We start from the raw sequence: 111,656 nt of genomic DNA, 5'->3' as shown, positions 1-111,656 counted from the left end.
TTGTCAAACAGCATCGGAGTACGTCGATCATTCAACGGGCGGCGCGTGTTGAGGAAGTTGCCAACATGATTATTTATGCCAGTTCGGAGCAGGCTTCGGCTACGACGGGTGCGGCGTTGCGCGTGGATGGCGGGGTGGTGGATAGCATTATTTAGCGGAGGTCCATTTTGAAGGCGTAGGCAGCTGTCCTCGCCATGACTAATCGAAATTCCGAGCATAAGAAACGGGGCTGCACTCACATGCGGCCCCGTATTCATCCGGTTGTACCGCATCAACCGTTTTACGACGGCTGCGCCGCCGAGCGGGAGCAAGCTCCCTCGCCACAGGGGGCGGATGCATGCCACCGCTCAATACCTAGCCATTGCAGCTCCACAAGCCCACACATCCTTGTGCTTTTGCCTACAACTACATCGGAGTTCGCCTGCTTGTATACCTCGCGCCCGGATTCTACTGTTTCCTGCGACTGCCCATCATGGCATCCACCACATGAAACGGCTTCGCGTTTTATGAACCCCCACTATAATCGCCGAGGTTTTCCATGAAGGCTTCTAAGCGCACTCCAAAGCCGTTGCTTGTTGCTCAATACGAAGCCGAAGCTCGCCGTTTGGCTGGTTGCGCGACCAGTATTGAACGCCGCTTCTTGTCGATTAGCCTCGCTAAAGGCAAGGAGCTTGAGCCTGTTGGCAGACTGGCTGGCGTCAGAAGCTGAAGTCCGCCTATGTTGAAAAATCGCCCCAAGGGCAGTCTTCTGGCTTTTTGCCCGACCGCCTTGCGCCAAAACTTATGGTCTTCCTGCCGTTGTTGTTTATTCAATGTCGTATTTGGCAGTCCTTGGTTAGCGATGTGCGAGGCTTCTATCAGGCCCCGTCTCCCCCAGCGCACAACCTTTAGCGACCCAATTCGCTAACGACGTACTGATTTTTTCGAAATCGTCAGGATCCATACTACCTTGATCCACTACGTAAACGCCTTCCCCTATAAGAGGGATCATTATTGAGCGGCCACCACTATCGTCACCTATCGCAAGATATCCTGACGCATACCTATCCACTTCAAAAGCTGCATTTCGCTCGACAAGCTCATCGGAGGAATAAATAAACAATCCATTATTTAATGAAAATCCGTTTCTCCATTTAAGAAGACTTACATAGTCACTTGGAAACGATACATTAAACTTTATCTGTAACTCAGCTAGCTGATCGTCCGAAATAGAAATGTTCATCGCAGCAGTCCCATCAACAGCGCAGATATTCATTTGACGTCTCAAGTCACGAAACTATTAACCGTCATCTTCGCAAATCGCTTTCATGGACAGGACGGTGGTTGGAGTGCTGCCAATCTGAGTACGCATGTTGACGATCTGAGGACCACCAGCATCGCCCTCCCGGCGATACGGTTTACCGTTGCAGACTTTTTTGGCCTTGTTATTGATGCTTTCCAACATGCCTTCCCTTAAGTTGAAGACGCTGCCACCACAGGTGAGCATGTACTCATCTGGACCAACTTTATCGGCAGCAGTGAAAGTGCAGCCTGCCAAGGTGGTCAGGATAAATACGATTAAGGTGATTTTTTTCAACTGTTCTATCTCCTGTGTACCTTTAACGTTCCTGCGGGCTTAACCCAGACGCGACTTCCTACTGAGCCACCGCCACCTGATTGCGCCCCAACGCCTTCGCCCGATACAACGCCTTATCCGCGTTATTCATCAAGCTATGCAAATCCTTATGCCCCGCCTCCGTCGAGGCCACGCCAAGGCTGGCGGTGACACGGTGAACAGGCTCGATCATCAATTCACCAATCGTCTGCACCAGCTCTTCGGCAATCTCGATGGCAACCTCAATCGACGTATCCGGAAGCAAAACCGCAAACTCCTCTCCCCCCAGCCGTCCGTGGATATCCGTAGAGCGGAACGACGAACTGATCACCCGTCCCATCTGCCGCAACACCTGATCCCCGACCTGATGCCCATAGGTGTCGTTGATGTGCTTGAAGTGGTCCATGTCCAACATCACCGCGCATAGCCCGAGCCGATTGGCTTCGCATTCGTCATAGAGTTGTTGGGCGTGTTCGAAGAAGGCGCGGCGGCTTTTCAGGCCAGTGAGTTCGTCGGTCTGGGCGGCGCGGGTGGAGATGCTGTTGGCCCGTTCCATTTCGCGGGTCAGGCGAAAGGCGGTCTCCAGGGCTTGGGACATTTTGTGGGTGGCGCGAGCGGCGAATGCGGCGAATACGATGATCGAGAGGGCCATGCCGACTTGAAGGGTGGACGGCTGGAACAGCAACCAGGCGGTGCAGGGCAATAGGACCAGGCCAATGGAGACCAGTGTCATGTCGCGGTAGGCCGAGTAGCAGGACACGGCGCTGACGCACATACCGACGGTGAAGAGCATGACCAGGGCCTGGGACAGAAGATCGTCGGCCGGCATGACCATGAATGCACCGCCGCCCCAGATGCTGGCGGAGAGCACCAGGGTGATCCAGTATTTGCGTTCCCAGCGTTGGGGCGTGCGTTCGCTTTTCGGGCTGCGGAAATAGCTCACGAACATCGAGATGCGCAGCAGTGTCGAGGCGGTCAGTATCGTCAGCCACCCAAGGATCAGGTTGTGCTCAAAGCGATGCCAACACAGCCAACTGAGCATGATGGCGGCGAGATAGCTCCCCAGCACCGCAGAGACGGATTGGCGGAACAGTTGCTGCAAGCGATCCGTTCGCACCTGCTCGGCGATGAACGAATCCTGGCCTTTATGAGATCTTGGGCCATCCATGTGTTCCACCTGATCGTGATGCAGCTAAAGCGGTGATTGTGGCACCCTGCCACCAGCGTAAACAACTGAAATACACCCACGACCCCGATTGAACCGAACCCGTGGCGAGGGAGCTTGCTCCCGCTGGCCTGCGAAGCAGCCCTAATTACTCCTAAAGACAACCGGCCAAAGAAAAACCCGACGCTTGACGTCGGGTCTTTCGGTACGACTCTTCGCTTGTCCGATCGCTACTTCTTAGCGATAGATGTCAGCGGTTCGAATTACTCGACTTGCGACAGCTTGGCGTCGTCACAACCGGCAGCACGGCACTCGCGTTCTACAGCTTTGAGGATGACGATACGCGCCTCGGTCTTCTCGTTGGCGCAGTCCAGGTAGAGCAGGCCATCGTTGGAACACGCGTTGTCACGAATTTTGATCCACTGGATCTGAGCGGCTTTCACTTTTTTCTTTTGATCCGGGTTCAGCGCACTCATGGTCTTCTTGTATTGATCGTTGATTTCCTGATCCGACTGAACCATTTTCAGCGATGCGCAATAGGTCCTGTCATAGGCGTTTCTCGGGTTATCGCAACTCATCGCAGATGCCGATGCTGATGCCATTGCCAGCAATGCCCCAACCAACAAAGACTTGATCACTTACTCTCTCCCTGAATGCCCTCTATTGATTAGAGGTCGCGGCGGCGAATTTATCATGAGGGGTGTAGAACAATGAAGCAGATCCTATGGTTCATTCGGCCCGAACAATGGGCAAATGCCGATAGGGGTTCGGGAGCAAGTGATTACTGAAAAAGGCCGCGTCGTTCCCTCCGCCCTCGCCGAAACGCTGCCAAGGCCCTGCCAAGGCCGTTCCTGTGACGATTTGAACGCAATGCTCATGAAAACCCGCCTTAGCCTTTACCACCCCAGACCCGGAAGTTGCCCCCGGCGTTAGCGAGCCCAACCGTGGCGAGGGAGCTTGCTCCCGCTGGGCTGTACGGCCGCCGCAATCTGTTCAGACCCATTCCTACAAACCAATCCCACCGCCATCCTCGCGACACCCAATTACAACCCAAAAAGCCCTCTTGTTTATTCCCCAGCACCAACTGTTCCACCAAGCTACGCATCCTTGCGCCTTTGCCTACAACTACGCCGGAATCCGCTGGCTTGTTCGCCCGGTCCAGGTTTTCTATCGTCTGCCTGCACTTAATGGTGACCTGGATGTTGGACCGTTTGCCCTCCATAAATCTTTAAGGAGCAATCATGAATAATTGGTATATACCGAAGCATAACAACAAGCTTATGCATGTTTGAGTTTCCAGTTGGGAAATAAAGCATAGGGAATTCAGGGGGCTCAAGATGGGTAATTTTTATGCAAATTGAATATGCCATGGTTGCGTTGGGCTTTTTTGCTTTTTGCGGGGGGATGATTGATGCGGCCGTGGGAGGTGGCGGGTTGGTGCAAGTGCCAGCCCTCCTCCAAGCATTGCCCCAGCACTCCTTGAGCACGGTTTTGGGAACTAATAAGCTGGCTGTTCTTGCAGGAAATGTTTCTTCTATACTCAGTTACCTCAAGAAAATAAAAGTCGTTTGGAGGCTCATGCTTCCAACGATGGCTTCAGCTTTTGTATTTTCGTTTCTGGGTGCACTTTCCGTTTCGCTCGTGCCAAAAGCGATTATGGAATATGTTGTCTTTTTCATATTGGTGTCGATGGCTATCTATACATTTGCAAAAAAAGATCTAGGGCGTGTTCACTCAAACATTCAATGTGGAACCAGAGAAGTCTTATTGGGGATTTTTTTCGGTGGGTTAGTAGGGTTTTACGATGGGGTTTTTGGTCCCGGCAGTGGTAGCCTTCTGTTATTTATTTTTGTTAAATATTTTGGCTACGACTTCCTCAATGCGTCGGCCTCAGCAAAACTGATTAACTTGGGAACGTTTAGCGCGGCGCTATTGTTTTTTATACCTTCAGGGAATGTGCTGTGGGTCATCGGTGGATGGGTTGCGGTGTGTAATATGGCGGGCGCTCTAACGGGCACTTTTTTGGCCTTACGGTATGGGAGCGGATTAATTCGTATATTGTTTCTTTTCTTACTGGTATTTCTTATCGGCCGAATGGGACTGTCCATATTGCTATGACTGAGTTCCGCGAAATGGCATCAACATTCCAAAAAAAAACGGGCCTGCATTCCCACGCAGCCCCGCTTTTTTCACCACCCGATCAAATCAAAACGCCGGCAACACCGCGCCTTTGTACTTCTCCAGAATGAAAGCCTTCACTTCTGGCGTGTGCAACGCCGCCACCAGTTTTTTCATCGCTTCACTGTCCTTGTCATCCTCACGCGCCACCAGGATGTTCACGTAAGGCGAATCGCTGCCTTCGATCACCAGCGCATCCTTGGACGGATCAAGCTTGGCTTCCAACGCGTAGTTAGTGTTGATCAGCGCCAAGTCAACCTGGGTCAGTACCCGCGGGATGGTCGCGGCTTCCAGTTCGCGGAATTTCAGGTCCTTGGGGTTCTCGGTGATGTCTTTGGTGGTCGAGAGGATGTTGGTCGGATCCTTCAGCGTGATGACCTTGGCTTTTGCCAGCAGCAACAGCGCACGTCCGCCGTTGGTGGCGTCGTTCGGGATCACCACGTTGGCGCCGCCCGGTAGTTCTGTCAGTGCCTTGTACTTGCTGGAATACGCGCCCAGGGGTTCCAAGTGCACACCGGCTACGCTCACCAGGTGGGTGCCCTTGGCCTTGTTGAATTCATCCAGGTACGGTTGGTGCTGGAAGAAGTTGGCGTCCAGGCGCTTTTCGGCGACTTGTACGTTCGGCTGGATGTAGTCGGTGAAGACCTTGACCTTGAGGTTTACGCCTTCTTTGGCCAGGGCCGGTTTGACGAATTCGAGGATTTCCGCGTGGGGCACCGGCGTGGCCGCGACGGTCAGGGTGTCGGCGTGGGCGGAAAACGCTGCGACGGCAGCGAAGGCAACCAGTAATTTCTTCATTCAGCTAACTCCTTTTGGGCGCCCGCTTGCGGCGCCTGCCAGCGAATGGCTGGCTCATGGTTTATGGGCGCGAGGCCTTATTTTCTAGAGAAATGCACAACCAGTTTGTCGCCCACGGTTTGCAGGACCTGGACCAACACCAGCAGCAACACCACGGTGACCACCATCACATCGGTCTGGAAACGCTGGTAACCGAAACGGATCGCCAGGTCGCCCAAGCCACCGGCGCCGACCACACCGGCCATGGCCGTGTAGGACACCAGCGTGATCGCTGTCACCGTAATCGCGGCAAAGATGCCCGGACGGGCTTCCGGCAGCAAGGCGTTGACGATGATCTGCCGGGTGGTCGCGCCCATGGCCTGGGTCGCTTCGATGATGCCACGGTCGACCTCGCGCAAGGCGGTTTCCACCAGGCGGGCGAAGAACGGCGTGGCGCCGACTACCAGCGGTGGAATCGCCCCGGCTACACCCAGCGAGGTGCCGGTGATCAACACCGTGAACGGGATCATCACGATCAACAGGATGATGAACGGCAGCGAGCGCAGGATGTTGACGATCAGTGATAGCAGCGCATAAACGCCCCGGGCTTCGAGCAGCTGGCGCGGGCTGCACAGGAACAGCAGCACGCCGAGCGGCAAGCCGAGCAGTACGGTAAACAGCAGTGAACCGAACAGCATCAGGAAGGTGTCGCCGGTGGCCAGCCAGATTTCCAGCCAGTCGATGTTTGCAAAAAATTCCATCAGCGCAGCACCTCCATGTGGACATCGGCCGCGGTGAAGCGGGCAAACGCCGCGTCCATGTCACCGCCGGTGATGGCGAGGGTCAGTTGCCCGTAGGGGGTGTCTTTGATGCGGTCGATACGACCGGCCAGGATGCTGTAGTCCACACCGGTTTCCCGGGCGACGGTTCCGAGCAATGGCGCGTAGGTTGCGTCGCCCTGGAACGTCAGACGCACGATGCGCCCCGGTACGTGGGCGAAGTCGTCGCGCTGTTCGCTTTCGTCGATCTGCTCGTCTTCCTGGACGAAACGCTTGGTGGTCGGGTGCTTAGGATGCAGGAACACCTGGGACACCGGGCCTTGCTCGACGATCACGCCGGCGTCCATCACACCCACTTCATCGCAGACCCGGCGGATCACGTCCATTTCATGGGTGATCAGCACGATGGTCAGCTTCAGCTCGCGGTTGATCTGCGCCAGCAGTTGCAGCACCGATGCGGTGGTCTGCGGGTCGAGGGCGCTGGTGGCCTCGTCGCACAGCAGAATCTTGGGCTTGGTCGCCAGGGCGCGGGCGATGCCGACGCGCTGCTTCTGGCCGCCGGACAATTGCGCCGGGTATTTCTTGGCGTGGTCGGACAAACCCACCCGCGCCAGCAACTCGGCGACGCGCCGGTCGATTTCATTGCGGGACAACTCGCCGGCCAGGGTCAGCGGTAGCGCCACGTTGTCGGCGACGGTCTTGGAGGCCAACAGGTTGAAGTGCTGGAAAATCATCCCGACCTGCTGACGGAAACGCCGCAAGCCATTGGCGTCCAAGGCGGTGATTTCCTCGCCGTCGACGATGATCTTGCCGCCGCTGGAGTCTTCCAGGCGATTGATCAGACGCAGCAGGGTACTTTTTCCCGCACCGGAATGGCCGATCAGGCCGAAGACCTGACCGTTCTCAATCCTCAGATTGGTCGGATGCAGGGCGGGGATATCCTTACCGGCAACCCGGTAGGTTTTGTGGACGTTTTGAAACTCGATCACGTAGCGAACCTTGTGGGGCGCGTTGGAAAAGGGTCAGCGGTTAGCCGGGCGCGCATTTTAGCCTGTCCGTATAGAGGTACTTAGCATTTATTTGCGATTGGACCAGTGATTTGGCAATAAGACGATCAAAGGACACAAAAAAGGAACGCAGCGAAACGGGGTCGGTCACTCATTAAACCACTCAAGAATCCCGGCCTCGGCGGGGACGCAAAAGAGGAGTTACGCCTGATGAGTACCCAAAAGCCCACCGGCACCGAGAGCCAACTGGCCGGAACCGACACCCTGGATCGCGGCAACACCAACGCCAAGCTCGACAGCCTGGAGCAGTTCCGCTCAGACGCCACCGAACAGGCGTTGCGCACCAATCAGGGCGTGAAAATCGCCGACAACCAGAACACCCTCCGCGTCGGGGCCCGCGGGCCGTCGCTGCTGGAAGACTTCATCATGCGTGAAAAAATCACGCACTTTGACCACGAGCGTATCCCGGAGCGCATCGTTCATGCCCGCGGCACGGGCGCCCATGGTTACTTCCAGAGCTATGAAGCGCATTCGGCGCTGACCAAGGCTGGATTCCTACAGGATCCGGGGAAGAAAACTCCGGTATTCGTGCGCTTTTCCACCGTGCAAGGTCCACGCGGTTCCGGCGATACCGTGCGCGACGTGCGTGGCTTTGCCGTGAAATTCTTCACCGACGAAGGCAACTTCGACCTGGTGGGCAACAACATGCCGGTGTTCTTCATCCAGGACGCGGTGAAGTTTCCGGACTTTGTCCATGCGGTGAAACCTGAACCACACAATGAGATCCCCACCGGCGGCTCGGCCCACGACACGTTCTGGGATTTCGTCTCATTGGTGCCGGAATCGGCCCACATGGTGATCTGGGCGATGTCCGACCGGGCCATTCCGAAAAGCCTGCGCAGCATGCAGGGTTTCGGTGTGCACACCTTCCGTATGATCAACGCCGAGGGCCGCAGCAGCTTCGTCAAATTCCACTGGCGGCCCAAGGTCGGCACGTGTTCACTGGTGTGGGACGAAGCCCAGAAACTGGCGGGTAAAGATACTGACTACCACCGTCGCGATCTATGGGAGGCGATCGAGATGGGGGACTACCCGGAATGGGAACTGGGCGTACAGATCGTCGCCGAGGAAGACGAGCATAAATTCGATTTCGACCTGCTCGACCCGACCAAGCTGATCCCGGAAGAGCTGGTGCCCATCACGCCGTTGGGCAAGATGGTGCTGAACCGCAACCCGGACAACTTCTTTGCCGAGGTGGAGCAGGTCGCGTTCTGCCCAGGGCATATCGTGCCGGGTATCGACTTCACCAACGACCCACTGCTGCAAGGTCGGCTGTTTTCCTACACCGACACGCAGATCAGCCGACTCGGCGGGCCGAATTTTCATGAACTGCCGATCAACCGGGCGATCACCCCGGTACACAACGGCCAGCGCGACGGCATGCACCGCAGCACCATAGACAAGGGCCGCACCTCCTACGAGCCGAACTCCATCGACGGTGGCTGGCCGAAGGAAACCCCGGCAGGTCCGGCGGATGGAGGCTTCGAGAGCTATCCGGAGCGGATCGATGCCTACAAGATCCGCCAGCGCAGCGAATCGTTCGGCGATCATTTTTCCCAGGCGCGGTTGTTCTACAAGAGCATGAGCCCGCACGAGCAGGAGCACATCATCGCCGCCTACAGCTTTGAGCTGGGCAAGGTGGAACGCGAGTTCATCCGGGCGCGGCAGGTCAATGAGATCCTCGCCAACATTGATCTGGAACTGGCAGCACGGGTCGCGAAGAACCTGGGTCTACCGGCGCCGACTGCTTGCACAGTCGATGTGCCGACGCCTTCGCTGGAAAAATCCCCGGCCTTGAGTCAGGCAAACTTGCTGTCGGGTGATATCAAGACCCGCAAAGTCGCGGTGTTGGTGGCGAACGGTGTGGATGGGGCGATTATCGATTCGCTCAAGCAGGCCCTGAAGGCCGAGGGCGCTCACGCCAAAGTGCTCGGCCCGACTTCCGCGCCGGTGACCACGGCCGATGGGCAGAAGCTGGCGGTGGACGCTTCCATGGAAGGCTTGCCGTCAATTGCCTTCGATGCGGTGTTCGTACCGGGCGGCGCGGAGTCGATCAAGGCCTTGAGTCGGGACGGCGTGGCGTTGCATTACGTGCTCGAGGCCTACAAGCATCTGAAGGCCATTGGGCTTCATGGTGAGGCTCGGCAGTTGCTGGTGGAGTTGAAGCTGGAGGTGGATGCAGGGTTGATAGAGGATGCGGAGGCGGACGGTTTTGCGCGGTTTTTTGCGGCGATTGCGCAGCATCGAGTTTGGGCGCGGGAGCCCAAGGCCAAGGCGATTCCGGCTTGATGATAGGCGAGCGTTAGGATGCCATCGCGAGCAAGCTCGCTCCCACAGTGGATCTGGTGTGCATACAGATCTTGTATCCGCCCCAAAACCCTGTGGGAGCGGGTTTACCCGCGAAGGCGGCGGCGCATTCAGCATCTTCTTGGCAGACCCACCGCTTTCGCGAGCAAGCCCGCTCCCACAGTGGATCGGGTGTGTATACAGATTCTTGTATCCGCCCCAAAACCCTGTGGGAGCGGGTTTACCCGCGAAGGCGGCGGCACATTCAACATCTTCTTGGCAGACCCACCGCTTTCGCGAGCAAGCTCGCTCCCACAGTAGATGGTTGGGTGAATACGGATTTCGTATCAGCTACTAAAGCCCTGTGGGAGCGAGCCTGCTCGCGATGCTTTTAAGACTTGCGTGGAGTCAGCACCATCTGCGCCGGTACGCTGCGCAAAATCTGTTTGCGCAGTTTCAGATCAAATCCGGAATCGAGCTTTTTAACCCGCTTGGTCAGCAAGTTCGCCAGCCATGGGTAATCATCGGTACGCGGTGCCTGGATGCTGACGTCACATTGATAAGCCACCACATCAGCGGCAATCGCATCCAGTTGCCGGCGCATTTGCTGGATATCGCCGGTATTGAGCGCAATGGTGGTGCTTTGCGCACTCGGGTCGATCAGTTTGGCGACCGGTTTGGTTTCAGCGGCCTTGAGGTCGGCTTCGGCTTTATCCAGCTCTGCTTTACGGGCCTCGGCGATGGCGCCGTTGACTTCACCGGTCAGCGCCGGCGCCTTGGGCATTAATGCCCGGGCGCGGCTCAGGGCCGTCGCGGCGGCGTTTACATCACCTTTTTGCAGGTCGATCTGGCTGCGACGCAAATAAGCCTCCGCCAGTTGCCGTTGATACGGCTCCAGCGACGGGTTTGCGGACGACTGTGCCTGCAACGCGGCCAGCTGGTCCTCAGCGGTGGCCAGCTCATTGGCGGCCAGGCTTTGTTCCAGTTGTGCGATGGCCAGGCCCCGGGTATCGGGGGCCTCGACGACCGGCGGGGTGCTCTGGCAGGCGCCCAGCAGCAGGGAAAACGCGACAAGGAGCAGATAACGGGAGGCGAACGGCTTCATTCCTGCGACTCTCTAATTGCGCAAAAAGCGAGCAAGTCTACACCCCTCGACGGGGCAGGACAAAACTCAGCAGAAACAGCGCAGCGGCGCTGACCACGATTGACGGGCCGGCCGGGGTGTCCTTGAACCAGGAAAGCGCCAGCCCGCCACACACCGCGAGCATGCCCAGCAGGCTTGCGCCCAGCGCCATCTGTTCCGGCGAGCGGGCGTGACGCTGTGCCGCAGCCGCCGGAATGATCAGCAACGAAGTAATCAGCAACACACCGACGATTTTCATCGCTACCGCAATGACCACCGCGATCAACAGCATCAACGCCATGCGCAGACCCGTCACGGGCAGGCCTTCGACCCGCGCCAGCTCCTCATGCACGGTGATCGCAAGCAGCGGACGCCACAGCGCCACCAGCAACAGCAACACCGCCGCGCTGCCACCGAGGATCCATGACAGGTCCACTGGGCTGATCGCCAGCAAGTCGCCAAACAGGTACGCCATCAAGTCGATGCGCACCTCGTGCATGAAGCTGAGCACCACCAGCCCGAGGGACAGCGTGCTCGGCGCCAGGATGCCCAGCAACGTGTCGGAGGCCAGCGGCTGGCGCTGCTGCAAGGTCACCAGCACCACCGCCAGCAACAGGCAACCGACTGTCACCGCTACGGTCGGGCTGACGTCCAGCAGAAATCCCAGTGCTACGCCGAGCAAGGCGGCGTGGGACAAGGTGTCGCCGAAATAGGCCATGCGTCGCCAGACCACGAACGAGCCCAAGGGGCCGGCCACCAGCGCCAGGGCCAGGCCTGCAAGCAGGGCGTACAACAGAAAATCAGCCATGCTTGCAGCCATCTCCATGAACGTGGGGGGTAACCGGAGCGCCGATGACCACTGAACCGTGCAGGTCGTGGGCATGGTCATGGTGGTGGTGATAGATCGCCAGGCTGGGGGCGTTCTTGCCAAACAGCTCGACGAACGCCGGGTCGCCGCTGACCTGCTCCGGGTGCCCGGAGCAGCAGACGTGGCGATTGAGGCAGACCACCTGGTCGGTGGTGCTCATCACCAGGTGCAGGTCATGGGAAACCATCAGCACGCCGCAGCCGTGACGGTCGCGCAGGCGGGTGATCAGGCTGTACAACTCGGCCTGGCCGGCCACATCGACGCCCTGCACCGGCTCGTCGAGCACCAACAGCTCCGGTTCGCGCAGCAGGGCGCGGGCCAGCAGCACGCGTTGCATTTCACCGCCGGAAATACTCTGCACCGGGCTGTCGATCACCTGCTCGGCGCCGACCTCGTTGAGCGCCGCCAGGGCCCGTGCGCGGTCCACGCCAGGCACCAGGCGCAGGAAGCGCAAGACCGACAGCGGGAGCGTCGGGTCAACATGAAGTTTCTGCGGCATGTAGCCGATCCGCAGCTTCGGCTTGCGCCAGACACTGCCGCTGTCCGGCTTGAGCAAACCGAGCACGGCGCGCACCAGCGTCGTCTTGCCGGCGCCGTTGGGGCCGATCAGCGTGACGATCTGCCCTGGCTCGACGCTCAGGTGGATGTTGTCCAGCACGCTCTGCCCGGCGAAGGTCACGGCCACCTGTTCGAGGCGGATCAAGGCGTTGCTCATCAGGCCCCCTGGCAACCGGAGCAGAGGCCGACCACTTCAACGGTCTGGGTATCGACCACGAACCCGACGTCCCGGGCGCTGGCGACGATGGCGTCGCTGATGGACTTCTGTTCCAGCTCGATGGCGGCGTGGCATTCGCGGCAAATCAGGAACTGGCCCTGGTGGGCGTGCTCCGGATGGTTGCAGCCGACGAAGGCGTTGAGCGACGAAATGCGATGCACCAGGCCGTTTTCGAGGAGGAAATCCAAAGCTCGATAAACGGTGGGCGGCGCGGCGCGACGGCCGTCCTGCTCGCTGAGCACGGCCAGGATGTCGTAGGCGCCCAATGGCTTGTGGCTTTGCCAGACCAGTTCCAGCACCCGCCGACGCAGGGCGGTCAGGCGCAGCCCTTGGCGCGCGCAGATGGCGTCGGCCTCGGACAGCGCGCTGTGCACGCAATGAGAGTGATCGTGGGGACGACTGGCGAGGGGGGTAATAGGCATGGGCAGCGACGAGTTCAGTGAGAGACGTTATTATGTTACCCGTTCTCGCCTCTTCGAGTGGTCATCGTGTCTCGATTTTTTTCGCTGTTTGTCGCTTTTGTCGCAAGTTTTCTGCTGATCGGCCCGGCTCAGGCCGACGTCAAGGTTCTCACCAGCATCAAGCCGTTGCAGCTGATCGCAGCGGCGGTGCAGGACGGTGTGGGTACTCCCGACGTGCTGCTGCCACCCGGCGCGTCGCCGCATCACTATGCGTTGCGGCCATCCGATGTACGCAAGGTGCAGTCGGTCGATTTGTTGTATTGGATCGGCCCGGACATGGAAGGCTTCCTGCCGCGGGTATTGAATGGGCGTACGCTGCCCTCCGTGGCGGTGCAGGAACTGCCGGGGCTCAAGTTGCGACACTTTGCCGAGGACAGTCAGTCCCATACCGACGATGACGGCGATGAGCACGATCATGACCACCGCCCCGGCACCATCGACGCCCACCTGTGGCTGTCGCCCATCAACGCGCGGGTGATCGCGGCAAAAATGGCCGCCGACCTGAGCGCGGCCGATCCTGCCAATGCCGCCCGCTATCAAAACAACCTCAAGAACTTCAACCAGCGCCTCGATGCCTTGGACGCGCGCCTGAAGTCACGTCTGGCCGGGATCGCGGGCAAACCCTATTTCGTATTCCACGAAGCATTCGACTATTTCGAGGACACCTACGGCCTCAAGCATGCCGGCGTGTTCGCCGTGACCGCCGAAGTCCAGCCCGGCGCCCAGCACGTGGCGGCGATGCGCACGCGCTTGCAGGCGGTGGGCAAGACCTGCGTCTTCAGCGAACCGCCCCTGCGGCCGCGCCTGGCCGAAACCCTGGTGTCCGGGTTACCGGTGAAACTGGCGGAACTGGATGCACTGGGTGGCTATACCCCGGCGACGGCGCAGGGGTATGAGCAGTTGCTGGAGAAGTTGGGCAATGATTTGGCGGGTTGCCTGGAATCACTTTAATCCCCTGCTTTTGTAAAACCCGTGGCGAGGGAGCTTGCTCCCGCTGGGTGGCGCAGCCGCCCCAAGGATTTGTGAGCGCTTCGCACTCAAGCGGGAGCAAGCTCCCTCGCCACAAGAGCGCTCGGCTTTGTTGTTACAGGGCGAACGGCAACAACGTATGAACATCCTGCCGCTGCCCCAACCGCTGCTGAAACTCCATCGGATCGTGAATCAGCACGTCCTGCCCGGCAAACGACTCAGCGGCGATCAATCGTGACAACCAGAACCGTACGCAGGCCACGCGCAGCATGGTCGGCCAGAGCTTGGCCTCGGCGGCGGTGAACGGCCGCAGCGCGGCGTAGGCCCCCAGCAGCGCCCGGGCCCTGGCGCCATCGAGCACGCCGTCGTCATCCGAGCACCAGTCGTTCAAGGCGATGGCGACGTCATAGAGCATCGGCCCGGAGCAGGCATTGTAGAAGTCGATCAGCCCGGTCAGGTGCGTGCCTTCGAACATCGCGTTATCACGAAACAGGTCAGCGTGGATGTTGGCCCGGGGCAACGCCAGGATCGCGGTCTTTTGCACGGCGATTTCATCCAGCGCCGCTTCAAGCAGGCCATGGGCTTCGGTGTCCAGGTGCGACAGCAGCTTGGCGCCCTCCTCCTGCATCCAGTCCAGCCCGCGGTCGGTCTTGCGCTTGATCATGTTGTCGCGGGTTGCCAGGTGCAGATGCGCCAGCAACTCGCCGACCTGGGCGCAATGCTGCGCGTTGGCCTGCTTGATGTGCTTGCCCGCCAGGCGCGGTTGCAGCAGCGCCGGCTTGCCCGCCAGCTCGCGTAGCGCTACGCCGTCCTTGGTGCGCAAGGCGTAGGGCACCGGCAGATCGGCGTCGTGCAGCACGTCCAGCAGCTCGATGAAGAACGGCATTTCCTGGACCGGGCCGCGCTCGACCAGGGTCAGCACGAACTCACCCTGCTCCAGGCTGATAAAGAAATTGGTGTTTTCGCTGCCGGCGGCGATCCCCTGGAAATCAAGCAGACGGCCAAGCCCGTAAGGGGCGAGAAAGGTTTCCAGCTCGGGCCGAGCCAGGGGGGTGAACACAGACATGGTTTAAAACTGCCAGTACGGGCGCCCTTCAGCGGGCGCCGGTTGAAGTCGAGAGCGGTATTACCACTCAAAGATTTTCCACGAAGGGATCAGCATATCCGGCTGGTCCGAACGAATGAAGTTTGCATCGCTACCGTCGGCACGCACCAGGAAATAAGGCTTGCCGTTCTTGGGCGTGACCTTGATCGCGTACAGGAAACCGTTTTGCCGATACTCCTGGATGGTCTTGTCGCCCTCCGTGCGAATGGTGACGTCCGGGTCGGCCGAAGGGGCGTCGTCCGCCGCCATCACGGCCAACGGGGTGATTGCAAACAAGCCAGCCAGTAACAGGCGATTTAATGTACGCATGATAACCTTGTCCCTTTGTCGTCAACGGTCCCGCTATTCTAGCGCCGGACCCGCCGAAAAGGTTGATCGTGCTCATGAGCCAAGCTCCCCTCGTCCTGGTGGACGGTTCTTCTTATCTGTACCGCGCCTTTCATGCGCTGCCACCGCTGACTACCTCCAAAGGCCTGCCGACCGGCGCGGTCAAGGGCGTGCTCAACATGCTCAAAAGCCTGCGCAAGCAGTATCCGGACAGCCCGTTCGCCGTGGTCTTCGACGCCAAGGGTGGGACATTTCGCGATGCGCTGTACGCCGAATACAAGGCCAACCGCCCGAGCATGCCCGACGACATGCGCGTGCAGATCGAACCGCTGCATGCCAGCGTCAAGGCCCTGGGCTTCCCGCTGCTGTGCGTGGACAACGTCGAGGCCGACGACGTGATCGGCACCCTCGCCCGCAGCAGCGCGGCGGCCGACCGCCCGGTGGTGATCTCCACCGGCGACAAGGACATGGCGCAGTTGGTCGACGGGCACATTACCTTGGTCAATACCATGACCGGTAGTTCGCTGGACGTGGCTGGCGTGAAGGAGAAGTTTGGCGTCGCTCCGGAGCAGATCATCGATTACCTGGCGCTGATGGGCGATTCGTCCGACAACATCCCGGGCGTTCCGGGTATCGGACCGAAGACCGCGTCCGGCCTGCTGGTGGGCGTCAACGGCGGCCTGACCGAGCTGTACGCGCAACTGGACATCGTGCCGACCCTGCCGATTCGCGGCGCCAAAGCCCTGCCCGCCAAGCTCGAAGAACATAGGGAAATGGCGTTCCTTTCCTACGAACTGGCGACGATCAAGACTGACGTGCCTTTGGATGTCGGCCTCGACGACTTGAAGATGGGCGATCCGGATCACGAAAAACTTGCCGAGCTCTACACCCTGCTGGAGTTCAAGAGCTGGTTCGAAGAAAACCAGCGCGATGCCAAGCGCTCCGGTCAGGAAATCGTCGAAGTGGCTGATGAGCCGGCGAGTGCCGAGGCCAAGTACGATCTCATTCTCGATCAGGCGAGCTTCGAAACCTGGTTGGGCAAGCTGGAAAAAGCCCCGCTGTTTGCCTTTGTCACTGAAACCAATGGCACCGATGCCCAGCATTCGCAGCTTGTAGGTTTGTCGTTCGCCGTGGCGCCGTTCGAAGCCGCCTACATCCCGCTGACCCATTCCTACATGGGCGTGCCGGAGCAGTTGGACCGCGACACGGTGCTCAAGGCCCTCAAGCCGCTGCTGGAAAACCCGGACAAGCCCAAGGTCGGCCAGCACGCCAAGTTCGAAACCAACATCCTCGCCAACTGCGCCATCGGTGGCGATCAGGATAACGGCATCTATGTCCAGGGCATCGCCTTCGACACCATGCTTGAATCCTATGTCCTGGACTCCACGGCAACCCGCCATGACATGGACAGCCTGGCGCTCAAGTACCTCGGCCAGAGCAAGACGGATTTCCAGGACATCGCCGGCAAAGGCGTCAAGCAGCTGACCTTCGACCAGATCGCCCTGGAACTGGCCGGTCCTTACGCCGCCGAAGACGCGGACGTGACCTTCCGCCTGCACCAGGCCTTGCAGGAAAAACTCGCTGCCACGCCAAGCCTGGGCAGCGTGCTCAATGAAATCGAAATGCCGCTGATGCCGGTGCTGGCGCGTATCGAGCGCCAGGGCGCGTTGGTGGATGCCAATCTGCTGGGTGTGCAAAGCGTCGAGCTGGGCGAGAAACTGGTGGCGCTGGAGCGTGAGGCGTTTGCCATCGCCGGCGAGGAATTCAACCTGGGTTCGCCGAAGCAATTGGGCGTGATCCTCTACGAAAAGCTTGGTTTGCCGGTGCTCAGCAAGACCGCCAAGGGCCAGGCATCCACCGCCGAAGCCGTGCTCGCCGAACTGGCCGAGCAGGATTACCCGCTGCCCAAGGTGCTGATGCAGTACCGCTCGTTGAGCAAGCTCAAGAGCACTTACACCGACCGCCTGCCGGAGCAGATCAACAGCCGAACCGGCCGCGTCCACACCAATTATCAACAGGCCGTCGCCGCGACCGGTCGCCTGTCGTCCATTGATCCGAACCTGCAGAACATTCCGATCCGCACCGCCGAAGGCCGGCGAATCCGTCAGGCGTTCGTCGCGCCGAAGGGCTACAAGCTACTGGCGGCGGATTATTCTCAGATCGAACTGCGGATCATGGCGCACCTGGCGAAAGATGAAGGTCTGCTGCATGCCTTCCGCAATGACCTGGACGTGCACCGGGCCACGGCGGCCGAAGTATTCGGCGTCGAACTGGACGCCGTCACCCATGACCAGCGGCGTAGCGCCAAGGCCATCAACTTCGGCCTGATCTACGGCATGAGCGCGTTCGGCCTGGCCAAGCAGATCGGTGTCGACCGCAAGCAGTCCCAGGCCTACATCGACCGCTACTTCGCCCGTTATCCGGGGGTGCTGGCGTACATGGAGCGTACGCGGACCCAGGCCGCCGAGCAGGGTTTCGTCGAAACCATCTTCGGTCGCCGGCTCTACCTGCCGGACATCAACGCGAAAAACCCGGCCCTGCGCAAAGGCGCCGAGCGCACGGCGATCAACGCGCCGATGCAAGGCACGGCGGCGGACATCATCAAGAAGGCCATGGTCGCGGTTGATCGCTGGCTGACCCGTTCGGGGCTGGACGCGAAAGTCATCCTGCAGGTCCACGACGAACTGGTGCTGGAAGTGCGCGAAGACCTGGTCGATCAGGTCCGCGAAGAAATCCGCCAGCACATGAGCGCCGCCGCCACCCTGGACGTGCCGCTGCTGGTGGAAGTGGGCGTGGGCAATAACTGGGATGAGGCGCACTGATTCTTAGCAATGTATACCTGTGGCGAGGGAGCTTGCTCCCGCTGAGTACGGAGCGCTCACGAATTTTTGGGGCGGCTACGCCACCCGGCGGGAGCAAGCTCCCTCGCCACAGGGAGCACTGCGCGGCTGGTAAAAAGGTTTCAGTTCGGAAAAGTCCTACGGTTATTTCCAAAAATAATCTGAACTAAAACCGTGAATTGCCACTCAGAGATCTTGAATGGCTGGTGAAGCCCTTCAATGCTCCTATGTTGTGTTAAGTGTTGGCAGATATCTGGACCCCGCCCTAGCGGTCCGGAACTTGGACCCCGAACTTCCCCCTCCCCATACGAAGTCCGGGGTTTTTTTTGCCTGCGATTTGGCTTATTCAGCCGTCTCGCTGCCCTTGTCCGCCAATTCCATCCAGTCGGCCAATACCGTGTAGGCCTCTTCCAGGCCCATGCGCTTGGGGGCCGAAAACAGTTGGATGGTGATCGCGTCGCCCCAGCCCTTGCGAATTTCCGATTGCACCTTGAGCAAGGTGTTTTTCGCCGCGCCATACGTCAGCTTGTCGGCCTTGGTCAGCAGGATGTGCATCGGCATGCCGCTGGCAACGGCCCAGTCGAGCATCAGCGTATCGAAGTCGGTCATCGGATGGCGGATGTCCATCATCAGAATCAGGCCTTTCAAACTCTCGCGGCTGCCCAGATAGGCTTCCAGGTGGCGCTGCCAATGTTGCTTGAGCGGGATCGGCACCTTGGCGTAGCCGTAGCCGGGCAGGTCGACCAAACGGCGTTCGTCGTCTAGCTTGAAGAAGTTCAACAGCTGTGTGCGACCCGGGGTTTTCGAGGTGCGGGCCAGGCTGGCGTGGGTCAGGGTGTTCAGCGCACTGGATTTACCGGCGTTGGAACGACCGGCAAAGGCCACTTCGAAGCCTTCGTCGTCAGGACATTGATCGACTTTGGCAGCGCTGAGCATGAAGGTGGACTGTTGGCACAGGCCAAGGATGGGGTTCTTCAGTTGCATGGGATTTCCGATGTGGGCGGCGGCGGGAAAGGACGCGGCAAGCGGTGTCGTTTCCGTTTCAGTGACGCCAGTATATAATGCCGCAGATTTTGTGTGCGCTTTGTCCCAGCGTAGGATGAGGCACACGGGAGCGATTGACCGAAATTGCGCACTAGAACGCAGCTCGCTCTCAACCCTGAAAAGGTCGTTTTATGACGAAATGGCTGCTAGTTGCCGGTGTCTTGATGCCGCTTTACAGCGCTCAGGCTACACAGGATCCGGAAGCTGTGTACGACCGTGTTTGTGGTGCCTGTCATTCTGGCCAACTCCCCATGGCGCCCCGCAAGGGCGATCAGGAGGCTTGGACGCCGAGGTTGGCGAAAGGTATGGAGACGCTGGTGCAACACGTGACCCAGGGTTTCAAGGCGATGCCGCCGCGTGGTTTGTGCATGGACTGCAGTGCCGAGGATTACCGAGCCATCATCCACTGGATGAGCGAGTGATCCCGGTCCATAACTCTTTAACCCTTAGCCGTAGTTGGATTAGCTGATGAACAAACTGATCGTGAGTCTGCTGTTGACCTTGGGGATGACCGGCGTAGCCCACGCCGCTGGCGATGCTGCCGCCGGTCAGGCGAAAGCGGCGGTATGCGGGGCCTGCCATGGCCCGGACGGCAATAGCATGGCGCCCAACTTTCCAAAACTGGCCGGCCAGGGCGAGCGTTACCTGAACAAGCAGCTGCACGACATCAAGTCCGGCAAGCGCACGGTGCTGGAAATGACCGGCCTGTTGAACAACCTGAGCGATCAGGACCTGGCGGACATCGCGGCGTATTTCGCCAGCCAGAAGGGCAGCGTCGGCGCTGCCGATCCGAAACTGGTGGCACGCGGCGAGGCCCTGTTCCGCGGCGGCAACCTGGAAAAAGGCCTGCCATCCTGCACCGGTTGCCATTCCCCGAACGGTGCCGGCAACGCGCCCGCCGGTTTCCCGCACCTGGGTGGCCAGCATGCCCAGTACGTGACCAAGCAATTGACCGATTTCCGCAAGGAAGAAGGCGGTCGTGCCAACGACGGTGACGCGATGACCATGCGCACCATCGCCAAGAAGCTGAGCGACGAAGATATCGCCGCCCTGTCGAGCTACATCCAGGGCCTGCACTAAGACTCTGCACGGGGCTCTGCGCCGGGCGTTGCGAGAGGGCTAAACCTCTTGCAACGTTAACGCTCGATTAATCTGTCGATGCAAGCATCAAAAGGGTGGCTTTGGCCGCCCTTTTTTGTGGCCGCTGCCGTTACACTAGCGAACCTGAACCCGCCACGGCCTGTCTGAAAAACACGCCTCGCGAGGCCATTTTATTGTCCAGGAGTAAAGCATGCGTAATCTGATCATCAGCGCCGCGCTCGTCGTCGCCAGCCTGTTCGGCATCGGCGTCCAAGCCAATGCCGACGAATCGAAGGCCCCCTACGTCGAATTGAACAACCCTGTTCCGGTGGCGGTGCCTGGCAAGATCGAAGTGGTGGAGCTGTTCTGGTACGGCTGTCCGCATTGCTACGCGTTTGAGCCGGTCATCAACCCATGGGTCGACAAACTGCCTTCGGACGTCAATTTCGTGCGCATCCCTGCCATGTTCGGCGGCCCATGGGACGCCCACGGCCAGATGTTCCTGACCCTTGAAAGCATGGGTGTCGAGCACAAGGTTCACGCCGCCGTGTTCAATGCCATCCAGAAGGAAGGCAAGAAACTGGTCAAGAAAGAAGACATGGCCGACTTCCTCGCGACCCAAGGCGTGGACAAGGACAAGTTCCTGGCCACTTTCGACTCCTTCGCGATCAAGGGCCAGATCAACAAGGCCAAGGAGCTGGCGAAGAAATACGAAATCACTGGCGTACCGACCATGATCGTCAATGGCAAATACCGCTTTGACATCGGCTCCGCCGGCGGCGCGAACGAAGCGCTGGCGCTGGCTGACAAGCTGATCGCCAAGGAAAGGACGTCCGGCAAGGCTGCCGCCAACTAAGCGCGGCCCACGTCCATGGCCCGCTGGAGCAGCGAACGCATCGTTGGCCTGCATGAACCGCAGGTCAACGAGCATCACCTCACGTCCACGGGCCTGCCCGCCGATAGCCGCTTGCGGCTGCTCAGCTTCAATATCCAGGTGGGCATCAGCACCGAGCGCTACCGGCATTACCTGACGCGGGGTTGGCAACATTTGCTGCCGCACACCGGGCGCGCCGGCAACTTGCAGAAAATCGGCGAGCTGCTGAAGGATTTTGACCTGGTGGCGCTGCAAGAGGCCGACGGCGGGAGCCTGAGGTCCGGCTACGTCAATCAGGTTGAGCATCTGGCCCAATTGGGCGCCTTTCCATACTGGTACCAGCAACTCAATCGCAATCTTGGTCGTCTCGGCCAGCACAGCAACGGTGTATTGAGCCGCCTGCGGCCCTGGGCGATCGAGGACCATCCGCTGCCCGGGCCCAAGGGGCGCGGGGCGATCCTGGCGCGTTTCGGCGAAGGCCCGCAAGCGCTGGTGGTGGTCATGATGCACCTGGCGCTCGGCGCCCGGACCCGCACGATGCAGTTGGCCTACATCCGCGAGCTGATCGGTGGCTACAAACACCAAGTGTTGATGGGCGACATGAACACCCATGCCAACGACCTGCTGCAAACCTCACCGTTGCGCGATCTCGGCCTGCTTGCTCCACAACTGGAAGCGACATTCCCCAGCTGGCGCCCCCAGCGCTGCCTGGACCATATTCTATTGAGCCCGACCCTGACCCTCGAACGTGTCGAGGTGCTGGCCCAACCCATTTCCGATCACCTGCCGGTCGCGGTCGAGATTCGTTTGCCGGGTTCGCTCACGGCCGATGCATTCCCCGCGCTGAGTCCTGCCCCTCGCGGATCCGAAGAATGAGCGACGACGCCGAACGTTGGAGAGAGAAGTACCTCAAGAGTATCGAACAGCAGGAAAAGCTCGAGCGCCGCTGGGATGCTCGGCTCGACTTGCTGCGTCGCGGGCTGGTGCGCAGCACCCTGGCCGCCGAGGGCGCCGACAAGGCTGTCGATCAGTGCATGAAAGAGATGCGCGAGGTGGTGCGCGCCGACGACATGGACGCCGGCCTGGCCGCCCTGCTGCCGCGCCTGGAGAAAGCCGTACTCGATTCCGAGCAGCGCCGCGAGACGCGGGTCGAACAGATGAACGCGGCATTGACCGCCTTGGTGGCACAGCTGCAAACCTTGCCGCTGCCCAAGGAAGTCAGCCGCCCACTGAAGAAGTTCTCCAAGCAGTTGGAGGACCGGGTCGGCCAGGCACGCGAGATTCCGCTGCTGCTCAGTGAACTGAGCAGCTTGCAGGGCAAGGCGCTGAGCGCACTGGAAACGCCCACTGAAGCGAGTCGCCCGGGCCTGTTGCAACGTTTGTTCGGCGGCCACGGTCACGACGAAGCCGCGCCCCAGCCGCACGAGGCTGCCCCAGCCAGCGTGGCGCCCGTAGCGGAAACGGCGCCTTCTGCGCCAGTACCGCCACCGCCACCGCCACCGCCGGCAGCGGATGCAGAATCTGTCGCACCGGCACCGGCACCGGCACCGGCACAAACTCCCCTATTGGAGACGGCCCCCGAGCCGGCTGCCCTGGTTACACCGGAGGTCGAACCGGTACCCGCTCCGACACCTGCCCCCGACGTTGTCGAGCCGACCAGCGAGGCCGCTGAACCGATACTTGCCCCTGAGGAGCAGCCGGTATCGGAAGCCGCCCTGGAGAACCCCGACGAACTGATGCCCGAGGAGCCTACCCCGGCCCTGCCCGACTCGCCGCTCGCTGCGGCAGAACCGACCGAGCCCGTGGCAGCCACCGAAGCGACCGATGCACACTACGCCCTGCCCGACTCGCCCGAACCGTCCTACAGCTCGGTGGCCAGGCACATCGAAGACACCCTGTTGGGACTGCTGGGCGACCTGACCTTGCCCGAGCGTCATCGGCCCCAGGCCGAGGCCATGCAGGAGCGGCTACGAAACGGGCTGAACTGGTACGAATTACTGCCGATCCTCGATGATCTGGCGGTGCTCATGCTGGCAATCACCGACAGCGGCCAGCATGAGTTCGAAGCGTACCTGCAGCGGCTCAATGATCGGCTCGAGTCATTCCAGAGCAGCCTGCGCGCCGCTAGCGAAGACCACGCCGATGGCTTGTCGGCCTCGCGAGAAATGGACACGCAGATTCGCGAGCAGGTCGATGGCCTGCAAAGCAGCGTGCAACAAGCCGATGACCTCGAAGGTCTCAAGCAGGTGCTTGAGAACCATCTTGAGGGCTTGCTCGGGACCATGGACCAGCACCAGAAGCAACGTGACCTGCGCGAGCAGGAGGTCTCGGCTCGCCTGAAAAGCTTGGCCGAGCGTGTTGCGCTGATGGAGCAGGACGCGCTGATCGTTCGCGAGAACCTGGAAGAACAGCGCCAGAAAGCCCTGGTCGATCCCCTCACCGGGCTGCCCAACCGCGCTGCCTGGTCCGAGCGTCTCGAACAGGAGGTCGCCCAATGGCAGCAACACGGCAATAGCCTGCTGTTGGCGATGCTCGATCTCGACCACTTCAAGCGAATCAATGACAACTACGGCCACCTGGCCGGCGACCGCGTGTTGAAGCTCATCGCCTCGGTCGTGCGTAAACGCCTGCGTGGCAGCGATTTCATCGCCCGGTTCGGGGGCGAAGAGTTCGTTTTGCTGGTACCGAATACACCGCTGGCGGCCGGCGCCAAGTTGGCCGAAACCCTGAGGGCCGCCATCGAGGCCTGCCCGTTCCATTTCAAGGGCGAGCCGGTCACCGTGACAGTGTCCGTGGGCATGACCGCGTTTAAAACCGGCGAAAACAGCGATCTGGTGCTTAAAAGAGCCGATCAAGCGCTTTATCGGGCGAAAAATGCCGGGCGTAACCGAGTGGAGCTGGGCTGAAACCCAATTGTTCCATTTTGTTTAAATATCGCCTCGCGTGCCGGATCATCCCGAGGCGATACGTTACACTGTTGCATTACTTCCAGCGCGTACAGCCTTTCACCATGAAGTTTTTTTCGCTCATTGCTGCTCTGTTAATCTTGGCCGGCTGCACCAGCGGGCCGCGGCTTGATACCAGCCACCCCTCGGTCAACCACGACAATCGCGTCCAGTTCGTCGTGGTGCATTACACGTCGGCCTCCCTGGAGCGCTCCCTGGCGTTGTTGACCCACGGGGAAGTCAGTGCCCATTACCTGATCGGCGACGACAAGAGCGCGACTATCTATAAGCTGGTGGATGAAAGCCGTCGCGCCTGGCACGCCGGAGAAAGCGAGTGGGAAGGACGGACCTGGCTCAACTCCAGCTCCATCGGCATTGAGATCGTCAATCCAGGCTACGTCGATACCCCCACCGGACGTCTCTGGTATCCCTACAGCGAAGCCCAGGTCCAGGCCCTGATCGTCCTGCTCAAGGACATCATCCAGCGCAACGGCATCAGCCCGCGCAGCATCATAGGCCACAGTGACATCGCACCGTTGCGCAAACTTGATCCGGGTCCGTTGTTTCCCTGGAAGCGTCTGGCGCAAGCAGGCCTGGGTGTCTGGCCGGACGAACAGGCCGTGGCGCGCCAGCAAGCGGTCTTCGCGGCGCAGTTACCCGCAGCCAGCTGGTTCCAGGCCGAGCTGGCCCGTCTCGGCTACCCGACGCCCCAGACCGGCGAGTGGGATGTGGCCACGCACCATGTGCTGGCAGCGTTCCAGATGCATTACCGGCCGAGCCGTTTCGATGGCGCGCCGGATGCGCAAAGTGCGGCGATTTTGCAGGTGCTCAACCAGACAAAATAATGACGCCCGTCTGACGAATCGGCCTAACCCCAAATCAGCAGCTATAACTCATTGGTAACTTTCGGATTACCGCTGATGACGGCTGCCCGCGAAACCTTGCAGAGCTGGTTGCATCGCCCCTTGTTCCTGGCGATGGTGGCGGCTGCCCTGAGCACGGCCCTGCTGCTGGCGGGGAGTCTGTTCGTGGTGATGCAGCAGATCCAGCAGCGCGAGAGTGAGCAGATGAATGCCCAGGGCGAGCGCTTCCTGCAGCGGCTGGAACAGTTGTTCGGGCAGTTGCGTGAAGGTCTTGACGACCTGCAGAACCAGCCATTGCGCGGTTGCGACGATGACATGATCGCGACATTGCGACAGGTCAGTTTCAACTACCGCTTCGTTTACGAAGCGGTGTACATCGATGGCAGCGGCGCGTGCTCCAACCGCCCGCGTCAGAGCGGCCTGGCGGTGACCCGCCCGCCCGATCTACGCGGCCCGACCTACAGTTACTGGCTGAACACGACGACCGAACCCGACGAAGATCGTGCGGTGCTGATGCTCGGGCGCGGTAACTTCCGGGTCGCCACCTCGCGCGGGCATCTGACCGACGTGGTCGATCTGCCGCCCGACAGCAGCCTGTTGGTGGTCCTGGACCACGGCAGGCGCGCGATTCCGGTGCTGGGAACCGACCAATACTGGCCGCCGACTGAGCCCTGGCCGCCAAAAAGCCAGAATGCCCTGCAAGTGACCCAGACCCGGCTGATCTATCGGATGCCCACCGACAGCCCGGAATACCAGCTGGTTCTGATCGCTCAGCGCAAGGGTTTTCACGTACCGGACAATGCCTGGTGGATGCTGCCCGTCAGCCTGGCGCTGGGCCTGGGCATCGGTTTGCAGGTCTTTCTGCTGGCGCGCCAGCGGCAGTCGATGGACGCCGAGCTGCATGGCGCCATCCGCCGCGGTGAGCTGCAGGTGCTCTACCAGCCGATCTTTGACCTCAACAGTCGCAATTGTGTGGGTGCTGAAGCCTTGCTGCGCTGGCGACGACCGGACGGCACCCTGACCAGTCCGGACTTGTTCATCCCGATGGCGGAAGACACCGGGCAAATCCGCCAGATCACCGATTTCGTACTGCAACGGCTGTTCGACCAGTTGGGCCAGCTATTACGCGCCAATCCGCAGCTCTACATCTCGGTGAACCTGGCGGCCTGCGATGTGATGGTGCCACGCATTGGCGAAGTGATCGCCCGCCTGCTGGCGCGACACCGGGTGTCGGCGCGCCAGATTGCCTTCGAGGTGACTGAGCGCGGTCTGGTCGACGCATTGGTTGCCCGGGATAACCTGCAATCGTTGCGCGACCTGGGGCATCAAGTGTTGATCGATGATTTCGGCACCGGCTATTGCAGCCTGGCGTACCTGCAAACGTTGCCGGTGGACTACCTGAAGATCGACAAGGCGTTTATCGACGCGTTGGGGCACGATGCCGCCAGCAGCGGCGTAGCCCCGCACATCATCCGCATGGCCCACGCGTTACAGCTCAAGGTGATTGCCGAAGGTATCGAATATGAAGCTCAGGCGTCCTACCTGAGCAGTGAAGGGGTGAAATTCGGCCAGGGTTGGCTGTTCGCCCATGCCCTCAGCGCGGTGCAGCTCATCGAGCTGATTACCCGTGGCCGGCGCCTGCTGGCCCGACGCCTGGATGATGAGGCCTGAGGGTCTTCAGACGGCCAGCGCCATGTAGAACTGCGTGCCCTGCCCCGGCCTTGAATAAACGCCCATGCGGCCGCCATGCAGCTGGACGATTTCCTTGCACAGCGCCAGACCGAGGCCGGCGCCGCCCTTCTTGCGTCCCACCTGGACGAATGGTTCGAAGATCCGTCCCTGCTGGCCGTAGGCAATGCCCTCGCCGTTGTCTTCGACGCTGATGATCACGCGCTCGCCGTGGCGACGGGCCTGCAAGCGAATCTGCCCGTGATCGCCGGTGTGGCGCATCGCGTTATCGATCAGGTTATCCAGCACCCGCTCCAACTGCGAAGCGTCGGCGTGCAGGCGTGGCAGCGGACCCTGGATCGCCACCAGTAACTCGACCCCCTTGGCTTGGGCCTGGGCGGCAAAGCGCAGCCGGGCCGCTTCCAGCAAATCCTCGATGGAACACGGCGCCAGCACGAGTTTTTGCAAGCCGTTCTGATAGCGCGAGAAGTTCAGCAGGTCATTGATCAGCTGCATCAGCCGCTGCATTTCTTCGGTGACGGTGTTGAGCAGGTCTGCTTCGCGGGACTCCTGTGGGAAATGCAGGCGCTCCTGCAGCAGGCCGAACGCCATGTGCATCCCCGTCACCGGCGTGCGCAGTTCGTGGGAGGCCCGCAGGACGAACTCACTGCGCACCCGTTCGAACGCACGCTGTTCGGTGACGTCGTGCAGCACCATCACTGCGCCGAGGATATGCCCTTGGGTATGGCTGACCGGCGTGAGGCTGTAAGTCAGCACGCGGGATTCGCCATCCACCTCGATGCTCAAATCGTCAGGCGCTCGCTCCAGCGTTCCACCGCGCAGCACCAGTTGCAGCTCATCGTCCAGCTCAAGGCGCCCGAGCGCCTCGCCCAAGCCCATGCCCAGGCGTTCGCCGTCCCAGCCCAGTTGCCGCTGGGCCACTGGATTGAGGTGCTCCAGCCGGCCCTGGCGGTCGATCATCAGCAAACCGTCATCGATGCTGTCGAGCACGGCTTGCAGGCGTTGCTGGCCGGCGAGCAGTTCGTCGACATTGGTGGCCTGATGGTCCCGCAGGGCTTGGGCCATGATCCCAAAGCGCTTTGTCAGGAGATTCAGCTCGGCGGCGGAGGATACCGGCAGCGTCACCTCGAATTTGCCTTGGCCGATGTCATCGGCAGCAGCGGCCAGGGCTTCGATGGGCGCGCCAAAACGCCTGGCGATGCCATGGGCGGTGATGAAGCCGATGATCAGTACCGCCAGCCCCACCAGCCCCAACAGGCCGGAAATCAACAAGGCGCGCTCCCGGGCACGGGTCTGGGTTTCGCTGATGTTGTTCAAGGCCGCCCGATAGCCTTCGATCAGGCCATTACGCAGCACATTGAATTTTTCGGTGAGGGGCTGGATGCCGGTGAGCTGGCCAGGATGCTGGCGAGACGCGGTAAAGGCCTCAAGAAACTCCATGTAGTCGGCCTTGGCCCTGCTGAAGCTGATGGCGGTGTCATCCAGCCCTCGTTCGTGGGCGATGCCCTCGTCGATCAACGCCAGGTATTGCTGCTTGGAGGCCTCCAGCGCTGCGAGGTCGGGCTGGTCGTCGAGCATGATCATCAGCTGGTCGCCCAGGGTCTGGCGCAGCTTGAGCCCAAGATCCAACAGGATGAAGTTGTCGCGTACCGATTGTTCCTGGGTATTGGCCATCTGCATCACACTGACCAAACCCAGCAACAGCCCCAGCAAAGCCACTGTGATCAGTGCCGAGATACTGAGGAACAGCCGGGTACGCAGCTTCATCGCCAATTTCATAGGGTGTCGCTCACAGGTTGTACTGCTTGCGTTTGCGATACAGCGTGGAAGCATCGATACCCAGGGTCTTGGCTGCCTGATCGAGGGTGTCGGCCGTTGCCAGCACGGCACCGATGTGGGCTTTCTCCAATTCATCGAGACTCAGCGCGGCGCCGATGCGCGGTGCGTTGTTCACCGGTTGCTCGGCCATTCCCAAGTGGCTGATTTCGACTTTTTCCTGTGGGCAGATGATGCTGGCGCGTTCAACCACGTTGCGTAGCTCCCGGATATTCCCGGGCCAGCGATAGCCTAGCAGCGCTTCGCGCGCCTCGTCGCTGAAGCCGCGGGCCGGGCGCGCATATTCCTTGACGAAGCGGGCCAGGAAGCGGTCGGCCAGGGTCAGGATGTCCTCGGCGCGCTCGCGCAGTGGTGGCAGGTGCAGGGTGATGACATTCAGGCGATACAGCAGGTCTTCGCGAAAACGCCCGTCGCGCACCATGTCTTCGAGGTTGAGGTTGGTCGCTGCAAGAATTCGGACATCGGCGCGGCGGGTGACGGGGTCCCCTACCCGCTCGTATTCCTTGTCCTGGATAAAACGCAGCAACTTGGGTTGCAAGGTCAGGGGAAAATCGCCGATCTCGTCGAGAAACAGCGTGCCGCCGTCGGCCTGGTTGACCCGTCCCAGGGTGCTCTCGCTGGCACCGGTGAAGGCGCCACGGCTATGGCCGAACAGCTCGCTTTCCATCAATTCGGCGGTCAGCGATGGGCAGTTGATGGTCACGCAGGATTTTTTCGCCCGCTTGCTCCAGCCATGGATCGCCCGGGCCAGCTCGCCTTTACCGGTACCGGACTCGCCGAGGATCAGGATGTTCGCATCGGTGCTGGCCACTTGGCGGGCGGTTTCCAGCACGACTTTCATCGCCGGGCTGTGGGAATCGAGGCCATCCTTGGGTTTGCGGATTTCCCCTTCCAGGGCTTCGAGCCTGGCCGACAATTGCCGCACTTCCAGCTGCTTGGCGGTTGCCAGGCGCAACTGGTCCGGGCTGCACGGCTTGACCAGATAGTCGGCGGCCCCGGCCTGGATCGCATCGACGGCGGTGTCGACCGCCGAGTGGGCGGTGACGATCACTACACGCATCCACGGCGCCTGGATACGCATCTGGGCGAGGACATCCAGGCCGTTGTCCTCGCCCAGGCGCAGGTCAAGGAAGCACAGGTCGAACACCTGGCGTTGCAGCAATGCGTCGGCCTGGGCGGCGCTGTTGGCAGTGGCGACGGTATAGCCTTCGTCTTCCAGGCAGTAACGGAACGTACGCAGGATGGCGGACTCATCGTCTACCAGCAGAATGCGGCCTTGGTGCTCGGTGGCGGATTCCATCTTTCCTACGCTCCTTTCATGAATGTCTTGGTTAGTGTCAGAAAAATCGGGCAAGTTGCATGGTTAATTCTGATGGAATATTACCCATCGAAAGCGGCCCTGTGGGCCTCAGACTCCTAAAAGGTTGATTTGGGTCCGTTTTTTTCCGCACTACAGCACTTGGCCGATTCGGCTCGCTCATTCCGACAGCCGTTTCTGACGGAACATTCGAAAAAAATCTAACGTCCTCCACCTTTGAGTCGTGCATTACGCACGACGCCTCGCAGGCCCATCGTGCAGGATGCGCACCGGATGTTTTTTGATGATCTTTTAATATGTTGATTTATAAGGATTTTTCTTACAAAAAATTCTGGCACGCCGGCTGCAATGACCTGATCAAACGCGGCGTTCGAACGCCTCAACCAGATCACTGCACCCCGGGTGGGGAGGAATTCCAGGATGAATCGTCAACGTGCCGCCCAGTTTCGGATCTCTTCCTTGCATATCCAGCAGGGCCTGTGGGCAGTGCTGGCGCTACTGGTGACGCTGTTTGCCGGTCAGCAATGGCTGCTCTGGCAGGAAAGCCAGAAGCCCGAAGCGCCGCAGGTTTCGGTTTATCGCGCGCCGCAAAGTCATTTCAGCGCTGTCAGCAGTGTCGCGGAAGCTTCCGCCTCGATGCGCATGATGGACGTCGACCAGGCTCAGCCTGTGACCGACATGCCCCGTCAGGAGCGCTGGGTGTTTTAACTCGATGGACCGGTCGTCCGTCGCACCGGAACCATCACCGTCAGACCCTAACTAAGTAGAAAAGCGTAAGGAGAATCACCATGTTGAGTTGGGCAATTACCTTCCTGATCATTGCCATCATCGCTGCCGTTCTGGGCTTCGGTGGTATCGCCGGCACCGCCACGGGCATCGCGAAGATTCTCTTTGTCGTGTTCCTGGTGATGTTCATCGCATCCTTCTTCTTTGGCCGTCGCGGTCGAGGCTGACCATGAGCGTTTCCCTTAAAGGACTGGCCGCCGCCCTGTTGCTGGGCGGCAGTGCCGTGGCAATGGCTGCCAACGACGGGCAGATGCGGGCCAACCAGCTACTTGAGGCGGACCCGCAATACCGTGAGACCTGGCAGCAGGTTGTCAAAAAGGAAGAACGCCTGCCGGAATGGGTAATGAACCTGTCAGGCGATTCGGAGCAGATGACCGCTGTCGAGGAAGATGGCGACAAATACCTGGTCGGCCCGTTGTGTGAAACCCAGGCAACCTGCCGCAGCAATCGCTTGATCGTTGCCTTCAGTTTCGACAAGGACGAGGCCTACGCGATGTGGGTGCAAGTCCCTGCCGGGCTGCCGGCTGACAAGTCACCGACCCGTCATGCCGACTACCGTTTCCTCGGCAAACCTGACGAGGGTATGCAGAAACTGTTAATGGAGCAGCTCAAGAAAGATCCGAACTGGTACTGAATTTTGAAACCGAGAAAAGCGCCGTGCTTTTCTCTGCTGCACAGCCCGAGGAGGGCCGTTGCATGACCAGGGGGCTGGGACGTTCTGACCGATCAGGGTCGGAGTGACCTACGGGTACAAGGGGTGCCTGCGAAAGGGCCGGGTCAGGAAAAAAGCTGCGACGCAGGTTCGCAAAGTCCCTGTGACTTGGCGAACTTGCGAAGAGCTTGAGCCGAAAATGCTTGGGCCAGAGCGGCCAGTTGATTCACACCGTACATGGCCGTTCGCTGCGGCATATTGTCTCCTCCCCTCAAGTTCTTCCCTCTTGCCTGACCGTATATCGGAGAATGCGCGCACGAATTTCGTCGCGGGCGGCGTCTCGACCTGTCGGCTGTTCATCGACCCGATAAGTCACACGGCAAAGGCCGACTACGCTGGAATGGCCGGTCCACGGCACTTATGCCCGCTGAAATGTCGCATTCGAAGTTGCGTGAATGCCGGTCTCGTTTGCAAAAGATCATGCCGATCCGGCATGGGGTAGGCGTTTACGGCATTAGACGGGCCATCCCCGCATCGCAATAGTTGCGCCTTTTTTCGCCTGCCAGTGAGCCGTTCGAGCGCTCGGGGTGACCTTTATACGGGGGCAGCGGCGCGAACCTTTGTCGTCATGGCGATCCGGTTTGTGCCGCTGCCCGAGTCCAACTGAAGTAAGGGTAAAGATATGAAGAAGGCAAAGCTAAGCCTCGCCTGGCAGATCCTCATCGGTCTGGTTCTCGGGATTGCACTGGGCGCGTTGCTCAATCACTTCAGTGCCGAGAAGGCCTGGTGGATCAGCAACGTGCTGCAACCGGCAGGCGATATCTTTATCCGTCTGATCAAGATGATCGTCATCCCGATCGTGATTTCTTCACTGATCGTCGGGATTGCCGGGGTCGGTGATGCCAAGAAGCTCGGTCGTATCGGCATCAAGACCATCCTGTATTTCGAAATCGTCACCACCATCGCCATTGTTGTCGGCCTGCTGCTGGCCAACTTCTTCCAGCCTGGCGCTGGTATCGACATGAGCACCCTGGGTACCGTGGATATTTCCAAGTACCAGGCCACTGCCGCTGAAGTCCAGCATGAGCATGCGTTCGTCCAGACCATTCTCAACCTGATCCCTTCCAACATTTTTGCCGCGCTGACCCGTGGCGAAATGCTGCCGATCATTTTCTTCTCCGTACTGTTCGGCCTGGGCCTTTCCAGCCTGCAAGCGGACCTGCGCGAGCCGCTGGTGAAGATGTTCCAGGGCGTGTCGGAAAGCATGTTCAAGGTCACCCACATGATCATGCAATACGCGCCGATCGGTGTGTTTGCGCTGATCGCGGTGACCGTCGCCAACTTCGGTTTTGCGTCCCTGCTGCCGCTGGCGAAACTGGTGATCCTGGTTTATGTCGCCATCGCGTTCTTCGCCTTTGTGGTGCTGGGTCTGATTGCGCGGCTGTTCGGTTTCTCAGTGCTCAAGCTGATGCGCATCTTCAAGGACGAGCTGGTCCTGGCCTACTCCACCGCCAGCTCCGAAACGGTGCTGCCGCGGGTGATCGAGAAGATGGAAGCCTACGGTGCACCGAAAGCGATCTGCAGCTTCGTGGTGCCGACCGGTTATTCCTTCAACCTCGACGGCTCGACCCTGTACCAGAGCATCGCGGCGATTTTCATCGCCCAGCTGTATGGCATCGACCTGTCCATCAGTCAGCAATTGCTGCTGGTCCTGACCCTGATGGTCACCTCCAAAGGCATCGCCGGCGTGCCGGGCGTGTCGTTCGTGGTGCTGCTGGCGACCCTGGGCAGCGTGGGCATTCCGCTGGAAGGCCTGGCGTTCATCGCCGGTGTCGACCGCATCATGGACATGGCCCGTACCGCCCTGAACGTCATCGGCAACGCCCTGGCCGTGCTGGTCATCGCCCGCTGGGAAGGCATGTACGACGATGCCAAGGGCCAGCGCTACTGGAACTCCCTGCCACACTGGCGCAGCAAGGAGCCGCTGCCGGCGGGGGAAACTTCCAGCCGTTGAGGCAGGCTTGAAGCTGCTCCCCAGGTTTATTCGTGAAACGCAAAACCTGTGGCGAGGGAGCTTGCTCCCGCTTGACCGGGCTGGCGCTCCAGTGCGAAGCGCTCATAAAAAAGGGCTGCTGCGCAGCCCAGCGGGAGCAAGCTCCCTCGCCACAATGATCAAAGCAACCTCAAGTGAGCAGGGGATCTTTCGATCCCATTGCGACCAAGACAAACCCCGGAGAAATCCGGGGTTTGTCGTTTCTGCCAGCCCCGCTATCATTCGCGGCATCTTCCGGGGGATTAGACCGATGCTCAATGGCCTGTGGCTTGGCTTCTTTATCGTGGCGGCCGTCTCGGCGCTGGTGCAGTGGCTGGTCGGCGGCAACGCCGGGATTTTCGCGGCCATGGTCGAAAGCATTTTCGCCATGGCCAAGCTGTCGGTGGAGGTCATGGTCCTGCTGTTCGGCACCTTGACCCTGTGGCTGGGGTTCCTGCGGATCGCCGAACAGGCCGGCATCGTCGACTGGCTGGCGAAGGCCCTTGGGCCGCTGTTCCTGCGCTTGATGCCGGAAGTGCCCGCCGGCCATCCGGCCATCGGCCTGATTACCCTGAACTTCGCCGCCAACGGCCTGGGCCTGGACAATGCTGCCACCCCCATTGGCCTCAAGGCCATGCGCGCCCTGCAGGACCTCAACCCCAGCGCGACCATCGCCAGCAACGCGCAGATCCTGTTCCTGGTGCTCAACGCCTCTTCGCTGACGCTGCTGCCGGTGACAATCTTCATGTACCGCGCCCAGCAAGGCGCGCCGGATCCGACCCTGGTGTTCCTGCCGATCCTGATCGCCACCAGCGGCTCGACGCTGATGGGGCTGCTGTCGGTGGCGTTCATGCAGCGCCTGCGGCTGTGGGACCCGGTGGTGCTGGCTTACCTGATTCCCGGTGCGCTGGCGCTGGGCGGTTTCATGGCGTTGTTGGCGACGCTCTCGGCCACCGCGCTGGCGAGCTTGTCCTCGATCCTCGGCAACCTGACGCTGTTTGGCCTGATCATCCTGTTCCTGGTGATCGGCGCGCTGCGCAAGGTCAAGGTCTATGAAACGTTCATAGAAGGCGCCAAGGAAGGGTTCGACGTCGCCAAGAACCTGCTGCCGTACCTGGTGGCGATGCTCTGCGCCGTTGGTGTGCTGCGCGCTTCCGGGGCGCTGGATTTCGGCCTGGATGGCATCCGCCACCTGGTGCAGTGGGCCGGTTGGGACACGCGCTTCGTCGATGCCCTGCCCACCGCCATGGTCAAGCCGTTCTCGGGCAGCGCCGCCCGGGCGATGCTGATCGAAACCATGAAGACCTCCGGTGTGGACAGCTTCCCGGCCCTGGTGGCCGCGACGATCCAGGGCAGCACCGAGACCACGTTCTATGTGCTGGCGGTGTATTTCGGCGCCGTCGGCATCCAACGGGCGCGCCATGCCGTGGGCTGCGCGCTGCTGGCTGAGCTGGCCGGGGTCTTGTCGGCGATCGGGGTTTGTTACTGGTTCTTTGGCTGAGGCCAGCCACGCAAGTTTGCTGAAATTCGTTGTGGCGAGGGAGCTTGCTCCCGCTGGGGCGCGAAGCGGCCCTAGTTTTAGGGGCTACTGCGTAGCCCAGCGGGAGCAAGCTCCCTCGCCACGGTATTCAGCCACCCGTCGGCCCTGTCACATTGAACCGCAACACCCCAATCATCTGCCCATTCTCCGTCAGCACCCGCACCTGCCATTTGCCGGTCGGGTCGTCGGGGAAGTTCTGCTTGTGGGTCCAGGCGCGATAGCCTTCCTTGCGCCCGCCATGGATGTCCAGGGCGATGCGGTCCACTTCTTTGCCGTTGAATTGCCAGACGTGATAGATCCGCTCATCAAGCCCACGTGGAGCGTTGATGGCCGTGTAGGCGTATAGCCCGTTGCCGCGGATCTGCGCCGCGCTGACTTCCTTGAGGCTGTCGCCCGGGGTGCGGTCCGCAAGCTCAGTGCTGATCGCCACTTCGGTCATCCACAAGGTTGCTGGCGGCACCCAGGAGCGCAGCACCCAGCCGGCGGCGCCGATTCCCAAGGTGATGCACAGGATCGCCAGGGCGTTGCGCACCGTGCGGATCGGGAAGATCGACGCCAGGCTTGGGAATGACAGCAGCATGGCGATGCCCAGGGCCAGCTTGAAGCTCTGGTCGGTGGTCAGGTGCAGGATGACCGGCAAGGCGGTCAGCAGCGCGGCGAACAGCGTCAGCGTGTGCAGCGCCAGGAACGCCCAGCGCCGGGGTGCCAGCCATTTGTAATACAGCGGGTCGGTAATCGAAATCAGCGCCGCGGCGGCGAGCAGGCCGGTGAAAATCAGTTGGCTGCTGTTCCAGGTGGTGGTGATGAAAAAAAACGGCAGGACGAAGAACAGGCTTTCCTGGTGAATCATCTGCGTGGCGTAACGCAGCAGCGGCTGGGGGATTTCGCGTTTGAAGATGCGGGCGAACAGCCGGGTCATGCTGTTTTCCACCATCAGCCACAGCCAGCTCACCAGCATCAGCACGGCGATCCAGGTCGCCAGGCCCTGTTGGCGGTCCACCAGCATGAAGCTGCCGACCCCGGAGATGAAACCGCCGAGGGCAATGACGCCTGGGTAGCGCTTCATCAGTTCAAGGATGCGCTGGATAACGTGGGTCAGGGTTTGCATTGGGCGGTTTCACATAAGTCGTAGGAAATATCCCAGACAGGGTATCGTCAGCCACTCGATGTGACGAGCGCGTTTGTCGCCATTGCCCCTCTGTGGGAACGAGCCTGCTCGCGATAGCGGTTGGTCAGGCCCTACGCCGCACCCGCCACACCACCAACCCCAACAGCAACAATCCAAGCAACCCGCTCATCCCCCACACCAGTTCGTCGTCACTGAGCAGCGGCTTTTCGATGCGCAGGTAGCCGGGGTCCTTGAGCAGTTCGCGCAGGGCCAGGTTGGCTTGGTCCAGGCTCACGGCCTGCAAGCGGACGGCGGGGTTGGCGAAGCGGCCATCTTCGTAGTCGCCCAGGGCGCTCCAGTAGTAGTCGGCCAAGGCGCTGTTGCCCTGGACTGCCCAGGTCTGGTGGGCGATGGCCGCGCGTTTGATGCGCATGAATGTGTCGGGGTCCAGGCCGTCCTTGAGCAGGCTGCCTCGCAGCGCTTCGAGGGCTTGCTCGGCTTCTGGCAGGTCTTCGCGGGCCAGGTCGGCGTTCAGGCTGAAGAAGCCGACGCCGCCGAACACTTCGCGCTCGGTCCATGGCCCGTACGACAGGCCGTGGGCCAGGCGCAGCTGGCGGTAGAGCGCCCAGTCCAGGTAGTCCTTGAGCAGGTCGAAGGTTTCATCATGCTGTTCGTCCAGCACCGGTTCGGGGAACAGCCAGTGCAGTTTGGCGCTGTTGCCGACCATCCCGCGGATCAGGTTGCGCTTGGTCACGGCGCTGTAGCGAATCTGCGCCAAGGGCTCATGGTTGCTCGGTTCGACCGGCTTGAGGCTGCCAAAGGTGCGTTCCAGGTAGGCGGGGAGCAGGCGGTCGAGGTCGCCAACCACAATCAGGGTCATGTTGTTGGGCGCGTACCAGGCCTTGCGTACCTGTTCGATTTTCCTGAGGGTCAGGGGCTCGACCTCGGCTCGTTCCGCGCAGCGCAGGCCCAGTTCGACCGCCAGTTGATTGCTGGCCTTGTGGCTCAGGTCCTGGCGGTCGAGCCAGCGCTGCAAATGGGTGTAGTGGCCGCCATCCTCGCGTTCCACCACCCGTTTGGCGGCGTCCAGGGCTTTTTCGTCGATGCGGGTGCGGGTCAGCAGGGCCAGCAGCAGGTCGAGGATTTTCCGTTGATTGCTCGCCGGTGCCTCGATGACGAAGGTGGTGTCGGCGTTGTTGGTGAAGGCGTTCCATTCGCCGCCCAGGGCCTGCATGCGTTCCTCGAGGCCGCCTTCGCCGGTTTCATCGACGCCACTGAACAGCAGGTGTTCGAGCAGATGCGGCAGCTCTTTGTCGGCGCAGCTGAAGTCATCCAGGCCTACGCCCACCACCAGGCGGATCGCCACGTGCCCACGGTCATTGCCGGGCTTGAGCAACAGTTGCATGCCGTTGGGCAACGCATAGCCTTCGACCTGGAACCGATCCAGGGCCAGCGCAGGCAGCGAGCCGAGTAGAAGAACGGTGAGCAACAGACAACGCATAAGGGCTTCCTGGCGGCTGACAAGTCCAATCTTACTGACTGGACAACGCGCCAGATGTTCAAGGCGAATGGGTGATGTCAGCGATTTCATCCACCGCCAGGGCGCCGATCTCGGAAGTTTCCAGCACCACATAGGCACTGCCGCAGAACAGTGAATTGAGGCGCCGCATGTCGGCGATCAGCTCCAGGTGCAGGGCGCTGGTCTCCAGGCTCTGCAAGACCTTGCGTTGCAGGCGGCTGACGTGGGCGTGGGCCATTCGCCGTTCCTGGGCGCGAAAGCGCCGTTTCTCACGCAGCAACTGGCGGGCGCTTTCCCGGTCGGCACTGAGGAACACCGACATCCCCAGTCGCAGGTTGGCAATCAGTTGACTGTGCAGCCCCGCCAGTTCTTCCAGGCCGATGTCGGAAAACGAGCGGCGTTGCGCGGTTTTCTGTTGCTGGACCTTGCGCAACATGCGTTCGATGAGGTCGCTGGACAGCTTCAGGTTGATTGCCAGCTCGATGATTTCTGCCCAGCGGCGGCTGTCCTGCTCGCTGAGGTCCTCGCGGGGCATTTGCGCCAGGTACAACTTGATGGCGCTGCACAAGGCTTCAACGTCGTCGCCCATGCGCCGCACGTCCTGGGTAACTGCGGTCTGCTGGCCGCGAAGTACATCGAGCATGGCTTGGAGCATGTTTTCGATCAGGTCGCCAATGCGCAGGGTTTCCCGGGCCGCGTTCGCCAACGCCAGGCTCGGGGTGGCGAGCGCCGTGGCGTCCAGGTGCCGGGGCTTGGCGGTGCCGTTGGTCTCCGGGCGCTCCGGCAGCAGCCAGGCGCACAGCCGGGCCATTGGCGCGACGCTGGGCAGCAGCACCAGGCAGCGCACGCTGTTGTAGAGCAGGTGAAACCCGATGACCGTTTCCTGGGGACTGAAATCCAGGCTGTCCAGCCAGTTCACCAGCGGATCGAGCACCGGGATGATCAGCAACAGGCCGATCAGCTTGTACAGCAGACTGCCCAGCGCCACCTGGCGTCCGGCGGCGTTCTGCATGCTGGTGCTGAGGAACGCCAGCACGCCGCTGCCGATGTTGGCGCCGATCACCAGGCCGATGGCTACCGGCAGGCTGATCACCGCCGCGCCGGCCAGGGTCGCGGTCAGCAGCACGGCGGCCAGGCTCGAATAGGAAATCATCGCGAACAGCGCGCCCACCAGGGCATCGAGCAGGATGTCGCCGGTCAGCGAGGCAAAGATCACTTTCACGCCCTGGGCATGAGTGATGGGCGTCGCGGCTTCGACGATCAGTTGCAGCGCCAGAATGATCAGGCCCAGGCCGATGGCAACCCGGCCCATTTGCCCGACCCGGGTCTGTTTGCGCGACAGGAAAAAAATCACCCCGAGGAAGATCAGCAACGGCGACAGCCACGACAGGTCCAGGGTCAACACCCGGGCCATCAGCGCCGTACCGACATCGGCCCCGAGCATGGTCGCCAGGGCCGGGGTCAGCGCCATCAGGCCCTGGCCGACGAACGAGGTAACGAGCATGGCCGTGGCGTTGCTGCTCTGGACCATGGCCGTGACCATGATCCCGGCGACAAACGCCAGCCAGCGCCGGGACATGTTCTGGCCGATGACATGGCGCAGGTTCGAGCCATAGACCCGCAGGATGCCGGTACGCACGATATGCGTGCCCCAGATCAACAGGGCCACGGCGGAGAGCAGATTCAGCAGGGTCAGCATGAGGAGCCCCCTGTCAGCGTCCCAAAGGGACCAATTGACGATGCCACTTTCGTTCTACTTGTACTTAAAGATTTAGTTGGCGAAAGGCCAGGGCGCCAGCATTGCACAGCTAAAGAACCGATTGAAACAAAACTGTCATGAAAACCACTACCAAACCCTGTGGGAGCGGGCTTGCTCGCGAAGGCGGTGGATCAGTTGCAACTATGTGACTGACATATCGCATTCGCGAGCAAGCCCGCTCCCACAGGGGCCTTCTGCGGGACATGAAAAAAGGGGCTCCAAGAGCCCCTTCGTTCATTGCCCCGTACAGTTACTGACCGGGAACATCCTTGCGCAGTTTCACTGGATCCTGCTGCTTGCGCTTGCGGGCAATCGCGGTGCGCATCTTGATGTTGATCGCTTCCACCGCCAGGGAGAACGCCATGGCGAAGTAGACGTAGCCTTTTGGCACGTGCACGTCGAACGACTCGGCGATCAGCACGGTACCGACCACCAGCAGGAACGACAGCGCGAGCATCTTCAGCGACGGGTGCTTGTCGATGAACTCACTGATGGTGCCCGAGGCAAGCATCATCACCAGCACGGCGACGATGATGGCCGCGACCATGACCGGTACATGGGAAACCATGCCGACGGCGGTGATGACCGAGTCCAGGGAGAACACGATGTCGATGATCGCGATCTGGATGATGGTGTAGAGGAAGTTGCCGCCCTTGCCCGAAGGCTCGTCGCTGCTCTCATCTTCGCCTTCCAGCGCGTGGTACATCTCCTGGGAGCTTTTCCACAACAGGAACAGGCCACCGAAGAACAGGATCAGGTCACGTCCGGAGATGCCCTGGCCGAACACTTCGAACAGATCGGCGGTCAGGCGCATCACCCAGGTGATGGACAGCAGCAACAGGATCCGGGTGACCATGGCCAGCGCCAGGCCGAAGATCCGGGTGCGCGCCTGCATGTGCTTGGGCATGCGGCTGACCAGGATCGAGATCATGATGATGTTGTCGATACCCAGGACAATTTCGAGGGCGGTCAGGGTAAAGAAGGCAACCCAGATTTCCGGGTTGGTCAGCCATTCCATGTGAGTTCCTTTAACGAGTGTTAGGCCGCGTCGCGCTTTCGGTGAGCCGAAGGGGCGACGCAGCGGGCATTGCTTTTATAGAGTGCTGAACAGCGGAAAGGTCCCCATCAGCAAGGCGGCAAACATTATGCACAGGCAAACCAATACTGCCCACTTCAGGGTGAAGCGCTGGTGATCGCCGAACTCGATCCCGGCCAGGGCCACCAGCAGGTAGGTGGACGGAACCAGCGGGCTCAGCAGGTGCACGGGTTGGCCGACGATCGAGGCGCGGGCCATTTCGACGGCGGTGATGCCGTAATGGCTGGCCGCTTCGGCGAGAACCGGTAACACCCCGTAATAAAATGCATCGTTAGACATGAAGAAGGTGAACGGCATGCTCACCAGGGCCGTGATGACCGCCAGGTACGGGCCGAGGAAGTCCGGAATCACCGCCAGCAAGCTCTTGGACATGGCATCGACCATGCCGGTGCCGGACAGGATGCCGGTGAAGATACCTGCCGCGAAAATCAGGCTGACCACCGACAACACGCTGCCGGCGTGGGCCGCGACGCGGTCCTTCTGTTGTTGCAGGCACGGGTAGTTGACGATCATCGCGATACTGAAGGCCACCATGAACAGCACGGGCAGCGGCAACAGGCCGGCGATCAGGGTGCACATCAGCGCCAGCGTCAACAGGCCGTTGAACCAGATCAGTTTCGGACGACGGGCATCCGGGAACTGCGAAACGCTGATTTCGCTATGATCGATCTCGTCGCCGATCAGGTGCAACTCACCCAGGCGCGCACGTTCACGTTTGCCGTAGAAGTAGGCGATGATCAGGATCGCCACCACACCGAAGCCCATCGCCGGAATCATCGGCACGAAAATGTCCGACGGATCGACATGCAGCGCACTGGCCGCACGGGCGGTCGGGCCGCCCCAGGGGGTCATGTTCATCACGCCACCGGCGAGGATGATCAGGCCCGCCATGATTCGTGGGCTCATGCCAATGCGGCTGTAGAGCGGCAGCATCGCGGCCACGCAGATCATGTAAGTGGTCGCGCCGTCACCATCGAGGGAAACGACGAGCGCCAGAACGGCGGTGCCGACCGAAACTTTCAAGGGGTCGCCCTTGACCAGCTTGAGGATCTTGCGCACGGCCGGGTCGAACAGGCCGGAGTCGATCATCAGGGCAAAATAGAGAATGGCGAACATCAGCATCACCCCGGTCGGGGCGAGCTTGGTGATGCCTTCGAGCATCATCGGGCCGATCTTCGGCGCGAAACCACCGAACAGGGCGAACAGGATCGGGATGATGATCAGGGCGATCAGCGCAGACAGGCGCTTGGTCATGATCAGGAACATGAACGTGATGACCATGGCGAAGCCAAGGAAAGTCAGCATAGGAAATACTCCAGGCGTGGCGCGGCGGGCTGAGGCGAACCGGGCAGGTCAGCGCAGGACGAAAAACGCGGGACGGACGAATGGAGTGGGTGCGACGAGGTAGGAAGCGGACATCAGAATCACCATTGTTGTTGTTAAAAGGGCCAAGCAGGATGTGGAAATCCGTTTCTGGCCACCGGTCTTGTGCCGGTAGTGAGGTGATCCTAATCGCGCAAGCTTTCAGCCAGCTTTCGCTGGCGCACCAGCGGTCAATCGGTAAGTGTCATGATTCGCAGGTGTGGCGAACCCGTGGCGAGGGAGCTTGCTCCCGCTGGGGCGCGAAGCGGCCCTTGTTTTGGGGCTACTGCGTAGCCCAGCGGGAGCAAGCTCCCTCGCCACAACAGCTGCTGTTGCTAGAACCCCGAAAGATCCAACGGCCGCATCGCGCCCATCCAGATCGCATGCTCGGTGTGATCCAGCAGGTCGTCGCCGGTGTCCGGATGCAGGAAAACCACCAGCCCTTTGCGATTGAGCGCCAGCCACGGCAGGACCACGCCGATGTACTGCGGATCGAATGCCAGCTGGCAGCTCCAGTCCGGGTGCGGGCCGACCGGGCGCTGGTGGACGCGGCCCATTTTCAGCGGGAACAGTTGCGCGGCCGCCTCGCACAGCGCCCGCGCCTGGTCGATGGTCTCGGCGTTGAAATACACGTGGGCGTGGTAGCCCTTGATCCGCTGCATGTGTCACTCCCCGTCAATCTAGCCGAACCCTATCCGATTCCCGCGGGTCAGAGGGCTTATACGCGGGAATAAAAAGGAAAACAGCCATGAAAAATGCCGAAACCCCGGTGATCAAAGTGGTGCTTTATGGTGCCATGAGCAGCCTCGGCAGTGCATTGATGGCTGAGATGCTGCGGCGTCAGCATGAAATCATTGCCATCCTTGACGACCTCACGGCCCTGGCCCCGCGCCCGGGCCTGCGCACCAAGACCGGCGACCTCTTCGATCCCGAGCGGGTCAAGCAAAGCGTGGCCGGTGCCAGCGCCGTGGTGTGTCTGCTGAACGCGCCGGGGTTGCCGATGAGCAGTGAACAGGTGGAGCGCACGCTGATCCCCGGGCCCGTGGAGCAGGTGCTGGCGGTGGACGCGTTGATCGCCGGGATGGAGGCGGTGAAGGTTTCCCGGTTGTTCCTGATTGGGGATTTTGCGGTGCTCGATGAAGAGCAGGGCGACGATGACTTGCAGCGCCACGCCGCTGAAGAAGTGCTCGATGCGCTGAAGAACAGCACCCTGCAATGGACCCTGATCAACGCCCCCTACGCCACACCCGGCCTGGGCATCGAGCATTTCAGCCAGGTCAGCACCAGCCTGGAGTCCGGCATGGCCGAAGCCCTGGAACGGCTCAACCGGGTGGCAGTCGGCATCGCCGATGAGCTACGGCTGAACCTGCACGTGGGGCAGCATGTGAGTTTCGTGCCAGCCACCTGACGGCTGCGTAAATCTTGTGGCGAGGGAGCTTGCTCCCGCTCCGCAGAAAGCGAGGGCCGCTACGCAGCCCAGCGGGAGCAAGCTCCCTCGCCACAGTCAAACAGCAATGGATGGCAGCGGCAGCCCCGTCAACGACTCGGCACTGTTGGCCTGTTCCTCCATCAACCAGTCCACGAACTGCCGGATCAACGCCCCACGCCTTTTACGCTGCGGCAGAACCACGTAATAGCCCAGCCGCGACAGCACGGTTTCGCTGATCGGCCGACATAGCAGCCCTTGGGCCAATAAGTTATCCACAAGGTGCCGCCAGCCAATGGCGACGCCTTGGCCGCCAATCGCGGCCTGAATCAGCAGCGTGTAGTTATCGAAACGCAACTGCCCCGGCGCTGGGGGCGAGGTGATGCCCAGCTCGCGAAACACACCGCTCCAGTCGAACCAACTGCTGCCGTTGCCGGCTCGTAAATGCAGCAACGGGAACTCCGCCAAGGCCTGGGCGGGCAGGGGCTGCGGGCGCTCCTTGAGCAGCAGCGGGCTACAGACCGGAAATACTTCTTCGCTGAACAGCCAGCGACTTTCACCTTGTTTGAAGCGACCATCGCCGAACAGCACGGCAACGTCGATATCGGTGCGCAGCATGTTGTGGTTGCGTTCACCCGTCACCAGGCTAACGTCCACCTGCGGGTTGGCCGCATGAAACCTGTGTAGTCGCGGCATCAGCCAATAGGCAGCAAAAGCAAAATCCGTAGCGACCTGCAGCACTTCATGCTGCTGTTGGGCAGAGATTGCGCTCAGGCCTGCATCGATGCATTGCAAACCGGCCTGCACCTGCTCGAACAGGATCGACCCGGCCTCGGTCAGTTCGATGCCGCGATAGATGCGATCGAACAAGCGGGTGCCCAGTTGTTCTTCCAGGCGCTTGATCTGCTGGCTGATGGCGGGCTGCGTGGTGCCCAGCTCAATCGCCGCTGCCGTAAAACTCTGCTGGCGGGCCGCCGATTCGAAGGCGCGGAACAGTTCGAGGGACAGGTCACCCAAGGCGTCATACATAAGCTGTGCTTATCCTAGTCATTATCCTGCATGGGCTTTACCCCAATACCTGGGGGCTACATGCTCGATCGCAGCAATCTCGCATAACTGCCTACTATGGAATGCCGCGATTACATGAAGCGCAAGAACATTCTTTTCATCATGGCCGATCAGATGGCCGCGCCAATGTTGCCGATCTACGGCCCTTCGCCGATCAAGCTGCCGAACCTGACGCGCCTGGCCGAGCAGGGCGTGGTGTTCGACGCCGCCTATTGCAACAGCCCGCTGTGCGCACCGTCGCGTTTCACCCTGGTCAGCGGTCAGTTGCCCAGCAAGATCGGCGCCTACGATAACGCGGCGGATTTCCCGGGGGACGTGCCGACGTACGCTCACTACCTGCGCCGTCTCGGCTATCGCACGGCGTTGTCCGGCAAGATGCACTTTTGCGGCCCCGACCAGTTGCACGGCTACGAAGAACGCCTGACCAGCGATATCTACCCGGCCGACTACGGCTGGGCGGTGAACTGGGACGAGCCGGATGTGCGGCCGAGCTGGTATCACAACATGTCCTCGGTGTTGCAGGCCGGGCCCTGCGTGCGCACCAACCAGCTGGATTTCGACGAAGAGGTGGTGTTCAAGGCCCAGCAATACCTGTTCGATCACATCCGCGAGGACGGCGACCAGCCGTTCTGCCTGACGGTGTCGATGACTCACCCACACGACCCGTACACCATCCCCAAGACCTTCTGGGACCTGTACGACGACAACGACATTGCGCTGCCGCACACCCCGGCGCAAACCGAGCTCGATCCGCATTCCCAGCGTCTGCTGAAAGTTTACGACCTGTGGGAAAAGCCACTGCCTGTGGATAAGATCCGTGACGCACGCCGAGCGTATTTCGGCGCTTGCAGCTACATCGACAGCAACATCGGCAAGCTGCTGCAAACCCTGGAAGACACCGGTCTGCTGGACGATACGATTATTGTGTTCTCCGGCGATCACGGGGACATGCTCGGTGAAAAAGGCCTCTGGTACAAAATGCACTGGTTCGAGATGGCCGCTCGGGTGCCGCTGCTGATCAGCGCACCGGGGCAGTTCGCCAGTGGCCGGGTCAGCGCCTCGGTGTCCACCGCCGACTTGCTGCCGACCCTGGTGGAACTGGCGGGCGGCACGCTGGAGCCGGGCTTGCCGCTGGATGGCCGGTCCTTGGTGCCGCATCTGCAAGGGCAGGGCGGGCACGACGAAGTCTTCGGCGAATACATGGCCGAAGGCACCATCAGCCCATTGATGATGATCCGTCGTGGTCCGTGGAAATTCATCTACAGCGAGGACGACCCGTGCCTGTTGTTCGACGTGCGCAACGATCCCAAGGAGCTGGAAGACCTGAGCCGGTCCGCCGAACATCAGCAACTGTTCAGGGATTTTCTCGCCGAAGCGCGGGCCAAATGGGACATCCCGACCATTCACCAACAGGTGCTCGCCAGCCAGCGACGCCGCCGTTTTGTCGCCCAGGCGCTGACCCTGGGCAAACTCAAGAGCTGGGATCACCAGCCGTTGGTTGACGCCAGTCAGCAGTACATGCGTAACCACATCGACCTCGATGATCTGGAGCGCAAGGCCCGTTATCCACAACCCTGCCAACACCAATAACGTAAGGGGAAGCACATGCAAAAGTTATCCACAGTACTGGCCGCCGGGCTGCTGGCATTGAGCAGTGTTTCGGCGTGGGCCGAGCAGAGCTGCGAAACGGTGAAGATGGCCGACCCGGGCTGGAGCGACATCGCGGCGACCAACGCCATTACCGGTTTCCTGCTGGATGGGATGGGCTACAAGGCCAAGGTCGACACCCTGGCGGTGCCGATCACCTTCGGTGGCCTGAAGGATGGGCAGGTGGACGTGTTCCTGGGCAACTGGATGCCGGCGCAGCAGGGCTTCTACGATAAATTCGTTGCCAATGGCGACGTCACCCAGTTGGCCAAGAACCTCGATGGCACCGAATTCACCCTGGCGGTTCCGGACTATGTCTGGGACGCGGGTGTGCATAACTTTGCCGACCTGAACAAATTCGCCGACAAATTCGAGAAAAAAATCTACGGCATCGGCTCGGGCGCCCCAGCCAACCTGTCTTTGAAAGAAATCATCAAGACCAACGATTTCGGCATGGGCGAGTGGAAACTGGTGGAGTCCAGCGAGCAGGCGATGCTGGCGGAAGTCTCCCGGGCGGTGAAGAAACAGAAATTCGTGACCTTCCTCGGCTGGACCCCGCACCCGATGAACGTGCAGCTGAAAATGCACTACCTCAAGGGCGGCGAGAAATACTTCGGCGACACCGGCAGCGTCTACACCCTGACTCGCAAAGGTTATGCACAGGCCTGCCCGAACGTCGGCAAGCTGCTGACCAACCTGAGCTTCACCCAGGAAATGGAAAACAGCATCATGTCCGAGGTGGTGAACAAGAAAGTCAGCAACGCCGACGCGGCCAAGGCCTGGATCAAGGCCAACCCGGCGGTGCTGGATAAATGGCTGGACGGCGTGCAGACCGTCGATGGCAAGGATGCGTTGGCGGCGGTGAAGGCCAAGCTCTGAGGCCCGAGCTCAAGCCGTCTACTCAACGTCTGGCTTGATCCACTGTGGCGAGGGAGCTTGCTCCCGCTGGGCTGCGCAGCGGCCCCAAGAACCAGCGCGCTCGGGTTTGGGGAGGGCTTCGCCCTCCAGCGGGAGCAAGCTCCCTCGCCACAGTAAGCCCTTGCCGCCTGTTACTCTTTCGCCAAACCCCATCCTTGAGGCTCCATGGCAATCCCTTCGCGCCACTCACTTTTCCCATTCCTGAGCTGGCTGCCCCGGCAGACCCGGGCCAGTGTCGGGCGAGATCTTATCGTCGGCCTGAGTGGCGCGATCCTGGCCTTGCCGCAATCGATCGCCTACGCCCTGATCGCCGGGCTGCCACCGGAATATGGCTTGTACGCGGCGATTGTGCCGGTGCTGATCGCGTGCCTGTGGGGTTCGTCGTGGCACCTGATCTGCGGGCCTACGGCGGCGATCTCCATCGTTCTGTATGCCAGCGTCAGTCCCCTGGCTATTCCCGCTACCCAGGATTACGTCACGCTGATCCTGTTGCTCACGGTGCTGGCGGGCATTTTCCAGTGGTTGCTGGGGCTGTTGCGGTTCGGCGCGCTGGTGAATTTCGTCTCGCACTCGGTGGTGCTGGGTTTCACCCTGGGGGCGGCGGTGGTCATCGCCCTGGGGCAGTTGCCGAACCTGCTGGGCCTGAGCCTGCCGAACGAGGCCACTGCACTGAAAGGCTTGCTGGTGCTGCTCAACCATATCGGGGCTGTGGATAACCCTTCGCTGCTGCTGGGGTTGGGGACGCTGGTGCTGGGTGTGGTGCTCAAGCGCCTGCTGCCGCGCTGGCCGAGCCTGTTGATAACCTTGGTCATCAGCAGTCTGGTGGCCTGGGCGTGGCCGGCGATGTTCGGGCATGTGGCGCTGGTCAGCGCCTTTGTCGGGCGCCTACCGCCATTCACGCCGCTGCCTCTGGACCTGGAGCTGATCCTGCGCCTGCTGCCCGGCGCCGTCGCGGTGGGCATGCTCGGGCTGGTGACCAGCCTGTCCATCGCCCGCTCGCTCTCGGTACGTTCCGGGCAATTGCTCGATGCAAACCAGGAGGTGAGGGCGCAGGGACTTTCCAATCTCGTTGGAGGATTTTTCGCCGGATCCTTGTCGGCCGGCTCCTTTACCCGTTCCGGTCTGAGCTATGAAGCGGGGGCCTGCTCGCCATTGGCCGGGGTGTTCTCGGCGTTGTGGGTGGCGTTGTTTGCCGTGGCTGGGGCGCAACTGATCGCGCACATCCCAATCCCGGCCATGGCCGGCAGCATTCTGCTGATCGCCTGGGGCCTGGTGGACCATCGCGGCATCCGGGCTCTGTATCGGGTGAGCCGCTCAGAGTTCATGGTGATGGGCCTGACCTGCCTGGCGACCTTGCTGCTGGAACTGCAAACCGCGATCTACGCCGGTGTGCTGGCGTCGCTGTTCTTCTACCTCAAGCGCACCTCGCAACCCCGGGTGCAACATCTGCGCGAAGGCGAGGCAGACATCCTGCGGGTCGGCGGCTCGATCTTCTTCGGCGCCAGCCATTACCTGCAAGTGCGCCTGCAACGCTTGCAGGGGCAACAGGTGGTCATCGACGCCCAGCAGATCAACTTCATCGATTACTCCGGGGTGGAAATGCTCCACCACGAAGCCCGGCGCCTGCGCAGCCAGGGCCGCAGCCTGACCCTGCGCCGGGCCAGGCCGCAGGTGGTGGAGGAGTTGAAGAAGCTGGAGGGCGCGGAGAAATGCCCGATTCTTTTTGAGGATTGAACATTCTCAAGACTTGAGACAATCCCCTGTAGCGAGGGAGCTTACTGTGGCGAGGGAGCTTGCTCCCGCTGGGCTGCGCAGCGGCCCCCAAGAAACTGAGGGCGCCGTTTATTGAGGAGGGCTTCGCCCTCCAGCGGGAGCAAGCTCCCTCGCCACGTTTATAGCGCTAGCTGTCGACGCAGCTCAGCCAACACCGGCGCCGTATCCGGCCGCACCCCGCGCCACAGGTAGAACGCTTCGCCCGCCTGTTCAGCCAACATCCCCAAGCCATCCATCGCCACTGCGGCGCCTTGTTCGCTGGCCCAGCGGCAGAACGACGTAGGCTCCTTGCCATACATCATGTCGTAGCAAAACGTCTTGCCGGGCTCAATCAAACTTCCGGCAATCGGCGGTACATCCCCTGACAGGCTGGCCGACGTGGCGTTGATGATCAGGTCCACCGGCTCTTGCAGCCAGTCGAAGCCACTGGCCGAGACCGGGCCCAGGTCGGCGAACAGTTCGGCGAGCAATTCGGCCTTTTCCACTGTGCGATTGGCGATGATCACCGAAGCCGGCCCTTCGGCCAGCAGCGGCTCCAGGGCGCCGCGCACCGCACCACCGGCGCCCAGCAACAGGATGCGCTTGCCCTTGAGGCTGAAGCCGGCGTTGACGGTCAGGTCGCGGACCAGCCCGGCGCCATCGGTGTTATCACCCAACAGGCTACCGTCGGCCAGTTTGCTCAAGGTATTGACCGCCCCGGCCCGCTGCGCGCGCTCGGTCAGGCTGTCGGCCAGGCGGTAGGCGTCTTCCTTGAACGGCACCGTGACATTTGCCCCGCAACCTTCACGGAAAAATTCCTGCGCACAACCGGAAAAATCTTCCAGGGGCGCCAGCAGCGTGGTGTAGTCCAGCGCCTGCCCGGTCTGTTCGGCGAACAGGCGATGGATCAACGGCGACTTGCTGTGGCCGATCGGGTTACCCATGACAACGTAGCGATCCATGGACATCCCCTCAGGCCGTCGCCAGCCAATCGCGGTCCTGTAGGAAATACTCGGTCAGGCGTGCTTCTTCGCTGCCCGGCTCGGCTTTCCAGTCGTAGCCCCAGCGCACTTGCGGCGGCAGCGACATCAGGATCGATTCGGTGCGCCCGCCCGATTGCAGGCCGAACAGGGTGCCGCGGTCGTAGACCAGGTTGAATTCCACGTAGCGCCCGCGGCGGTATTCCTGGAATTCCCGTTGCTTGGCCGTGAACGGATCGTGTTTGCGCCGACGCATGATCGGCAGGTAGGCATCGATGTAGGCGTCGCCAATGGCCCGCATGAAGGCGAAGCTGGTGTCGAAATCCCACGCGTTCAGGTCGTCGAAGAACAGGCCGCCGATGCCCCGGGGCTCGTTGCGATGCTTGAGGTGGAAATAGCTGTCGCACCAGGCCTTGTAGCGCGGGTACACCTCGGGGCCGAAGGGCGCGCAGGCCTGCTCGGCGACCCGGTGCCAATGCACGCAATCTTCCGCGACGCCGTAGTAGGGCGTCAGGTCGAAGCCGCCGCCGAACCACCAGACCGGCTCCTCGCCTTCCTTCTCGGCGATGAAAAAGCGCACGTTGGCGTGGGACGTCGGCACATGGGGGTTATGTGGGTGGATCACCAGCGACACGCCCAGGGCCTCGAACCCGCGCCCGGCCAGTTCCGGCCGGTGGGCACTGGCCGACGGCGGCAGACCGCTGCCGAAGACGTGGGAAAAGTTCACGCCGCCCTTTTCGATGACCGTGCCGTTTTCGATCACTCGCGTACGACCGCCACCGCCGGCTGGCCGGGTCCAGGCGTCTTCGACGAAGCGCGTGCCGCCGTCTTCGGTTTCCAGGGCGGCGCAGATACGGTCTTGCAGGTCGAGCAAATAGGCTTTCACCGCCTCGGTGCGAGTGGACATGACATCACCTTGATCAGGGCTACGCTACGCGGCGTACAACGGGCCGGTGGCAAACGGGCGCACAGGATACCACCGCACCTGCCCACGCCACAGTTGACGACGGTCAAGCTTAGGAGTCCGATAGCAGGCCTGGTAAAAAGTCCCACGACAAGGAGAAAGTGAGATGGCCAAACGTATCCAGTTCAGTTCCCACGGCGACCCCGACGTACTCGAGTACGTGGATTACCAGCCCGCCGAGCCGGGCCCGCAACAAGTACGCGTGAGCAACCGGGCGATCGGCCTGAATTTCATCGACACCTATTACCGCAGCGGTCTCTATCCACCACCGGCGTTGCCGTCGGGCCTGGGCGCGGAGGGCGCGGGCGTGGTCGAGGCGGTCGGCAGCGAGGTCAAGCGCTTCAAGGTCGGTGACCGCGTGGCCTATGGCAGCGGTCCGCTGGGGGCCTACAGCGATGTGCATGTGTTGCCGGAGGCCAACCTGGTGCATCTGCCGGAATCCATCAGCTTCGAACAGGCCGCCGGGGTGATGCTCAAGGGCCTGACCGTGCAGTACCTGTTGCGTCAGACTTATGAACTCAAGGGTGGCGAAACCATCCTGTTTCACGCGGCCGCCGGCGGCGTGGGCTCGTTGGCCTGCCAATGGGCCAAGGCCCTGGGCGTGAAGTTGATCGGCACCGTCAGCTCGCCGGAAAAAGCCGCCGTCGCCAAAGCCCATGGCGCTTGGGAAACCATCGACTACAGCAAGGAAAACGTCGTACAGCGCGTGCTGGAATTGACCGACGGTAAAAAAGTCCCGGTGGTGTACGACGGCGTCGGCAAGGACACCTGGCTGACCTCCCTGGACTGCGTGGCTCCACGTGGATTGTTGGTGAGCTTCGGCAATGCCTCCGGCGCGGTGGACGGCGTGAACCTAGGCATCCTCTCGGCCAAAGGCTCGCTGTACGTCACCCGCCCGACCCTGGCGACCTATGCCAACAACGCGGAAAACCTGCAACGCATGGCGGATGAACTGTTCGCGATGATCAGCAGCGGCAAGCTCACGGTGGACATCAACCAGCGTTATCCGCTGGCGGAAGCGGCCAAGGCTCATACGGAGTTGTCGGCACGACGCACGACCGGGTCGACTATTCTTCTGCCCTGAGCCTGGTGCCAACCTCCTGTGGGAGCGGGCTTGCTCGCGAAAGCAGAGGATCATCTTGCATCAGTGCTGAATGTGCCGGCGCCTTCGCGGGCAAGCCCGCTCCCACATTGGATCTGAGGTGTTCACGAACACTGCATCCGACACAAAGCCCCTGTGGGAGCGAGCTTGCTCGCGATGGCGGTGTGTCAGGCGACATTAGTGCTGAATGTGCCGACGTCTTCGCGAGCAAGCCCGCTCCCACAGGGGGCAAGGTGGGGGATGTGTTTGGGCTCAGTCCGGGCGCACGACTTTGCCGGTCGCCAGGTCGCGGATGACGCTGGGGTTTTTCCGTCCGCCCAGGTTGCCGCCGAGGACCAGGTCGAGTTGCCCGCGGAAGTATTGCTCGACGCGAATCCGCGTGCGCGCGGCCGGGCGGCCTTGGGGGTTGGCCGACGTGGAGACCAGCGGGCCGACCAGCGAGCACAAGTCGCGCACGGTCGGGTGGTCGCTGACCCGCAGCGCGACGGTGTCGTGCACGCCGGTGATCCATTCGGGCAACAGGTTCTGGTGCGGCACCAGCCAGGTATTGGGCCCCGGCCAAGTGCTGGCCATGCGGTCCATCCAGGTGTCAGGGAAGTCTTCGAACAGAAAATCGAACTGATGGATGTTGTCCGCCACCAGGATCAGGCCTTTGTCGGGCCGCCGCGATTTGATCGCCAGCAGCCGCTCCACCGCCTCTTCGTTCCACGGATCGCAACCCAAACCCCAGACCGCTTCGGTTGGATAGGCAATCACCGCCCCGGCACGAACTTCTCGTGCGGCTTGTTGCACACGCCAACTGTTGACCATGAAAGATTCTCCGCAACGCAAATAAGGCTGTGCGCAGTTTACCGATCTTCCCCATAAAACCTAGCGTGCAAACCACCGCCCGGCATCACAGATGGCTCGTCCCTCCATCTCCAGTTCAGTCAGCGCCGCCAGCACCTTGGGCAGGCCCCAGCCACTGGCGTCGGCCAGCGCTTCGCTGCTCTGCGGCGCGGCATGCAGCAGGCGCAGCAGCGGATGGGTCACAGGTTCAGGCACTGAGGCCTGGGGTAACCGCTGCCAACCGCGCAAGGCTTCGAGAATATGCTCGACCGTTTCCACCAGCGCCGCCCCGTCACGGATCAATTGATGGCAGCCCCGGGCGCCGGGATGATGGATCGAGCCCGGAATGGCGTAGACCTCGCGGCCCTGTTCGGCGGCCAATCGCGCGGTAATCAGCGAACCACTGGCGACACTGGCCTCGACCACCAGCACCCCCAGGGACAAGCCACTGATGATCCGATTGCGCCGCGGAAAGTTGCTGGCATAGGGCGCTGCGTCCAACGCAAACTCCGACAGCACCGCGCTGCCCTGGTCGATCATCGCATCGGCCAACCGACGATTGCGCTGTGGATAAAAATTTTCCAGCCCGGTGCCAAGCACCCCGATGGTGCGTCCGCCAACATCCAGTGCTGCCTGATGGGCCGCCGCATCAATTCCCAGGGCCAGGCCACTGGTGATGACAAAACCGGCCCCGGCCAGGCTGCGGGAAAACGCCGCCGCCGTGTCCATGCCCGGACGCGACGCCCGCCGGCTGCCAACCATTGCCAGCTGCGGTTTTTCCAGAATCGTCGGGTCACCGGCAACGAACAACAGCGGTGGCGCGTCGCTGATTTCGGCCAACAGCGCCGGGTACTCAGGCTGGTCCCACATCAGCAAATGCTGGCCGGGACGCTCTAGCCAGGCCAATGCATGGGCCGCGCTATCGCGCACATCTGGATCGCGCCTGGCCTCGGCACAGGCCGCCGGCAACCCCAGCGCTCGCCACGCGCTGGCCGGCGCGCTGATAGCTTTCGAGGCCGAGCCGAAGGCTTGCATCAGCGTCATGAAACGTTTCGGGCCCAGTTGCGGCAACCGATGAAGGCGTAGCCGAGCCTCCAGTTCCGCTGGGGAAACCGGAGCAGATTCAGGTAATGACATGCGATCATCCTTGATCGTTATAGGTCCCGCACAAACGGGAATAAGCTGTGGATAACTCTGTTGGTAACTTGTGAGACCCGTTACGGATTACGCACCTTGTCGAGCACCGCCAACGAGCGTGAGGCATAGAGCACCAAGCCATAGCTGAGCTTGTCGTAGGTGCGGAACACCATCAGCAAGCCGGCCCGTTCGTCGGGGATCTTCACCTGCTGGCCGTTGATGCGGTCGCGCACGGTTTCGCCGGTCTTCATCACCGCCAGCACGTTGCCTTCGACCAAGCCATCGCGCCGGCCCTTGTTCACAGTCACCACGTCCAACGCACCGATCTGGGTCACGCCGCGAGGCACGTCGAGAATCAGCCCGTTGATTTCGGTGTTCGGCGCACTGGGCATGAAGGTCGAGTTGATCGAGCGTTCCTCGCCACTGAACAGCCGGTCGCCGAGGCGCACTTCCTGGGTGGTGCGTTGCAGCGCCAGGGTAGTGACATCGCCTTCTGTGGCGATCACCTCGCCACCGCCGATGTCATCGGCGTTGATGCCCAAAAACTCCTTGGTCTCGGGATCGGTGTAGACCTTGCCCTGGCGGAAGATGCCGTAGGCCGACTGGTTGTCATCGAACTTACCGCGAGCAAAGATCCGGTCTCCGGTGCCGCTGAGTACCCGTTCGGCATCGCCGGCAACGATGTACGGCGCCTTGTCGAAGTCTTCGAGTTTGTCGACGATGCGGTTGCTCAGCAGAAAGCTGTTGATCGCTTGCAGCGGAATGCTAGGGATGGCGTCGGCCACCGGCGAACTGCGCACCCGTGGCGACAGCTTGATGGTGCCCCGCGACGCGCCGCGATTGAGGGTCAGGCGCGGCTGGCCGTTGACGTAGACCAGGGTCAGGGTGTCGCCGGGGTAGATCAGGTTGGGGTTTTCGATCTGCGGGTTGGCCTGCCAGAGTTCCGGCCACTTCCAGGGCTCGCGCAGGAATTTGCCGGAAATGTCCCAAAGCGTGTCGCCCGTCACCACCGTGTATTGCTGGGGAAAACCTTCCCGAAGTTGCACTTGCCCGTGCGCGATGCCGGCCGAGGCCAGGAGCAGCAGGGCGAGTAGTGATTTCCTCATGCGGTGAATCCCTTTATTATGTGCGTTCGCGTAAAACGCCAGAGCCCCCGTGGCTCGCTCCGATTCGATCGCTGTGCTTCGAAGCTGTGTTTTACAACGGTAGCCTGCATCCCAAGACACGCCAGGCCAGCCACCCGACTTTACCTCACACGTGCATTTATCAAGCTTATGGCCATTTTGAACATTCTCGAATTTCCGGACCCGCGCCTGCGCACTATCGCCAAACCGGTGGCCGTAGTGGACGACGAAGTGCGTCAGCTGGTCGATGACATGTTTGAAACAATGTATGAAGCGCCGGGCATCGGCCTCGCCGCGACCCAGGTCAACGTGCACAAGCGTATTGTCGTCATGGACCTCTCCGAAGACCGCAGCGAGCCCCGGGTGTTCATCAACCCCGAGTTCGAAACCCTGACCGACGAGATGGACCAATACCAGGAAGGCTGCCTCTCGGTGCCGGGCTTCTACGAAAACGTCGACCGCCCGCAGAAGGTCAAGATCAAGGCCCTGGACCGCGACGGCCAGCCCTACGAGCTGATCGCCGAAGGCCTGCTGGCGGTGTGCATCCAGCACGAGTGTGACCACCTCAACGGCAAGTTATTCGTCGATTACCTGTCGACCCTCAAGCGTGACCGGATCAAGAAAAAACTGGAAAAGATTCATCGCCAGAATGCTTGATGCCCCCCTTCAAAGGCTTGCCGCGGCAAGCCTTTTTCTTTTTGCGACTGCTTTGAACTGAGAGCCTCCCATGACTGAGCCACTGCGCATCGTCTTTGCCGGCACCCCCGAATTTGCCGCCGAACACCTCAAGGCCCTGCTGGCCAGCCCCCATGAGATCGTCGCGGTCTACACCCAGCCGGATCGCCCGGCCGGTCGCGGGCAAAAACTGATGCCCAGCCCGGTCAAGCAGCTGGCCGTGGAAAATGCCATCCAGGTGTTGCAGCCGCCGACCCTGCGCGACGCTCAAGCCCAGGCCGAACTGGCCGCGCTGAAGCCGGACTTGATGGTGGTGGTCGCCTACGGCCTGATCCTGCCGCAAGTGGTGCTGGACATCCCGCGCCTGGGTTGCATCAACAGCCACGCCTCGCTGCTGCCGCGCTGGCGCGGTGCGGCGCCGATCCAGCGCGCCGTGGAAGCGGGCGATGCCGAAAGCGGCGTGACCGTGATGCGCATGGAAGCCGGCCTGGACACCGGGCCGATGCTGCTGAAAGTCAGTACGCCCATCAGCGCCGAAGACACCGGCGGCAGCCTGCACAATCGCCTCGCACTCATCGGCCCGCCGGCCGTGGTCCAGGCCATTGCTGGCCTCGCCGCCGGAACGTTGGCGGGCGAAGTGCAGGACGACAGCCTCGCCACCTACGCCCACAAATTGAACAAGGACGAGGCGCGGATCGACTGGAGCCGCCCGGCCATCGAACTGGAACGCCTGGTGCGCGCCTTCAACCCGTGGCCGATCTGCCACAGCACCTTGAACGGCGAAGCCCTGAAAGTGCTGGCGGCCAGTCTGACCGAAGGGCAGGGCGCACCGGGGGAAATCCTCGGCGCCAGCAAGGACGGCCTCGTCGTCGCCTGTGGCGAGCAGGCGCTGTGCCTGACCCGCCTGCAATTGCCTGGCGGCAAGGCGCTGAACTTCAGCGATCTGTTCAACAGCCGCCGTGAGAAATTTGCCCTCGGCACCGTGCTCGGCCAAGCGGCGGACGCCTCATGAATCCGCGTCTGGCCGCCGCCAAGGCCCTGGCCGCTGTCCTCAGCGGCAAAGCCTCGCTCAACAGTTCCCTGCCGACCCAGTTGGACAAGGTCGAAGACCGTGATCGCGGTTTCACCCAGGACCTGGCGTTCGGCACCGCCCGCTGGCAGCCTCGCTTGTCGGCGCTGGCGGCGAAGCTGCTGCAAAAGCCTTTCAAGGCCGCAGATGCCGATGTCGAAGCGCTGCTGCTGGTGGGGCTGTATCAATTGCTCTACAGCCGCGTTCCCGCCCACGCCGCCATCGGTGAAACCGTGGGCTGCGCCGACAAACTGAAAAAGCCCTGGGCCAAAGCCCTGCTCAACGCCGTGCTGCGCCGCGCCCAACGGGAAAGCGAAAGCCTGCTGACCGAGCTTGAGCACGATCCGGTGGTGCGCACCGCCCACCCACGCTGGTTGCAGAAATCCCTGAAAGCCTTCTGGCCCGAGCAGTGGGAAGCCATCTGCGCGGCAAACAACGCTCATCCGCCGATGATCCTGCGGGTCAACCGTCGCCACCATAGCCGCGATGCCTACCTGGCGTTGCTGGGCGAGGCGGGCGTCCCGGCGATCCCGTGCCAGTACAGCCGCGATGGCATTGTCCTGGAAACCCCCGCTGACGTGCGCACCCTGCCGGGGTTTGCCGAAGGCTGGATCAGCGTTCAGGACGAAGCCGCGCAACTGGCCGCCGACCTGCTGGAACTGGCGCCGGGCCAACGGGTGCTCGACGCCTGCTGCGCGCCGGGCGGCAAGACCTGCCACATCCTCGAAGTCGAGCCGAAGCTGGCTGGCGTGGTGGCCGTGGACCTGGAAGCCAAGCGTCTGGTGCGGGTCAAGGAAAACCTCGAACGCCTGGGCCTCGACGCCGAGCTGATCGCCGCCGATGGCCGCGACACCGCGAGCTGGTGGGACGGCAAGCCGTTCCAGCGGATCCTGCTAGACGCGCCATGCTCGGCCACCGGGGTGATCCGCCGTCACCCGGACATCAAGCTTACCCGCCAGCCGGACGATATCGCCGCACTGGCGGTGTTGCAGGGCGAACTGCTCGATGCCCTGTGGCCGACCCTCGACGTTGGCGGGATGTTGCTCTATGCCACCTGCTCGACGCTGCCGACCGAGAACACCAAAGTGATCGAAGCGTTCCTCGCCCGCACCCCCGGCGCCCGCGAGCTGGACATCGCCACCCAGGCCGGCCTCAAGCAGCCCCACGGTCGCCAGTTGCTGGCCCAGGAAGGCGGCCACGACGGCTTCTACTACGCCAAGCTGATCAAGATCGCCGCCGCACGCGGTTAAGACCGATTCGAAAGGAGTGAGCGGATGAAAATCATCATCCTCGGCGCAGGGCAGGTCGGCGGGTCGCTGGCGGAACATCTGGCCAGCGAGGCCAACGACATCACCGTGGTCGACACCGACGGCGAGCGCCTGCGCAACCTCGGTGATCGCCTGGACATCCGCACGGTGCAAGGGCGTGGTTCGTTGCCGACCGTGCTGCGTCAGGCTGGCGCCGACGATGCCGACATGCTGGTGGCCGTGACCAATAGCGACGAAACCAACATGGTCGCCTGTCAGGTCGCGCACACCTTGTTCCACACCCCGACCAAAATCGCCCGCGTCCGCGAAGCGGCCTACCTGACCCGCAACGATCTGTTCGACAACGAAGCGATCCCGGTGGACGTGCTGATCAGCCCCGAACAGGTGGTGACCAACTACATCAAGCGCCTGATCGAGCACCCGGGCGCGTTGCAGGTGATCGACTTCGCCGAGGGCAAGGCGCAACTGGTGGCGGTCAAGGCGTACTACGGCGGGCCGTTGGTCGGCCAGCAACTGCGCCAACTGCGCGAACACATGCCGAATGTCGAGACCCGCGTCGCGGCGATTTTCCGCCGGGACCGGCCGATCCTGCCCCAGGGCGACACGGTGATCGAAGCGGACGATGAGGTGTTTTTCATCGCCGCCAAGGCGAATATTCGCGCGGTGATGAGCGAAATGCGCCGCCTCGACGAGAACTACAAGCGCATCGTCATCGCCGGCGGCGGGCAGATCGGCGAGCGCCTGGCCGAAGCCATCGAAAGCCGCTATCAGGTCAAGATCATCGAGATGAGCCCGGCGCGCTGCCGCTACCTCTCCGACACCCTCGACAGCACCGTGGTCCTGCAAGGCAGCGCCTCGGACCGGGACCTGCTGCTGGAAGAAAACATCGCCGACGCCGACATCTTCCTGGCCCTGACCAACGACGACGAAGCCAACATCATGTCGTCGCTGCTGGCCAAGCGCCTGGGGGCGAAGAAGGTCATGACCATCATCAACAACCCGGCCTACGTCGACCTGATCCAGGGCGGCGACATCGACATCGCCATCAGCCCGCAACTGGCAACCATCGGCACCTTGCTCGCCCACGTACGGCGCGGCGACATCGTCAGCGTCCACTCCCTGCGCCGCGGCGCGGCCGAAGCCATTGAAGCGATCGCCCACGGTGATGCCAAGTCCAGCAAAGTGATCGGCAAGGCCATCCGTGACATCGGCCTGCCGCCAGGCACCACCATCGGCGCGATCATCCGCGACGAAGAAGTGCTGATCGCCCATGACGACACCAAGATCCAGACGGGCGACCATGTGATCCTGTTCCTGGTGGACAAAAAACATATTCGCGATGTCGAGAAGCTGTTTCATGTGGGGTTGAGTTTTTTCTGATCCAGAGTATGCGGTGCTTGATCGATTGCTTTCGCGAGCAAGCCCGCTCCCACAATGGATCTGCACTGCTCACAATTGCCGTGAACAACCCCGATCCCCCTGTGGGAGCGGGCTTGCTCGCGAAAGCGGTCAACCCCCAACAGATCAATCACTGACACACCCCAAATAGGACTCAGCCCCCATGCTCGAATCCCTCGAAAAAATGCTAGCCAAGGGCATCGACAACCCCCTGCTACGCTTCGGCCTGGGCAAAGGCTACCTCGACCTCGGCGACTTTCCCCGCGCCGCCGAACACCTGCAACGCTGCATCGAACTCGACCCCAAATACTCCGCCGCCTGGAAACTCCTGGGCAAGGCCCACCAAGGCCAAGGCAACCTCCCGGCCGCCCGCCATGCCTGGGAACAAGGCCTGCAAGCCGCCCAAGCCCACGGCGACAAACAAGCCGAAAAGGAAATGACCGTGTTCCTTAAAAAACTGGACCGCCATTCCTAAAGCCGCAGCAACTCGAACTCCCTTCCCAGTTCATTTCTCATACATCCTTCGGCTGGAAAACATCCCCGATCCCGCCGCTACCGCTGCGATTGCAAAAATGCCGACATCGATGCTGCCAATGAACGGTGGCAAAACAAACAGCACAACAAAACCCAAGCAAACCAGGGTCAGGCCGAGCCGTACCCTGAGTACATAACGCCTCACACAAAGATGTAGCAGCACAATCCCCAGGCCGGCCAGCAGATATTGGGTAGTTACACTCATGGCCTATAGCACCTCAGGACTGGATGATCATAGAGCTCTACCAGCAGCCGGGTGACATCGAAGTGCGCCGCTTTGGCGTCCTGAAAATACAGCGTGCCGAGCCTGCCACGGTCACTTGGCATGACGGTGAAACGAGTGATGCAGAAATAATGCCGTGATGGGCGGTGAACTGGTGCCTGCTGAACTCCATGTATCGCGTCCTTACGAATCCGTAAGGCCTGGAGTTTTCAACAAGACTGAAAACCTGCGTAGAAGCCAGTTGCGGTTTTTTGTCACCTCAAGTTTCAATAATCGCCTTCGGTTCAAGCTTCCTACAGACGACTCGCAAATACCTTCAAAAAAACACCCGTGGCGAGGGAGCTTGCTCCCGCTTGAGTGCAAAGCACTCACAAAAACCCACCAAGCCCCTAATGCCAGCACATTGCCCCCTGTGGCGAGGGGATTCATCCCCGCTGGGCTGCGAAGCGGCCCCAGAGCCCCTAGCCAAGAGTCGTTCAAATCTGCGTATTGACATATCGCAAAATCTCGATATCCTCGCCGCATGGACCTACTCGAAATATTCAAAGCCCTCTCAAACCCGACACGTCTCCAAATCCTGAAAGGTTTGAAGGATCCGGCAAAGAACTTCCCCCCGCAGGATGAGGGTGACGTTCACACGGTCGGCGTCTGCGTCAGCAGTATCCAGGAAGGTATCGGCCTGTCGCAGTCAACGGTGTCCGGTTATCTGGCGACGCTGCAACGGGTGGGCCTGGTGGAAGTCCGGCGCATTGGTCAGTGGACTTACTACAAACGCAATGAAGCAACCATCAGTGCGCTCGCCGAGATCATCGGGAAAGACCTGTAGCATTTTTTTACCGCAGTATATCGGGATATCTCGATATCCCTTTTTCTAGATGCGAGGATTTACCATGAAAGCGATGATGCTTAAATCATTCGGCGGTCCTGAATCGTTCGAACTGCGCGACGTGCCCAAGCCCGTGCCACAAGCAGGACAGGTCCTGGTGCGGGTGTATGCCACTTCCATCAACCCGCTGGATTACCAGGTTCGACGCGGCGACTATCCCGACCTGGTGCCACTGCCGGCCATCACCGGCCACGACGTCTCCGGCGTGGTCGAAGCCGTTGGGCCTGGCGTGACCACCTTCAAGCCAGGAGACGAAGTCTGGTACACCCCGCAGATATTTGAAGGGGCAGGCAGCTATGCCGAGTACCACGTCGCGGCCGAAAGCATTGTCGGGAAAAAGCCGCCCGAGCTGAGCCATCTTGAGGCCGCCAGCCTGACCCTGGTGGGCGGGACGGTGTGGGAAGCACTGGTGGTGCGCGCGGCCCTCAGGGTCGGGGAGAGCATCCTTGTCCACGGCGGCGCCGGAGGCGTCGGGCATGTCGCGATCCAAGTGGCGAAAGCGATGGGTGCCAGGGTGTTCACCACCGTGCGCGAAGCCAACGCTGACTTCGCCCGAAGCTTGGGTGCCGACGTGATCGTCGATTACGAGAAAGAAGATTATGTCGACGCCATCCTTCGGGAAACCGCTGACCACGGCGTGGATGTCGTGTTCGACACCATCGGCGGCAACACCCTGTCACGCAGTCCCGACGTGCTCGCCCAACTGGGCCGCGTCGTCTCGATCGTCGACATCGCCCAGCCACAAAACCTGGTCCAGGCCTGGGGCAAGAACGCGAGCTATCACTTCGTGTTCACCCGGCAAAACCGCGGCAAGCTCGACGAGTTGAGCGCACTGATCGCCCGCGGTCAGCTGCGCCCCCACGTCGGCGCCGTCTATTCGCTGGCCGACATTCCCCTGGCCCATGCCCGACTGGAAAGCCCTAACAACGGCCTGCGAGGCAAAATCGCGATTGCCGTCGAGCCTTCCCTCATTCCGTAACTGCCCAGACAATTCAGAGGTGCATCATGGTTTATGAAATCGCTGTGCTCCCCGTTCACAAAGAACGCATCGAAACGTTCCGAAGTGCATTTGCCGAAGTCGCCCCATTGCTCACCCGCGCCAAGGGCTACGGCGGCCACATGCTGGCGCAAGGGATCGAAACCCCCGAGCAATTCAACCTGATCGTGCGATGGCAATCACTGGAGGACCACACCCCGGGCTTCGAAGCGAGTGAAGACCATCGGCTGTTCATGCTGGGGTTGGAGGAATATTTTTCCGAGGAGCCGAAGGTCTACCATGTCGAGGGCGCGGCTTTTGAGACCAGCGCGAGCACCGCAGGAGCCTCGTGGCCTTAAAGCAAACACCCCGTGGCGAGGGCGCTTGCTCCCGCTTGGGTGCGAAGCGCCCACAAAAAGTCATATGGAAACCGGCTTTGCGAAGTGCGGAGACTGCCCGAACGACTCAATCAAGAGTTCTGCGAGCGCATGGATCTTCCGAGCCGGATGCTGCCCCGGTGGGCGGACGACATAAGCCCCTGCCGGAGGCGGTGGGTACCGGGTCATGATGGGCACCAGCGCCCCCGACTTCAGGCCTTCATAGGTCAGGCAATCCGGCAGATAGGCAACCCCCAACCCGGCGATGGCGGCGGCGACCAGCGCGACGCCGTTGTCAGCCTTGAAGCGTCCGTGCGGACGAACCGTCACCCCTTTGTCGCCATCCATGAACTGCCAGGATTCGGTGCCCTGCATGAGCGCCTCGTGTGCCGACAATTCTTCAGGCGATTCAGGCGCGCCATGGGCCTCTATATAACCGGGGCTGGCGACGAGCTTGGTATAAATCGGGCCGATCCCCCTGGCAATCAGGTTCGAGTCCGGCAGATAGCCCACGCGTATCGCGCAATCAAAACCTTCGGCAATCAGATCGACGAAGCGATCGCTGTAGCAGGTCTGGATATGCAGCAAGGGATGGCGGCGAGCCATTTGCGCCAGCATCGGTGCAAAGTGAGTCGGTCCAAAAGACAGCGGGGCGGCAATGCGTAACCGACCGCGAAGGGGCCCTGCCGGCAGCAGCGTTTCCTTTGCCATGTCGATCTCGGCGCAGACCCTGGCCGCATGCTCGCGAAAAGCGGTTCCAGCCTCGGTAAGGGCGGCCCCGCGCGTCGTTCGCGCGAGCAACTGGATACCCAGCTCCGCCTCCAGCCGCACCAGCCTACGGCTGACGATCGATTTGGATACGCCCAGCCGCAGGGCCGCCGGCGAAATACCCCCGGCATCGGCGACCTCTACAAAGGTTTGCAGCGCTTCGATATCCAACTCAGCGTTCCCCATTCTGCGACACAGAAACCCTCGGGATGCTACTACTGAGTCGAGTAGCGCAACAGCACAATCCTGCTTCCTGGCGACGTCGCCGTAGAGGCCGCGTCGTCCGGAAAGTGAGCACCCTCAACGCAGTGACGACTTCAGCGGGCTCGCCCTCCATCAAGCGAGCCCTCGAACCGTCCCACGCGCAAACGACAACTAGAAGCAGGAGCAGCACATGACAAGCGAGGCAATCCGCAACCCTTTGACCGACCACCTCTTGTCGCCTGAAAACTCGGCGCTGATCATCATCGACTACCAGCCCATCCAAGTGTCGTCGATCCGCTCGATGCCCCGTGACGAACTGGTGTTCAACATCACGAGCGTGGCCAAGGCGGCCATCAACTACAACCTTCCGATTATTCATTCAACGGTCAACGTCGCTACCGGTCGCAATAAACCGCCGATCCAGGAGCTGCAGAACGTCCTGGGTCATCTTCCCACCTACGACCGAACCTCGATCAACAGTTGGGAAGACGCCGAGTTCAAACAGGCAGTCAAAGCCACCGGCCGCCGCAAGCTGATCATGACCGCACTCTGGACTGAGGCGTGCCTGACCTTTCCGGTACTTGATGCCATACAGGCGGGTTATGAAGTCTACGTGCCGGTCGACGCCGTCGGCGGCACCTCCGTTGCCGCACACGAGGCCGCGTTACGGCGCATCGAGCAAGCGGGGGCCAAACTGATCAGCCGCGTGCAGATGTATTGCGAACTTCAGCGCGACTGGGCGCGAGAAGCGACTGTTGCGGGGTTTATGGGCGTGTTTGAAAACGCTGATGGTTTCAATGCTGAAAAGACCCAGTAAGCATCAATCAAGAGATCTCTAACCAATGAAGTGAGAAGGGGTGAGGCCTCTGAAACAGGTCTCACCTTTTTCATGCCCAACAACTCAAACCCCGTGGCGAGGGAGCTTGCTCCCGCTTGAGTGCGAAGCGCTCACAAAAATCCATCAAACGCCGCCTCCCTTGTGGCGAGGGGATTCATCCCCGCTGGGCTGCGAAGCAGACCTAATACAGTCAATACGATCTGTCTGATTCGAGGAAGTCAGGATCCAGAATCAATTCACACCCCAGCGGTATGTCGTTCGCTAAATCCCATCGCCTGGATGGCTGTGTTCGACCAAAAGCGGCTCTTAATTTCCTGTTCATCTATCGACCAAGCGTGAGAAATTACCAGTCCCTAAACCCCTCAAGGTAGGGTTCATGACTCCCAACCTCGCAGTGTCGGATCTTTTAGGTCCATGGAATGACGGCGACGATACAGGGCTGATGCAGCGCTGCAAAGCCGCAGGGGACACCCCCCTGAAGAATTTGAGTGATCTCATGGTTGCTACTTTTCTTACGCAGAATATCGCGCCTGAACATCTGCTCATCGAAGCAAAGCGCCGTATGAAAGAGCAGCAACGAGATGGCACTGAGTACTTCGAAGGTCAGCTTCTCGAGGCGATAGAGCGTGTGCAATCCAGATTGTAATCCCTCGCCGGGACCTGCGTTTCACATGGTCTCCCGCGAATGGCGATTAGCTGACGAAACCTGTAATGTCCGACGTACCCGGCAAGGAAGGGCAACCAATTGGCGCGATTTTCAATCTACAGCGGACCGTTTCTGGTGGGCTATTCAGCCCTAGAGGATGGAGATCCCCCAATGGGCGTTGCTTTCGGTCAATTCGTCCCAGCCGATGGGTACCAGGCTATCCAGCAAGAGTGCCGCGCCAATCACCTTGATCAATCGGCTCTAGCGCTTTGTGTTCAAACCGAAGCGGGCTTGGTCATTCCATGTGCTGGCATTGGCATTCTGGATTACTCGGAAGAGCTTCTGCCCGATTTGATCGAGATAAGCATTCTTGGCATTCCTCATCCTTTTTACGAAGAGTTATTTCCTGAAAAGGTCGCAAGATATAAGCGCCATTTTGACTAGGCGGATCAACTGAGGGCCAGCAGAAACCAGATCGTCGCCCCTGACCCCCTCACAAAACCGCAACCCCAACTCCGTGGCGAGGAAGCTTGCTCCTGCTTGAGTGCGTAGCACTCATAAAAAACACCACTTCCCCAATGTCCCGACCGAAGCGGTCGGTCGGCTGCTGGCGAATAGATAGTCTCCTGCTAACCTTTTATGTAGTCGGGGGTCATCGGCGCCCAGTCGCGTCCTCGATAGGTTTACCGTTGCGGCAACAAGAAACGCGACATGACATGGCGTCTAATGAGCGAGAGGGGGTAAGACCAACGCCATGAAATTTCGATGCCCTGGCTGTGGTTATATCGTAGACAGCCTTCCGCCGACCCATAAGTGTCCCAAATGCGACGGGTTTTCCCACGATTGGTTGATCTATGATTGGGAGAGCTTTGCTTCAATCAAACGCCGTCATATTAAGTACGACCTTTTAATAATAGGCATGATTCTTATTAATCTACTTGCGGGGATTACCCTAGGGTCAGCAAATGCATTTCAGTGGTTAGCCAACTTATTAATTATCCCAGCCATCATCAGTTTGTTTTGTTGTCGAAGGCAGCTTGAAAGAAAGGCGGAATACGAAGGGCATAAAGGTGGGACTGTATATCCTTGGTTCGTCGGTATAGGGGATATCTAATGCGGCCGCTAATTCCAGTAGGGCTCCCCGCAAGGGAAGTGTCATGCTCTGCACCCCGGTTGTCAGTCAGCGATGCTACAAGCCAGGCTGCCGATGCCGGGCATAAAGTATTGAACCTCCCACGCCCGACGCTCCCCTGGATTGCAGCTCGAACGTATCCGGCTGCCCTTGATCAACTCACTGAGCTTTTTATAGCCATTGGGTACGCGGGTCGAACTCAGGTCTCAATTTGCTGATGTTGGTGCCTAGCGCGCCCAAGTGGGCCCAGCCATCTTCATAGACCGTCAAACCTTCTTCTCGTAACCGCGAAGCGAGGCGGGTGAAGTCACTGTCGCTCGAAACCAGGCAGAAACCGTCAAAGCGTCGGGTGTACAGCAGGTCCATTGCATCGATGATCAAGGCGCTGTCTGTAGCGTTCTTACCCTTGGTGTACGCGAACTGTTGGATAGTGGCGGCGGGTGCGGTTGGCTGCGTTGCCGCCGGTCAGACCCGCTTGTTGGGGTTTGATTTAGGGTTGCTGTCGGTTTTTGCCGTGGCGATTGGGATCGGGTTGTTCATGAGGCGGCGGCGGTTTGAGTCGTTTGGCTAAAGGAAAGCCGGCAGATTGGGCCCCGTGGCGAGGGAGCTTGCTCCCGCTTGAGTGCGAAGCACTCACAAAAATCTATCAAGCGCCGCCTCCCTTGTGGCGAGGGGATTTATCCCCGCTGGGCTGCGAAGTAGCCCCATAAAGACGACATCCGCTGATCTGCTGAAACCCTTAATTCGCTTCCGGAACTTTTCCTCAGGGCGATGTCAATTTGATGGCGTTACGAGACGCTCTTTGCAACAGGATCAACCAGCGCCGGGCTGTTTCCTGGCAAGCCCAAGGAAGTGTGAAATGAAAGTGATTCTTGCGATGTTGTTGATGTTCAGCGGTTATGCGTTTGCCGGTTGCAACAGCATCAATGACCATGACCAGCGCGCCTATTGTGCCGCCAAGGAGAGTGGCAGCGGTTGCAACAGCATCAATGATCACGACTTGCATGCGCAGTGCAGCGCAGAGGTGGAGAGAGGTTCTTGCAACAGCATCAATGATCATGACCAGCGAGCCTATTGCGAAGCCAAGCAGAGTGGCGGCAGCTGTACCAGCATCAATGATCATGACTTGCGTGCGCAGTGCAGCGCAGAGGTGGGAGGTGGTTCTTGCTACAGCATCGATGATCACGATCAGCGAGCCTATTGCGAAGCCAAGCAGAGCGGCGGCAGCTGTACCAGCATCAACGATCTTAATTTGCGCGGCCAATGTGAGTCTGAAAAGCGTTGAGTCGGCGTTTCGAGCCTGGCGGTATTCACATTCGCCCTCCTGCCAACTCTCGATCTCCCATGTTCAAGGACCGAACCCAATGCCCCCATCCCCCACCAAACTCCTCTTCCTCCCCGGCGCCTCAGGCAACACCCAATTCTGGCACCCAGTCGCCGAACGCCTGACCCACCCAGCGCAGCAACGCCATATCGGCTGGCCCGGCTTTGGCGACACGCCGCCCGCGCGTGACATCACCGGCATGCAAAGTCTGGCAACCCGCGTGTTGGCCGAGATCGACCGGCCCACCGCCTTGGTGGCGCAATCCATGGGCGGTATCGTCGCGGTGCTGGCGGCGCTTGAACGGCCGGAGCTGATCACCCACCTGACGCTGACCGTCACCTCCGGCGGGGTGGATATGTCCGACTTGGACGCACAGGACTGGCGCCCGGAATTTGCCGCCGCCAACCCTACACTGCCGAGGTGGTTTCTCGACGACCGCACCGACCTCACACTGCGGCTGGCCGAGTTGCGCCTGCCGGTCCTGCTGCTGTGGGGCGATGCGGATCCGATCAGCCCCGTTCGCGTTGGTCAGCGTCTTGCTCAACGGTTGCCCCACGCGCAGTTGCATGTTTTCCCTGGCGCCGATCACAGCCTGGGTTTTACTCACGCAGATGAGGTGGCGAGGTTGATCGACAGGCATCTGGCCGGTGGCTGAGCGGTAATAGAACTGTCCCGGTTCCTCGCGATATATTCCGGATACTAGCGGCGAATTAAAAACCTACGGTCGCTTGGTACTTCAGAGGAAACCGCAATGCTCGAAATCGAACCCCAATGCTTTTCATCGGCATGCCCCAGCCGCGCGCTCTTCGAGCAGATCTCTGACAAGTGGTCGATGATGGTTTTAGTCGTCCTGGACGATGGCCCGCAGCGTTTCAATGCAATCAGGCGCAGGCTGGAGGGCGTTACCCAGAAGGCTTTGACACAGTGCTTACGCCGCCTCGAGCGCAATGGCCTGGTGTCGCGCCAGGTGATATCGCTCTCGCCAGTGGCGGTGCAATACCAGATCACAGCGCTTGGCCGCACGTTGCAACAGCCCCTGAGTCAACTTCATGAATGGACACTTGTAAAACTGTCCGAAGTTGAAACCGCCAGGGAAATATTCGATCAGGCCAAAGACCTTTCAGAGCTTGCAATCGCGTCGTTTTCCCAGCCTGGTTGATCGGATCGGACGCAAGTAACCCAGCCATATTTTGATCCGCTGAACGACAGGCATTGCACCTGTCATTTGTGTGATATCCGTCTGGAAACCAGGTTTCCTCAGACCTACCAACGCGACTCAAGGTGCCTGATTGACGCTAGATTTATTCGGTATACCGTGATCGCGTCAGCACCTCGGTGCGCCCATCAACATTCCAGTTAACTACTTACGGATTCGCGTAACGGGTCGCCATGTGCGTCGCGGATGCTGCTGGGTGGACATTCGATTGAAGATCATCGTTAGCCAAAGAGAATCTCATGAGCCATTCAAAACTATTAACGCCCGTCGGCAATGCCCAACTGGCCTTCAAAAACCGTGTGTTCATGGCGCCTATGACCCGAGGGCGCTCGAAAGACCGAATCGCCGATGAACTCACCGCAACTTATTACGCACAGCGAGCATCCGCTGGCCTGATCTTCTCGGAAGGAACCCAGATCAGCGCCCAAGCCATTGGCTGGACTAACACGCCCGGTATCCATACATCGGAGCAAGTTGCTGGATGGAAGAAGGTCACCCAAGCCGTCCATGAAGCGGGTGGTTTGATCTTCGCCCAGCTGTGGCACACCGGCCGCGCCTCCCACCCCGACTTCCACAATGGCGAATTACCTGTCGCGCCATCGGCCGTCCCGTTCAACAGCCAAGCCTTCACTGACGAGGGGATCAAGCCGTCCGTTGTGCCACGGGCACTGACCCTCGACGAAATCCAAGCCACCCTGGCAGATTACGAAACCGCCGCCCGCGCCGCCAAAGCGGCGGGGTTTGACGGCGTCGAAGTCCACGGTGCTAACGGTTACTTACCGGCTCAGTTCCTGGAAGACGGATCCAACAAACGAACCGACGCTTATGGCGGCACCATTGAAAAGCGCGCCCGTTTCCTGTTGGAAGCCACGGACGCTGCTATCAAAGTATTCGGGCCAGAGCGAGTCTCTGTAAGGCTCTCACCGCGTATTCCTTACAACGACATGGGCGATTCCACGCTTGAGCAAACCTACATGTTTGTCGTCGAAGCGTTGGAAAAAAAGAAAGTGGGCATCCTGCACTTCATGGAGCCGCCGGCATTACCTGAGGGCCTGAAACTGTTGGCACCTGAAGCAAGAAAACGCTTCACGGGCCTGTTTGTGGTGAATGTCGGCTACGACCAGAAAACAGCGGAACAGGCTCTGGAGAGCGGCTTGGCGGATGCGGTGACCTTTGGCAGCCTTTTCATCAGCAACCCCGATCTGCCGGAGCGGTTCAAGGTTGGCGCACCGCTGGCGCCTGCCGATCAAAGTACCTATTACAGTGGTAGCGAGCAGGGGTATATCGATTACCCAGCGTTGTCCGCTCAAATGTAATCGGCGTCATCTGTAGAGCTGGGGACGGATTTAGAAAATAAATCCGCTCCTTCATTTCGATAGATACATTTTCCACTTATCGAGGCACCCGGAAAAATTAGACCACTACACTTTGCGCACGCCTGGCTGATAAGGATGACTGCCAAATGAGCACTCTTCGCGCGCCCGCACTTGGCCCCATCGTGGGACACACCAGCGATGGTTCGTGCCGACTCTGGATGGCTGCCTCGGATTGCCTCGATAAGAAAGACCTCGATGAAGAGGTCCGTTCCATTGGTGTACTAGGCGTCGTCGGAAAAAACGGCAAGGTGAAGCCGGGCGATATTTTCTATTTCCGCCTACCCCGCGAATACGACCGTACCGGCACGTTGAATCTCGGCGTAGACAAGTCCCTATGGAAGGATGCGGCAGAGGAAAAGAAACTGCAGCCTTACAAGCTCCAGCCCGCCACCACGTACACCGTCCGCATGGCGTCGCTGAATCTGGATGATGCGTATCCGAATGACAGCAACGTGTCCAGCGAGGAGATTGCATCCAAGCTCCCGCCCGCGTCTGTATGGGCGGACAAGTTGAATCTCGAAAACGGCTTGGGCGAGGCGTTCGCAGAGGCCTCCTTCAGCACGCAGCCGGCGCCAGGACAAGCCGCGGCCTCACTCAGTTTTCTGCTCGGCTCGTGCCGTTATCCGGGGCTGTTATGGAAACGCAAGGAGGCTGACCGCATCTTTCGCCCCATGCTCGAGCAGCACGAGGCGAGGCCGGTAAACATGGCGCTCATGGTCGGAGACCAGATTTACGCAGACATGTTTAACCGCATGGTTCCCATCGGTCTCGCGGACACCTACGAGGAATTTCAGGAGCGCTATCACAGTGCATTCGGGTCGCGGAACATGCGCAAGCTTTTGAGTCGCGTGCCCACCTACATGATTCTGGACGACCACGAAATCGAGGACAACTGGTCGCAGGATCGCCTGCACCAGAGCAGCGCCAAAAGGATGCTCTTCAACCTGGCCATTGGCGCCTACATGAGCTACCAGTGGAGTCACGGACCGCGTTTTACCGACAGCTACGTACATGATCCTGCCTACGGGGCGGCAAGTTCTCTCAAGCGCATGGCCACGTTAAACCTGTACTACGACTTTGTTTGCGCTGGCTACCCGTTCTTTGTCCTCGACACGCGTACCCAACGTTTTCACTCCGACCTGCCGGGGCTGGCTGACAATCACCTGATGGGCCGGCCAGCCCTGGATCCTAACGAGCCGAGCCAGCTGGATCGAGTCTGCGCGTGGCTGACACATATGCAGCAAACACGCGGAAACGTGCCGAAGTTCGTTGTATCTTCCAGCGTCTTCCTGCCAAACGGCGTGGACACCTTGCTCAGCGATCAGCACAAGGAGAAGGATGACTCATGGCCGTGTTTTCCCACTACACGCCGACGGGTTCTGAAAACGATCGTGGAAGAGCAAGTGCAGAACGTGATCTTCCTCTCGGGCGACATCCATTGTTCCAGCGTGGCGCAACTGGAATTCTCTGCGCCCGCCGCGCAGCTCAAAGCCTACTCCATCGTTTCCTCTGCGTTTTACTGGCCGTTTTCCTTTGCGGATGGCGCCCCATCGAGCTACGTCCACGATTCACGGGCGGTGAATACCGAGGATGGCTTCGAGATCAGCGCTACTCTGGGCACCCTGCACTACAAGGCGTGGGGCTTTACACAGGATGACAATTTTTGCCGGATCGAAGTGAGCCCGGCGACAGCGGAACTGGCCGTGCAAGCCTTCGACGAAGATGGAAATCCGATTGCACGAAGCCATGGGGACGGCGCCATACGTGCGGTGCCGGAGAAACTGGAGCTGGCGCCTTGGTGACGTGGGTCCTGCTAACCTTTTTCTGTAGTCGAGCTCATCGTCGCCCAGCCGCGTTTCCCCCCGATAGGTTGATCGGTTGTCGCGACAAGAAACGCGACATGACATGGCATCTAATGAGAGAGTGGTAGGAATAGCGCCATGAAATTTCGATGCCCTGGCTGTGGTTATATCGTCGACAGCCTTCCGCCGACCCATAAGTGTCCCAGATGCGACGAATTTTCCCATGATTGGTTGATCTATGATTGGGAGAGCTTTGCTTCAATCAAGCGCCGACATATTAAGTACGATCTTTTAATAATTGGCATGGTTCTAATTAATCTGCTTGCGGGGATCACCCTAGGATCAACAGATGCGTTTCAATGGTTGGCCAACTTATTAATTATCCCAGCCATCATCAGCTTGTTTTACTGTCGAAGGCAGCTTGAAAGGAAATCGGAATATGAGGGGCATAAAGGTGGGGCTGTATTTCCTTGGTTTATCGGAATAGGAGGGATCTAATATGGCAACGAGCATACGAACATTAGAGCTAAAACATCCAAGAAGACGTCAGGGTCAAAATGGATCTCATCGCTGATGTTTTGCTCAATCTGTTGGCCCACCGGATTGGCGTTTTCGTGCTTCGCCTGCTGAGCGGCGGCCGTTTCAAGGGAGAGAGCGGTTTTGCTTGGGGTTGGGCAGTCCTTGTCGGTGGCTTGGTGATGTTCTCACCTTTCATATGTTTAATCGCCTTGCTGTTCTATGCCAGTGGCTGAGGGGATGACTGCTATAGAGGGGCGCTGAATCTCAACGGACCGCTACCGACCAGAAGCGGTCATTTAAAGCCCGGAAAAACAAGTAAGGCTCAGACGAGTTTGAGCTACCTTACCGGCCTCGAACCGACTTGTATTCATGGAGGAAAAAATTGCGGATTTACATTACCGGAGCCTCGTGTGCGGGTGTGACCACCTTGGGTCAACATCTCGCAGCGCAGCTCGATGTACGACATGTCGATGTCGATGATTATTTCTGGATGCCCACGAACCCTCCTTTTACGACCAAACGCCCACCCAGTAAGCGCGTGTCGATGATCCAGCAAAAGTCTGGTGATGACGATTGGGTGCTGACCGGTTCCTGTATGGTCTGGGGCGATGCACTACTGGCTCAAGTCGATCTGATCGTGTTCGTTGTGACGCCAACACCCGTTCGCCTCGAACGGCTGGCCGCGCGTGAAAATGCACGCTTTGGTGATCGTATAGCCGTCGGAGGTGACATGTATGAAATACATGTGGCGTTCAGGGAATGGGCTTCGCAGTACGACAATCCGGATTTTTCAGGGCGTAATCGGGCGTGGCACGAGCAGTGGCTGTCAAGGCAAACGGCACCGGTCTTGCAAATTGATGGGACAGACAGTACTGAAAAAATGGTTGCGGAAGTCACACAGAACGTCGCGCAACTATCACGGTAGTTCTCAACTGAGGGTGAGACTTCGGATTAGCGCTGCGACAATTCTTGTCCGCTTTTGACCGTGAGCGGCCTATCACTTTCGCTCCTTTCGCGGGTTTCATCGCCTTGCTGATCTATACCAGGGGGTGAGCGCTACCGACCCATAGCAGTCGCACCTTATTGTCGTTGCTCAGCAAGACTTTGATCACGCAACTCCCTGCGCAGTACGTTGATGGTTTGGTCGATGGAGGGGCCTTGTACCACCGGAGGATCAGGACGCTCGCAAAACTCTCGCCATACAAACAGGGTCAGCTCCGCACCGTCAGTTTTACGCACGGTATCGAGCGAGCCAAACGCCTGGAGCGACCTGTACCTGTCGTCTTGCCAGAACAGAGTCTCGATCCAAGGGTAAATCGGGATGAAGTGGAAATGGATGGAGTATCCCGCATCATGACCAAAACGGCTGATGTACAGGCGTTGTGGATGCAGGTGCGTTTCGATGGCCTGCTGGATTCTTGCCTGAAGCGTTCCTAACTCTACCAGCGCTTGCGCCGGAAGCGCGGCCAACGAGTTTGTCATCTCCCTTGCACTGAGCATCAGATAGCCAGGCAACGCACTGTCCATGCGGTGGTTCACAACCCAGTGCGTTGATTCATAAATGATGAAGCGAGGCGGTATGTTCATATGACGGCCTTGAAGAGTGATCGAAGCAGGGTATCACTCGTGCCTTGAGCAAGTGTCAGCTCGTAGCCGTGAAAGGCCCGTCACCATCAACGGCTCTCGTTCCGATGTGGTCTTACGGCCTCTCCGCTGTTCCCGTTTTTTCCACAATCGACACAAGGCGATCAGTCGCAACGAGCGGTAATAGGGCTGCCTGTCGATACGATCACGCGAAGACGCTCTTTTACCGCTCACTCCAGTGCGTTCGGCGAGCTCGTCAATCAGCGTTTCATGGCATCACACTCGTTGCGCAAGTCGCTATTGCTGATGGAGCCACAACTTTCCCCCTTCGTCTTGGCATAGCAATATTGACGTTGGTCGCTGTCGCTGATGCTACCGCAGCTCTCGCCCTTGGTTTCCGCATAGCAAGTATTACGCAGGTCACTGTCGCTGATAGAGCCACAGCTTTCCCCCTTCGTCTTGGCATAGCAATATTGGCGTTGGTCGCTGTCGCTGATGCTACCGCAGCTCTCGCCCTTGGTTTCCGCATAGCAGGTATTACGCAGGTCACTGTCGCTGATAGAGCCACAGCTTTCCCCCTTCGTCTTGGCATAGCAATAATTGCGTTGATCGCTGTCGCTGATGCTGCCGCAACCAGCATAAGCGTATCCACTTAACATCATTAACACTGCAATGATGACCTTCATCTTCCTCTCCGTTGATTGCTAGGATGGCCCTGGCGTTTATTGATCCAAGTTAATTAGCGGCACAAAAGCTATCATCTTGACATCATTCTATGGATAAGTTCCCTGAGCAAAGATGAGGGCGCGGTTCACCTACCTGCGTTCAACCGCAACCCTTTTGCTTGACGGCCACCCCATGCGCAGTTGCATGTTCTTCCTGGCGCCGATCACAGCCTGGGCTTTACTCATGCTGATGAGGTTGCGAGGTTGATCGACAGGCATTTGGCCTGCGGATAAGCAGCATGCTTGACGCATGAGCGTATGAACATGAGTGCTACAGCGAATATGGCTAAACCACCCTCCAATACCGACTTTATGCAGCTTGCTCTTGCCCAAGGGCGCTTAGCCTTACCTGAGTGCCTTCCAAACCCGCCAGTAGGTTGCGTGCTGGTTAAGGACAACGTGGTGATCAGCCAGGGTTATACCCAGGCGCCTGGGCTCCATCACGCGGAAGCGATGGCGCTAAGCCAATTAAAAAATGACTGCTCCGGGGTGACTGCTTTTGTCACGCTTGAGCCGTGCTCTTTTCATGGCCGAACTCCGTCATGCGCTTTGGCACTGATAAATAGCGGTGTTGAGAGAGTTTTTGTAGCGCTACTTGATCCCGATCCGAGAAATTCGGGAGCGGGAATAAGAATGCTGCGAGATGCAGGCATTACAGTCGTTGTCGGCTTATTGGCGGAAAAAGCTGCTGAGGATCTGACTGATTTTTTGGTCTGCGGGGCAGGCGGATCGGCGGACTGCAACGATCAGTAAAATCACGCTATAGGTAGAGAGAGTCTCAAAGTTTCAAGATCTCGTGCGGGCATCTCGAAGCTTTGCAAAAACAACATGCTACCGTTTGAGAGCTGCCATTCGTAGAAGTCTGAAAAGTCCCCTTTGGCCAGTGCTCTTACTACTTTCGCAACGAAGCCGTGCGCTACAAGCAAAACAGTTTTGGAACGGTACTTCGATTCCAGCTCAGCCAAACCGTCTCGCACTCGTTTCACAACGTCAGAGATCGACTCACCATCGGTTGGCCCAGCATCCCAAAGTCGAGTGATGTTCTGCGACCACAGTTGCGGATAGCGCTCCTTGGCATCTGCCTGGGTCAACCCCTCGAAAACACCGACATCCCTCTCTCTGAAACAGTCAATTATTTCAGGCGATAGCTTCAGGCTTTCGTTCAAAATATTCGCTGTTTGTACTGCTCTAAGGCGCGGCGAAACGACAAGTACATCGAGGCTTGGGGGCAATTGCTGGCAAAGCGTTTGAGCTTGTTGGCAACTCAGCGCAGTAAGCTGTGGATCAAGCGATCCAAGGTATCGCTGTTCGGCATTAGCCCACGTTTCACCATGCCGTACGACGTATAAATGCATGAAATCCATCTCAGCGGATAGGTAGCAGTTCTAGCGATTGCCGGACTGCGCCGTCCAAGTTTGTGGGCCGAGAAATCGAACCCGGTACAGAACGCAGGGACAGATTACATAAATTCGTCCACTTTCTCCCAATCACCCTCCACCTCACCCCAACCTACCCCGCCGCACCGCCATAATCTGCGGAATCTTCTCCTCAATCCAATTCACCATCACCTCAAGATGCTCCGCCGCCTCCCGCCCCAACGGCGTCAAGCGGTACTCCACATGCGGTGGCACCACCGGCAGCGATTTGCGGTTGACCAAGCCATCCGCTTCCAGCTCCTGCAACGTCTGCGACAGCATCTTCTCACTGACCCCGCCGATCTTGCGGCGCAGCTCGCTGAAGCGGTGCATCCCGCCCAGCAGCATGACCAGCACCAGCACGCCCCAGCGGCTGGTCATGTGCTTGAGCACCTCCCGAGAAGGACAGTCGGCGCTCTGGACGTCGCCGCGTCGGACAGCGGCGCTAAACGGTTCGGAAATTTCGGTGGTGGTGTCCACGGTACTTACCTTTATGTACGTACTTACAAAAAGTTACTTAGGGCCCTAGGATGACTTCTCCTCCTTTTCCCATCAAGGTATTTGTCATGATCGCCATCACCGGAGCCTCCGGCCAACTGGGCCGTCTCGTTATCCAGTCCCTGCTTGAACGCGTGCCAGCCGAGCAAATCGTCGCCCTGGTCCGAGACCCCGGCAAAGTCCAGGACCTGGCCGCACAGGGCGTGGTGGTACGCACCGCCGACTACAACCAACCGGCCACATTGACCGCCGCGCTCAAAGGCGTCGATAAACTGCTGTTGATCTCCTCCAATGAACTGGGCAACCGCGCCGCCCAACACCGCGCCGTGATCGATGCCGCCAAGGCCGCAGGTGTCACGCTCCTGGCCTATACCAGCGTCCTGCACGCCGACACTTCCACCTTGGGCTTGGCCGCTGAACACCGCGATACCGAAGCCGCCTTGAAAGCCTCGGGCGTGCCCCACGTATTGCTGCGCAACGGCTGGTACAGCGAAAACTACCTGGCGAACGTACCGAGCGCCGTGGAACATGGCGTCCTGCTCGGCAGCGCCGGCGAGGGCCGCATCAGCTCCGCGCCCCGTGCCGACTACGCCCAAGCCGCAGCGGTGGTGCTGACCACTGAAGGGCAGGCGGATAAAGTCTATGAACTGGCGGGGGATAGCAGCTATACCTTGACTGAACTGGCTGCGTTGATCAGCCAGAAAACCGGTAAGCCAGTGGTTTATCAGAACCTGCCGCAGGCTGAGTTTGAGGCGGTGTTGATCAGTGTCGGGTTGCCGGCGGGGTTGGCGGCGTTGCTGGCGGATTCTGATGCGGCGGCGGCGAAAGGGGCGCTGTTTGATGAGAGTGGGGCGCTGGGGCGCTTGATTGGGCGGGGGACTACGCCGGTTAGGGAGTCTTTGGGTTAAGCAGCCGAACCAAGGTCAGGAAGATGGAATCGCGTGCCGGTCGAGATAAACCGGCACGCAGCGGGTGATGAGACCTCGGACAAAAAGCCGCCTGAGCCCCCGACAGCAGCTCGAACGCCCGTGGCGAGGGAGCTTGCTCCCGCTTGAGTGCGAAGCACTCATAAAAGGCCCACAGCTCCAAATGCCAGGCAGCCAACACACAAAACTCTGTGGCGAGGGGATTTATCCCCGCTGGGGTGCGAAGCAGCCCCAAAACAACCAATACGATCATCCTGATGCACCGAGATAATCAGGATTCAGGGGGCTCAGCTTAGTGGTGAGGTAGCGGCGCGTGCCGGTCTTGTCCCTCAATTGGCTGATCCGATCAATTCGGTTCGTATCCCACAGCGTCTTTCTAAACTGTTGCTCCCAAGCTAACAGATTGTTTTTTAACAGACGTCGGCTATCGGCCAAGAGCGGACGTTTAGAGCAGAGAAATAAATCTGTTCTCTTTCCCCAATGGACATCACCGCGGCGTACGCTGGGCTATCGCGTGGTGCGCGCAGCGCTCTCTACAAAGACACCTGAGCACTTGGCGCCGCGCAATGAGGCGAAGCATGGACTTCGCGTACGCTAACGATATGCCTGAACCAATGCATTAGCGAACCACTCGTAGATTGCCTGTGGGTGGTATTGGGGAAAATACGCAATTAGCACGGTTGTAGTTACAAGCATCAGCACCACCAACAGCGCGGTAAGTAGCTTTACCAACGTCGAGAGAGGTGGATTGGGCGGGCCGTATTTATTAATCGCTTTACGCCCCGGAAGCATGGTGAGCGGAAGCGTTATCACAAAGCCGATAACAGGGAACACGTGGAGAATTGCCCATATCATCGGACTCCAGCCTATATCTCGTGCCCTGCGTATCAGTAGAGACACGTCGAGCAGGATGGCAGGAACGACAACGGTGACACCGACTATCAGCAAAACCCCCAGTTGATGGCGCAACCCCACCATAAAGAACGCCAGCAAAATGCACGGAAGAACCAGCACCAAGGGCACACGAATCAGCCAGAAGCGCGCCAGAGAAATACGCCCGGAAAAATCAAGAATCCTGGGTTTTGAAAACGTGACAACCTCGTCGTCAATCAGTTGGGCATCACCCAGTTGGTATGGGTTTTCGATTTCGCTGCTGATGCTGCCGAAAACGGGTTCTATCCTTGCCATTTAGTGCTATTCCCTCGTGATTGATGGTGCTATTCACGTTACAACGTTTACGCCTCGTATCTAATCGAAGGCCGGCATTAAACTCAAGAGAAAACGCTATCGTGTAAGGGGGCTGTGCACCACAGAATGTGGGTCTGTCGCATGGTGCGCGCAGTACACCTTATGAAGTGTTTTGCCGCTAGTAAGAAGGCGGGTCATGTCCCTACTCGGAACGACGGCTTCTGGCCGTTTGCAGTCTTTCGCTGAGAGGACGGTGCGGGGAGGTGAAGAACGGGTATCGTTGAAGGAATTCTTATTTAGAGATAGCCCGTCCACATCTATATATGAACGCACCAAAACCCGGCGCAACGCGTCGGGTTTTTCCGTTGGAAACCGTTTACTTACGGCCTCGGCTCCACATTATCCAACACCTGATTCGCCAACAGCGAACTCAGCTCAATCAACTGCTGAATCCCCATTGCCAAATGGCGTCGCGAGCCTTTCAGGTCGAACGCCAGGTCAGCCACCATGGCATCGGCTGAAGCCAGCGTTTCAGTGAGGTTGGCGAGCAGGCACTCGTTATCGAGACCTTTCACAACAGTGAAGATCTGCCCCGGTTTCGGTTCGTCTTTGGATTTATCCGACTTGGGCTGCAAGTAGTGATCGAGCACGCGTTTGGTGGTTTCGTCGTGCTGCTTGGCTTTGGATTTTGCGGATTGTGTGGCGGACCCTGATTCTGGTGGGTTCGGAGTTACTTTGAACATTGGTGTGATCCTCTAATGGGCCGCACCATTGCGCTACTAAACGGAATGGAGGCGGCTGTGCGCAAGTTAGTAGACCGGTGATCACACCAAACCCGGCGCGCCCGAAGACGCCATGCGCACAGCCACCATCGAGAATAGGCTAATGCCTGTCTGATGAGACTTGTACAACCGTGATGTGAACTCGGGCTACTAAACCCGACCACTGATGGGCAGTGGCAGGAACGACAATAGAACCCAGGGACAAGGCGCACAAGCGGGCGGATTCTGGCGTAGTTGTAGGCAAAGGCGCAAGGATTCGTAGCTTGTTGGACGGGTGTAGGTGGGGGCTGTAGGAGGGGGATTTTAGTAATCAAGGTGGCTGGTTTTTTTCTTTGGGACCGTGTCGTTTTCATCGCGAGCAAGCCCGCTCCCACAGGGGGGTGTGGAGGTGCTGGGGGAGCGTATTTGCAGTGGCGCTGCTGCGATTAATGCGGGCTTTCACGTTTAGAAAACGAGCTGTCCCATCAAGGCATCGAAAGCAACAATCGGAACGGGTGGCGATGAGTTTGCCAAGGGCTTGCGCCAGTATCCGACGTCATGCCATTTGCCGTGTTTGAACCCGACTTCGGGATAGGTGCCGATGTGTGTAAAGCCCAAGGATTCATGCAGGCCCACGCTTCCCGCATTGGGTAGCGCGATGCCGGCATACGCTGCATGGAAACCTTGACGTTGGAGAATCGGGAACAGCCGATCGTATAGCGCCCTTCCAATTCCTTGGCGGTGTGTTTGGGGCGAAACATACACGGTCACGTCGACGGACCAGCGATAGGCCTCGCGGGCGCGGTGTTGGCTGGCGTAAGCGTATCCGACCACTTGCCCGTCTTGCTCTGCCACAAGGTAGGGATACATCGGCAGCGTCGAGGTGATTCGTTGAGTCATTTCCTCGATGCTGGGGGGCGCCAGTTCAAAGGAAATCGCGGTACGCTCAACGAACGGCGCGTAGATCCCCTGGATGGCCGCTGCATCCGAGGGCCGCGCTATTCTGATGGTGCTGTTGGCGTTCATTCATGGCCCTCAAGGTGGTTCGTCATGCCCGTATCACACGTTCTCAAAATGTCTGCACTGGATGACTTGGCCTCGCTCAAGGCGTCGCTCCGGGCCGAAGGCTTGCCTCATGCCGACCTGGACGAGCCAGGGCGTGAATTTTTCCAGTTTCAGATAGGCGAACAGTGGGTGGGCTACGTGGGGGTTGAAGGCTCCACCGCTGATCGCCTGTTGCGTTCGTTTATCGTCTCTCCCTCAAGTCGGGGCGAGGGTATCGGGTCACAGGCGTTGGCATTATTGGAAGCACTGCTGGTGAGTCGTGGGGTGAGGACGCTGCACCTGCTGACCACCACCGCCGCGCCATTCTTCGAATACCACGGCTTTGAGCAATGTAGCAGGGCCGAGGCACCCTCCGTCGTCCAGGACTCGCTTGAGTTCCGCAGTCTGTGTCCCGCCAACGCGAGTTACATGGCAAAGCGAATCGCTTAGATAGACCGTTGGTTCACGCGCTTGGAGAGTGCTTCGGCGCTTTCTTTGCGCTCGGAATAGCGGACCACCAGGTAGTGCTCGCGGCCTCGCATTAGCAGCGTGAACTTCATCAGCTCCTCCATCATATCGACCACGCGGTCGTAGTAGGACGATGGTTTCATGCTTCCTGCTTCGTCGAATTCGAGAAAGGCTTTCGGCACCGAGGATTGGTTGGGGATGGGGCTGCTTTGCAGCCCAGCGGGGATAAATCCCCTCGCCACAGAGCTAGGTAAGGCTGAAGGGATGGCATTAGACGCAGCTTGCCCCACAGGGGATTTGTGGTGGGTGTGGGTGGGGTGGGCAGATTTAGTTGCGATGTAGACTGTTCTGGCGCTTTCGCGGGCAAGCCCGCTCCCACAGGGGATGGTGGTGGGAGTAGGCTTGCGGGTATGGGGCTATTTGCGTTTAAGCATTTCCGGCAGTTGCGCGACCAGTTTCTGGTTGTTCAGCGGGGCGCGGATGAAGCCGCGTTGGGTGCCGTCGGGGCCGATGACGGCAAGGTTGCCGCTGTGGTCGACGGTGTAGTTGGGTTTGCTGGTGTCGGCCGGAATGAAGGGGATGCTCACGGCGTTGGCGAGTTTTTGCAGGTCTTCGATCGAGGTCGGGGTCAGGCCTTTGAATTGGGGGTCGAAGTAGCCCAGGTATTGCTTGAGTTGTTTGGGGGTGTCGCGGTTCGGGTCGACGCTGACCAGGACGATTTGCAGCTTATCCACAGCTTCGGGCGGCAGTTCGCTTTTGATCTGGCGCAGTTGGGCGAGGGTGGTGGGGCAGATGTCCGGGCAGAAGGTGTAGCCGAAGAACAGCAGGCTCCATTTGTCTTTCAACGCGTCCATGGCCACGGGCTGGCCGTCCTGGTCGGTCATTCTCACGTCCGGCAGGTGGCGGCTTTGCGGCAGCAGGATGATGCCGGCGTCGATCAGGGCCGTCGGGTCGCCCTGGCCTTTGCCCGACAGCACCTTGTTGATGGTCAGGCCGAGGATCAGCGCGATCACGGCCACGAGGATGAAGACGGTTTTCTGGGTTCGGGTCATAGGCTCAACAGTAGGTAGTGATCGACAAGCAGGGCGATGAACAGCAGGAACAAGTAGTAGATAGAGTACTTGAAGGTGTTGATCGCGGCGTGCGGCCGGGTGCCACGGTACAACACCACGGCCCATTGCAGGAACCGGGCGCCGAGTACCAGGGCGCAAATCAGGTAGAGCATGCCGCTCATCTGGATCACGAATGGCATCAGGCTCACCGCCAGCAGCACCAGCGTATAGAGCAGGATATGCACCTTGGTGTAGTGCTCGCCATGGGTCACCGGCAGCATCGGGATGTCGGCCTTGGCGTATTCCTCTTTGCGGTGGATCGCCAGGGCCCAGAAGTGCGGCGGGGTCCAGGCGAAGATGATCAGCACCAGCAACAGCGGTTCGGCGCTGACGTGGCCGGTGGCGGCGACCCAACCCAGCAGCGGCGGCGCGGCGCCGGCGAGGCCGCCGATGACGATGTTTTGCGGCGTGGCCCGTTTGAGGAAACCGGTGTAGACCACCGCGTAACCGAGCAACGAGGCCAGGGTCAGCCAGGCGGTCAGCGGGTTGGTGAAGGCCAGCAGCAGCGCTTGCCCGGCCACGGCCAATGCCAGGGCGAAGGTCAAGGCGGCGGCGGGGGAGACGCGGCCTTCGGCCAGGGGGCGTTTATGGGTGCGGGCCATCACTGCGTCGATGCGCCGGTCCACCACGTGGTTGACCGCCGCCGCGCCGCCGGCGCACAGGGCGATACCGAGGTTGCCGAACACCAGCACCGTCCACGGCACGCCGGCACGGGTGGCGAGGAACATGCCGACCAGCGAGGTGATCAGCATCAGCACCACGACCTTGGGTTTGGTCAGCTCCAGGTAATCGCGCCAGATCGCTTGGCTGTGGCGTTCACCGGTCAGGGTTGCCATGGCATCTCTCCTTTTATTGTGATGGGGCTGACGCTGTGTTTATGCGGGTTGAACCGCCAGCGCAGCGGGACCTGATGCTTGACCCGGACCAGGCTGGTACGGGCGTGATAGTTGACCAGCACCAGGGTCAGCAGCAGCGCGGCGCCCCCGGCGTTGTGGGCGACGGCCACCGGCAGCGGCAGGTGGAACAGCACGTTGCTGATGCCCAGGGTGATTTGTGCGGCCAGGGCGGCTAGCACCAGGCCGGCGAGGCGAGTCATGCCCACGGTTTTCAATTGCCAGGCCAGGCCCAGCAGTACCAGGGTCACCAACAAGGCGCCGATGCGGTGGGTCAGGTGGATGGCGGTGCGCGCATCGCTGTCGAGCTGGCCGCCCAAGTAGTTCGGGCCGATGTGTTGGGTCAGGTGGAAGCCGTTGGCAAAATCCGCGGGCGGGAGCCATTGGCCGTGGCAGGTGGGGAAATCGATGCAGGCGACGGCGGCATAGTTGGAGCTGACCCAGCCACCGAGGGCGATCTGGCCGATCACCAGCAACAGGCCGGCGGTGGCCCAGTGTTGCAGGCGCTTGGGCACGGTCAGCGCCGGCAGTACGCCGGACAGTCTCAAGGTCAGTAAAAACAGCAGACTCAAGGTTGCGAAGCCGCCGAGCAAATGCCCGGTGACCACCTGCGGCCAGAGCTTGAGGGTCACGGTCCACATGCCAAACGCGGCTTGGGCGAACACCACCGCCAGCAGGAACAGCGGCAACTTCAACGGCTGGCCCGGGCGGTGGCGGTTCATCCAGGAACGTGCCGCCAACGCTACGATCATCAAGCCCAGGGTCCCGGCAAAGTAACGATGGACCATCTCGTTCCAGCCCTTGTGGGCTTCCACCGGGGCGTCGGGAAAATGCAGCTCGGCATGGGCCAGTTGGGCTTCGCTCTTGGGCACGCTGATAAAACCGTAGCAACCGGGCCAGTCCGGGCAGCCGAGGCCGGCGTGGGTCAGCCGGGTGTAGGCGCCCAGCAATACGACGATCAGTGCCAGCAGCGTGGCGAACAGCGCGAGGCGAAATCCAGGTTTGGCCATGTCGATGCCCTCATCCGATGTTCGACAGTTTCAACAGGTGGCGCAGGTCGTTGAGCAGGTCCTTGCCTTTGACCCGGGCGTCGTAGCGCAGCACCAGATTGCTATGGGGGTCGATGATCCACAGCTGCGCGCCGCCGGAGCCCTGGGCGCCTTTTTCATAGGCGGGCAGGTCCAGCGGGTAGCGTTGCAGTTGCGGGTATTCGCGTTGCAACTGGGCGTCGTACTCGGCGTCCAGCGGCTGGGCGATGGCCAGGGCGTGGCTGGCGCGGGAGGCGTCGCGGCCCAGGCCGATCTGCACTTGGCGGGCGAGATAGACCAGTTGCCGGCAGTCCACCGCGCATTCCTTCGGCGAGGTGACGAGGATCTGCCAGCGCTGTTCGTCGGCCTGCACACCGATCTCGGCGCGGGTCTGGCCGGTGCCGATCAGTTCGCCGTGGTAGCTGCGGCTGGCGGGCACCCAGAACTGGAATTTGTACATGCCGGTGGCGAGGATCATCGGGCCGACGACCCCGAACACGATCAGCAACAATTGCAGGCGTCCCTTGCGGCGGCTGTGGGCTGAGGGTGCCTCAGACGTGTTGGTTGGATTCATGGCGCTTCCCATGGTGTCTCCCTGCGTTATGCCATCCGAGATAAAGAAAAAGGCCGCACAGCGCCGCCGCCATGGCGAACCACTGCACGGCATAACCGAGGTGCTTTTCCGGGCCCATGCTCACCACCGGCCAATCGGTGCGGTAGGCGCCGGGGCCGCTTTGCTGGCGCAGTTCATAGGTAAAACCGCTGCGGCCCAGCTCGGCCCAGAGCTTGTCTGGCTCGATGGCCGTGACCAGGCGCGGCCACGGCGCTCTGGCGGGGTCGGCGTGCAGCTGGAAGGTGGCGCCCGGCGCGACGTAGACCCAGGCCAGCAGGCTCACGGGACGTTCGGGGGTGTCGAAGGCCGGCGGGGTGCGGCGATCAGGCCACGGCAGCCAGCCGCGATTGACCAGCAGCCACAGGCCACTGGCGTGGTCGAGGAACGGTTGGAGCAGTTCGACGCCGACCTTGCCGTCGTGCTGGCGGTTGTCCAACAGAATGCTGTGCTCGGCGTCGAACTGGCCGTTGAGTTGCACCGGGCGAAACGCCGGGTCGGCGGTGTGTTGCAGCTCGGTGCTGTCCAGCGCCGGTGCCACGCGGCGCTCGGCGTAGCTCTCCATGAGCAGGCGTTTCTGTTCGCCCCGGCCCAGTTGCCAGAACCCCAGGCACACCATCACCGGCACCAGCACGGCCACCACCAATGACGGCACGAGGCCCGGCCGGAAGCCGTTCATGGCGCCGCCCGAAAACCGTTGAGCGAGCTGGCTATACTCAGGTGCATCGCGTCCCCCCGGAGTGTTCCTGATGCTAAAGGCAGCCATCGTCCTGATGCTGATTGCGACCGTTGTAAGCCTGTTCAGCGGCCTGTTTTTTCTGGTCAAGGACGACAGCGATTCCAATCGCCTGATGATTGCCCTGGCGATTCGGGTCAGTCTGGCCGCTGTCACCGTCGGCTTGATTGCCTGGGGTTTCTTCAGCGGCCAGTTGGTATCCCACGCGCCCTGGTAGCGGTTGCCTCAGAGCACGTAGACGAAGATGAACAAGCCGATCCACACCACATCGACGAAGTGCCAGTACCAGCTCGCGGCCTCGAAGCCGAACTGATGCTCGTTGTCGAAGTGCCCGCGCAGGATGCGCATCAGCATCACGAACAGAATGATTGTGCCGATGGTCACGTGGGCGCCGTGGAAACCGGTGAGCATGAAGAACGTCGCGCCGTAGATCCCCGAACCCAAAGTCAGGCCCAGCTCTTTATAGGCGTGGATGTATTCCTCGGCCTGGAACGCCAGGAACGCGCAACCCAGCAGTACGGTGATCGCCAGCCAGAGTTTCAGTGCGCCGCGATGGCCCTTTTTCAAGGCGTGGTGGGCGATGGTCACGGTGACGCTGGAGCTGACCAGCAACGCGGTGTTGAGCAGCGGCAGGCCCCACGGGCTGATGACTTCCTTGGGCGGCGGGAACAGTTTCGAGTCGGGGTTGTTGAGCAACGGCCAGGTGAACTGGAAGTTCGGCCAGAGCATGTGCGCCAGGCCCTTGGTGCCTTCGCCGCCCAGGGCTGGGCCCGAGACGTGGCGCACGTAGAACAGCGCGCCGAAGAAGGCGATGAAGAACATCACCTCGGAAAAGATGAACCAGCTCATGCCCCAGCGGAACGAGCGGTCGAGCTGCGGGCTGTAGAGCCCGGCGCGGCTTTCCTTGATTACCGCGCCGAACCAGCCGAACAGCATGTAGGCCAGCAACAGGCCACCGACGAAAAAGACCAGCGGGCCGTGGGATTCCGGGCGCGCCGCCTTCAGGTCGTTGAACCAGGTCGCCAGCCCATACACCGTGACGAACATCCCGACCGTGGCGATGATCGGCCATTTGCTCTGGGCCGGAACGTAATAGTGCTCATGAGTTGCCATTTATTGTTCTCCTTATCGGGCACGCTATCGTTCAGTGTTTAGAGCCACCGGTGGATGACGAGCGGTGATATCGAACAGCGTGTAGGACAGCGTCAGGTGCTTCACTTCCTTGGGCATGTCCCGGTCGACGATGAAGCGCATGGGCATTTCGATGCGTTCGCCGGGTTGCAGCACTTGCTGGGTAAAACAAAAGCATTCGGTCTTGTGGAAATACGCCGCCGCGGTGCTCGGCGCGATGCTTGGCACGGCCTGGGCGCTCATCGGCCGGTCGGTGGGGTTGTGGGCGACGAAGACCATCTCGTTCACCGCCCCCGGTTGGACCACCAGTTGGTCACCCTTGGGGTAGAAGTCCCAGGGCATGTCTACAGAATTGGTCGATACGAACTGCACGCGAACCTGCCGCGACGTATCGGTGACCTGCTCGCCTTCGTACTGCCCGGCGGTCTTGCCATTGATGCCGAAGGCCTTGCACATCACGTCGTAGATCGGCACCAGGGCAAACCCGAAGACAAACATCGCCACCACCACGATCAGCAGGCGGGTGACCAGTTTTTTCATCGAGATTGAATCAGCCATGATTTCCAATCCTCACCGAGAACCCTGTGGGAGCGGGCTTGCTCGCGAAGAACGATAACGCGGTACCCCTGTCAGACCGCGCCGGCCATTTCGCGAGCAAGCCCGCTCCCACAGGAGGCCTATGTGTCATCTCATTTCACTTCCGGCGGCGTAGTGAACGTGTGATACGGCGCCGGCGACGGCACGCTCCACTCCAGCCCTTCCGCCCCATCCCACGGCTTGGCCGGCGCTGGCGGGCCGCCGCGGATGGTCTTGATCACGATGAACAGGAAGAAGATCTGCGTGGTGCCGAACATGAACGCGCCGATGGACGAGACCATGTTGAAGTCGGCGAACTGCAGGTTGTAGTCGGGAATCCGCCGGGGCATGCCCGCAAGACCGACGAAGTGCATCGGGAAGAACGCCATGTTCATCCCGATGAACGACAGCCAGAAGTGCAGCTTGCCGAGGGTTTCGTCATACATGTGGCCGGTCCATTTCGGCATCCAGTAGTACGCCGAGGCGAAGATCCCGAAGATCGCGCCGGGCACCAGAACGTAGTGGAAGTGCGCGACCACGAAGTAGGTGTCCTGGTACTGGAAGTCCGCCGGGGCGATGGCGAGCATCAATCCGGAGAAACCGCCGATGGAGAACAGGATCACGAACGCCACGGCAAACAGCATCGGCGTCTCGAAGGTCAGCGAGCCTTGCCACATGGTGCTGGCCCAGTTGAACACCTTGACCCCGGTGGGCACGGCGATCAGCAGGGTCGCGTACATGAAGAACAGCTCGCCCACCAACGGAATGCCCACCACGAACATGTGGTGTGCCCAGACGATGAACGACAGGAAGGCAATGGCCGCCGTGGCGTAGACCATCGAGGTGTAACCGAACAACGGCTTGCGCGAGAACGCCGGGATGATCGAGCTGACGGCGCCGAAGGCCGGCAGGATCATGATGTACACCTCGGGGTGGCCGAAGAACCAGAACACGTGCTGGAACAATACCGGGTCACCGCCGCCGGCCGCACTGAAGAAGCTGGTGCCGAAGTGGATGTCCATCAGCATCATCGTCACGCAACCGGCGAGCACCGGCATCACCGCGATCAGCAGGAACGCGGTGATCAGCCAGGTCCAGACGAACAGCGGCATTTTCATCAAAGTCATGCCGGGGGCGCGCAGGTTGAGGATGGTGGCGATCACGTTGATCGCGCCCATGATCGAGCTGATGCCCATCAGGTGGATGGCGAAGATGAAGAACGTCACGCTTTCCGGCGCGTAGGTGGTGGACAGCGGCGCGTAGAAAGTCCAACCGAAGTTCGGCCCGCCGCCGGGTGTGAACAGCGTGGAGACCAGCAGCAGGAACGCCGCCGGCAACAGCCAGAAGCTGAAGTTGTTCATGCGCGGCAGGGCCATGTCCGGCGCGCCGATCATCAGCGGGACCATCCAGTTGGCGAGGCCGACGAAGGCCGGCATCACCGCGCCGAAGACCATCACCAGGCCATGCATGGTGGTCATCTGGTTGAAGAACGCCGGCTCCACGATCTGCAGGCCGGGTTGGAACAGCTCGGCGCGGATCACCATGGCGAACGAGCCGCCCAAGAGGAACATGGAAAACGCGAACCACAGGTACAGCGTGCCGATGTCCTTGTGGTTGGTGGTCAGTACCCAGCGCATCAGGCCTTTGGCGGGGCCGTGGGCGTGGTCGGCGCCGGCATGACCGTGGTCATCGATCACAGCACTCATGTCCTGTCTCCTTCGAACGAATGGGCTGGGCGGCGCGGGGTGTTGAGCCCCGACCGGTTGCGGGAACAAACGTCAGGCCGGCTCATTTGCTTTCCGCCTGTTTGAGTTCCAGCACTTCTTTTGGCGTGACCATGTCGCCCTTGTTGTTGCCCCAGGCGTTGCGTTCATAGGTCACGACCGCCGCGATATCGACTTCCGACAGCTGCTTGCCGAACGCGGCCATGGCGGTGCCCGGTTTGCCGTGGAAGACAATGCTCAGGTGATCAGCCTTGGGCCCGGTGGCGATCTTCGAGCCCTTGAGCGCCGGGAACATCGGCGGCAGGCCCTGGCCTTCGGCCTGGTGACAGGCCACGCAAGTGGTGTGATAGATCTTGTCGCCACGCTCCTTGAGCTCGTCGAGGGTCCATTCCTTGCTGGTCAGCTCTTTGAGCTGCGCGGCTTCGGCCTTGCGTTCGCCCAGCCATTTTTCGTAGTCGGGCTTGCTCTTGACCTCGACCACGATCGGCATGAAGCCGTGGTCCTTGCCGCACAGCTCGGCGCACTGGCCGCGATAGATGCCGGGCTTGTCGACCTTGGTCCAGGCCTCGTTGACGAACCCGGGGATCGCGTCGCGCTTGACCGCGAAGGCCGGCACCCACCAGGAGTGGATCACGTCGGCGGAGGTCACCAGAAAGCGCACCTTGGCATCGACCGGCAACACCAGCGGCTTGTCGACTTCCAGCAGGTAATGCTCGCCCTTGGCGCTCTGGTTATGGATCTGTTCGGCGGGGGTGGCCAGGTTGCTGAAGAACTCGACGTCCTGGCCCAGGTATTTGTAGTGCCACTTCCACTGGTAGCCGGTGACCTGGATATCGATCTCCGACTCGCTGGGGTCGTACATCTTGATCAGCGTGGCGGTGGCGGGAATCGCCATGGCCACCAGGATCAGGAACGGCACGATGGTCCAGAGGATTTCGACGCGGGTGTTCTCGTGGAAGTGCGCCGCATTCTGGCCGGTGGAGCGGCGGTGCATCATCATCGACCAGAACATGGCGCCGAAGACGATGATGCCGATGACCACACAGATCCAGAAGATGGTCATGTGCAGGTCGAACACTGCGTGGCTGATCTGTGTCGCTCCAGGCGCCATATTCACAGTCCAGGCGGCGTGCGCCGGACTGAAAATCGACCACAACAGGAGGCCCATCCATACGTGTGGATGTCGCGTCATTGCGGGTTCCCCTTATCGTTCTTGTTATCCCGTAGGCGTAACGCCTGCGGCAAGGGAGAGCGGCTCCATCAGACTGCAAACTCCACCGCCGTGCCTTGCTGCTTATGCATCGGGTGTCATCAGCTAACTCCATTCAAGACCGAGTATAGACAGCGACTCGAACCTCGCAACGCGATGGCGAAAATCGTTTTTGAAACACTGGGGCTTGCGCCAGAGCCCGCGAATGGAGAAGGATGCGTGACCAGTGATGGCAAACCGATATAACTGTGCCGCATCAAGGAAGAGTGGGTTATGAAAAATAGGTCTTAGGAGTGTTTATTAGCCAGCTAAGTTATGTCTTTCCTATTTCATTGCCTTGAGTTTTCCTGGAGTTTTCATGAACACCGCCGCATTGCGCGAGCAGATCCAAAAAGCCCAACAACATGAGGCCGAGACCGGCCAATTGACCCGCCAGTTGGAAGCCCAGTTGCCGCACCTGCACCGTGCGATCCAGCTACCCGAGGCCAACGCCAATGACGTGCTGGCGCGCTTCGTTGCCGCCTACATCGATGAAGTGCCTGACCTGCTGGACGCCGCCAACGACGTCGCCCGGGAGGCGGGGATCGAGTCGCAGATCAAACCGGTGTTGAAGATTGCCGAACAGTACTTCCTCCAGCCGCCGTCGATCATGGCCGGCCACGTCGGGCTCGACAGCCTGCTGGACGAAGCCTACCTGGCGCACCGGTTTGTCGAGGAGGTCAACGACCTGTACATCAAGCATTTCGGCCAGCCCTTGATCCCCTTGGACATGACGGTCGCCAACCTGATTGCTCACCAACTGATCGGTGAGGAATTTGCCAACCAACTCGACGAAGTGGTGCACCACGCCTTCGATGAAATGCTCAACGAAGAAACCTTTGCACTGGAGTCGGTAGAGACCTACCGCGAGAAACTCAGCAGCCCGCAAACCGGCGCCGCCTGGAAACGCTGGCCGTGCATGTCCCGCCGTTTGGGCGTGGGCCTGGAGCTGGAACAGCCGGTGGCGTGATTGGCTGAGGTGCGGGGTGTTCACACCTCCGTATCCACCACAAAACCCCCTGTGGGAGCGGGCTTGCTCGCGAAGGCAGAGTGTCAGGCAACTCATTCGTTAGCTGATACACCGCATTCGCGAGCAAGCCCGCTCCCACATTGAAACTGCTCACTTAAGGCGTTCACTGAGCCCGTGGCGAGGGAGCTTGCTCCCGCTTGACCGGGCTGGCGCTCCAGTGCGAAGCACTCATAAAAATGGGCCTGCTGCGCAGTCCAGCGGGAGCAAGCTCCCTCGCCACAATGAATCAAGCAAACTTTAAGTGAGCGGTTGCCTGTGGGGCGTCAGGCAGACGCCGCACCCACCCCCACATTCGTCCGCAACCTTCCCTCCAACCGACGCTTGAGCCCGCGGGATTCGATCAGCAGTTTCGAGCCCTTGCTGGCGTTCGCTCGACTCCACTCTTCCAGCAACTCCAGGCACGAGTGATCGATGTAGCTCAGGTTGTTGAGCGGCACATGCACCGTCGCGCCCTCGGGAATGGTGCCCAGAACCTGGGTCAGCGCCGGGACCTTGAGGAAGGTGGCCGCGCCGACCAGGCGCAGTTCCATCTCGCCTTCCTGGGGCAGGTCGATCAGGCTGATTTTCAACCGCGAGGCTTTCCAGGCGAGTTTAGCCAAGGTCAGGCCGAAACCGATCAGCACGCCGGTCAGCAGGTCGGTGAAGATGATCGCCAGGGCCGTCGCGGCGTAGGTGAACATCGGCATCCGGCCATAACGGCCCAGGCCGCGGAAGGCCTTGAGGTCCACCAGTTTGAAACCGGTGTACACCAACACACCCGCCAGGCTCGCCACCGGAATGCTTTGCAGCACGCTGGACAGCACCAGCACGAACAGCAGCAACCACAGACCGTGGAAAATCGTCGACATCCGCGTGGTGGCGCCGGCCTGGACGTTGGCCGAGCTGCGTACGATCACACCAGTCATCGGCAGCGCCCCGAGCAGGCCGCAGAGCATGTTGCCGATGCCTTGTGCCGACAGTTCCCGGTCGAAGTCCGCACGTTCACCGTCGTGCATGCGATCCACGGCCGCCGCTGACAGCAGGGTTTCGGCGCTGGCGATGAAGGCCACCGTCAAGGCCGCGACCAGCAACATCGGATCAGCCAGGTTCAGCAAGTCCGCCGGGCGCACCCAGTCGATGGCTTCGGCGAGGTTATCCGGTACTTCCACGCGTTTGACCTGCAACGCCAGCAGCAGGCTGGCAAGGGTCGCCAAGCCAACGCCGAGCAGGGCGCCGGGGACGAAGCGCAGACTGTGGGGGCGAAACTTTTCCCACAGCCACATCACCGCGATCGTCGACAGACCGAGCAGGCCGGCTTGCCAGCCGAAGGACGGCAACGCCTGGGCCACTGCCGCCGGGAACGCCGCCAGGTTATCCAGCCCGGACGGCTTGGGCGCCGCGTCGAGCATCACATGAACCTGGGACAACACGATCAGCACGCCGATACCGGCGAGCATCCCGTAGACCACCGCCGGTGCCGTCACCCGGAACCAGCAGCCCAGGCGGAAACGCCCGGCCAGCAGTTGCAGAAGCCCGGCCAGCAGCAGGATCGGCCCGAGCATTTCCACACCGTGCTGGCGCACCAGTTCGAACACCAACACCGCCAGGCCCGCGGCCGGACCGCTGACTTGCAGCTTTGAGCCGGCCAGGAAACCGACGATCAGACCGCCGACGATCCCGGTGATCAAACCCTTGGCGGGCGGCAGGCCGGACGCGATGGCAATGCCCATGCACAAGGGCAGCGCCACCAGAAACACCACCACCGAAGCCAGCAGCTCCCGTGGCAGGACAGCTTTTAATTGAGCAGCACGCATGGCGACTCTCCCGAAGATTCTTCAGGCATGGCAAGGCCGACCCGCCCGAAGGCAGGTTGGCTTGAACCACACAGATGTTTAGGAGCGGTTAGAAGCGCGCTTTGGGCGTCGCCACCGGGATCGGATGGCTGCCGTCGAGCGGCAGGAAACGGCCCTGGTCCGCGTCGAAGGCTTTGATCTCGCTGGTCTCGATGTTGTACACCCAACCGTGGATGAACAACTGACCGCTGGCCATGCGCGAGGCCACCGAAGGGTGCGTTCGCAGGTGTTGCAGCTGCGCGATCACGTTCTCTTCGGTGAGGACGGGCATGGTCTGTTTTTCGTCGCCGCACGGGCAGTTGTCATGGACCATGGTCTTGGCCACTTCGGCGTGGCGCAACCAGGCTTTGACCGTGGGCATTTTTTCCAGGGTGTCGGGGTTGAGCACTGCGCGCATGGCGCCGCAATCGGAATGGCCGCAGACGATGATGTGCTGCACGCCGAGGGCCAGTACCGCGTACTCGATGGCGGTGGAAACGCCGCCGTTCATTTGCCCGTAGGGCGGAACGACGTTGCCCACGTTACGGGTCACGAACAGGTCGCCAGGGGAACTATGGGTGATCAACTCGGGCACGATGCGCGAGTCGGCGCAGGTGATGAACATCGCCCGGGGGGCCTGGGCGGTGGCGAGTTTCTTGAAGAGCTCTTCCTGTTGGGGGAAGACCTCGTGATGGAAATGCAAAAAGCCGTCAACAATATGCTGCAGCGCTGCATCGGCGGTCTCCGCCTGGGGTTGGGCTGAAGCCGACGCAGCCAACGGCTGTTTATCCTTGTCACTCATGATTCATCCTCTTTGAGACGCCAGTGGCTGTTTAAAAAACGTCCAGGTCGAAAGGCTCGACCCGTCAGTCACTCGATGAACAAGGTAGCGGCCGAAACTTAACTCAAACTGAATCGAAGGCTCTAGGACGTAGATTACCAAGCGTGACCAGCACGCGCGGCAGGCCTGGCCCCCGGTCTATCGGGCTCTAATCTAAGGTCAACTGTCTTCAAATCAAAGACATCTGTCGACCCGGCGGACAAAAGGCCTCGCAATCGAGGTTGTAGCCTTCGCGGCGATTCAGCCCCAGGCGCTTGATCGCCTTGGCGAAGCGCTGGGCCAGCAGGTCGGCGAACGGCCCTTCGCCGCGCATGCGCTTGCCGAACTGGCTGTCGTACAGCTCACCGCCACGGCTCTGGCGCACCAGGCTAAGCACATGGGCGGCGCGCTGCGGGTAGTGCGCCTGCAACCATTCTTCGAACAGCGGCGCCACCTCCAACGGCAGGCGCAACATGATGTAGGCAGCACTCTGGGCGCCGGCGGCGTGGGCTTCGGCCAGCAGGCTTTCGATCTCGCTGTCGTTGATCATCGGGATCATTGGTGAACACAGCACCCCCACCGGTATCCCGGCCTCGCGCATGACCCTGATCGCCCGCAAGCGCGCCTTGGGCGCCGCCGCCCGCGGTTCAAGAATGCGCTTGAGTTCATCGTCCAGGGTAGTGAGGCTGATCATCACCGCCACCAGTCGCTGTTGCGCCAGCTCGGCCAGCAGGTCGAGGTCGCGCAGGATCAGCGAGCCCTTGGTCACGATGGTCACCGGATGTCGGTAGCGCAGCAGCACTTCGAGGATCCGCCGAGTGATTCGCTGCTCGCGTTCGATGGGTTGGTAAGGGTCGGTGTTGGAGCCCAGAGCGATCGGCGCGCACTGGTAGCCGCGCTTGGACAGCTGCTCCTCCAGCACATCGGCAGCGTTGGTCTTGGCGATCAGCTTGGTTTCGAAGTCCAGCCCTGGCGACAGGTCCCAGTACGCATGGCTGGGCCGCGCAAAGCAATAGATGCAGCCATGCTCGCAGCCGCGATAAGGGTTGATCGAGCGATCGAACGGGATATCCGGCGAGGTGTTGCGGGTGATGATGGTCTTGGCCGTCTCGATGCGCACTTCGGTGCCCTGGGTCGGCGGGACTTCCTGGTACCAGCCGTCATCCTCGGCCACCGAACGACTCGGGGCGAAGCGATTGTGCGGATTGGCAGCGGTGCCACGGCCGCGTGGCGGAAGAGAGGCTGACATGGGAATACTCCGATAGCTGTATGCGCATACAGTATCGCTCCCCCTTCCTTCAGGCCAGTGCCGTTGAGCAGGCCGACCCCGCGCCAAGATGAAATCGCCGCCAATTCACAACGCTTTGACGTCCTTGTTACGGGTTTTTAACCGGGTCGAACCGAAACTGCCCACCTCCAATTCCTTGGTCTGCGGTCGTCCGTACATGCTCAAGCTCTGTTTTCGTTCACTGCTGTGCCTCGCCCTGTTCGTCGGATTTGCCCAAACCCCGACCCAGGCGGCCGATGTTACTGAGACCCGGCCACCTGAATGGGCCCAGCCAGTGGAAAAGGACTACAACCTTTACCAGATGTCGCCCACGCTCTATCGCAGTTCGTTGCCGGATGGCGGGGCCCTGCCGTTGCTGACGAAACTCAAGATCGGCACGGTCATCACTTTTCTGCCGGAGTCGGACGCACGCTGGCTATCCACCCCCGGCGTCGAGCGGGTGCAATTGCCTTATCGCACCAATCACGTTGACGACAGCGACATACTCAAGGCTTTGCGCGCCGTCCAGGCCGCTGAAGCCAAGGGGCCGGTGCTGATGCACTGCAAGCACGGCTCCGACCGCACCGGGCTGGTGGCCGCCATGTACCGGGTGGTGGTCCAGGGCTGGAGCAAGGAAGACGCGCTGAACGAAATGACCGAAGGCGGCTTCGGTGACAGCCATCACTTCAAGGACGGGGTGCGCTATGTGATGCAGGCCGATGTGGAAAAACTTCGCACGGCGTTGGCGAACGGCGATTGCAGCACCAGTGTGTTTGCCCTGTGTTCCCTGGAAAGCTGGGTCAACTCGACCACGCCGCCCCGTCACCTTGATCCGCAAGCGGCCCTTCCCGGGCACTGATCGATCAAGTGGCAGAGAAGGCCGCTATGGATTCAGCCAAAGGCCGCGAATCGCCTGGGGCGAAAATGCTTTCCCGTAGCGCCCGTCCCGTTCCCGGGTTGAACAGCCCGTCGCGTTGGAATCGGCGGAACACTGTGACGGCCATCTCCTTCGACCAGGCATAGGCGTAGACCCGTGCACCGTAGCCCGTCACCAGATAGTCCAGGCCATTGGCCCAACGCTCATTCGCCGACACCGGCAGGTGCCCGACCTCGGCGCTGGCGTGCTCGAAGACCTGCTGCACGCTGCGCCCGTCGCCATGGGTGCGGTGCAACTCGATATCGAACAACGCGTCGCGCAACAGGGCGGCGGATTCCCAACTGGCCTGGGTCGTGGCGAAGGCCAGCAGTTGATCGGCGACCTCACCAGGCATCGTCGCCCCGGTTTGATGATGCTTCGAAATGCGCACCAGGCACTGTTTGGAGAAGCACCATTGTTCGAACAGCACCCCGGCAAATTCGGCGGTATCGCGGGACAGGCCGGTGATGCCCGACAGGTCGCGATATTCGGCACGGGTCAAGACATGCTGCAGGCAATGGCCCAGCTCATGGAACAGGATTCGCAGTTGCAGGTGATCGAGCAACACCGGTTCAGACCCCGAGCTGCGCGGCAGCCAGGCATGCAGCGCGGCGATGGGATGCCGGGGCCGGCCCTCGGCAGTGATCTGGCGATTGCGCAGGGTGGTGGTACTGGGGAAGCCGTCTCGGTTGCTGTCCGCGAACGGGTCGAAATAAATGTAGCCAATCACCATGCCCCATTCGCTGACTTCGAATAAACGCACGTCCGGATCCCAGGTGGGCACATCCTGGCGCTCGGTGAAGGTCACCCCGAACAGTTGCGTTGCGATCAGCAGCAGCTGTGAAAACGTTGATTCCAGCTCGAACCAGGCGCTCAGCGCTTGCCTGGAGATGCCCGCCATCTGCTGACGAAGCCGGTTCGCCAGGTACGGGTAGTCCCAGGGCTGGGGTTCGTTGAAACCTTGCTGTGCGGCAAATGCCTTGAGCTGCTGGGCGTCGCGCTTGAACACCCGGCGCTGTCGCTCCAACTGTGCCCGCAGGAACACCAGGACCTCCTCGGTGGATGTGGCTTGCTCCGGCTCGAGCGCCATTTGCGCAAAATCCCTATAGCCCAAGGCCTTGGCGTACTGATGACGGTCGTCGAGCAATTGCCTGAGGATGTCGCTGTTATCGAACTGGCCGGCCTGCGGGCCTTGGTCCGAGGCGCGGGTGCTGTAGGCCTCGTACATTTGCTGGCGCAACAGGCGATTGTCAGCGTAGTGGGTCACGATGCGAAACGACTCGTCGCTCAGGGTCAGCAACCATCCCGAGTGTCCGGCGTTGTTTGCCTGGAGGGCCATCTGTTGCTTGAAGGAGGACGGCAGGCCACTCAACCGGGTTTCGTCGTCAAAGGTTTGGCTCCAGGCTTTGTTGGCCAGGTGCAGGTTTTCCAGGAACAACCCCTGGACCTCTTTCATGCGCAACTTCAACAGACCCAGGTCGGCCGAGCCGTTCTGCTGAAACTCCCGGAGGATTTTTTCCAGGGCGCGTTTGCGAGGCGCTGAAAAATGCTGGGCGATCTGGCTGCTCGCCAGGCGCTGATAGAGCTTGAACAGCGCGGGATGGCGCTTCAGTGACGCCTGGAAATCATGCAGCCGATCACTGCAATCCAGCGCGACTCGTGCCCAGGCGTCGCCGGCCCGGGTGGTCGTCAAAAGGCGCAACAGATAACCGAAGCCTTCCAGGCGCGTGTGGATCTCGTCCATCGCCAGCACGAGGTCGTCCCAGGTGGGAAAGGGCGTTTGGGTCTGGATGATGTCGGCCACTTGAGCGCGGCTCTGGGTAAGGAGGCGGTCGAGGGCCGGCGAGAAATGCCGGGCCTGGATCCGTTCGAACGGCGGCAGGTCATAGGCCTGCAACAGCGGATTGTCTTCGTCGAGCATGGAAACTTCCTGTGAGTCTGGGCTGGGTGGCCAGTCTGCAAAGGAAGGGAAGCGCGCCTGCGGTAACTATGTATCGCCCCCGGGGCAGGGGTGATTCCGGATCATTCGGCCTATACCACTCACTTACGACCATGAACCCATCGTGGCGAGGGAGCTTGCTCCCGCTCGGTCGGTCCGACGTCTCGGGCGCAGCAACCGCAAAAAACCAGGGGCTGCTGCGCAGCCCAGCGGGAGCAAGCTCCCTCGCCACGGGGGCGGTGGGGTGCTTGAGTGAGTAGCATCAGATCATTCAGTCGGGTTTTTTCTTCAACTTGGGGTTGGGGAAAAACTGCACTGCCTGGACCTTGGCGTCCGGCACTTTGGGTGCCGAGGTGTTGACCCGGGTACCCAATTCCTTGGGCACCGACAGGCCTTGTTCGTTGAGTGTGTCGCTATAACCGCAGGCCACGCACTCGCGGTGCGGCACGCCGTCTTCGTTCCACATCATCAACTTGTCCGGCTCACTGCACGCCGGGCAGACCGCCCCGGCGATGAAGCGTTTCTTGGTAATCACAGGCCCCTCACTCATGCTGCCGCGTCCTCGCTCAGGCCGCTGTGGCGCAAGAGTGCGTCAATCGACGGCTCACGACCACGGAAGTCGACGAACAGCACCATCGGCTCCTGGGAACCGCCACGGGCGAGGATCGCCTCGCGGAAGGCGCGGCCGGTGTCGGCGTTGAGTACGCCTTCTTCCTCGAATTTGGAGAACGCATCGGCTGACAGCACTTCGGCCCATTTGTAGCTGTAGTAACCCGCCGCATAACCGCCGGCGAAGATGTGGGCGAAGCTGTTGGGGAAACGGTTGTAGGCCGGCGGACGCATCACCGAGACTTCGTCGCGCACGCCTTCGAGCACTTGCGCCACGCTACGGCCATCGCCGTGGGTAGCGTGCAGTTCGAAGTCGAACAACGAGAACTCCAGCTGGCGGACCATCATCAGCCCGGACTGGAAGTTCTTGGCCGCGAGCATTTTCTCCAGCAGGTCCTGGGGCAGTGGTTCGCCGGTTTCGTAGTGGCCGGAAATCAGTGCCAGGCCTTCCGGCTCCCAGCACCAGTTTTCCATGAACTGGCTCGGCAGCTCCACCGCATCCCAGGCCACGCCGTTGATGCCGGACACGCCGGCGTGATCGACGCGGGTCAGCAGGTGGTGCAGCCCATGGCCGAACTCATGGAACAGGGTGGTGACTTCGTCGTGGGTCAACAGCGCCGGTTTTCCGCTGTCGGCCGGGGTGAAGTTGCACACCAGGTTGGCGACCGGGCTTTGCAGCACGCCATCGACGGTGCGGCGACGGTCGCGGGCGCCGTCCATCCAGGCGCCGCCGCGCTTGTTGGCGCGGGCGTAGAGGTCGAAGAAGAAGCGGCCGACGTGCTGGCCGTTTTCCTTGATCTCGAACAGGCGCACGTCCGGGTGCCAGCTGTCGAAACCCTTCAGTTCGGCAATCTCGATGCCGTACAGGCGCTGCACGATGGCGAACAGACCGCTCAGCACCTTGTCGATCGGGAAGTACGCACGCAGGGCTTCCTGGGCGACGCTGTAGCGTTGCTGGCGCAGTTTTTCACCGTAGAAACCGCTGTCCCAGCTTTGCAGGTCGGAGCAGCCCTGTTCGGCGGCGAAGGCTTTGAGTTGTTCCAGATCCTGGGCGGCGAACGGTTTGCTGCGCTTGGCCAGGTCGCGCAGGAAGCTCAGCACCTGATCGCTGGATTCGGCCATTTTGGTTGCCAGGCTCAACTCGGCGAAATTGGCGAAGCCCAGCAATCGGGCCAGTTCCTGACGCAGGTCGAGGATCTGTTCCATCACCGGGCCGTTGTCGTTCTGGCCGGCGTTCGGGCCCTGGTCCGAGGCGCGGGTGCAGTAGGCGGCGTAGACTTCCTCGCGCAGGGCGCGGTCTTCGGCGTAGGTCATTACCGCGTAATAGCTGGGGAATTCCAGGTTGATCAGCCAGCCGTCCAGGCCCTTGGCCTGGGCAGCTGCGGCCATTTGCGCCTTGGCCGAATCGGTCAGGCCGGCGAGGGCGGCTTCATCGGTGACGTGCTTGGTCCAGGCCTGGGTCGCGTCCAGCAGTTGGTTGGAGAAGCGGCTGCCCAGCTCGGATAGCTTGCTCTGTACTTCGGCGTAGCGTTTCTGCTGCTCGGGCGGCAGGTCGATACCCGACAGGCGGAAGTCGCGCAGGGAATGTTCGAGGATGGTTTTCTGCGCGACGTCGAAACCAGCGGCTTCGGGGCTGTTGGCCAGGGCTTCGAAGGCCTGGAACAACTCGCGGTTCTGGCCCAGCTCGGTGGAGTAGGCGCTCAATGCCGGCAGGCAGGCCTCGTAGGCCTCGCGCAGTTCCGGGCTGTTGCGCACGGCATTCAGGTGGCTGACCGGGCTCCAGGCCGCGCCCAGGCGATCATTGAGCTCGTCCATCGCCAGCACCAGGCCGGCCCAGGTCGGTTTTTGGCCCTCGGTCTTGAGGATTTCAGCGATGGCGGCACGGTTGTCAGCCAGGATCTGTTCGATGGCCGGTTGCACATGCTCGGCACGGATCGCCGAGAATGGCGGCAGGTCGTAGGGCTGCAAAAGAGGATTGTTCACGCTCACGGTTGGCACCTTGGCTGGAAGAAACATGCGGCCATCTTAATTACAATCGACGTCCACCGCAGCTAGCAGCGCCTATCAGTAGCAGAGAGAGAGCCTATCGTGACCCTTCGCACGTACCAGAATCACAGCCCGCGGCTTGCCCGGGGCGCTTTTGTCGACAGCACTTCGGTGGTGATCGGCGACGTCGAAATCGGCGAAGACAGCTCCGTCTGGCCGCTGACGGTCATTCGCGGCGATATGCACCGCATCCGCATCGGCGCCCGCACCAGCGTGCAGGATGGCTGCGTACTGCACATCACCCACGCCGGCCCGTTCAACCCCGATGGCTTCCCGTTGCTGATCGGCGACGACGTGACCATCGCCCACAAAGTCATGTTGCACGGCTGCTCGGTGGGCAGCCGGGTATTGATCGGCATGGGCAGCATCGTCATGGACGGCGCGGTGGTCGAGGATGAGGTGATCATCGGCGCCGGTAGCCTGGTGCCGCCGGGCAGACGCCTGGAAAGCGGTTTCCTGTACGTCGGCAGCCCGGTCAAACAGGCCCGGCCGCTGACCGACAAGGAGCGAGCGTTTTTCACCTACAGCGCGGCGAACTACGTGAAGCTCAAGGATTTGCACCTGGCTGAAGGTTACGACCAGGGCTGATCGCCTTGTCTGTCTGTTGATTCATCGTGGCGAGGGAGCTTGCTCCCGCTGGGCTGCGAAGCAGGCCTCTTTTTTGTGAGCGCTTCGCGCCCAAGCGGGAGCAAGCTCCCTCGCCACGTACTCATTTCAGTCCTTAAGATGGACGGTATTGCACCGCTGCTGGGAGCTTTCATGCACCACCAAACCCTACTCTTCGACCTCGACGGCACCCTCACCGACCCACGCGAAGGCATCACCCGTTCGATCCAGTTCGCCCTGGGCAAACTGGGCATCGACGAGCCCGACCTGACCCGCCTCGAACACTTCATCGGCCCGCCGCTGTTGCAGGCGTTCATGCAGTTCTACGACTTCGACGAAGCGAAAGCCTGGGAAGCGGTGAACTTCTACCGCGAACGCTTCAAAGTCACCGGGCTGTATGAGAACCGCGTCTTCGACGGCGTGCTGCCGTTGCTGGAAACCCTGGGCAGCCAGGGCCGGCAGCTGTACATCGCGACCTCCAAGCCCTGGGTCTTCGCCCGGGAAATCGCCCGCCACTTTGACTTCGCCCGTCACTTCAAAGTGATCTACGGCAGCGAACTGGACGGCACCCGCACCAATAAAGTCGAACTGATCGCCCACCTGCTGGCCGAAGAAGGCCTCGACCCGAACGACACCCTGATGATCGGCGACCGCAAACACGACCTGATCGGCGCCCGCAGCAACGGCTTGAGTGCGGTGGCGGTGGGCTATGGGTTCGGCAGCCACGAAGAACTCAGCGCCGAAAGCCCGGCGTATCACTTCCAGACGGTGGATGAGCTGCACCGGGCGTTTTTGCGGGGTTGATGAAATCGCTTTCGCGAGCAGGCTCGCTCCCACAGGGTTCCGAAGTGCCCCCAAAATGAGTGATCACCGCCAAAAACTGTGGGAGCGAGCCCGCTCGCGATGAGGGCTGCACATCCTCAACCTGATCGCGAGTGTTCTGATCGCGAATGTGGCGAGGAAGCTTGCTCCCGCTGGGCGGCGCAGCCGACGCAGGCCTGATTTACGGTTGGCCTGGAGAGCGCGGTAGCCGGGTATGGGGCGGCTTTGCCACCCAGCGGGAGCAAGCTCCCTCGCCACGGGGTTAGCGGTGTGCATGAAGCCGCGTTTTGGTTTTAGCTCCTGAATTGGCTCGGTGCGACGCCGCTCCAGCGTACGAAGGCGTGGCGGAAGCTGGCGGTTTCGCTGAAGCCCAGTTTTTCGGCGATCTGGTAGATCGGCATGTGGGCTTCGCAGAGCATCTGCTTGGCCCGCTCGAAGCGCAGTTCGTCGAGCAGGTCCTGGTAGCTGCAACCCAAGCCTTTGAGGTGTCGGCGCAAGGTGCGTGCAGAGCAGTTCATTTGCTCGGCCAGGCCTTCCAGGCCGGGGGCGGCGTCCAGTTGGGCATCGAGCAACTGGCGGATCCGCCCGAGCCAGGCCTGGCGGCCGGTAAATTCGGTGTTCTGCCGGCGGCAGCGTTCGGCCATGGCCTGGTGCGTGATGGGGTCGGCCAACGGCAGCGGTTGTGCGAGCCAGTGACGATCAAAGGCGAACGCATTGTCGAAGCTGTCGAAAGCCACCGGACAATCGAAACAGGCCCCGTAGCGCCCCTGGTAATCGGGCGCCGGGTGTTCGAAGCGCGCCGCGTGCAGGGGCAATGCGTGGCCGAGCAGGTCGTTGCAGATGACCTTCAGCGAGACCATGCAGAACTCGGCATTGAACGCCGCCAGGGCGGGATTTTCTCGGTAGTTGCTGGCGCTGAACCAGATGCGCTCGCCGTCTTCCACCAGGCTCAGGTCAAAGAGTGTTCCCAATAGCGCCGGATAGCGCAGCGCCAGGTGCAGGGCGTCACCTAAGGTGGCACTGGTGAGCAGGGCATAGCCGAGCATGCCGTAGGACGAAACGTGCATGCTGCGCCCCAACGCCAGGCCGATGTCGCGCTTGAGAGCCACGGCGTTGGCGCAGACCTGCATCTCCTGGTTGGTGGTGATGCGCGTGTCCGCCCGGCTCAGGTCCGCCGGGCTGATGCCACTGCCGGCCAGCAAGACCTCACCGGACAGCCCTTCGTGTTCAAAGGTGCTGAGGACCAGGGAGACGGCGTTGAGGGTGGTGAGGTGGGAATGCAGCATGTCCGTTTCCAGCCTTGGGGGAGGCTGGAGGTGGAGCAAGTTATATGCCCGACTGCTCAGGCACGTACCTCTTCTGTGGCGAGGGAGCTTGCTCCCGCTGGACCGGGCTGGCGCACCAGTGCGAAGCGCTCCCAACATTAGCGGCCGCTACGCGCCCGAGCGGGAGCAAGCTCCCTCGCCACCAGGTTACGGGCCTGCCTCAGACCAGTTCCCCACACAAATCCAGCTCAACCAGCCGCCGGACCTCTTCCACCGGTAGCCCGGCGCCAATCAACGCCTGCAATTTGCCGAACGCCGCCTCGCGGGTCATGCCGCCACCGGACAGCACGCCGACCCCGCGAAGACGGCTGCCGGCCTCGTAGACGTCCAGCTCGACACCCCCTTCATGGCATTGCGTCACTGCCACGACCACCACGCCGTTGTCCCGTGCCCGCGCCAGGCTGGCGAGGAAAGCCGGGTTGTCGCTCGGCCCGGTGCCGCTGCCGTAGCATTCCAGCACCAGCCCACGGACACCGCTGCCTAACAGGCCATCGAGAATCTCGGCGCTGATGCCGGGAAACAGCGGCAGCGCCGCGACGTTCGCCAGCTGCTTGGGCTGGTTGTAGTTCAACTGTACTGGCAGGGATGACGCCTTGGCGCCGCCGCCCTGACGCTCCAGGCGCTTGAACGGATGACGACCGAAGCTGCGCACTTTCGCGCAGCGGGTCGGCGCCAGTAGCTCACCGTGGAAATACAGGTGCACGCCCGGCGCCAGGCCTTGGCCGAGGGCGACCAGCGCGCCGCTGAGGTTTTCCCAGGCGTCGCTGTCGGTCACGCCGGCCGGCAGCATCGAACCGGTGAAGCACACCCGCGCATGCAGGCCCAGCAGTTGGAAACTCATAGCCGCCGCGCTGTAGGCCAGGGTGTCGGTGCCGTGCAGGATCAGCACGCTGTCGCAACCTTGCACGTCCACGGCATCGACCACCGCTTCGCGCAGTTGCTGCCAGTAGGCCGGGGTCATGTTGGCGCTGTCGATCAGCGGCGACATTTCCCGAAAGCGCCATTGCGGGACGGCGAGTTCGGGTTGGCTGAGCAGGTAATCGCGCATCCGCGCTTCGAAACCGGACGCCGGGGCCAGGCCGTTGGCGCTGGCCTGCATACCGATGGTACCGCCGGTGTAGAGCACCATGACGTGCTGGGCGGCAGGGTAGGTCGAGGGATTCATGGTCGTTCTCCGGGGATGGAAACGGCCGCTCGGTCGAGCGGGGCCAACGTAAGGTCGAGCATGACGCCGACCTTGCGTTGTGTCACGCCGGGCGCAGGGGATGCGCCCGGTTTTCAAGGATCAGCGTTGCGCTGCGGCCACGCCCGCCGGGGCGGCTTCAGGCTTGGCAGCCGGTGCCGACGGGTTGGCTGGCCAGGCGTTGCGGTCCAGGTCAAGGTCCGGGAACTTGCTGGAATCGAAGACCGGAACCTTGATGCCGGCCGAACGCTGGTCATCGTAGTCACGCAGGATGCGCATGCCGACCTTGAACAGCAGGAACAGCGCAATCAGGTTGACGAACGCCAGCAGCGTCATGGTGATGTCGGCGAAGGCGAACACGGTGCTGAGGTTCTCGATAGCACCCCAGAAGATCAGGGCCAGGACCAAGGCGCGGTAGGCGATAAGTGCTTTGCGATTTTCACCGAGCATGAAGCGCAGGTTGTTCTCGCCCAGGTAGTAGTTGTAGAGGATCGAGGTGAATACGAACAGCGCCAGGGCCACGGAGATGAACATCCGGCCCCAGTCGCCCACTACGGCCGCCAGGGAGTTCTGGGTCAGGGCAATGCCGTCGCCTTCGAAACCCGGGGTGTAGAAGCCCGACAGCAGGATCAGCAACGCGGTGCAGGTGCAGATCACGAAGGTATCGAGGAACACGCTGAACGCCTGTACCACGCCCTGTGCAACCGGGTGCTCGACCGACGCTACGGCGGCGACGTTAGGCGCACTGCCCAGGCCGGCTTCGTTGGCGAAGACGCCGCGCTTGACGCCCATGACGATGGCGCTGCCGATCAGGCCGCCGAACGCCTGGTCGAGGCCGAAGGCGCTCTTGACGATGGTCGCCAGCATGGCCGGTACGTGGTCGAACTGCAGCACGATCACGTAGATGGTTACGCCGATGTACACCAGGGTCTTGACCGGTACCAGCAGGTCGGCAACCTTGGCGATGCGCTTGATCCCGCCGATGAACACCAGGCCCAGCAGCACCGCCAGGCCCAGGCCGGTGTAGGTGGTGTCGAGGCCGAAGGCGTTGTTCAGCGAGTGGGTGACGGCGTGGGCTTGCAGGCCGTTGAAGGCGAAGCCGAAGGTGATCAGCAGCAGGAAGGCCATGATCATGCCCAGCCAGCGCTTCTGCAGACCGTGCTGGATGTAGTAGGACGGGCCGCCACGGTACTGGCCTTCGGAGTCGCAGCGCTTGTAGAGCTGGCCGAGGGAGCATTCGAAGAAGCTGCTGGACATGCCGACCAGCGCGGTCACCCACATCCAGAACACTGCACCGGGCCCACCGAGGGTCACGGCGATACCGACACCGGCAATGTTGCCCGCGCCGACGCGACCGGCGAGGCTGAGCATCAGAGCCTGGAAGGAGCTGAGCTGGCCGGCGCTGCTTCTGAGGCTGTCACGGAACACCGTGAACATGTGGAAGAAATGACGGAACTGGACGAAACGCGAGCGGATCGTGAAGTAGCCACCGAGCCCGACAATGAGCACGATCAGCACTTTCCCTGAGAGGAAGTCGTTGATGACTTCGAGCATGAGTATTCCTCGCTGTTTTTTGTTTAAGCAAATACTGGCCATTTGGAAACATCGCGTTACATCGGTCGGCGAGCGACACGATAGGCGAGGCGATGTTTCGTCCCGGTCCACTTCGCGGGTTTGTTATTAGTTCGGGTTTCGCATGTGTTTGGCCTCGTTACCGACGACCGCTCACGCGAAGAGGGGCGGCACTATACCGATCAGTGCGGTGCCCGTCTGCACGGTTGTGGTGCGTCCGACGAAACGGACCCATTTGAAGCACCTGGTTTTCCATTACCAGGCTTGTGTGGAACCGCTTTTTTGTGGGAGCGGGCTTGCTCGCGAATGCGTTGTGCCAGACGACATTACCGTGGCTGATACACCGCATTCGCGAGCAAGCCCGCTCCCACATTTCTTCGGCTCCAGACTGTTCTTCAGCCTCGCGTCAGTTAAAAAAAAGGGCTTGGGGAACCAGTCCCCCAAGCCCTCAAAAGGTGAGAGGTGTCTAGTCCCTCGACCTGGTGAGCAATGGTTGCGTCGATCACGCTTTGAGCGGGACCAGACGCGGAGCAATCATGTTTTCGGGGCGCAGGATGTCGTCGAGCATGGCGTCGTCGAGCAAGCCTTCCTCGCGCACCAGTTCCAGCACGCCGCGGCCGCTTTCCAGGGCAACACGGGCGATGCGGGTGGCATTCTCATAGCCGATGTACGGGTTCAGCGCAGTGACCAGGCCGATGGAGTGCTCGACCAATTCGCGGCAGCGCGCTTCGTTGGCGGTGATGCCGACGATGCAGTGCTCGCGCAGCATGTCCATGGCCCGTTGCAGCAGGCGGATCGAGTCGAAGATCTTGAAGGCGATCAGCGGCTCCATCACGTTCAGTTGCAGCTGGCCGCCTTCGGCCGCAATGGTCAGGGCCAGGTCGTTGCCGATGATCTGGAACGCCACCTGGTTGACCGCTTCCGGGATCACCGGGTTGACCTTGCCGGGCATGATCGAACTGCCTGGCTGGCGGGCCGGCAGGTTGATTTCGTTGATGCCGGTGCGCGGGCCGCTGGACAGCAGGCGCAGGTCATTGCAGATCTTCGACAGCTTGACCGCAGTGCGCTTGAGCATGCCGGAGAACAGCACGAAGGCGCCCATGTCGGAGGTGGCTTCGATCAGGTCGGCGGCCGGGACCAGCGGCTGGCCGCTGATGGTCGCCAGGCGCTGCACGGCCAGGGCTTGGTAGCGCGGGTCGGCGTTGATGCCGGTGCCGATGGCAGTGCCGCCCAGGTTCACTTCGGTCAGCAGCTCAGGCGCCAGGGTCTTCAGGCGCGCCAGGTCTTCGCTCAGGGTGGTGGCGAAGGCGCGGAATTCCTGGCCGAGGGTCATCGGCACGGCGTCTTGCAGCTGGGTACGGCCCATTTTCAGGACGTGGCTGAATTCTTCACCCTTGGCGGCGAACGACTGGATCAGGCTGTCGAGGCTGGCCAGCAACGCATCGTGACCCAGCAGCAGACCCAGGCGGATCGCGGTCGGGTAGGCGTCGTTGGTGGACTGCGCCATGTTCACGTCGTTGTTGGGGTGCAGGTACTGGTACTCGCCTTTCTGGTGGCCCATGGCCTCCAGCGCGATGTTGGCGATGACTTCGTTGGCATTCATGTTGGTCGACGTGCCGGCGCCGCCCTGGATCATGTCCACCACGAATTCTTCGTGGAAATCGCCGCGGATCAATCGTGCACAGGCTTCGCTGATGGCTGCGTGCTTGGCTTCGCTGAGCTGGCCCAGCTCGCGGTTGGCATCAGCGGCGGCTTGCTTGACCATGGCCAGGCCGACTACCAGCTTGGGGTAATGCGAGATCGGGACGCCGGAGAGACGGAAGTTGTTCACCGCTCGCAGGGTCTGGATGCCGTAGTACGCTTGAGCCGGTACTTCGAGTACGCCAAGCAGGTCTTTTTCTGTGCGGAAAGATGCAGCGGAGGACATGATAGAAATCATCTCGATAAGGACCCGGTCTGAGCCGGAACGCTGTGAATCCTAGGCCTGGATAAAAATTTGGGCCAATGCTGTTAAACACTGGCCTATGCAGATTCGGCATAATGCCGGTGTGACGCCGACGGTGCGGCGAACGTGTGACCTGTTTTGGTGCGTCGGGAGGATGTATGAATCTTGAAAGCAAGTGGCTCGAGGACTTCAGCGCCTTGGCCGCGACTCGGAGTTTCTCCCAGGCGGCCGAACGGCGCTTCGTGACGCAGCCGGCGTTCAGCCGACGCATCCGCAGCCTTGAGGCGGCGCTGGGCCTGACCTTGGTCAACCGTTCCCGCACGCCGATCGAGCTGACGGCGGCGGGGCAGTTGTTCCTGGTGACGGCGCGCACGGTGGTCGAGCAGTTGGGTGAAGTGCTGCGTCATTTGCATCACCTGGAAGGCGGGCAGGGCGAGGTGATCCAGGTGGCGGCCGCGCACTCTCTGGCGCTGGGTTTTTTCCCACGCTGGATCGCGCAATTGCGCAACGAAGGGATGAACATCGCCACACGGCTGGTGGCGACCAACGTCGGCGATGCCGTGCACGCCCTGCGTGAAGGCGGTTGCGACCTGATGCTGGCCTTCTACGATCCGGATTCGGCAATGCAGATGGACCCGGAGATTTTCCCGTCCCTGCACCTGGGCCAGACCGAAATGCTCCCGGTCTGCGCCGCCGATGCCGACGGCAAACCGCTGTTCGATCTCGAAGGCGAAGCCAGCGTGCCATTGCTGGCCTACAGCGCCGGGGCGTTCCTCGGGCGTTCGGTCAACCAGTTGTTGCGCCAGCGAGCGCTGCGGTTTACCACGGTCTACGAGACGGCCATGGCCGACAGCCTGAAAAGCATGGCCCTGGAAGGCCTCGGTATCGCCTGGGTGCCGCACCTGAGCGTGCGCGCCGAACTGGCCCGAGGCGAACTGGTGATCTGCGGCGGCGCGCAGTGGCACGTGCCGCTGGAGATCCGCCTGTACCGCTGCGCCCTGGTGCGCAAGGCCAATGTGCGGTTGCTGTGGCGCAAGCTCGAGGGCGGGGTGGCACAGGGCGTCACCCATTCTTGATAACGAAACGTAACCCTGTGGGAGTGTGGTTGGACGCAGTATTTGTGAGCACCCAGGACCCAATGTGGGAGCGGGCTTGCTCGCGAATACGGCTTGTCAGTCGACGATTGCTTTGCTGATACACCGCTTTCGCGAGCAAGCCCGCTCCCACAGGGGAATTGAGGTGTGCTTTCGCTGACCTTCGGGTCAATAAAACCGCCGTTTAACCGCAAATGACAGATGGTCGCGACAGGGGCTGTTTATCTGCTTCATTGCGGTATACTGCGCGGCCTTCGGCCGGTCCAAATCGGCCATTATTCGTACAACAAGCCACGCCGGTTTCCCGCGTGGCTTGTTGTTTTTTGACGCGCCTGCGGGCGCCCAGAGAGAAGAGGCACATTGATGAGTGCATTGGTTGGCGTGATCATGGGCTCCAAGTCCGACTGGTCCACCCTTAGCCACACCGCCGATATGCTGGAAAAGCTCGGCATCCCGTACGAGGTGAAAGTGGTTTCCGCCCACCGCACCCCGGACCTGCTGTTCCAGTACGCCGAAGAAGCCGAGGCCCGCGGGATCGAGGTGATCATCGCCGGTGCCGGTGGCGCGGCCCACCTGCCAGGCATGTGTGCGGCCAAGACCCACCTGCCGGTGCTGGGCGTGCCGGTGCAGTCGTCGATGCTTTCGGGCGTCGATTCGCTGCTGTCGATCGTGCAGATGCCGGCCGGCATCCCGGTCGCGACCCTGGCCATCGGCAAGGCCGGTGCGATCAACGCGGCCCTGCTGTCGGCGAGCATCCTGGGCGCCAAGCATCCGCAATTTCATACCGTGCTGAAAAAATTCCGCGCTGAGCAGACAGACAGCGTCCTGGACAATCCAGACCCACGCATTGCCTGAGGTTGTTGACGAATGAAGATCGGTGTAATCGGTGGCGGCCAGTTGGGTCGCATGTTGGCCCTGGCGGGTACGCCGCTGGGGATGAACTTCGCCTTCCTGGACCCTGCGCCGGATGCCTGTGCTGCCGCCCTGGGCGAGCACCTGCGGGCCGACTACGGTGACCAGGATCACTTGCGCCAGCTGGCCGATGAAGTCGATCTGGTGACTTTCGAATTTGAAAGCGTCCCGGCCGAAACCGTGGCCTTCCTGTCGCAGTTCGTCCCGGTCTACCCCAGCGCCGAAGCCTTGCGCATCGCCCGTGACCGCTGGTTCGAAAAGAACATGTTCAAGGACCTGGGCATTCCCACCCCAGCCTTCGCCGACATCCAATCCCAAGCCGATCTCGACGCCGCTGTTGCCGCTATCGGCCTGCCGGCAGTGCTCAAGACCCGCACCCTGGGTTATGACGGCAAGGGCCAGAAAGTCCTGCGCAACCCTGAAGATGTGGTCGGCACCTTCGCCGAACTGGGCAGCGTGGCCTGCCTGTTGGAAGGCTTCGTACCGTTCACCGGGGAAGTCTCGCTGATCGCCGTGCGCGCTCGCGACGGTGAAATCCGCTTCTACCCGCTGGTGCACAATACCCACAAGGACGGCATCCTCAAGCTGTCCGTCGCCAGCACCGACCATCCGTTGCAGGCCCTGGCCGAAGATTATTCGAGCCGGGTGCTCAAGCAGCTCGATTATGTCGGCGTGATGGCGTTCGAATTCTTTGAAGTGGACGGCGGCCTCAAGGCCAACGAAATCGCGCCGCGGGTGCACAACTCCGGGCACTGGACCACCGAAGGCGCCGAATGCAGCCAGTTTGAAAACCACCTGCGGGCGGTGGCCGGGCTGCCGCTGGGCTCGACCGCCAAGGTTGGTGAAAGCGCGATGCTCAACTTCATCGGCAAAGTCCCGGACACCGAGAAAGTCGTGGCAATCGCCGACTGCCATCTGCACCACTACGGCAAGGCGTTCAAGGCCGGGCGCAAGGTCGGTCACGCCAACCTGCGCTGCGCTGACCGGGCGACCCTGGCCCAGCAGATCATCAAGGTCGAGACGCTGATCGCCGAGCAATAATCTGAAACATCGGTGGAACCATTCGTCGGCCCGATTCTCTCATGGCAAGGTGCCAAAGCCCGACTAGGCTTTGGCATAAGCTTCTCAATCGAACGGGGAATTGCCATGGGAATCATTGGAACCATCTTCATCGGCCTGATCGTTGGCCTGCTGGCGCGCTTCCTTAAACCGGGCGATGACAGCATGGGCTGGATCATGACCATCCTGCTGGGTATCGGCGGTTCGCTGGCAGCCACTTACGGCGGCCAGGCACTGGGGATCTACCAGGCCGGGCAAGGCGCGGGCTTCATCGGTGCCCTGGTGGGCGCGATCGTGTTGCTGGTGATCTACGGCCTGATCAAAAGAAACTGATTCAAATGCGACATAGCCCCCTGCTCGCGGCGCGTGCAGGGGGCTAGAATGCCCGGCGATTCACTTCTCTCTCATTGCCGAGCCCTTTCATGCGCCGTCTAGTGTTGATCCTTCTTCTGTTGAGCGGTGGCCTGGCCCATGCCGCCGAACTGCCGGAAACCGACTGGCTCGAACTGATGCCCAAGTCGGACCAGAAAGCCCTCGAGGCCATGCCCGAAATCGACCACAACTCCCCCGAGGCCAACGGCACCTTCACCGAGAAGGGTGGCCTGAAGCAGAGCAAAGGCCTGCCGGCGGTGATGTATTCGACCAAGACCGTGGCGTCGATGAACGACAAACACATCCGCATCGGCGGCTACCCGGTGCCCCTGGAAACCGACGCCAAGGGCCGCAGCACGCTGTTCTTCCTGGTGCCGTACCCCGGCGCCTGCATCCACGTCCCGCCACCGCCGCCTAACCAACTGGTGCTGGTGCGCTACCCCAAGGGCCTGAAGCTCGACGACATCTACACACCGCTGTGGGTGACCGGGACGCTGAAGATTGAAAAGGTCGACAACGATCTTGCCAGCGCAGCCTATGCACTGGATGCAGAGAAAGTGCGGGTGGTGCAGGAAGCGGATTTGTAACCGATCTCTCGGCTTACCGTGATCCCCTGTGGGAGCGGGCTTGCTCGCGAAAGCGGTGTGTCAGGAACATCAATATCGA

109 protein-coding genes and 3 pseudogenes (1 of these 112 running past the window's edge) are annotated in these 111,656 nt (G+C 60.7%); 54 read left to right on the top strand and 58 right to left on the bottom strand.

From position 1 onward, the window contains the following. Positions 1–155: the end of an SDR family oxidoreductase gene (locus RGM2987_RS24250; RefSeq protein WP_245145398.1), read on the top strand. Its footprint begins 634 nt before the window's first position; only the last 155 of its 789 coding nucleotides appear in the window; its start codon lies off the left edge, out of view; the stop codon is at positions 153–155. A 680-nt stretch (positions 156–835) separates the two neighbouring features. Here RGM2987_RS24250 and RGM2987_RS24245 read toward each other — a convergent pair. The 4 genes from RGM2987_RS24245 to RGM2987_RS24230 all read right to left on the bottom strand — a co-directional run bounded on the left by RGM2987_RS24245 (position 836) and on the right by RGM2987_RS24230 (position 3,397). Continuing rightward, positions 836–1,255: an SMI1/KNR4 family protein gene (locus RGM2987_RS24245; protein ID WP_245145397.1), complete on the bottom strand. Its 420-nt coding sequence runs from the start codon at positions 1,253–1,255 to the stop codon at positions 836–838. A gap of 24 nt (positions 1,256–1,279) precedes the next feature. Continuing rightward, positions 1,280–1,576: a hypothetical protein gene (locus RGM2987_RS24240; protein ID WP_245145396.1), complete on the bottom strand. Its 297-nt coding sequence runs from the start codon at positions 1,574–1,576 to the stop codon at positions 1,280–1,282. Between the two features lie 58 nt (positions 1,577–1,634). After that, the gene (locus RGM2987_RS24235) at positions 1,635–2,762 is read right to left on the bottom strand and encodes a diguanylate cyclase (protein ID WP_245145395.1); all 1,128 of its coding nucleotides are present in this window, start codon (positions 2,760–2,762) and stop codon (positions 1,635–1,637) included. 260 nt (positions 2,763–3,022) lie between these two features. Next, entirely contained in the window at positions 3,023–3,397 is a 375-nt protein-coding gene (locus RGM2987_RS24230; RefSeq protein WP_081993370.1) for a lysozyme inhibitor LprI family protein, read from the bottom strand. 712 nt (positions 3,398–4,109) lie between these two features. Here RGM2987_RS24230 and RGM2987_RS24225 point away from each other — a divergent pair. Further along, complete coding sequence (locus RGM2987_RS24225; protein ID WP_245145394.1) at positions 4,110–4,877, top strand: TSUP family transporter; 768 nt, start codon at positions 4,110–4,112, stop codon at positions 4,875–4,877. 87 nt (positions 4,878–4,964) lie between these two features. Here the strand turns inward: RGM2987_RS24225 and RGM2987_RS24220 are convergent, their stop codons facing one another. From RGM2987_RS24220 to RGM2987_RS24210, 3 genes are all read right to left on the bottom strand, one after another. Further along, a complete protein-coding gene (locus RGM2987_RS24220) occupies positions 4,965–5,735 on the bottom strand; it encodes a MetQ/NlpA family ABC transporter substrate-binding protein (RefSeq protein WP_245145393.1) in 771 nt (256 codons plus the stop codon). Positions 5,736–5,812: 77 nt separating this feature from the next. After that, complete coding sequence (locus RGM2987_RS24215) at positions 5,813–6,475, bottom strand: methionine ABC transporter permease (protein WP_053149304.1); 663 nt, start codon at positions 6,473–6,475, stop codon at positions 5,813–5,815. Next, positions 6,475–7,482 (bottom strand): methionine ABC transporter ATP-binding protein, encoded by a 1,008-nt coding sequence (locus RGM2987_RS24210; RefSeq protein ID WP_245145392.1) that lies wholly within the window; start codon positions 7,480–7,482, stop codon positions 6,475–6,477. Before RGM2987_RS24210 ends, RGM2987_RS24215 begins: the two co-directional genes overlap by 1 nt. 171 nt (positions 7,483–7,653) lie before the next feature. On the opposite strand from RGM2987_RS24210, the gene katE reads away from it, so the two are divergent. Continuing rightward, positions 7,654–9,849: a catalase HPII gene (gene katE / locus RGM2987_RS24205; RefSeq protein ID WP_348529652.1), complete on the top strand. Its 2,196-nt coding sequence runs from the start codon at positions 7,654–7,656 to the stop codon at positions 9,847–9,849. Between the two features lie 388 nt (positions 9,850–10,237). Here the strand turns inward: katE and RGM2987_RS24200 are convergent, their stop codons facing one another. From RGM2987_RS24200 to zur, 4 genes are read right to left on the bottom strand one after another with little or no spacing between them, the layout of a single operon-like run. Further along, a complete protein-coding gene (locus RGM2987_RS24200) occupies positions 10,238–10,951 on the bottom strand; it encodes a PA5502 family lipoprotein (RefSeq protein ID WP_245145390.1) in 714 nt (237 codons plus the stop codon). 37 nt (positions 10,952–10,988) lie between these two features. Beyond that, the gene (gene znuB, locus RGM2987_RS24195; RefSeq protein WP_245145389.1) at positions 10,989–11,777 is read right to left on the bottom strand and encodes a zinc ABC transporter permease subunit ZnuB; all 789 of its coding nucleotides are present in this window, start codon (positions 11,775–11,777) and stop codon (positions 10,989–10,991) included. After that, positions 11,770–12,552 (bottom strand): zinc ABC transporter ATP-binding protein ZnuC, encoded by a 783-nt coding sequence (gene znuC / locus RGM2987_RS24190; RefSeq protein ID WP_245145388.1) that lies wholly within the window; start codon positions 12,550–12,552, stop codon positions 11,770–11,772. The genes znuB and znuC overlap by 8 nt, the downstream gene beginning before the upstream one ends. Then, positions 12,552–13,034 (bottom strand): zinc uptake transcriptional repressor Zur, encoded by a 483-nt coding sequence (gene zur, locus RGM2987_RS24185; RefSeq protein ID WP_245145387.1) that lies wholly within the window; start codon positions 13,032–13,034, stop codon positions 12,552–12,554. The genes znuC and zur overlap by 1 nt, the downstream gene beginning before the upstream one ends. A 66-nt stretch (positions 13,035–13,100) precedes the next feature. On the opposite strand from zur, the gene RGM2987_RS24180 reads away from it, so the two are divergent. Continuing rightward, entirely contained in the window at positions 13,101–14,024 is a 924-nt protein-coding gene (locus RGM2987_RS24180; RefSeq protein ID WP_245145386.1) for a zinc ABC transporter substrate-binding protein, read from the top strand. A 133-nt stretch (positions 14,025–14,157) separates the two neighbouring features. On the opposite strand, the gene RGM2987_RS24175 is transcribed toward RGM2987_RS24180, so the two are convergent. Together RGM2987_RS24175 and RGM2987_RS24170 are read right to left on the bottom strand one after the other, a co-directional pair. After that, a complete protein-coding gene (locus RGM2987_RS24175; protein ID WP_245145385.1) occupies positions 14,158–15,108 on the bottom strand; it encodes a homoserine kinase in 951 nt (316 codons plus the stop codon). A 60-nt stretch (positions 15,109–15,168) separates the two neighbouring features. Next, on the bottom strand, positions 15,169–15,456 hold the full coding sequence (locus tag RGM2987_RS24170; RefSeq protein ID WP_025211087.1) for a DUF2782 domain-containing protein: 288 nt from the start codon (positions 15,454–15,456) through the stop codon (positions 15,169–15,171). A gap of 74 nt (positions 15,457–15,530) precedes the next feature. On the opposite strand from RGM2987_RS24170, the gene polA reads away from it, so the two are divergent. Continuing rightward, the gene (gene polA / locus RGM2987_RS24165; RefSeq protein WP_245145384.1) at positions 15,531–18,296 is read left to right on the top strand and encodes a DNA polymerase I; all 2,766 of its coding nucleotides are present in this window, start codon (positions 15,531–15,533) and stop codon (positions 18,294–18,296) included. Positions 18,297–18,656: 360 nt separating this feature from the next. On the opposite strand, the gene yihA is transcribed toward polA, so the two are convergent. Continuing rightward, positions 18,657–19,298: a ribosome biogenesis GTP-binding protein YihA/YsxC gene (gene yihA, locus RGM2987_RS24160; RefSeq protein WP_245145383.1), complete on the bottom strand. Its 642-nt coding sequence runs from the start codon at positions 19,296–19,298 to the stop codon at positions 18,657–18,659. Between the two features lie 191 nt (positions 19,299–19,489). Between yihA and RGM2987_RS24155 the strand changes: the two genes are divergently transcribed. From RGM2987_RS24155 to RGM2987_RS24125, 7 genes are all read left to right on the top strand, one after another. Continuing rightward, positions 19,490–19,780 (top strand): c-type cytochrome, encoded by a 291-nt coding sequence (locus RGM2987_RS24155; RefSeq protein ID WP_245145382.1) that lies wholly within the window; start codon positions 19,490–19,492, stop codon positions 19,778–19,780. 46 nt (positions 19,781–19,826) lie between these two features. Further along, a complete protein-coding gene (locus tag RGM2987_RS24150; RefSeq protein WP_245145381.1) occupies positions 19,827–20,438 on the top strand; it encodes a c-type cytochrome in 612 nt (203 codons plus the stop codon). A 211-nt stretch (positions 20,439–20,649) separates the two neighbouring features. After that, positions 20,650–21,294: a thiol:disulfide interchange protein DsbA/DsbL gene (locus RGM2987_RS24145; RefSeq protein WP_245145380.1), complete on the top strand. Its 645-nt coding sequence runs from the start codon at positions 20,650–20,652 to the stop codon at positions 21,292–21,294. Positions 21,295–21,309: 15 nt separating this feature from the next. Then, positions 21,310–22,188, top strand: coding sequence for an endonuclease/exonuclease/phosphatase family protein (locus tag RGM2987_RS24140; protein WP_245145379.1), 879 nt, complete (start codon positions 21,310–21,312; stop codon positions 22,186–22,188). Then, a complete protein-coding gene (locus tag RGM2987_RS24135; protein WP_245145377.1) occupies positions 22,185–24,218 on the top strand; it encodes a GGDEF domain-containing protein in 2,034 nt (677 codons plus the stop codon). The genes RGM2987_RS24140 and RGM2987_RS24135 overlap by 4 nt, the downstream gene beginning before the upstream one ends. Before the next feature lie 104 nt (positions 24,219–24,322). Next, entirely contained in the window at positions 24,323–25,102 is a 780-nt protein-coding gene (locus tag RGM2987_RS24130; protein WP_245145375.1) for an N-acetylmuramoyl-L-alanine amidase, read from the top strand. A 75-nt stretch (positions 25,103–25,177) separates the two neighbouring features. Further along, complete coding sequence (locus RGM2987_RS24125; RefSeq protein ID WP_245145372.1) at positions 25,178–26,791, top strand: EAL domain-containing protein; 1,614 nt, start codon at positions 25,178–25,180, stop codon at positions 26,789–26,791. A gap of 6 nt (positions 26,792–26,797) precedes the next feature. On the opposite strand, the gene RGM2987_RS24120 is transcribed toward RGM2987_RS24125, so the two are convergent. Next, positions 26,798–28,588, bottom strand: a complete 1,791-nt coding sequence (locus RGM2987_RS24120) for an ATP-binding protein (protein ID WP_245145369.1) — start codon at positions 28,586–28,588, stop codon at positions 26,798–26,800. Between the two features lie 10 nt (positions 28,589–28,598). After that, positions 28,599–29,945 carry a sigma-54-dependent response regulator transcription factor AlgB gene (algB, locus tag RGM2987_RS24115; RefSeq protein WP_245145367.1) on the bottom strand — a complete coding sequence of 449 codons (1,347 nt, stop codon included), beginning with the start codon at positions 29,943–29,945 and terminating at the stop codon, positions 28,599–28,601. Between the two features lie 438 nt (positions 29,946–30,383). Between algB and RGM2987_RS24110 the strand changes: the two genes are divergently transcribed. The 5 genes from RGM2987_RS24110 (at position 30,384) to RGM2987_RS24090 (ending at position 34,934) form a co-directional block, all read left to right on the top strand. Then, positions 30,384–30,671 carry a hypothetical protein gene (locus RGM2987_RS24110; protein ID WP_245145366.1) on the top strand — a complete coding sequence of 96 codons (288 nt, stop codon included), beginning with the start codon at positions 30,384–30,386 and terminating at the stop codon, positions 30,669–30,671. Between the two features lie 80 nt (positions 30,672–30,751). Beyond that, entirely contained in the window at positions 30,752–30,916 is a 165-nt protein-coding gene (locus tag RGM2987_RS24105) for a DUF1328 domain-containing protein (RefSeq protein WP_003177151.1), read from the top strand. A gap of 2 nt (positions 30,917–30,918) precedes the next feature. Then, on the top strand, positions 30,919–31,383 hold the full coding sequence (locus RGM2987_RS24100) for an inhibitor of vertebrate lysozyme family protein (protein ID WP_245145365.1): 465 nt from the start codon (positions 30,919–30,921) through the stop codon (positions 31,381–31,383). A gap of 700 nt (positions 31,384–32,083) precedes the next feature. Further along, positions 32,084–33,415, top strand: coding sequence for a glutamate/aspartate:proton symporter GltP (gene gltP, locus RGM2987_RS24095; RefSeq protein WP_245145364.1), 1,332 nt, complete (start codon positions 32,084–32,086; stop codon positions 33,413–33,415). 289 nt (positions 33,416–33,704) lie between these two features. Continuing rightward, complete coding sequence (locus RGM2987_RS24090) at positions 33,705–34,934, top strand: spore maturation protein (RefSeq protein ID WP_245145363.1); 1,230 nt, start codon at positions 33,705–33,707, stop codon at positions 34,932–34,934. A gap of 127 nt (positions 34,935–35,061) precedes the next feature. Here RGM2987_RS24090 and RGM2987_RS24085 read toward each other — a convergent pair whose 3' ends face one another. From RGM2987_RS24085 to RGM2987_RS24060, 6 genes are all read right to left on the bottom strand, one after another. Further along, positions 35,062–36,081, bottom strand: a complete 1,020-nt coding sequence (locus RGM2987_RS24085; RefSeq protein WP_245145362.1) for a DUF5924 family protein — start codon at positions 36,079–36,081, stop codon at positions 35,062–35,064. 124 nt (positions 36,082–36,205) lie between these two features. Beyond that, positions 36,206–37,582: an insulinase family protein gene (locus RGM2987_RS24080; RefSeq protein ID WP_245145361.1), complete on the bottom strand. Its 1,377-nt coding sequence runs from the start codon at positions 37,580–37,582 to the stop codon at positions 36,206–36,208. Positions 37,583–37,640: 58 nt separating this feature from the next. Beyond that, positions 37,641–39,299 (bottom strand): Na/Pi cotransporter family protein, encoded by a 1,659-nt coding sequence (locus RGM2987_RS24075; RefSeq protein WP_245145360.1) that lies wholly within the window; start codon positions 39,297–39,299, stop codon positions 37,641–37,643. A gap of 310 nt (positions 39,300–39,609) precedes the next feature. Then, complete coding sequence (locus RGM2987_RS24070) at positions 39,610–40,377, bottom strand: TerC family protein (protein WP_003177162.1); 768 nt, start codon at positions 40,375–40,377, stop codon at positions 39,610–39,612. 75 nt (positions 40,378–40,452) lie between these two features. Then, on the bottom strand, positions 40,453–41,760 hold the full coding sequence (locus RGM2987_RS24065; RefSeq protein ID WP_245145359.1) for a CitMHS family transporter: 1,308 nt from the start codon (positions 41,758–41,760) through the stop codon (positions 40,453–40,455). A gap of 392 nt (positions 41,761–42,152) precedes the next feature. Beyond that, a complete protein-coding gene (locus RGM2987_RS24060) occupies positions 42,153–42,479 on the bottom strand; it encodes a DOPA 4,5-dioxygenase family protein (protein WP_245145358.1) in 327 nt (108 codons plus the stop codon). 86 nt (positions 42,480–42,565) lie between these two features. Here RGM2987_RS24060 and RGM2987_RS24055 point away from each other — a divergent pair, with 86 nt between their 5' ends. Continuing rightward, positions 42,566–43,225 carry an NAD(P)H-binding protein gene (locus RGM2987_RS24055; protein ID WP_245145357.1) on the top strand — a complete coding sequence of 220 codons (660 nt, stop codon included), beginning with the start codon at positions 42,566–42,568 and terminating at the stop codon, positions 43,223–43,225. 96 nt (positions 43,226–43,321) lie between these two features. Here the strand turns inward: RGM2987_RS24055 and RGM2987_RS24050 are convergent, their stop codons facing one another. Next, the gene (locus RGM2987_RS24050; protein WP_245145356.1) at positions 43,322–44,272 is read right to left on the bottom strand and encodes a LysR family transcriptional regulator; all 951 of its coding nucleotides are present in this window, start codon (positions 44,270–44,272) and stop codon (positions 43,322–43,324) included. A gap of 114 nt (positions 44,273–44,386) precedes the next feature. Between RGM2987_RS24050 and betC the strand changes: the two genes are divergently transcribed. The 3 genes from betC (at position 44,387) to RGM2987_RS24035 (ending at position 48,610) form a co-directional block, all read left to right on the top strand. Beyond that, positions 44,387–45,901: a choline-sulfatase gene (betC, locus tag RGM2987_RS24045; RefSeq protein WP_245145355.1), complete on the top strand. Its 1,515-nt coding sequence runs from the start codon at positions 44,387–44,389 to the stop codon at positions 45,899–45,901. A gap of 15 nt (positions 45,902–45,916) precedes the next feature. Beyond that, the gene (choX, locus tag RGM2987_RS24040) at positions 45,917–46,837 is read left to right on the top strand and encodes a choline ABC transporter substrate-binding protein (RefSeq protein ID WP_245145354.1); all 921 of its coding nucleotides are present in this window, start codon (positions 45,917–45,919) and stop codon (positions 46,835–46,837) included. Positions 46,838–47,041: 204 nt separating this feature from the next. Then, positions 47,042–48,610: a SulP family inorganic anion transporter gene (locus RGM2987_RS24035; RefSeq protein WP_245145353.1), complete on the top strand. Its 1,569-nt coding sequence runs from the start codon at positions 47,042–47,044 to the stop codon at positions 48,608–48,610. Between the two features lie 158 nt (positions 48,611–48,768). On the opposite strand, the gene aroE is transcribed toward RGM2987_RS24035, so the two are convergent. Further along, positions 48,769–49,590, bottom strand: coding sequence for a shikimate dehydrogenase (gene aroE, locus RGM2987_RS24030; protein ID WP_245145352.1), 822 nt, complete (start codon positions 49,588–49,590; stop codon positions 48,769–48,771). 10 nt (positions 49,591–49,600) lie between these two features. After that, complete coding sequence (gene hemF, locus RGM2987_RS24025) at positions 49,601–50,515, bottom strand: oxygen-dependent coproporphyrinogen oxidase (RefSeq protein WP_245145349.1); 915 nt, start codon at positions 50,513–50,515, stop codon at positions 49,601–49,603. A 163-nt stretch (positions 50,516–50,678) separates the two neighbouring features. On the opposite strand from hemF, the gene RGM2987_RS24020 reads away from it, so the two are divergent. Then, a complete protein-coding gene (locus tag RGM2987_RS24020; RefSeq protein ID WP_245145347.1) occupies positions 50,679–51,656 on the top strand; it encodes an NADPH:quinone reductase in 978 nt (325 codons plus the stop codon). 270 nt (positions 51,657–51,926) lie between these two features. On the opposite strand, the gene RGM2987_RS24015 is transcribed toward RGM2987_RS24020, so the two are convergent. The 3 genes from RGM2987_RS24015 to RGM2987_RS24005 all read right to left on the bottom strand — a co-directional run bounded on the left by RGM2987_RS24015 (position 51,927) and on the right by RGM2987_RS24005 (position 54,745). Further along, positions 51,927–52,484 (bottom strand): L-threonylcarbamoyladenylate synthase, encoded by a 558-nt coding sequence (locus tag RGM2987_RS24015; RefSeq protein ID WP_245145345.1) that lies wholly within the window; start codon positions 52,482–52,484, stop codon positions 51,927–51,929. Between the two features lie 60 nt (positions 52,485–52,544). Next, entirely contained in the window at positions 52,545–53,639 is a 1,095-nt protein-coding gene (gene dprA / locus RGM2987_RS24010; protein ID WP_245145343.1) for a DNA-processing protein DprA, read from the bottom strand. A gap of 80 nt (positions 53,640–53,719) precedes the next feature. Continuing rightward, positions 53,720–54,745 carry a LysM domain-containing protein gene (locus RGM2987_RS24005; RefSeq protein WP_245145342.1) on the bottom strand — a complete coding sequence of 342 codons (1,026 nt, stop codon included), beginning with the start codon at positions 54,743–54,745 and terminating at the stop codon, positions 53,720–53,722. Between the two features lie 168 nt (positions 54,746–54,913). Here RGM2987_RS24005 and def point away from each other — a divergent pair, with 168 nt between their 5' ends. The 5 genes from def (at position 54,914) to RGM2987_RS23980 (ending at position 59,648) form a co-directional block, all read left to right on the top strand. Further along, positions 54,914–55,420 (top strand): peptide deformylase, encoded by a 507-nt coding sequence (gene def, locus RGM2987_RS24000; protein WP_245145340.1) that lies wholly within the window; start codon positions 54,914–54,916, stop codon positions 55,418–55,420. 70 nt (positions 55,421–55,490) lie between these two features. Further along, positions 55,491–56,450, top strand: a complete 960-nt coding sequence (gene fmt / locus RGM2987_RS23995) for a methionyl-tRNA formyltransferase (RefSeq protein ID WP_245145337.1) — start codon at positions 55,491–55,493, stop codon at positions 56,448–56,450. Then, positions 56,447–57,757 carry a 16S rRNA (cytosine(967)-C(5))-methyltransferase RsmB gene (gene rsmB / locus RGM2987_RS23990; RefSeq protein ID WP_245145334.1) on the top strand — a complete coding sequence of 437 codons (1,311 nt, stop codon included), beginning with the start codon at positions 56,447–56,449 and terminating at the stop codon, positions 57,755–57,757. Before fmt ends, rsmB begins: the two co-directional genes overlap by 4 nt. Positions 57,758–57,781: 24 nt before the next feature. After that, the gene (gene trkA / locus RGM2987_RS23985; protein ID WP_245145331.1) at positions 57,782–59,155 is read left to right on the top strand and encodes a Trk system potassium transporter TrkA; all 1,374 of its coding nucleotides are present in this window, start codon (positions 57,782–57,784) and stop codon (positions 59,153–59,155) included. Between the two features lie 181 nt (positions 59,156–59,336). Continuing rightward, complete coding sequence (locus RGM2987_RS23980) at positions 59,337–59,648, top strand: tetratricopeptide repeat protein (protein ID WP_245145323.1); 312 nt, start codon at positions 59,337–59,339, stop codon at positions 59,646–59,648. A 30-nt stretch (positions 59,649–59,678) separates the two neighbouring features. Here the strand turns inward: RGM2987_RS23980 and RGM2987_RS23975 are convergent, their stop codons facing one another. Then, the gene (locus RGM2987_RS23975) at positions 59,679–59,912 is read right to left on the bottom strand and encodes a hypothetical protein (protein ID WP_245145320.1); all 234 of its coding nucleotides are present in this window, start codon (positions 59,910–59,912) and stop codon (positions 59,679–59,681) included. Between the two features lie 541 nt (positions 59,913–60,453). Here RGM2987_RS23975 and RGM2987_RS23970 point away from each other — a divergent pair. The 3 genes from RGM2987_RS23970 to RGM2987_RS23960 all read left to right on the top strand — a co-directional run bounded on the left by RGM2987_RS23970 (position 60,454) and on the right by RGM2987_RS23960 (position 62,151). Beyond that, positions 60,454–60,756 carry a metalloregulator ArsR/SmtB family transcription factor gene (locus RGM2987_RS23970; protein ID WP_003177098.1) on the top strand — a complete coding sequence of 101 codons (303 nt, stop codon included), beginning with the start codon at positions 60,454–60,456 and terminating at the stop codon, positions 60,754–60,756. Positions 60,757–60,820: 64 nt separating this feature from the next. Next, entirely contained in the window at positions 60,821–61,795 is a 975-nt protein-coding gene (locus RGM2987_RS23965) for a zinc-dependent alcohol dehydrogenase family protein (protein WP_245145318.1), read from the top strand. A gap of 26 nt (positions 61,796–61,821) precedes the next feature. Continuing rightward, on the top strand, positions 61,822–62,151 hold the full coding sequence (locus tag RGM2987_RS23960) for an antibiotic biosynthesis monooxygenase (RefSeq protein WP_245145317.1): 330 nt from the start codon (positions 61,822–61,824) through the stop codon (positions 62,149–62,151). A 60-nt stretch (positions 62,152–62,211) separates the two neighbouring features. Here RGM2987_RS23960 and RGM2987_RS23955 read toward each other — a convergent pair whose 3' ends face one another. After that, a complete protein-coding gene (locus RGM2987_RS23955; protein WP_245145315.1) occupies positions 62,212–63,108 on the bottom strand; it encodes a LysR family transcriptional regulator in 897 nt (298 codons plus the stop codon). Positions 63,109–63,331: 223 nt separating this feature from the next. On the opposite strand from RGM2987_RS23955, the gene RGM2987_RS23950 reads away from it, so the two are divergent. The 3 genes from RGM2987_RS23950 to RGM2987_RS23940 all read left to right on the top strand — a co-directional run bounded on the left by RGM2987_RS23950 (position 63,332) and on the right by RGM2987_RS23940 (position 65,069). Next, positions 63,332–63,958: a hydrolase gene (locus RGM2987_RS23950; RefSeq protein ID WP_245145312.1), complete on the top strand. Its 627-nt coding sequence runs from the start codon at positions 63,332–63,334 to the stop codon at positions 63,956–63,958. A 397-nt stretch (positions 63,959–64,355) separates the two neighbouring features. Beyond that, positions 64,356–64,625 (top strand): hypothetical protein, encoded by a 270-nt coding sequence (locus RGM2987_RS23945; protein ID WP_245145310.1) that lies wholly within the window; start codon positions 64,356–64,358, stop codon positions 64,623–64,625. Between the two features lie 171 nt (positions 64,626–64,796). Continuing rightward, the gene (locus RGM2987_RS23940) at positions 64,797–65,069 is read left to right on the top strand and encodes a hypothetical protein (RefSeq protein ID WP_245145308.1); all 273 of its coding nucleotides are present in this window, start codon (positions 64,797–64,799) and stop codon (positions 65,067–65,069) included. Positions 65,070–65,814: 745 nt separating this feature from the next. Here RGM2987_RS23940 and RGM2987_RS23935 read toward each other — a convergent pair. Then, positions 65,815–66,186, bottom strand: a pseudogene (locus RGM2987_RS23935) (NYN domain-containing protein); the annotation flags it as partial. Positions 66,187–66,616: 430 nt separating this feature from the next. Here RGM2987_RS23935 and RGM2987_RS27615 point away from each other — a divergent pair. The 7 genes from RGM2987_RS27615 to RGM2987_RS23905 all read left to right on the top strand — a co-directional run bounded on the left by RGM2987_RS27615 (position 66,617) and on the right by RGM2987_RS23905 (position 72,919). After that, complete coding sequence (locus RGM2987_RS27615; protein ID WP_348529651.1) at positions 66,617–67,042, top strand: hypothetical protein; 426 nt, start codon at positions 66,617–66,619, stop codon at positions 67,040–67,042. 79 nt (positions 67,043–67,121) lie between these two features. Beyond that, positions 67,122–67,736, top strand: a complete 615-nt coding sequence (locus tag RGM2987_RS23930) for an alpha/beta fold hydrolase (protein WP_245145306.1) — start codon at positions 67,122–67,124, stop codon at positions 67,734–67,736. 96 nt (positions 67,737–67,832) lie between these two features. Continuing rightward, positions 67,833–68,240 carry a helix-turn-helix domain-containing protein gene (locus RGM2987_RS23925; RefSeq protein ID WP_245145303.1) on the top strand — a complete coding sequence of 136 codons (408 nt, stop codon included), beginning with the start codon at positions 67,833–67,835 and terminating at the stop codon, positions 68,238–68,240. A gap of 296 nt (positions 68,241–68,536) precedes the next feature. Then, positions 68,537–69,613, top strand: coding sequence for an alkene reductase (locus RGM2987_RS23920; RefSeq protein ID WP_245145301.1), 1,077 nt, complete (start codon positions 68,537–68,539; stop codon positions 69,611–69,613). Between the two features lie 146 nt (positions 69,614–69,759). After that, the gene (locus RGM2987_RS23915) at positions 69,760–71,475 is read left to right on the top strand and encodes an alkaline phosphatase D family protein (RefSeq protein WP_245145299.1); all 1,716 of its coding nucleotides are present in this window, start codon (positions 69,760–69,762) and stop codon (positions 71,473–71,475) included. 557 nt (positions 71,476–72,032) lie between these two features. After that, positions 72,033–72,227, top strand: coding sequence for a hypothetical protein (locus RGM2987_RS23910; protein ID WP_245145296.1), 195 nt, complete (start codon positions 72,033–72,035; stop codon positions 72,225–72,227). A gap of 149 nt (positions 72,228–72,376) precedes the next feature. Next, positions 72,377–72,919 (top strand): adenylate kinase, encoded by a 543-nt coding sequence (locus RGM2987_RS23905; protein WP_245145293.1) that lies wholly within the window; start codon positions 72,377–72,379, stop codon positions 72,917–72,919. A 155-nt stretch (positions 72,920–73,074) separates the two neighbouring features. Here RGM2987_RS23905 and RGM2987_RS23900 read toward each other — a convergent pair whose 3' ends face one another. Beyond that, positions 73,075–73,581, bottom strand: coding sequence for an HIT family protein (locus RGM2987_RS23900; RefSeq protein ID WP_245145290.1), 507 nt, complete (start codon positions 73,579–73,581; stop codon positions 73,075–73,077). Positions 73,582–73,838: 257 nt separating this feature from the next. Next, positions 73,839–74,264, bottom strand: a complete 426-nt coding sequence (locus tag RGM2987_RS23895; protein ID WP_245145288.1) for a hypothetical protein — start codon at positions 74,262–74,264, stop codon at positions 73,839–73,841. Between the two features lie 303 nt (positions 74,265–74,567). On the opposite strand from RGM2987_RS23895, the gene RGM2987_RS23890 reads away from it, so the two are divergent. Further along, positions 74,568–75,056, top strand: a complete 489-nt coding sequence (locus RGM2987_RS23890; RefSeq protein WP_245145286.1) for a bifunctional diaminohydroxyphosphoribosylaminopyrimidine deaminase/5-amino-6-(5-phosphoribosylamino)uracil reductase RibD — start codon at positions 74,568–74,570, stop codon at positions 75,054–75,056. A gap of 2 nt (positions 75,057–75,058) precedes the next feature. Here RGM2987_RS23890 and RGM2987_RS23885 read toward each other — a convergent pair whose 3' ends face one another. Together RGM2987_RS23885 and RGM2987_RS23880 are read right to left on the bottom strand one after the other, a co-directional pair. After that, positions 75,059–75,658: a histidine phosphatase family protein gene (locus tag RGM2987_RS23885; RefSeq protein WP_245145283.1), complete on the bottom strand. Its 600-nt coding sequence runs from the start codon at positions 75,656–75,658 to the stop codon at positions 75,059–75,061. 144 nt (positions 75,659–75,802) lie between these two features. Beyond that, positions 75,803–76,198, bottom strand: a complete 396-nt coding sequence (locus RGM2987_RS23880; RefSeq protein ID WP_245145280.1) for a helix-turn-helix domain-containing protein — start codon at positions 76,196–76,198, stop codon at positions 75,803–75,805. Positions 76,199–76,284: 86 nt separating this feature from the next. Between RGM2987_RS23880 and RGM2987_RS23875 the strand changes: the two genes are divergently transcribed. Next, entirely contained in the window at positions 76,285–77,124 is an 840-nt protein-coding gene (locus tag RGM2987_RS23875) for an SDR family oxidoreductase (RefSeq protein WP_245145279.1), read from the top strand. 612 nt (positions 77,125–77,736) lie between these two features. Here the strand turns inward: RGM2987_RS23875 and RGM2987_RS23870 are convergent. From RGM2987_RS23870 to RGM2987_RS23860, 3 genes are all read right to left on the bottom strand, one after another. After that, positions 77,737–78,330, bottom strand: coding sequence for a DUF805 domain-containing protein (locus RGM2987_RS23870; protein WP_245145277.1), 594 nt, complete (start codon positions 78,328–78,330; stop codon positions 77,737–77,739). Between the two features lie 380 nt (positions 78,331–78,710). Next, a complete protein-coding gene (locus RGM2987_RS23865) occupies positions 78,711–79,073 on the bottom strand; it encodes a DUF6124 family protein (protein WP_245145274.1) in 363 nt (120 codons plus the stop codon). 483 nt (positions 79,074–79,556) lie between these two features. After that, positions 79,557–80,117: an arsinothricin resistance N-acetyltransferase ArsN1 family B gene (locus tag RGM2987_RS23860; RefSeq protein ID WP_245145272.1), complete on the bottom strand. Its 561-nt coding sequence runs from the start codon at positions 80,115–80,117 to the stop codon at positions 79,557–79,559. Positions 80,118–80,141: 24 nt separating this feature from the next. Between RGM2987_RS23860 and arsN2 the strand changes: the two genes are divergently transcribed. Beyond that, the gene (arsN2, locus tag RGM2987_RS23855; protein WP_245145270.1) at positions 80,142–80,585 is read left to right on the top strand and encodes an arsenic resistance N-acetyltransferase ArsN2; all 444 of its coding nucleotides are present in this window, start codon (positions 80,142–80,144) and stop codon (positions 80,583–80,585) included. Here arsN2 and RGM2987_RS23850 read toward each other — a convergent pair. The 6 genes and pseudogenes from RGM2987_RS23850 to RGM2987_RS23825 form a co-directional block, all read right to left on the bottom strand. Beyond that, a pseudogene (locus RGM2987_RS23850) lies at positions 80,582–80,803 on the bottom strand (arsenical resistance protein ArsH); the annotation flags it as partial. The gene arsN2 and the pseudogene RGM2987_RS23850 overlap by 4 nt on opposite strands. Before the next feature lie 216 nt (positions 80,804–81,019). Then, complete coding sequence (locus RGM2987_RS23845) at positions 81,020–81,655, bottom strand: SCO family protein (RefSeq protein ID WP_245145267.1); 636 nt, start codon at positions 81,653–81,655, stop codon at positions 81,020–81,022. Beyond that, positions 81,652–82,551, bottom strand: a complete 900-nt coding sequence (gene cyoE, locus RGM2987_RS23840; protein ID WP_245145266.1) for a heme o synthase — start codon at positions 82,549–82,551, stop codon at positions 81,652–81,654. Before cyoE ends, RGM2987_RS23845 begins: the two co-directional genes overlap by 4 nt. Beyond that, positions 82,539–83,618, bottom strand: a complete 1,080-nt coding sequence (locus RGM2987_RS23835; RefSeq protein ID WP_245145263.1) for a COX15/CtaA family protein — start codon at positions 83,616–83,618, stop codon at positions 82,539–82,541. Before RGM2987_RS23835 ends, cyoE begins: the two co-directional genes overlap by 13 nt. A gap of 10 nt (positions 83,619–83,628) precedes the next feature. Beyond that, a complete protein-coding gene (locus RGM2987_RS23830; RefSeq protein WP_245145261.1) occupies positions 83,629–84,222 on the bottom strand; it encodes a hypothetical protein in 594 nt (197 codons plus the stop codon). After that, the gene (locus RGM2987_RS23825; RefSeq protein ID WP_245145259.1) at positions 84,188–84,925 is read right to left on the bottom strand and encodes an SURF1 family protein; all 738 of its coding nucleotides are present in this window, start codon (positions 84,923–84,925) and stop codon (positions 84,188–84,190) included. The genes RGM2987_RS23830 and RGM2987_RS23825 overlap by 35 nt, the downstream gene beginning before the upstream one ends. A gap of 70 nt (positions 84,926–84,995) precedes the next feature. Between RGM2987_RS23825 and RGM2987_RS23820 the strand changes: the two genes are divergently transcribed. Next, entirely contained in the window at positions 84,996–85,199 is a 204-nt protein-coding gene (locus RGM2987_RS23820; RefSeq protein WP_245145257.1) for a twin transmembrane helix small protein, read from the top strand. Positions 85,200–85,207: 8 nt separating this feature from the next. Here RGM2987_RS23820 and RGM2987_RS23815 read toward each other — a convergent pair whose 3' ends face one another. The 4 genes from RGM2987_RS23815 to coxB all read right to left on the bottom strand — a co-directional run bounded on the left by RGM2987_RS23815 (position 85,208) and on the right by coxB (position 89,605). Next, positions 85,208–86,095, bottom strand: a complete 888-nt coding sequence (locus RGM2987_RS23815) for a cytochrome c oxidase subunit 3 (protein ID WP_245145254.1) — start codon at positions 86,093–86,095, stop codon at positions 85,208–85,210. Positions 86,096–86,119: 24 nt separating this feature from the next. Beyond that, on the bottom strand, positions 86,120–86,671 hold the full coding sequence (locus RGM2987_RS23810; protein WP_245145252.1) for a cytochrome c oxidase assembly protein: 552 nt from the start codon (positions 86,669–86,671) through the stop codon (positions 86,120–86,122). Between the two features lie 131 nt (positions 86,672–86,802). After that, a complete protein-coding gene (ctaD, locus tag RGM2987_RS23805) occupies positions 86,803–88,395 on the bottom strand; it encodes a cytochrome c oxidase subunit I (RefSeq protein ID WP_245145250.1) in 1,593 nt (530 codons plus the stop codon). An 82-nt stretch (positions 88,396–88,477) separates the two neighbouring features. After that, positions 88,478–89,605: a cytochrome c oxidase subunit II gene (coxB, locus tag RGM2987_RS23800; RefSeq protein WP_245145248.1), complete on the bottom strand. Its 1,128-nt coding sequence runs from the start codon at positions 89,603–89,605 to the stop codon at positions 88,478–88,480. Positions 89,606–89,981: 376 nt separating this feature from the next. On the opposite strand from coxB, the gene RGM2987_RS23795 reads away from it, so the two are divergent. Both RGM2987_RS23795 and RGM2987_RS27610 read left to right on the top strand, forming a co-directional pair. Then, complete coding sequence (locus RGM2987_RS23795; protein WP_245145246.1) at positions 89,982–90,632, top strand: hypothetical protein; 651 nt, start codon at positions 89,982–89,984, stop codon at positions 90,630–90,632. 9 nt (positions 90,633–90,641) lie between these two features. Next, a pseudogene (locus tag RGM2987_RS27610) lies at positions 90,642–90,770 on the top strand (metal ABC transporter ATP-binding protein); the annotation flags it as partial. Positions 90,771–90,955: 185 nt separating this feature from the next. On the opposite strand, the gene RGM2987_RS23785 reads toward RGM2987_RS27610, so the two are convergent. The 3 genes from RGM2987_RS23785 to RGM2987_RS23775 all read right to left on the bottom strand — a co-directional run bounded on the left by RGM2987_RS23785 (position 90,956) and on the right by RGM2987_RS23775 (position 94,572). Beyond that, on the bottom strand, positions 90,956–92,485 hold the full coding sequence (locus RGM2987_RS23785; RefSeq protein WP_245145244.1) for a SulP family inorganic anion transporter: 1,530 nt from the start codon (positions 92,483–92,485) through the stop codon (positions 90,956–90,958). Positions 92,486–92,573: 88 nt separating this feature from the next. After that, a complete protein-coding gene (locus tag RGM2987_RS23780; RefSeq protein ID WP_245145243.1) occupies positions 92,574–93,305 on the bottom strand; it encodes a carbonic anhydrase in 732 nt (243 codons plus the stop codon). 208 nt (positions 93,306–93,513) lie between these two features. Beyond that, complete coding sequence (locus tag RGM2987_RS23775) at positions 93,514–94,572, bottom strand: PA0069 family radical SAM protein (protein ID WP_245145242.1); 1,059 nt, start codon at positions 94,570–94,572, stop codon at positions 93,514–93,516. Between the two features lie 196 nt (positions 94,573–94,768). Here RGM2987_RS23775 and RGM2987_RS23770 point away from each other — a divergent pair, with 196 nt between their 5' ends. Beyond that, positions 94,769–95,449 carry a tyrosine-protein phosphatase gene (locus RGM2987_RS23770; RefSeq protein ID WP_245145241.1) on the top strand — a complete coding sequence of 227 codons (681 nt, stop codon included), beginning with the start codon at positions 94,769–94,771 and terminating at the stop codon, positions 95,447–95,449. A gap of 4 nt (positions 95,450–95,453) precedes the next feature. Here the strand turns inward: RGM2987_RS23770 and RGM2987_RS23765 are convergent, their stop codons facing one another. From RGM2987_RS23765 to prlC, 3 genes are all read right to left on the bottom strand, one after another. Then, positions 95,454–97,427 carry a M3 family metallopeptidase gene (locus tag RGM2987_RS23765; RefSeq protein ID WP_245145240.1) on the bottom strand — a complete coding sequence of 658 codons (1,974 nt, stop codon included), beginning with the start codon at positions 97,425–97,427 and terminating at the stop codon, positions 95,454–95,456. A gap of 289 nt (positions 97,428–97,716) precedes the next feature. Further along, the gene (locus tag RGM2987_RS23760; RefSeq protein WP_053149554.1) at positions 97,717–97,995 is read right to left on the bottom strand and encodes a YheV family putative zinc ribbon protein; all 279 of its coding nucleotides are present in this window, start codon (positions 97,993–97,995) and stop codon (positions 97,717–97,719) included. Further along, complete coding sequence (gene prlC, locus RGM2987_RS23755; protein ID WP_245145239.1) at positions 97,992–100,070, bottom strand: oligopeptidase A; 2,079 nt, start codon at positions 100,068–100,070, stop codon at positions 97,992–97,994. The genes RGM2987_RS23760 and prlC overlap by 4 nt, the downstream gene beginning before the upstream one ends. A 72-nt stretch (positions 100,071–100,142) precedes the next feature. Here prlC and RGM2987_RS23750 point away from each other — a divergent pair, with 72 nt between their 5' ends. Continuing rightward, positions 100,143–100,688, top strand: a complete 546-nt coding sequence (locus RGM2987_RS23750) for a gamma carbonic anhydrase family protein (RefSeq protein ID WP_245145238.1) — start codon at positions 100,143–100,145, stop codon at positions 100,686–100,688. Between the two features lie 171 nt (positions 100,689–100,859). Further along, the gene (locus RGM2987_RS23745) at positions 100,860–101,510 is read left to right on the top strand and encodes an HAD family hydrolase (RefSeq protein WP_245145237.1); all 651 of its coding nucleotides are present in this window, start codon (positions 100,860–100,862) and stop codon (positions 101,508–101,510) included. 311 nt (positions 101,511–101,821) lie between these two features. Here RGM2987_RS23745 and RGM2987_RS23740 read toward each other — a convergent pair whose 3' ends face one another. From RGM2987_RS23740 to aspA, 4 genes are all read right to left on the bottom strand, one after another. Beyond that, positions 101,822–102,814 carry an AraC family transcriptional regulator gene (locus RGM2987_RS23740; RefSeq protein WP_245145236.1) on the bottom strand — a complete coding sequence of 331 codons (993 nt, stop codon included), beginning with the start codon at positions 102,812–102,814 and terminating at the stop codon, positions 101,822–101,824. 199 nt (positions 102,815–103,013) lie between these two features. Then, positions 103,014–104,018 carry an asparaginase gene (locus RGM2987_RS23735; protein ID WP_245145235.1) on the bottom strand — a complete coding sequence of 335 codons (1,005 nt, stop codon included), beginning with the start codon at positions 104,016–104,018 and terminating at the stop codon, positions 103,014–103,016. 120 nt (positions 104,019–104,138) lie between these two features. Next, entirely contained in the window at positions 104,139–105,590 is a 1,452-nt protein-coding gene (locus RGM2987_RS23730) for an alanine/glycine:cation symporter family protein (RefSeq protein WP_245145234.1), read from the bottom strand. Positions 105,591–106,110: 520 nt separating this feature from the next. After that, complete coding sequence (aspA, locus tag RGM2987_RS23725; RefSeq protein ID WP_245145233.1) at positions 106,111–107,535, bottom strand: aspartate ammonia-lyase; 1,425 nt, start codon at positions 107,533–107,535, stop codon at positions 106,111–106,113. Positions 107,536–107,711: 176 nt separating this feature from the next. Between aspA and RGM2987_RS23720 the strand changes: the two genes are divergently transcribed. The 5 genes from RGM2987_RS23720 to RGM2987_RS23700 all read left to right on the top strand — a co-directional run bounded on the left by RGM2987_RS23720 (position 107,712) and on the right by RGM2987_RS23700 (position 111,577). Next, on the top strand, positions 107,712–108,629 hold the full coding sequence (locus tag RGM2987_RS23720; protein WP_245145232.1) for a LysR substrate-binding domain-containing protein: 918 nt from the start codon (positions 107,712–107,714) through the stop codon (positions 108,627–108,629). A gap of 381 nt (positions 108,630–109,010) precedes the next feature. After that, a complete protein-coding gene (purE, locus tag RGM2987_RS23715) occupies positions 109,011–109,502 on the top strand; it encodes a 5-(carboxyamino)imidazole ribonucleotide mutase (protein ID WP_003196369.1) in 492 nt (163 codons plus the stop codon). A 12-nt stretch (positions 109,503–109,514) separates the two neighbouring features. Continuing rightward, on the top strand, positions 109,515–110,600 hold the full coding sequence (locus RGM2987_RS23710) for a 5-(carboxyamino)imidazole ribonucleotide synthase (protein WP_245145231.1): 1,086 nt from the start codon (positions 109,515–109,517) through the stop codon (positions 110,598–110,600). A gap of 105 nt (positions 110,601–110,705) precedes the next feature. Continuing rightward, positions 110,706–110,951, top strand: a complete 246-nt coding sequence (locus RGM2987_RS23705) for a GlsB/YeaQ/YmgE family stress response membrane protein (protein ID WP_003187057.1) — start codon at positions 110,706–110,708, stop codon at positions 110,949–110,951. 89 nt (positions 110,952–111,040) lie between these two features. Further along, complete coding sequence (locus RGM2987_RS23700) at positions 111,041–111,577, top strand: DUF3299 domain-containing protein (RefSeq protein ID WP_245145230.1); 537 nt, start codon at positions 111,041–111,043, stop codon at positions 111,575–111,577. The last annotated feature ends 79 nt before the right edge of the window (positions 111,578–111,656 follow it).

It is taken from the genome of Pseudomonas sp. RGM2987, assembly GCF_022952855.1.
GTDB lineage: Bacteria > Pseudomonadota > Gammaproteobacteria > Pseudomonadales > Pseudomonadaceae > Aquipseudomonas.
The sequence above is the reverse complement of the archived record's forward strand: the minus strand, read 5'-3'. Positions and strand labels throughout refer to the sequence as shown.

Bases quoted from the DNA above. Each gene is read 5' to 3' on its own strand.
- RGM2987_RS24245 (WP_245145397.1), bottom strand. From the start codon at position 1,255: ATGAATATCTGCGCTGTTGATGGGACTGCTGCGATGAACATTTCTATT.
- RGM2987_RS24235 (WP_245145395.1), bottom strand. From the start codon at position 2,762: ATGGATGGCCCAAGATCTCATAAAGGCCAGGATTCGTTCATCGCCGAG.
- RGM2987_RS24225 (WP_245145394.1), top strand. From the start codon at position 4,110: ATGCAAATTGAATATGCCATGGTTGCGTTGGGCTTTTTTGCTTTTTGC.
- RGM2987_RS24220 (WP_245145393.1), bottom strand. From the start codon at position 5,735: ATGAAGAAATTACTGGTTGCCTTCGCTGCCGTCGCAGCGTTTTCCGCC.
- RGM2987_RS24215 (WP_053149304.1), bottom strand. From the start codon at position 6,475: ATGGAATTTTTTGCAAACATCGACTGGCTGGAAATCTGGCTGGCCACC.
- RGM2987_RS24200 (WP_245145390.1), bottom strand. From the start codon at position 10,951: ATGAAGCCGTTCGCCTCCCGTTATCTGCTCCTTGTCGCGTTTTCCCTG.
- znuB (WP_245145389.1), bottom strand. From the start codon at position 11,777: ATGGCTGATTTTCTGTTGTACGCCCTGCTTGCAGGCCTGGCCCTGGCG.
- znuC (WP_245145388.1), bottom strand. From the start codon at position 12,552: ATGAGCAACGCCTTGATCCGCCTCGAACAGGTGGCCGTGACCTTCGCC.
- zur (WP_245145387.1), bottom strand. From the start codon at position 13,034: ATGCCTATTACCCCCCTCGCCAGTCGTCCCCACGATCACTCTCATTGC.
- RGM2987_RS24175 (WP_245145385.1), bottom strand. From the start codon at position 15,108: ATGTCTGTGTTCACCCCCCTGGCTCGGCCCGAGCTGGAAACCTTTCTC.
- RGM2987_RS24170 (WP_025211087.1), bottom strand. From the start codon at position 15,456: ATGCGTACATTAAATCGCCTGTTACTGGCTGGCTTGTTTGCAATCACC.
- polA (WP_245145384.1), top strand. From the start codon at position 15,531: ATGAGCCAAGCTCCCCTCGTCCTGGTGGACGGTTCTTCTTATCTGTAC.
- yihA (WP_245145383.1), bottom strand. From the start codon at position 19,298: ATGCAACTGAAGAACCCCATCCTTGGCCTGTGCCAACAGTCCACCTTC.
- RGM2987_RS24155 (WP_245145382.1), top strand. From the start codon at position 19,490: ATGACGAAATGGCTGCTAGTTGCCGGTGTCTTGATGCCGCTTTACAGC.
- RGM2987_RS24150 (WP_245145381.1), top strand. From the start codon at position 19,827: ATGAACAAACTGATCGTGAGTCTGCTGTTGACCTTGGGGATGACCGGC.
- RGM2987_RS24145 (WP_245145380.1), top strand. From the start codon at position 20,650: ATGCGTAATCTGATCATCAGCGCCGCGCTCGTCGTCGCCAGCCTGTTC.
- RGM2987_RS24140 (WP_245145379.1), top strand. From the start codon at position 21,310: ATGGCCCGCTGGAGCAGCGAACGCATCGTTGGCCTGCATGAACCGCAG.
- RGM2987_RS24135 (WP_245145377.1), top strand. From the start codon at position 22,185: ATGAGCGACGACGCCGAACGTTGGAGAGAGAAGTACCTCAAGAGTATC.
- RGM2987_RS24130 (WP_245145375.1), top strand. From the start codon at position 24,323: ATGAAGTTTTTTTCGCTCATTGCTGCTCTGTTAATCTTGGCCGGCTGC.
- RGM2987_RS24125 (WP_245145372.1), top strand. From the start codon at position 25,178: ATGACGGCTGCCCGCGAAACCTTGCAGAGCTGGTTGCATCGCCCCTTG.
- RGM2987_RS24120 (WP_245145369.1), bottom strand. From the start codon at position 28,588: ATGAAATTGGCGATGAAGCTGCGTACCCGGCTGTTCCTCAGTATCTCG.
- algB (WP_245145367.1), bottom strand. From the start codon at position 29,945: ATGGAATCCGCCACCGAGCACCAAGGCCGCATTCTGCTGGTAGACGAT.
- RGM2987_RS24110 (WP_245145366.1), top strand. From the start codon at position 30,384: ATGAATCGTCAACGTGCCGCCCAGTTTCGGATCTCTTCCTTGCATATC.
- RGM2987_RS24105 (WP_003177151.1), top strand. From the start codon at position 30,752: ATGTTGAGTTGGGCAATTACCTTCCTGATCATTGCCATCATCGCTGCC.
- RGM2987_RS24100 (WP_245145365.1), top strand. From the start codon at position 30,919: ATGAGCGTTTCCCTTAAAGGACTGGCCGCCGCCCTGTTGCTGGGCGGC.
- gltP (WP_245145364.1), top strand. From the start codon at position 32,084: ATGAAGAAGGCAAAGCTAAGCCTCGCCTGGCAGATCCTCATCGGTCTG.
- RGM2987_RS24090 (WP_245145363.1), top strand. From the start codon at position 33,705: ATGCTCAATGGCCTGTGGCTTGGCTTCTTTATCGTGGCGGCCGTCTCG.
- RGM2987_RS24085 (WP_245145362.1), bottom strand. From the start codon at position 36,081: ATGCAAACCCTGACCCACGTTATCCAGCGCATCCTTGAACTGATGAAG.
- RGM2987_RS24080 (WP_245145361.1), bottom strand. From the start codon at position 37,582: ATGCGTTGTCTGTTGCTCACCGTTCTTCTACTCGGCTCGCTGCCTGCG.
- RGM2987_RS24075 (WP_245145360.1), bottom strand. From the start codon at position 39,299: ATGCTGACCCTGCTGAATCTGCTCTCCGCCGTGGCCCTGTTGATCTGG.
- RGM2987_RS24070 (WP_003177162.1), bottom strand. From the start codon at position 40,377: ATGGAATGGCTGACCAACCCGGAAATCTGGGTTGCCTTCTTTACCCTG.
- RGM2987_RS24065 (WP_245145359.1), bottom strand. From the start codon at position 41,760: ATGCTGACTTTCCTTGGCTTCGCCATGGTCATCACGTTCATGTTCCTG.
- RGM2987_RS24060 (WP_245145358.1), bottom strand. From the start codon at position 42,479: ATGCAGCGGATCAAGGGCTACCACGCCCACGTGTATTTCAACGCCGAG.
- RGM2987_RS24055 (WP_245145357.1), top strand. From the start codon at position 42,566: ATGAAAAATGCCGAAACCCCGGTGATCAAAGTGGTGCTTTATGGTGCC.
- RGM2987_RS24050 (WP_245145356.1), bottom strand. From the start codon at position 44,272: ATGTATGACGCCTTGGGTGACCTGTCCCTCGAACTGTTCCGCGCCTTC.
- betC (WP_245145355.1), top strand. From the start codon at position 44,387: ATGAAGCGCAAGAACATTCTTTTCATCATGGCCGATCAGATGGCCGCG.
- choX (WP_245145354.1), top strand. From the start codon at position 45,917: ATGCAAAAGTTATCCACAGTACTGGCCGCCGGGCTGCTGGCATTGAGC.
- RGM2987_RS24035 (WP_245145353.1), top strand. From the start codon at position 47,042: ATGGCAATCCCTTCGCGCCACTCACTTTTCCCATTCCTGAGCTGGCTG.
- aroE (WP_245145352.1), bottom strand. From the start codon at position 49,590: ATGGATCGCTACGTTGTCATGGGTAACCCGATCGGCCACAGCAAGTCG.
- hemF (WP_245145349.1), bottom strand. From the start codon at position 50,515: ATGTCCACTCGCACCGAGGCGGTGAAAGCCTATTTGCTCGACCTGCAA.
- RGM2987_RS24020 (WP_245145347.1), top strand. From the start codon at position 50,679: ATGGCCAAACGTATCCAGTTCAGTTCCCACGGCGACCCCGACGTACTC.
- RGM2987_RS24015 (WP_245145345.1), bottom strand. From the start codon at position 52,484: ATGGTCAACAGTTGGCGTGTGCAACAAGCCGCACGAGAAGTTCGTGCC.
- dprA (WP_245145343.1), bottom strand. From the start codon at position 53,639: ATGTCATTACCTGAATCTGCTCCGGTTTCCCCAGCGGAACTGGAGGCT.
- RGM2987_RS24005 (WP_245145342.1), bottom strand. From the start codon at position 54,745: ATGAGGAAATCACTACTCGCCCTGCTGCTCCTGGCCTCGGCCGGCATC.
- def (WP_245145340.1), top strand. From the start codon at position 54,914: ATGGCCATTTTGAACATTCTCGAATTTCCGGACCCGCGCCTGCGCACT.
- fmt (WP_245145337.1), top strand. From the start codon at position 55,491: ATGACTGAGCCACTGCGCATCGTCTTTGCCGGCACCCCCGAATTTGCC.
- rsmB (WP_245145334.1), top strand. From the start codon at position 56,447: ATGAATCCGCGTCTGGCCGCCGCCAAGGCCCTGGCCGCTGTCCTCAGC.
- trkA (WP_245145331.1), top strand. From the start codon at position 57,782: ATGAAAATCATCATCCTCGGCGCAGGGCAGGTCGGCGGGTCGCTGGCG.
- RGM2987_RS23980 (WP_245145323.1), top strand. From the start codon at position 59,337: ATGCTCGAATCCCTCGAAAAAATGCTAGCCAAGGGCATCGACAACCCC.
- RGM2987_RS23975 (WP_245145320.1), bottom strand. From the start codon at position 59,912: ATGAGTGTAACTACCCAATATCTGCTGGCCGGCCTGGGGATTGTGCTG.
- RGM2987_RS23970 (WP_003177098.1), top strand. From the start codon at position 60,454: ATGGACCTACTCGAAATATTCAAAGCCCTCTCAAACCCGACACGTCTC.
- RGM2987_RS23965 (WP_245145318.1), top strand. From the start codon at position 60,821: ATGAAAGCGATGATGCTTAAATCATTCGGCGGTCCTGAATCGTTCGAA.
- RGM2987_RS23960 (WP_245145317.1), top strand. From the start codon at position 61,822: ATGGTTTATGAAATCGCTGTGCTCCCCGTTCACAAAGAACGCATCGAA.
- RGM2987_RS23950 (WP_245145312.1), top strand. From the start codon at position 63,332: ATGACAAGCGAGGCAATCCGCAACCCTTTGACCGACCACCTCTTGTCG.
- RGM2987_RS23945 (WP_245145310.1), top strand. From the start codon at position 64,356: ATGACTCCCAACCTCGCAGTGTCGGATCTTTTAGGTCCATGGAATGAC.
- RGM2987_RS23940 (WP_245145308.1), top strand. From the start codon at position 64,797: ATGGGCGTTGCTTTCGGTCAATTCGTCCCAGCCGATGGGTACCAGGCT.
- RGM2987_RS27615 (WP_348529651.1), top strand. From the start codon at position 66,617: ATGAAAGTGATTCTTGCGATGTTGTTGATGTTCAGCGGTTATGCGTTT.
- RGM2987_RS23930 (WP_245145306.1), top strand. From the start codon at position 67,122: ATGCCCCCATCCCCCACCAAACTCCTCTTCCTCCCCGGCGCCTCAGGC.
- RGM2987_RS23925 (WP_245145303.1), top strand. From the start codon at position 67,833: ATGCTCGAAATCGAACCCCAATGCTTTTCATCGGCATGCCCCAGCCGC.
- RGM2987_RS23920 (WP_245145301.1), top strand. From the start codon at position 68,537: ATGAGCCATTCAAAACTATTAACGCCCGTCGGCAATGCCCAACTGGCC.
- RGM2987_RS23915 (WP_245145299.1), top strand. From the start codon at position 69,760: ATGAGCACTCTTCGCGCGCCCGCACTTGGCCCCATCGTGGGACACACC.
- RGM2987_RS23910 (WP_245145296.1), top strand. From the start codon at position 72,033: ATGGATCTCATCGCTGATGTTTTGCTCAATCTGTTGGCCCACCGGATT.
- RGM2987_RS23900 (WP_245145290.1), bottom strand. From the start codon at position 73,581: ATGAACATACCGCCTCGCTTCATCATTTATGAATCAACGCACTGGGTT.
- RGM2987_RS23895 (WP_245145288.1), bottom strand. From the start codon at position 74,264: ATGAAGGTCATCATTGCAGTGTTAATGATGTTAAGTGGATACGCTTAT.
- RGM2987_RS23890 (WP_245145286.1), top strand. From the start codon at position 74,568: ATGAGTGCTACAGCGAATATGGCTAAACCACCCTCCAATACCGACTTT.
- RGM2987_RS23885 (WP_245145283.1), bottom strand. From the start codon at position 75,658: ATGCATTTATACGTCGTACGGCATGGTGAAACGTGGGCTAATGCCGAA.
- RGM2987_RS23875 (WP_245145279.1), top strand. From the start codon at position 76,285: ATGATCGCCATCACCGGAGCCTCCGGCCAACTGGGCCGTCTCGTTATC.
- RGM2987_RS23870 (WP_245145277.1), bottom strand. From the start codon at position 78,330: ATGGCAAGGATAGAACCCGTTTTCGGCAGCATCAGCAGCGAAATCGAA.
- RGM2987_RS23865 (WP_245145274.1), bottom strand. From the start codon at position 79,073: ATGTTCAAAGTAACTCCGAACCCACCAGAATCAGGGTCCGCCACACAA.
- RGM2987_RS23860 (WP_245145272.1), bottom strand. From the start codon at position 80,117: ATGAACGCCAACAGCACCATCAGAATAGCGCGGCCCTCGGATGCAGCG.
- arsN2 (WP_245145270.1), top strand. From the start codon at position 80,142: ATGCCCGTATCACACGTTCTCAAAATGTCTGCACTGGATGACTTGGCC.
- RGM2987_RS23845 (WP_245145267.1), bottom strand. From the start codon at position 81,655: ATGACCCGAACCCAGAAAACCGTCTTCATCCTCGTGGCCGTGATCGCG.
- cyoE (WP_245145266.1), bottom strand. From the start codon at position 82,551: ATGGCAACCCTGACCGGTGAACGCCACAGCCAAGCGATCTGGCGCGAT.
- RGM2987_RS23835 (WP_245145263.1), bottom strand. From the start codon at position 83,618: ATGGCCAAACCTGGATTTCGCCTCGCGCTGTTCGCCACGCTGCTGGCA.
- RGM2987_RS23830 (WP_245145261.1), bottom strand. From the start codon at position 84,222: ATGGGAAGCGCCATGAATCCAACCAACACGTCTGAGGCACCCTCAGCC.
- RGM2987_RS23825 (WP_245145259.1), bottom strand. From the start codon at position 84,925: ATGAACGGCTTCCGGCCGGGCCTCGTGCCGTCATTGGTGGTGGCCGTG.
- RGM2987_RS23820 (WP_245145257.1), top strand. From the start codon at position 84,996: ATGCTAAAGGCAGCCATCGTCCTGATGCTGATTGCGACCGTTGTAAGC.
- RGM2987_RS23815 (WP_245145254.1), bottom strand. From the start codon at position 86,095: ATGGCAACTCATGAGCACTATTACGTTCCGGCCCAGAGCAAATGGCCG.
- RGM2987_RS23810 (WP_245145252.1), bottom strand. From the start codon at position 86,671: ATGGCTGATTCAATCTCGATGAAAAAACTGGTCACCCGCCTGCTGATC.
- ctaD (WP_245145250.1), bottom strand. From the start codon at position 88,395: ATGAGTGCTGTGATCGATGACCACGGTCATGCCGGCGCCGACCACGCC.
- coxB (WP_245145248.1), bottom strand. From the start codon at position 89,605: ATGACGCGACATCCACACGTATGGATGGGCCTCCTGTTGTGGTCGATT.
- RGM2987_RS23795 (WP_245145246.1), top strand. From the start codon at position 89,982: ATGAACACCGCCGCATTGCGCGAGCAGATCCAAAAAGCCCAACAACAT.
- RGM2987_RS23785 (WP_245145244.1), bottom strand. From the start codon at position 92,485: ATGCGTGCTGCTCAATTAAAAGCTGTCCTGCCACGGGAGCTGCTGGCT.
- RGM2987_RS23780 (WP_245145243.1), bottom strand. From the start codon at position 93,305: ATGAGTGACAAGGATAAACAGCCGTTGGCTGCGTCGGCTTCAGCCCAA.
- RGM2987_RS23775 (WP_245145242.1), bottom strand. From the start codon at position 94,572: ATGTCAGCCTCTCTTCCGCCACGCGGCCGTGGCACCGCTGCCAATCCG.
- RGM2987_RS23770 (WP_245145241.1), top strand. From the start codon at position 94,769: ATGCTCAAGCTCTGTTTTCGTTCACTGCTGTGCCTCGCCCTGTTCGTC.
- RGM2987_RS23765 (WP_245145240.1), bottom strand. From the start codon at position 97,427: ATGCTCGACGAAGACAATCCGCTGTTGCAGGCCTATGACCTGCCGCCG.
- RGM2987_RS23760 (WP_053149554.1), bottom strand. From the start codon at position 97,995: ATGAGTGAGGGGCCTGTGATTACCAAGAAACGCTTCATCGCCGGGGCG.
- prlC (WP_245145239.1), bottom strand. From the start codon at position 100,070: ATGTTTCTTCCAGCCAAGGTGCCAACCGTGAGCGTGAACAATCCTCTT.
- RGM2987_RS23745 (WP_245145237.1), top strand. From the start codon at position 100,860: ATGCACCACCAAACCCTACTCTTCGACCTCGACGGCACCCTCACCGAC.
- RGM2987_RS23740 (WP_245145236.1), bottom strand. From the start codon at position 102,814: ATGCTGCATTCCCACCTCACCACCCTCAACGCCGTCTCCCTGGTCCTC.
- RGM2987_RS23735 (WP_245145235.1), bottom strand. From the start codon at position 104,018: ATGAATCCCTCGACCTACCCTGCCGCCCAGCACGTCATGGTGCTCTAC.
- RGM2987_RS23730 (WP_245145234.1), bottom strand. From the start codon at position 105,590: ATGCTCGAAGTCATCAACGACTTCCTCTCAGGGAAAGTGCTGATCGTG.
- aspA (WP_245145233.1), bottom strand. From the start codon at position 107,535: ATGTCCTCCGCTGCATCTTTCCGCACAGAAAAAGACCTGCTTGGCGTA.
- RGM2987_RS23720 (WP_245145232.1), top strand. From the start codon at position 107,712: ATGAATCTTGAAAGCAAGTGGCTCGAGGACTTCAGCGCCTTGGCCGCG.
- purE (WP_003196369.1), top strand. From the start codon at position 109,011: ATGAGTGCATTGGTTGGCGTGATCATGGGCTCCAAGTCCGACTGGTCC.
- RGM2987_RS23710 (WP_245145231.1), top strand. From the start codon at position 109,515: ATGAAGATCGGTGTAATCGGTGGCGGCCAGTTGGGTCGCATGTTGGCC.
- RGM2987_RS23705 (WP_003187057.1), top strand. From the start codon at position 110,706: ATGGGAATCATTGGAACCATCTTCATCGGCCTGATCGTTGGCCTGCTG.
- RGM2987_RS23700 (WP_245145230.1), top strand. From the start codon at position 111,041: ATGCGCCGTCTAGTGTTGATCCTTCTTCTGTTGAGCGGTGGCCTGGCC.